Below are 88388 nucleotides of genomic sequence, written 5' to 3'. Positions count from 1 at the left end.
CCAGAATCCCTCCTTTTGGGCAATCCGAATAATAAAATACGATTCTAGGAAATGAACATGAAAAATTGCAATTATCCGCGTATGTTTGACTCGGTTGTCAACACGGTCATAGGTAGTCGACTGTGGATAAAAAAAGTCGAAAAAAAGGGATTCCACTCGGAGAAGAGAAAAAAAGCAGACGCTTATCCGCACTCTTGTGGGTAACAACATACACACAGGGGGGAATCTGTCCACAAATTTATCCACATGCTGTGGAAAAGCCGATTGACCTATCGGAGTTATTCACGCTTCAAAACAAAAATATGATAACAGATATAAGGCTTGGCATCAATGGTTTTTTCATACTTATCCACAAACACAACCACTGGTGCTAATCACATATTCACATCTCAATATTTTGTGTACAAGCTGTAGATATTCTTGTCGAATTTTGTTTTTGTGGATAAAATGATATCCACAGGTAGAAAGTATGTTGGGAAATAGTCTTGTGGGGATATTTAACTTGGTAAGGAAATTCCACTGTCACTTGACTTTTTAGGCATATCTTTTTATAATGCGAAGGAATGTCTGTAAAGGCGGAGGTGTATACGCAATGAAACCATCTTTCAATCCTAACAACCGTAAGCGCAAAAAGGATCACGGATTCCGTAAGCGCATGAGCACGAAGAATGGCCGTAAAGTTTTGGCTGCTCGTCGTCAAAGAGGAAGAAAAGTTCTTTCCGCATAGGCCACACTTTCCGTGGCCTTTTTTGCTTTCTTAGGTGCCATAGAGGAAAATGCTCTAGGGAACCTTAATTCACTTGCTAAAGTCGGAAAATTCTTTGTTTCGATGAAAGAGGAAGTCCTGCTATTATGTTGAACCTTTTGGAAGGAAAATGATTACCTAGCTACCGAAAGGGTGAAACATTCAAGAGGGCAGGAAGGCCTTTTTGCGAAGAGGACAAAGAGTTTACTGGCTTTTTTTCATGTAGGGGACGGAACGTGTTTCTCTCTTTTTAGAAATTTCTTGTATTCGATCTGTAGAATCGGGAAAAAAGTGAACGAAACAAGGATATACTGGTAGATGCTGTTTGCGTTTTCTACTATAATTATGATGTTAGGGGTTGTTTACCTTGCATCGTTCACACCGGCTCAAAAAAAATGAGCAGTTTCAAGAAGTGTTTCAAAGAGGAAGTTCTGCTGCCAATAAGCAATTTGTCCTGTACACAGCCAAGCAGGAGGGACCAGCTGCTTTTCGTGCCGGAATTTCCGTCAGTAAAAAGATTGGCAACGCCGTTATTCGTAACAGGGTCAAGCGCCTTATTCGCGAAGCAGTCGCGCGTTTGGAAAATAGGATTCCACAAGGACTGGATCTCGTTATCATTGCGCGTCCAGGTGTGGAGGCCATGTCGCTTGAAGCTATTGAACAGTCGCTCCTGCACGTGATGAAGAGAGCGAAGGTGATCAAGCAGGCACCCGTACATAATGGAAGAAAAGGGTGATTCGATGATTGCGAAGGTCATGGTTTGGTTGATTCGTGGGTACCAGCTGTTCATATCCCCGCTGAAGCCTCCTACATGCAGATTCGCGCCTACATGCTCTCACTACGCGATCGAATCGATTCGGAGATTTGGACCGTGGAGGGGAGGATGGCTGGCTCTTCGTCGCATCCTGAAATGCCATCCGTTTCACCCGGGCGGGTTTGATCCAGTCCCGGAAAACCACAAATAATCCATAACCTCATTCGAAGCGGGGAAAAGGAGGATCTTTCCTTGAGTAGACGTACCCTCAGCATCGTTATGCTGACCTTGCTGGTTCTCGTTTTGTCGGGCTGTAACCCTCAGACAGCTGCACCAATCGGCCCTGACGCAACCGGCATCTGGGACAAGTATTTGGTTTACCCCTTGTCCTGGTTGATTAAAGAAAGTGCTTTGATACTTGGCAACAACTACGGTCTGGGTATTCTGGTAGCGACGATCATTATCCGCCTGATTGTTCTTCCTTTGATGGTCAAGCAGATCAAGAGCTCCAAGAAAATGCAGGAGCTTCAACCGGAAATGCAAAAAATCCGTGAGAAGCACAAAAATGATCCGCAAAAGGCACAGCAAGAAACGATGGCGATCTTCCAGAAGAACGGTGTCAATCCTCTTGCAGGATGCTTGCCGATGCTGGTTCAGATGCCAATCCTGATCGCGTTCTACCACGCTATCATCCGGACGTCGGAAATCAAGTCTCAAACCTTCCTGTGGCTGACTCTGGGCGCAAAAGACCCGTACTACATTTTGCCGATCGTGGCAGCTATTACGACGTATTTGCAGTCCAAAATGATGGGACAGGCGAATCAAGGAAATCCACAGATGCAAATGATGCTAGTAATGATGCCGCTGATGATCCTGGCGATCGCGGTCACATTGCCATCCGCACTGTCTCTGTACTGGGTATACGGTAACGTGTTTACCATTGTGCAAACCTATTTCCTGTACCGTGATAAAGGTAGTAAGCTTACTCCTAAGGAGGGAGCCTCCAAGTGAAAAAGGTGGTAGCTACGGCAAAAACGATAGACGATGCTGTGCAGAAAGCTTTACTGGAGTTGGGTGTACCTCGTGAAAAAGCGAGTGTCCGTGTATTGGAAGAACCGAGTCGCGGCCTTTTTGGACTGATCGGAACCAAGGACGCCAAAGTGGAAGTTGAATTTCATTTTGACCCCGTTGCCCAGGGACGTGAATTTCTTCAGGATGTGTTGTCCAACATGAAGGTGGATGCCAAAGTGGAACAACAATCGAATGAAGAAGGCGTACTGTTTGACATCCAGGGATCCAATCTAGGAATCATTATTGGCCGTAGGGGACAAACTCTTGATTCACTGCAGTATCTCGTAAACGTCGTAGCAAACCGTCATGCGGACAAGCACGTTCGCATCACGTTGGATGCAGAAAACTACCGGCTGCGCCGCAGGGAAACCCTGGAGCAGCTCGCGGATCGAGTAGCCAAAAAAGCCCTTTCTACCAGAAGAGATGTCCGTCTGGAGCCGATGTCAGCGGCAGAGCGCAAAGTCATACACGCCTTTTTGCAAAAACGCTCCGATGTCGTGACGTTCAGTGAAGGGGACGAACCCAATCGATATATTGTCATCGCACCGAAGGAAGCCTCTAAGTAGGCTTCCTTTTTTTGTCACGTTTCGAGGCTTTTAGGTCAACTGGTGCTTTTCTCTGTCGTTTTTTGCGGACGTGTAGTAAACTTGTCCACAGTGGATAACCCCAAAAGCTGCGAGATGGTTGGAGTTCACGGAAAAAGACCATACTGTGGATAAGAACTTCGGCAAGCAACCTGGATGGCAGGGTTGCTTTTTCCTGTTGGAGGAGAGGCTACGCGTTCGGATGCACTTTCTTTTGGTATTTTTCGAGGCGATCTGGTAAGCTAGTAAGTTAGTGGCTGACTTGTTTTGATTGGAAAGCTTGAGGTGAACAGCATGAAATTCGATACAATAGCGGCGGTCGCGACACCGATGGGTGAGGGCGGAATTGCCGTGATCCGGGTAAGTGGACCGGAAGCGATCGAAGTTGTGGATAAGATATACAAAGGAAAAAACGAGTTGTCCACTGTGGACACACATACGATTCACTATGGACATTTGCATGATCCACAGACGGGGGGACTCGTAGAGGAAGTGCTCGTTTCCGTAATGAAGGCACCGCGCACGTTTACGCGAGAGGATGTCGTGGAAGTCAATTGCCACGGAGGAATCGTTTCTGTTGAGCGTGTGTTGGATTTGATATTGGAGAACGGCGCCAGATTGGCGGAGCCTGGAGAGTTTACGAAGCGGGCGTTTCTCAACGGACGGGTGGACTTATCCCAGGCGGAAGCCGTGATCGACTTGATTCGAGCAAAGACTGACCGCGCGATGAAGGTTGCATTAAATCAGGTAGAGGGGAAGCTCTCGCGTCTGATTCGCCAGCTGCGTCAAAATCTGATCGAAGCTATGGCGCATATCGAGGTGACTTTGGACTATCCGGAGCACGATGTTGAGGAATTTACGCAAAATTTCTTGCGTGGCAAGTGCGAAGAGGTCAAAGCAGAGATCAAACGGCTTTTGCAGACGGCGAAACAAGGGAAAATCTTGCGTGAGGGACTCTCTACGGCTATTATCGGGCGTCCGAATGTAGGGAAATCCTCGCTTTTGAATAGTCTGGTGCAAGAGGAAAAAGCGATTGTAACGGATGTCGCTGGAACGACGCGTGATGTGATTGAAGAGTATGTCAATGTACGCGGCGTGCCTTTGCGTTTGATCGATACAGCCGGGATTCGTGATACCGAGGATATTGTAGAAAAAATTGGTGTGGAGAAATCCAGACAGTTATTGCAAAAAGCAGACCTCGTGCTGCTTGTTCTCAATTATAATGAACCATTGAGTGCAGATGATTACGCCATCTTTGAGGCGGCGAAAGGCTTTTCTGTCATCGTAATCGTCAACAAGTTTGACTTGCCGCAAAAGATTGATTTAGAAGAAATTAAACGTCATTTCCCGCAGCAGCCGTTGATTATGACATCGGCAAGGCAGGAGACGGGAATCGAGCTTTTGGAGCAGGCGATCAGCGATATCTTCTTCAGTGGCCGCGTCCAGCAGGATGATTTGACGTACGTGAGCAATGCGCGCCATATCCATCTTCTAAGACAGGCAGAACAGGCGATGGACGATGCATTGAGTGGCATAGATGGGCTGATGCCTGTTGATATGATTCAAATCGATATCAAAAAAGCGTGGGAGCTGCTGGGAGAGGTCATCGGGGAGAGTGTCGGTGAAGACTTGATCGACCAGATCTTCTCACAGTTTTGTCTCGGCAAATAGGAAATCCGAGGAGGAGGAAAATAAAGTGAACGCTGTACCTATGTATGAAGCTGACTCGTTTGACGTCATCGTGATTGGGGCTGGTCATGCGGGGTGTGAAGCGGCATTGGCAGCGGCCCGAATGGGTTGTAGTACTTTGCTGTTAACCATCAATTTGGATGCTGTCGCTTTTATGCCATGTAACCCATCCGTTGGCGGTCCTGCGAAAGGGCATGTCGTGCGTGAAATCGATGCGCTGGGCGGAGAAATGGGGCGCAATACGGATAAAACGTACATTCAAATGCGGATGCTGAACACGGGGAAAGGACCTGCTGTACACGCATTGCGCGCGCAAGCAGATAAATTTGCCTACCAGCACGAAATGAAGCATACGATCGAAAATACACCGAATCTGTTGCTGCGTCAGGCCATGGTTGAAGAGCTGATTGTCAACGATGGAGTCTGCGAAGGGGTCGTGACCCAAACAGGTGCGCGTTATAAAGCCAAGTCAGTCGTTTTGACGACGGGTACGTATCTGCGCGGAAAAATCATTCTGGGTGACCTCCAGTATGAGAGCGGTCCGAACAACATGCGTCCTTCCATCCGTTTGGCGCATCATTTAAAAGAGCTCGGCTTTGAGATGACACGTTTCAAAACTGGGACACCACCACGTGTGCATAAAAACAGCATCGATTTTACGAAAATGGAAATCCAGCCTGGCGACGAGATTCCGCGTGCGTTTTCCTATGAAACGACGGAGTTTATCACGGATCAATTGCCTTGCTGGCTGACTTATACTAACGAGCAAACGCATGAGCTGATCAATGGCAACCTGCATCGTGCCCCTATGTACTCGGGGATGATCGAAGGAACAGGACCGCGTTATTGCCCGTCTATCGAGGATAAGGTCGTTCGTTTCAACGACAAGCCGCGCCACCAGATCTTCCTGGAGCCAGAAGGGCGCAATACAGAGGAAATGTACGTGCAAGGCTTGTCTACCAGCTTGCCGGAAGACGTGCAGCTCTCGATGCTTCGCTCGATGACGGGGATGGAAGAAGTTAAAATGATGCGGCCAGGCTATGCGATTGAGTACGATTCGGTGGTGCCTACACAGCTGTGGCCATCTTTAGAAACGAAAGTTTTGCCGGGCCTTTTTACCGCAGGACAAATCAACGGGACATCCGGCTATGAGGAAGCGGCTGGTCAAGGCTTGATGGCGGGAATCAACGCAGCTCGCCGTGTGCAGGACAAACCACCTGTCGTTTTGGGACGTGAAGAAGCTTACATCGGGGTACTGATCGATGATTTGGTCACAAAAGGAACCCACGAGCCATATCGTTTGCTCACATCCCGTGCCGAATATCGGTTGCTTTTGCGCCACGACAATGCGGATCTGCGCTTGACAGACATTGGGTACGAGATCGGTCTGATCAACGAAGATCGCTATAACCGTTTCAATGCGAAGCGGCAGCTGATTGAACAGGAAAAAGAGCGCGTGAACAATACGCGTGTTCGTCCGGATATGGAGCATATTCAAGAAATACTGCGTGTAGCTGGTTCACCTGAACTGACCGAGGTAATCGAGCTCGCACAGCTGCTGCGCCGTCCAGAATTGACCTACAGCCACATCGCTCAAATGATGCCTCCTGCTGAGCCGTTGCCAGAGGACGTAGCCGAGCAGGTAGAAATTCAGATCAAATACGATGGCTACATCAAAAAGTCGCTCCAGCAAGTAGAGCGGATGAAAAAGTTGGAGGAGCGCCGGATTCCGGAAAATCTGGACTACCATCAAATTTCAGGTATGTCAAAAGAAGCGCGTGAAAACATGTCGCGAATCCGTCCATTAAATATCGGTCAAGGTGCGCGGATCGCGGGAGTAACGCCTGCAGATATTTCTGTACTGATGGTATATTTGGAGCAGTACAATCGCGTAGGCGCGGCGGAGTAAGGAGAAAAAGCAAATGACGAATGAGCAGTTCGCTGAGGCGCTGGCCGCTAAAGGCATTGTATTGACGGAGCGTCAAATGACCCAGTTTGATCAGTTTTTCCACCTGCTGGTCGAATGGAATGAAAAAATGAACCTGACAGGTATTACGGAAGAGGGACAGGTATATAACAAGCATTTCTATGATTCCATTACACCGGCGTTCTATTTCCCTTTTGATAAGGCAGTGACTGTAGTGGATATCGGAGGGGGAGCGGGCTTTCCTAGCATCCCTCTCAAGATTTGCTTCCCGCATCTGAAAATGACGATCATCGACTCCTTGAACAAGCGAATGAACTTTTTGCAGCATGTGGCGAGCGAGCTGGGGCTGGAGAATGTGAATCCTGTCCATGGTCGGGCAGAAGAGCGCGGACAGGAGCCAGCACATCGGGAAAAATACGATCTCGTCGTCGCGCGAGCAGTAGCGCGAATGAATTTGTTGTCTGAGTTTTGTTTGCCATTTGCAAAGGTTGGAGGGCATTTTGTCGCTCTCAAAGGCGCTGAGATGACGCTCGAGCTAAATGAAGCGAAGAAGGCGATCAAAACTCTTGGTGGCAAGACGCGTAAGGTAGAAACCTTCCAACTGATGGAGGAAGCTGGCGAGCGGAACATCGTCGTTGTGGAAAAGGTGGAGGCTACGCCAAAGTCTTACCCACGCAAAGCAGGAATCCCTGCGAAGAAACCAATCGTGTAACAAAATTAGGTCGTAGCCTAGGTGCTGCGGCCTTTTTTTATTCGGATTTTTCCATTCAGGTCGAAGCAGAGGAAGTGGTGAGCTACTCCCTCCACAAGGGCATGTCTTTTGCTCTCATCGCATATACATACAAGTAACTTTTTCACTGAGCGATGCCTTTTGAGAGGGTGAACATATATGGAAAATGTCCAAGCTCTCCTTTTTCCACCGGAGCTGCCGACGATCCTGTTGCGATTATTCTTGGCGTTTTTGGCCGGAGCAATCATGGGATGGGAGAGAGAACGGTTTATTAAAGACGTGAGCCGGACAAGAGGAGCTGGATTTCGTACCTATAGCCTAGTTTGCTTTGGCTCCTGTCTGTTTGGGCTTGCTTCGATCTATGGGTTTTCGTCAAGTGGGGTTAATCAGGATCCGGGGAGGGTGGCCGCACAGGTTGTCACGGGAATGGGCTTTTTAGGAGCGGGTGCGATCATCAAATACAATGGGTCTGTCAAAGGGCTTACTACAGCTGCAGGAATGTGGGTAGCGTCGGCCATTGGTCTGATGTTCAGTGCGGGGATGTATATTACAGCCATCGTGGCTGCGTTTTTTGCTTACTTAACACTAGATTTCCACAGATTATTTCCAAAGCTTTTTCACGCCACTAAAGTTTCACATTTTACCGAAGACCATTTAGAGGAGGAAGAAGTGCAGAGCAGGCGCGGAAAGCGTGTTTGCTATGACGATGACCACGACTGATGTTTCACGTGAAACGTTTTTCATTAGCAGGAATTGGGCGAAACTTGCAGAATTACAATTAGAAAAGAAACGTATGTAGGAATGGTCGCAGAACGTATGTAGGACAATAGTTTTTTTGCCATTGCAGAAAAGAGCTTTAAGCGTCTTTTCGTCTAGTGCCGAGGAACCTTTTCATATGGAAAAGGAAGGGCAGGCAGCATTCACCAAGTTACAAGGTCACAGTTATCCCATTACCAGCCTTGGAAAAGGCAGGGAGGTCTATGATCGCATTATTTTTTTATGCAAGCACGAATCTGTCTACCCGATGTATCGAAGCAAGGATCGTTATTCGAGAAAGGGAGAGTAAAGATATCGTGCCTTTTGGATGGAATGTGATTGCTGGAAAGGGAGTTGTCTTTCATGAGCTGGACAAGCAGTCGGTACAAAGGCTACCCAGCTTTGTGTTCCCATCGGACAGGGTGATACCGAAAAGAGGTTAAAGCTCGCTGAAATGGATTTGGTTTCTTTGTTTCAAACAAACAAGAATACACCCAAGGTTTCCGGCAAAAACCAATGATTGGAATGCAATAGCAAGGATGGAACGGGTAGAAGTGGGGGATTTTCTATGGCAGTGAAGGATTCATTTTCTCGAATTTTCGGGTTGACCGACAAAACAGACAACGAGGAAATCAGACAAATACCGGTTGAGGAGATCGTGCCGAATCCTTATCAGCCTCGCACGGTTTTTGATGATGAGAGAATTGATGAGTTGTGTCAAACCATTCGAACTCATGGATTGATTCAGCCGATCGTTGTGCGGGTAAGAGACGGTCAATATGAATTGATTGCGGGAGAACGTCGTTTGCGTGCAACGAAAAAGTTGGGCATGGAACGAATTCCAGCGATCGTAAAAGAGTTCAATGACGCGCAAACTGCATCGATTGCTTTAATTGAAAACTTGCAGCGAGAAGGATTGACTGCTATTGAAGAAGCGGTTGCCTATCAAAAGCTGATCGATCTGCACAGTCTGACGCAGGAGAGTCTGGCGCAGCGGTTGGGAAAAGGACAGTCTACGATTGCCAATAAGCTCCGTTTGCTTCATTTGCCACAAGAAATCCAGGACGCATTGTTGGCCAGGCAGGTAACAGAGCGTCACGCACGTGCGTTGATTCCATTAAAACAAACAGAACTGCAAGTGAAGGTTCTACAGGAAATTCTTGAGCGGGAATGGAACGTGAAGCAAACAGAAGTGAGGGTCAAACAGCTTCTGGAGGCAGAGGAAAATCCGAAAAAGGAAAAAGAAGCGAAGCCAAAATGGAAGGCGTTCTCCAGAGATGCGCGAATTGCGATCAATACTGTTCGCCAATCCATTGATATGGTTTTGCAAACAGGACTTTCCCTTGAGACAGACGAGGAAGATCACGACGAGTTTTATCAGTTTACGATTCGGATTCCTAAAAATAAAGATACAAACAAGTAAATCGAACCCGAATAGAACGGTTTTTACCCCGAGCAAAGAGGGGAGTGAACGGTGGCAAACAAGCCGCCGTTCTTTTTGAACGTGTAGGAATTCATAATCGTAAACGCTTATGAATTCCGGTGCGCATGGCGAAGTGCCTCAGCGTCCGCTTCTGGCATTCCTTCGGTAAAACTTCCCGCTAAAACGCGGTCGCTCCTCCATAAGAAGGCCTCGATAGAGGTTTTCTTATCGTATAAGAACTCATCAGAGGGCGGCACGAGGCATTGACTCGGCATCGGCTTTTGCAACTCGTTCGTTAACACTATTGATAGTGCGCAGTAAAATTCTCCTGGATCAGGCTTCGCTAGGGGTCCTTTTGCCCTGAAACGTTAACGATGTACAGCGTGCAAGGACGGGAATTTACTGCTTTCTCTTTTACAATGTTTCTTGAGTTGAGGTAGGTTCACTACTTTGGCTGAGAAAGGAGTTTGACTATCGTTATATTCGCGAAAGCAGGAAGCCTTTAGCCGAAACGTAGGAGTGGAAAAGCGTTCGCCATTTTTTCGATTATCTGTGTATCACAATGCCACTCTAGACACTGATTTTAAAAGCGAATTGAATGGCGGTAAAATTACCCAAAGGAACGTCTTGAAAACCATTATGCCAGTGTAAAATTAACGGCTGAAGACAGCGCCATTATCATTTGTCGCGGTTGAAAAAAAGAGTGGAAAATCTTTGGTAGAGCAAGGATTTCTAAGGTTTTCATCAACAATGAGTCATGCGTCATCGAATCCCTTAGAAAAACAGGAACATCCGCCTTTGTTTGGATAAAAATAAGGGCAAAATGCCTCAATATGAAAAAAACAGCGTACGGTGACGGGCCAAATCTGGTAACATGGTATGTACTACACAAATCAGGTTTTCTCGAATAAAATTAGCATTTTCTCTTGGAAATAATCTGCTCGGGTGACGGCGATTGGAATGCGCGTACACTCGTTTAAGCGTCCCGGAAAGTTGAGATAGGCAGCTAAGAACCTGTGAGTAACAGGAGACTTTCCTACACGAAAAGAATGAGGTGGAGAAGTTGGGTAAAATCATTGCGGTTGCGAACCAGAAAGGCGGCGTCGGGAAAACGACTACGTCCGTCAATCTAAGCGCTTGTCTGGCCGCATTGGGGAAAAAGGTGCTACTGGTGGACATTGACCCACAGGGGAACGCGACCAGCGGGATCGGAGTCAACAAGGCCGATGTGCGATACTGTATCTATGATGTATTGATCAACGACATTAGCCCGGTAGATGCCACTTTGCCAACGGACATTGAAGGTTTGATGATTATTCCGGCCACCATTCAGCTGGCGGGAGCAGAAATTGAGCTAGTCCCAACGATCTCACGTGAAGTTCGTTTGAAAAAGGCTCTGGAAGTAGTAAAAGACAAATACGATTTTGTGATCATTGATTGTCCGCCTTCCTTGGGGATTTTGACTGTGAATTCCTTGACTGCAGCTGATTCTGTGCTCATTCCGATCCAATGTGAATACTATGCGCTAGAGGGTTTGAGCCAACTGTTAAATACGATTCGCCTGGTTCAAAAGCATCTTAATTCCCAGCTTGCTATCGAAGGTGTCGTTTTGACGATGCTGGATGCGCGTACGAACCTGGGAATTCAAGTGATTGAAGAAGTGAAAAAGTACTTTCAAGAAAAAGTGTACAAAACGATTATTCCCCGTAATGTGCGCTTGAGTGAAGCTCCATCGCACGGACAAGCCATCATTACGTATGATCCACGCTCCAGGGGTGCGGAAGTTTATACTGATCTGGCGAAGGAAGTGGTTGGGGTATGAGTAGAGGTTTGGGAAAAGGGCTGAATGCACTTATTACGTCCAATCTCATCGAGGAAGGGGAACAGGTGAAAGAGGTTTCCGTCAGTGAGATTCGTCCCAATCCATATCAGCCCCGTAAAGAGTTTGAACCGGCCGCTATCGAGGAACTGGCTCAGTCTATTAAAGAACACGGGATCATTCAGCCATTGATCGTACGGAAAAGCATCAAAGGCTTTGAGCTGGTAGCGGGAGAGCGAAGACTGCGCGCTGCCAAGCTCTGTGGTCTGAAGCAAGTGCCTGTTGTAGTGAAAGCTTATACCGATCAACAGCTAATGGAAATTGCTTTGATTGAAAATCTGCAACGGGAGAACCTAAATCCGTTGGAAGAAGCAGAAGCTTACGAAAAGCTGATTGCCCATCATGACTATACACAGGATCAATTGGCGCAGAGGATCGGAAAGAGCAGACCGCATGTGGCAAACATGCTGCGATTGCTGCAGCTGCCTGAGACGATCCGCAAGATGGTATCGACGGCAGAGCTTTCTATGGGACATGCACGTGCGTTGCTGGCAGTAACGAAAGAGCAAGCACAGCAGCAACTGGCCAAGGATGTTGTTGAAAAAGGATTAAGCGTACGGCAGCTGGAAGAGCTGGTGAAACAACTGAATGTTTCACGTGAAACAAAGAAGAAAAAAACCGCGAAGAACGAGCCTGTGTTGGTGGAGATCGAGCAGCGTCTAAGAAGCCTCTTTGGGACCTCGGTTAAGATCAAGAAGGGGACGAAGCGCGGCAAAATTGAAATCGATTTTTACTCGCAGGAAGATTTGCAACGAATCATCGATCTATTGCAATCGGAAAAATAAGTGCAGGAGGTAGTCATGGCGATCATCTATTTGGATAACGCAGCTTCTACCTGGCCGAAACCGCCGGCTGTAAAGGAAATGATGGCTGAAGTCATCGACGATTTTGCTGCAAACCCAGGCAGAGGCGGACATACTTTAGGGATGAAAGCTAGCAAATCCGTGTTTCGCACACGCGTGCAATTATCGCGGTTGTTTGGGATCCAAAACCCAAATAACCTCTTTTTTTATCTGAACGCGACGCAAGCGCTCAATCAGGCTATAAAGGGGTTTCTAAAGCCGGGAGATCATGTGGTGTCTTCGTCTGTGGAGCATAATTCTGTACGACGACCTCTGGAATACATGCGTAAAACAATCGGAGTTGAGATTACGTATGTGGAACCAAGAGATGACCATCAGTTTTACCCGGAGGACTTTGAAAAAGCACTCCAACAGAATACCCGTCTTTTGGCTGTCAGTCACGCTTCCAATTTGACTGGTGTTATCCTGCCGATCGCAGAGCTAGGTGCACTGTCAAAACAGCATGGTGTGGCGTTTTTAGTTGATGCATCGCAGTCAGCTGGTGTACTGCCCATACATGTAGAAGAGATGAACATCGATATGCTTGCATTCCCGGGCCATAAAGGATTGTATGGTCCGCAGGGGACGGGAGCTTTGTACGTTCATAATGACATTGATCTTGAACCGTTGATTCACGGTGGAACAGGAAGCCAATCGGAAGCGATCGATCAGCCTACAACCAGACCGGATCGCTATGAGAGCGGAACGGTTAATACCGTTGGATTAGCTGGATTGCTGGCTGGGGTATCCTACGTCATGGAAAAAGGCGTGGAAAACATACGCGAGCAAGAGTGGGAGCTGACGAAGCAGACGCTTGTGGGCCTGACGCAAATTCAGGGCGTTGAAGTATATGGACCCGGCGTGGAAGTCGAGCGTGTCGGTGTTGTATCCTTTAATATTGATGGAGTAGATGCCTCTGAAGTTTCTTTTATTCTCGATCAACAGTACGGGATTGCGACGAGGTCAGGGTATCATTGCACTCCGCTGGGCCATCAGACAGCGGGAACAGAGCAAAAGGGCGCTGTTCGGGCCAGCTATGGCATTTTCAACACGCAGAAAGACGTAGAAGCGCTTATTCAAGCTGTCAGGGAAATCGCGGCTGCCTTTGTGTAATGCCTTCCGTTGGAGGAGAAAAACGTGATTTTATTAGGGACCCTGGTAAATGCCCTGGCGATCGTGGTTGGGGCATTGTTGGGAAGGCTTTTGACACGAATTCCGGATTCGATTCGAAAAACGGTCATGCAAGGGATTGGATTGGCAGTAGTCCTGCTTGGGATTCAGATGAGTCTTGGGACCGACAACTTTTTGCTCATGATTGTGAGCATTGTAGTAGGATCGATTTTTGGTGAACTGATCGGTATTGAAAAAGCGTTGAATCGGCTGGGCCAATGGTTGGAGAAGAAGGTCGGCGGTGGCAAAGAAGGCGGCATAGCAACAGGGTTTGTTACCGCAACACTTGTCTATTGCATCGGAGCTATGGCTGTTTTGGGAGCAATGGACAGCGGTCTGCGCAATAACCACGATATTTTGTACACAAAGGCGTTATTGGACGGATTCTCAGCTATTATTTTTACATCTACATTAGGAATTGGCGTCCTTTTTTCAGCGGTGCCGGTGTTTATTTATCAAGGTTTGATCGCGCTTTTATCGACCCAAATCTATAATGTGGTAAGTCAGACCATGCTTGATGCCATGCTGGCAGAAATCACGGCTGTCGGAGGGCTGATGATTATCGCCATCGGTATCAATATTTTAGAGATAAAAAAGATCAACGTGGCAAACATGCTTCCCGCATTGGTAATTGCGGCTTTGGGTGTTCCGATTGTAGAATGGCTGTCGAAGTTTTTTTAACGAATAGGAATTTATAAGCGTTTACGTTTATGGATTCCGGAGCGCATGACGAAGTGCCTCAGCGTCCGCTTCTGGCATTACTTCGGTAAAACTTTCCGCTAAAACGCGGTCGCTCCTCCTCGAACAGGCCTCGATAGAGGTTTTCTGAACAGGTGAGAAATGAGACTCTTCCAAATCATGGTTGAGTCTTTTTTGTTGAGTGAAAAAGGGTTGGTATGTGTGAAGGAGCGGAGATTTGGCTGACGAATGAGTGCAGCATTATCAGGGGGGTTCCTAACCCAATCGCACAAAAGGAATGGTAGAATAGCACAAAGAAACTTGGAAACGAAAAAATGTGAGATAGAGTACGAACAGGAAGCAAAGTCAAGAAAGACTGGCTGCGTAGAAAACAGACGCAGAGGGAGAGAATCAGGATGATTGGGTTTGTGGTAAATCCAGTAGCGGGCAATGGCAAAGGGGAAAAAGTATGGAACAGCATAGAACCAATTCTAAGACAGCAGGGAGTCGTCTATCGGGTAAGGAAGACATCCAATGAGGGGGAGGGAAAAACTTTAGTTATCGAGCTGATTGAAAAAGAGGAAGTAAAAATGATAGTTGCTGTTGGCGGCGATGGAACGGTCAGCGAAGTGGTTAACGGAATCTATGAAACGGGAAAAGAGTGTACATTCGGGCATGTGCCAGCGGGATCAGGTAACGATTTTGCACGAGGTCATGGGTTGCCCAAAGATCCCGCACAGGCGATTGAACGAATCCTGTCGAAAACGCGGGAGAAATGCATCGATTTGCTGAAAATCAATGGGCGAGTGGCGGTCAATTCAGTTGGAGCAGGGTTTGACGGGCAGGTGGCAAAAACTACGAACGAGGCAGGATACAAGAAGTGGCTAAACCGGTTACGACTTGGCAAGCTGGCGTATATATGGTCGGTCATCCGCGTATTATGTACCTATTGTCCATGCGATGTTACCTTGCATATAGACGGACAGGTTCATCAAATGAAGAGAATTTGGCTCATAGCGATTGCCAATATTCCCAACTATGGCGGGGGCATGCTGATCTGCCCACAGGCGTTGCCCGATGACGGGGTTGCCGAAATCTGTGTCGTCCAGAACGTCACTCGACTGGGGCTTTTGTTTGCATTTCCTAGGATTTTTACAGGAGCCCATGTGGATCATCCAAACGTTGTTTTTTTGCGTGGCCGGCAGATTACAATAGAGTCTGAGCAGCCTTTGCTGGTGCATGCAGATGGTGAGATGGCAGCGCTGACGCCAATATATGTAGAAATCGAAGCAGGTAGACTACGCATTTGCGGGTAAGAAGCCTATATCAAGGCTTTAAGAATGGAGGAAGTGTTTCATAGGGAGCTTATCGAGGAAGTTCCAGAATGGGGCACTCAGGCACTTCTCCAAATGCAGCAGAAGTGGTCATTTTTTTACACAAAAAAAGAGACTTGTTTCCCAGAGGGGGGAGGAGAACAAGTCTTTCACCTATAGAAATGAGTCAAACGCGGATGGGCAAATCAATCAATGACTTTCAATGCTGCCCAATCGGCTTTCCTCAGAGGCTAACACAACAGCTTTGGACAATCCGGAAGCAATAATTTCTGCCATGCTCATTACAACTGCCAGACGAGTGTTTTGGAGGACAAAATATTCCATGAAGCCTCCTACATTCACAATCCCAGTGATATGAAAGGTTCCTACTGTCGGAAGCTCTTTTTTGACACCGGCACCAGGCTTGAGCGGCCCGTTAATCACGTTGATATTGCCGACATGGCTAAATTGACCGAGACAGGCGTCGACTGCAATGACTGTCGATTTGGGATGCTTGGATTGGATGAGTTCGAGCTTTTCCTTCAGGTTCATCGCGTGGACAGGATCGTCCAAGGTACCGTAGACCCGAAGATGGCGGTGGGCGAGCGGTTCCAGCTTGCTGCCTACCAGCGGCCCCAGCGCATCGCCTGTAGAACGGTCTGTCCCAATACAAACCAGAACAATTTCTTCTTCAAAGGGCTTCAAGCGAATGCGTTGAGCAAGGTGTAGAGCCAGATGTTCATCGGCATTTTCACTTCGATATTCCACTTTAAAAGGTGGTAAGAGATTATCCTTGCGATTATCAAAAGTATTCATGGCTACCCCCACTCTTGCGTTCGTCAATGAAAAGATTTGAAGAGTATTCACAGTATAGTACCGAAGTGGATTTTTTATACCAGCTAATGAGAAGGTTACGTAGGTTTTGAAAAATCAGGGAAAGTGGAAAGAGATTGGTCGAACAGGTACAATAGGAGATGCTTGCCTGATGCCAGCAGGAAAACAAGGTTGGCTGTCAGGACGTAGGGAGGGAGAAAAGTGGGAGGAGAGACAGTACTCATCGCATTTGACTCAACGCAGCAGGCTTTGCGTGCAGAGATGCTGCTGGAGTATGCGGATATCGAGATAGACACAAGACCGACCCCAAAAGAGATAACGGCCGGCTGTGCCCTCTCCATAGAGTTTCCACTGCCAGATTACTCACAGGCTAAAACCATCATGGAGGAACAACAAGTGATCATTCGCGGCTATTTTCGTCAGTTTGCCAATCGCTATCAAGAAATTGACGAGAAAGGGAACAGAAGGGAGCAGGAATAATGGGTGACGGAAAATTTTTTCAGACCCTGTACAATCAAATGTATGAATCGGTAACGAATGCCGACATGTGGATGAGTGTTGGCATGGTTGCTTTAAAAATTGTAGCGATTATCGTGATTTCACGGATTGTTGTGTCCGTTGTGCAGGCAGCGGTCAACAAGGTATTCCAGCATCGAGCCGGCAGCAAGATTCAAATGGATCAACGCCGTGTAGATACGATGCGGGTCTTGGTTAACAATGTTGTGAGATACACGTTGTATTTTTTAGCGATTCTCATGGTCTTGCAGCTGCTGGGAATCGATTTGAAGCCGGTTTTGGTGAGCGCGGGGGTATTGGGGCTCGCAGTCGGCTTTGGGGCACAGAGTCTGGTGCGTGATATCATTACTGGATTCTTTATTATTTTTGAGGATCAGTTTGCGGTAGGAGACGTCGTCACGATCAACAATTTGACGGGAACGGTGCAGGAAATTGGGCTGCGCATCACGCGTGTCCGCAGCTGGACCGGGGAAGTGCATATTTTCCCCAACGGGACGATCACACAGGTGACCAATTTTTCTTTGCAAAATACATTGGCAGTCGTAGATGTCTCGGTGGCGTATGAGGAAGATCTGAAACAGGTGGAGGAAGTGCTGAAGGAAGTTCTGCAGATTGCTAAAACCGAGCTGACGGATATCGTCGCAGAGCCTCAGATACTTGGAGTGCATGCACTTGGCCCTTCGGAAGTAACGATGCGGGTAACGGCCGAGTGTAAGCCAAACACCCATCACGGAGTAAACCGCAATCTGCGTGCGATGATCCGGACAGAATTTACGAAGCGGGGCATTCAGATTCCTTATCCGAAGATTGTAGCGATGCAAGGAAAAGGACAGAGTCAGGGGCAAGCGTAGATAGAAAGGAGACAGAGAAAAAAGATGGAAAGGAAGCAATTTGAACTGGGGGATGTCGTTCAAATGAAAAAGCCGCACCCGTGCGGTACAAACGCCTGGAAGGTGATCCGTATGGGCATGGATATCCGCATCAAGTGCACGGGATGTGACCATAGTGTGATGATTCCTCGCTTGGAGTTTGAACGGAAGCTGAAAAAGATTTTGAGTCGCGCGGGGGAGGATCCGCAGTCCTAGACGCGAAATATGTTTGAACCACGCTGTTGTCTTTTTCTACAATGCCCGTAAACGGTGAGAGGGGAGTCCGGATAGCGAAGTCCAGGAAAGGGCTCTCTGCCGTTATAAACGGGGGGATATGATGAAAAAGGGGACGAGCAGATGGTTGTATGTAGTGGGCATGCTGGTGCTGATGATGTTGGTGGCACAGCCAGCTTTGGGAGCAGAGCGGAACGCTTGGGGGATCAAGGTTACTCCAGCTGATCAATCGGTGGATCTTTCGCCGAATATACGAGTGGAGCTGACGTTTCCCGAAAGAGTTCGCTTGCTGAACAATAAAGAGCTGACCAACCAATCGTGGATGTCGATCATTCAGCTGACGGACAGCAAAAAAAGGAAAGTACCCTATACCGTAAGCTGGAACAAAAATTTGCGTACGGTCACGATCGACCCTGTGGGTAACTTGGAAGCAGGACAGACGTTTAAAGTGACTTTGCCAGTGAAGAAGCTAAAAAATGATCAAGGACAAAGTAATCCAGAGGTCAGCAGCACGTTTTCCATCAAAAAGCCTGTGGATACAATCGCTCCGCGGGCGACCATTTTGCCAGGTCATGGTGCCAAGCAGGTGAAGCTGCAGGAAAAGGTGACGCTGCAATTTGCGGAAGAAGTGACGCTGGTAAGCGGAGAAATTCTCGCGAGCAAAACGGCTGGACCACTGGTGAGAGTAACGGATGAGATGGGAACGAGCGTCGCCCATACGATTACCTGGAATAAAAGCAAGCGAATGCTCACAGTGAAGCCAAAAGGAAAATGGCAGCCGCATCAGACCTATCTGATCGAGCTGGTACCCGGATTGCTGCGGGATACAGCGGGGAATAACAATCCACTGCAACGGTCGATTTTTACGACAGGGGCTAAATAGCAAAAAAGCAAAAAGGGGTGTGCCGAGTGAGGCAGCATCCCTTTTTGCATGTGTACTATCGTGATTTTGACTCCCAGGAAGGATAGTACATCCACTATGACAGTTCATGGCGTATCGATGGTGCGATCGCCTAATATGACAGACTATAGTGTAGAAGACAAGGCTGCCGCCAGCGACAGCTTTTCTTCAGATAGGTCGGATCGCAGCGGGAGTATTAGTTGCAGTCGCAACCAATGATCACGAGAAGGATGAAGAGCACCAAGATCAGCGCGAAGTCGTCGAAACCATTAAAGATACCCACTTGCTAACACCTCCTACCCTAGTTTCAATACACATGCTATGACAAAAGCGGAGGAGAGGTATGGGCGAATGTCACGGGTTCACAGAAAATAAGTTATGCACATTCTATCCACAGAAAATGTGGGCAACTTTGCAGCTTGGACGAGGTAAGAATTACAATTTCGGGGACAAGTAGGTGTGGACAAGTGGTTATCCACAGAACTATCCACAATATCGTCATTTCTCTGGATAAATTGACTGTTGTTAATAAATATTTAAAATATTTTTTATTCAAAAGAAGGGATAAGAGGGAAAAAAAGATAATTACAGTAACTAGTGTTTGGCAATAATAGAAAGACGTAGAAAAGGGGCGATTGAGATTTGAAGAAGCGTACGCTTGCATCAGTCACGGCTCTGGCCATTGCTTTGACCACCGTAGCAGTGCCTTTTATTCCGTACAGCACACCAGCTGTTGCGTTTGCTGCGGAAAAAGCACCTGTCTATCAAACACGCGCGGAAATTCCTGACCAGTACAAATGGAAGCTGGATCATATTTATCCGTCTGTGCAGGATTGGGAAAAGGATGTAGCTAAAGTTGAGGAGTTGGCGAAGGCCTTCACCAAATATCAAGGGAAGCTTAGCACCTCTTCTGCTACCATGCTGAAGGCGTTTGACGACTATATGAGTATGATGCGTCTAAACGACAAAGCTTACGTGTACGCCAATATGTCACTGGATGTAAACTCCGCCAATTCCGAGCTGCAAGTCTTGGCAGACCGAGCTGAAAAGATGTACACACTGGTTTCTGAAAAAACAGCGTGGGTGCAGCCGGAAATCGTGGCGATTCCTGATAATAAAATGAAGCAGCTGCTGGCAGATCCAGCGCTGGCTCCATACAAGCTGTTCCTGGAGGACATGCTCCGCAACAAAGCACATTCGCTCTCCAAAGAAATGGAGGAGCTATTGGCAAAATCATCGCCGCTCAGCAGCTCGCCGACGAATATTTACAGCATGTTGTCCAAAGATGTGAAATTCCCGAAAATCAAAGACGAAAGCGGAAAAGAGGTACAGCTGAACCGTTCCAATTTCGTTTCCTATTTGGAAAGCAAAGATCAACGGGTGCGCAAGGATGCATTCAAAGCGTATTACAGCTCGCTGATTGACTTTCAGGATACATTTGCATCGACTTTGGCGGCGAAGGTAAAAGGGGACAACTTTTACGCAAGCGCACGCAATTACAAGTCTGCTCTGGAAGCAAGTCTGACACCAAACAACATCCCAACCAAGGTGTACGACGAGCTGATTGACACCGTAAATGAAAACCTACCATTGCTGCATCGCTACATCGCTTTGAAAAAGAAAATGCTCGGTGTAAATGAGCTGCACATGTACGATATTTACGTACCGATCGTGCCATCTGAAGATAAGTACATCCCCATCGAAGAAGGGAAAAAGATGGTGCTAAATGGTCTGCAAGCCATGGGAGACGACTATGTGAAGGTACTCTCCGAAGGGCTTGAGGGCGGTTGGGTAGATGTTTACTCGACGGATGACAAACGTACGGGCGCGTATCAATGGGGCGCATACGACACGCATCCGTATGTATTGCTGAACCATCAGGGGACGCTGGACGATGTGTTTACCATTGCTCATGAGATGGGTCATGCTATGCAGTCGTACTACACGAATAAAACGCAGCCGTACGTCTCGTCCAATTACCCTACCTTTACAGCGGAAGTAGCGTCTACGATGAACGAGACCCTGCTGTTCAAGAGCATGTACGCCCAGGCGAAGACCAAGGCAGAGAAAATGTATCTGCTCAATCACTACCTGGAAAACTTCCGTTCGACGCTGTTCCGCCAGACTCAGTTTGCCGAGTTTGAAAAGGCGATCCACGACAAGGAGCAGGCAGGCGAGTCTTTGAACGCGGAGGCAGTGAAAAAGATCTACCTCGATCTCAACAAGAAATACTACGGCAAAGACATGGTATCCGACGATGAAATCGCGATGGAGTGGGCGCGCGTTTCCCACTTCTTCAACTACAACTACTACGTGTACCAATACTCGACCAGCTTTGCAGCATCTCAGGCTCTGGCTAAACAAATCCTGGATGAAGGCAAACCGGCTGTAGACCGGATCAAAAAGAACTTCCTCGAAGCGGGCAGCTCTGCGCCGCCAATCGAAGTGCTGAAGGCGGCAGGTGTCGATATGTCTACATCCAAGCCAATCGAGCAGTCGATGGAGATTTTCGAAGAGACGCTGAACGAATTGGAAAAGCTGGTAAACGAGAAATAAGCTAAGCAAAAGAAAGAGGCTCCCTTTCACCAGAGAGGGAGCCTCTGCCGTGCATATGAATCGAACGGTCAATAAGCGATGCCGACCCGCGAGCGGATGTATTCACCTGAAGAGAGCAAGCTGTACGTAAACGCAGCAGTGTCCGGAACGGAAATCTCGGCTCCATCCACTGGCAAAAAGTCGCGTTCTACTCGGTAGGAGCCAAGCAGCGTACCATCAGGCAAATAGGTAGGACATACGATGGTCCAGTCGAGCTCGGTCTGCGCGAGTAGCGTATAGGCTTTGTGATGCTCCTCGGCAGCGCGAGTCAGCTTGCGTTTGGACTCACTGGACTGGTAGCGCAGCAGTTCCGGGGATGTTCGGCTTTGCAAAATACCGGCTGTTCCGACTGTGATGATTCGTTTCACGCCTTCCTGCTCCATAGCACGAACCAGGTGAGGAATTCCATCGGACAAGGTAGTGCCTCCATCCGTACCAAGCGTGCTGATGACAGCATCTGCGCCTTTGACCGCGCGCTGCACATCCGCAAAGTCCAGGACATTGCCGGGAAGAACCCGCAGATTGTCCCATTGATTTTGATGGTGAACAAGCTTTTCCAAAGTGCGTACCAAAGCCGTGACATGATGACCGTCCTGCAACGCATTGGCGAGAATGTGACCTCCCACGCGGCCAGTAGCACCGAATAGCACTAGATTCAAAACTACACACCTCTTTTCTGGCGAACACAGTACATTCGTTTCTGCCTTCCAGTCTAGCATTTCTTTTTTTGTCCCACCAGTTTGCAGTAGGATAGGGGCAGGAAGTTCCACAAGGATGCAATTGTATTCTCATAGGCAAATCTATATACTTAAAAGGATGTCAGGATGATGATAAGGAGTGTATATAGATGGGTGCATCTTGCGGGATTGTAGGTCTTCCTAACGTAGGGAAGTCCACCCTGTTCAACGCCATTACCCAAGCAGGTGCAGAATCGGCTAACTACCCGTTCTGTACGATTGATCCCAATGTGGGAATTGTGGAGGTTCCAGATCCACGCTTGGCTAAATTGACAGAGATCGTTGTTCCAAACAAAGTGGTTCCAACTGCTTTTGAATTCGTTGACATTGCTGGTCTGGTAAAAGGGGCGAGCAAAGGCGAGGGCTTGGGGAACCAATTCCTGGGGCACATTCGTGAAGTGGACGCAATCGCACATGTGGTTCGCTGCTTCGAGGATGAAAACATTACGCACGTATCTGGCCGTGTAGATCCACTCTCCGATATTGAGACAATCAATCTGGAGCTGATCTTTGCGGACCTCGACTCCGTAGAGCGACGCATTGACCGCATCGGCCGCAAGGTAAAAGCGGGCGATAAGGAAGCGAAGCAAGAGCTGGATGTACTGGAAAAACTGAAGGCTGCTTTTGAAGAAGGCAACTCTGCACGCAGCGTAGAGCTGGATGACGAGGAGCGCAAATGGATTCGTGACCTGCATTTGCTCACCATCAAACCGATGCTGTACGTGTGCAACGTGGCTGAGGATGGCATTCTGGATGCAGACAACAACCCGCACGTTCAAACGGTGCGTAAGCATGCTGCCGACGAGGGTGCGCAGGTGGTAGTCATCAGCGCAAAAGTGGAAGCGGAAATCGCGGAGCTAGAAGGCGAAGATAAAGACATGTTCCTCGAGGAGCTGGGTCTGTCCGAGTCTGGTCTGGACCGTCTGATTCGCGCTGCCTATGAACTGCTGGGTCTGGTGACTTACTTTACTGCGGGTGTGCAGGAAGTTCGTGCATGGACCATTCGCCGCGGCACGAAAGCGCCAGGAGCAGCGGGTGTGATTCATACGGACTTCGAGCGCGGCTTTATCCGCGCAGAGGTAATCGCGTACAACGATCTGGTAGATGCTGGTTCTGTGGCTGCTGCCAGAGAGCGCGGGAAGTACCGTCTTGAAGGGAAAGAGTACGTGGTTGCAGATGGAGATGTTATGCATTTCCGTTTCAACGTTTAGAACTGAATCTTGCTTCGAGAGATTTGCTTTGCTATAATACCATAATGCGAGTATTTATGGAGTGCATGTCTTATGCGTTTCGTTTCAGCACTCGCTCCTTGCCCGATCAGGGCCGCTAAAGTCCATAAGGAGGTGAAAAGGTATGCGTCAATACGAAGTTATGTATGTATTGCGTCCAGACCTTGAAGAAGAGAAAGTGAAATCCAATGTAGCTCGTTACAGCGAGATCGTAACCAACTACGGCGGTGAAATTTCCAAACTTCAAGAAATGGGCAAGCGTCGTCTTGCTTATGAAATCAATAAGTTCCGTGAAGGTTACTACGTTTTGATGAACTTCAAATCGAATGCTGATGCGGTTGCGGAAGCAGAGCGTCTGATGAAAATCAACGACGACGTAATTCGCTTCATGTTCGTTCGTGATGAGAAGTAATCACTGTCGCGGTCAGAGGGGGAACCAAGATGAATAAAGTCATTCTCATCGGCAACCTGACAAAAGATCCTGAACTTCGCTACACGCGTGCGCCACGTTTCGCCTAACCTACAACTGTAGGGAAAAGCGACGGACTTTGACGGTATCTAGGTGCACCCTAATACTCGCACGTCAAAGTCAAGAACTCTGTTTCTGAAATCTTCCGTGAAACGCGGAAGCCATGCCGAATCCACAAGTTACGCTTGGCATGAGGGCTAAGACTCCTACAGGCGGACATTGGCTGACACCAATAGCTGTCTGAGAGCTAGGTAAAGTCGTAATCCAAGTAACCTAAGTCCGAAAGGATATGGCGAAAGTGATGCGGGCCTCCTTAAAAGCCGACTCATGGTGAGGAAGTTAATCCGAACGTATGCAGCCTCGTAACGCAAGTTCACCCGAAAGGGGCAATGGGATACGTTGTAATATCTTGTGTGTTGGTATTACAACTGCGGATTTGAAATAATCCGTAAAGACGTGGAACAACTGGGATTCAAAACACGTCTAGGTTCCCCGGGGTAGGGTACGCACCTAAAAGTCAGTAAACATAGGGATAGGAAGCAGGGAACGTGGGAGATCCCACTTAACGGAGGATGTCAGTCCGTTGAGGTTTTGTGGGAAGTCAGAGCCCCCGTAGTAGTCCGAGAACGGGAAAGCCGTTTACATGGCGAAGGGGGGCAGTCGGATTGATAACTGCCACTAAAAGAACCTTGACTTGAGTTAACGCTGGAGGATTGTACAGTCCGAAAGTCTATCGCTAACTCATCTCTGCTTGGATAGTTTCTTCCTATTACATATAGGAAGGACTGAGAAGATGAGGGTTAATGCTCAAGTCGAGTCGGAGACTGAACTAAAATCAGTACTCGACACCCTATACAGGCAGTCTCAAGACGGAAAGTCCTTCACTGGATTATATGAGTTAATTACTAACGAACAAACCATCATAACTGCTATACACAACATTAAGTCCAACAAGGGCAGTATGACGGCAGGTATCGACAAGAAAGTCATTAGAGACTATCTTCAGATGCCGAGGGAAAAGTTGCTTCGAACCATTAAAACATGCTTCGAAAGCTACAACCCCCAACCAGTTAGGAGAAAACTCATTCCTAAAGGGAACTCCGACAAAATGAGACCGTTGGGAATACCGACGATGCAGGACAGAATCATTCAGGAATGCGCCAGGATAGTCCTAGAACCCATCCTCGAAGCGAAATTCTATCCACACAGCTACGGCTTTAGACCATATCGGTCAACTCATCACGCCATAGCAAGGATAGCAAGTCTCATCAATATTGGTGAGTTTAGATTCGCAATCGAAGGAGACATTAAAGGCTACTTCGACAACATCGACCACTCACTCCTCATCAACAAACTCAGTAAAATGGGTGTAATTGATAAGAGGGTGCTGGCACTCGTCATGAAAATGCTTAAAGCAGGAATAATGAACGAAGGCGTGTTTGAAGAATCCACTCTAGGATCACCGCAAGGTGGGATTATCAGCCCCCTGCTTGCAAACGTATATCTGAACGACTTTGACTGGATTGTATCAAGCTGGTACGAAAATCCTTACCAACTAGAACAGTATTCCAACGAAAAGAACGCCAGACGTGCAATGAGGCAAAAGGGAATCGAACCTGTATTTCTCGTGAGATACGCTGACGACTGGGTTATCTTGACCAAATCCAGAGAAGAAGCTGAAAGACGGTTAAAAGCACTCAATAAATACTTTGAGGCTAAGCTGAAACTGCAACTTTCTCCTGATAAAACAGTCATTACTGACCTTACTGAGAAAGCAATGTCATTCCTAGGGTTTTGGCTGAAAGTCGAAAAGCCAAGAACCTTTACAGGTAGAACGGGTAAAGTAAGAAAACGCCCACTAACCTGCAAGGTTTACCCGAATACCAAGAAGCTGAACGAAAAGTTCAGGGAAGTCCTCGACAAAATCAAGAGCCTGAAAACTACCGTCTGCGAATATCAAAAGGCTGTCGTAATCGAAGAGGTAAACTCGATGATAGTCGGTTTATCGCTCTACTACAACAAGTCGATTTGCAGTAAGGTTTTCTCAAGCCTTGACAACAAAGTATTCAAAGCCTGTCACTACACATGGAAGTCGATGTATTACAACCAGAACGGCGGTAAGAACCTCGACCATGTGAAAACGGCAAAGGAACTTTCTAACAGACCAGCTAGACACGCCGGTTACACAACCAAATGTCACGCTGTCGAAGTTGAAGGGAAATGGGTGGGAATCACCAAGTTCTTCATGACTGGCTCAGATCGTGCAGTAAACTTCAACCAAGCCATGACTCCGTATACAGAGGAAGGCAGGAGTTTATACGCTCAGTTGTCCAAGAAGAAGAACCCATTGGATAGACCTCCGCTCTACAATCCTAACAGCTTTAGGTTAGCTAAGAAGAACTCACGTTCTTCAAATCATAACCTCAGAAAGTACAACTTTGAATACTACATGAATCGAGAGTACGCTTGGAATCGGGATAAAGGGAAATGTAAAATATGTGAGCTCGATATTTTACCGAACGACTATCACTGCCATCACATTGACCCAACATTACCATTGCACGAAATTAATAAAGTAGCCAATCTCGCTAGCGTCCATGACGGATGCCATGAATTGATTCATGGAACCTCGGAAGTTGATAATCCGAAAATGGCGAAGAAGCTATCTAAGTATAGGGAGAAACTAAAAGGTAAAGCTAAAGTGGTTAGTTGAGGGTTGATTGCCATGTTAATCCTTCTCGACCTTAAATAAGTCGGGGTCAGTTCGATGGAAAGCCGTATGCAGGGAAACTTGCACGTACGGTTTGGGACAGGGGAAAAGACGGAGGCGCACATGCCAAAGTTTTACCTATTGTCATCAAATGGCGTTGCCGTTGCTACGTTTACAGTGGCGATCAATCGTCCCCGCACCAACCAAGCGGGCGAGAGAGAAGCCGATTTCATTAATATTGTTGCTTGGCAGAAGCTGGCTGACCTGTGTGCAAGCTATTTGCGCAAGGGCAGACAAGCCGCCATCGAAGGACGCCTTCAAACGCGCTCCTACGACAATAAAGAAGGAAAACGCGTATACGTAACAGAGGTAGTTGCAGAGAACGTTCAATTTTTGGGCGGTCGAGGCAACGAAAACGGAGATAATTCAGGCTACGATCCGGGTCCAGGCTTCGGCGGTGGCAACAAACCATCCGGCGGAGGCCAGAGAAACGACTTTGATCCGTTTGGTGATCCCTTCGCGAGTGCTGGCAAGCCTATCAACATTTCGGATGATGACTTGCCGTTCTAAAGAATCGTATAACTTTCACATTTCCTTAAAAAGGAGGAACTCACATGGCACGCAAAGGACGTCCTAATAAGCGTCGTAAAGTTTGCTTCTTCAAAGTGAACAAAATCAAGCACATCGACTATAAAGATGTTGATCTGCTCAAAAAGTTCATCAGCGAGCGCGGTAAAATCCTGCCTCGTCGTGTAACTGGTACTTCCGCTAAGTACCAACGTGCACTGACGATCGCAATCAAACGCGCACGTCAAGTAGCACTTCTGCCTTACACGGCTGAATAATTTTCACAAGCTATAAAAAGGGGGACACAATTGCGTGGCCCTCTTTTTTCCATATCTTCTTGTACTCCCAAATGAGGTGCTGACATGCCTTCAAAAACCAAGCAATTGGCCGAAAATGCCCTGATGCTGGGTATCGCACTGGTGCAGTTATTCCTCAGTACATACACAGTGCTAGGTGCATTAGTCGGTATTTTGATCCCACTGCCTTTTCTACTCCTAGGTATGAGCAGAACCGTGCCGAACATGGTATGGATTTCCCTCGCGTTTACCTTTCTAGGGTGGATCATGACGGGACCAATCACTGCCTTTGCGGCTCTTGAGTTTGCAGCTTGGGGAGCGGTGATGGGGATTTTTTACAAGAGAAGAGGGACGGCACTCTCCGGAATTACAGCGGGAGCAGTCGCAGTTTTCTTCGGTTTTGTGTTCATGCTGGCCTTCATGGTGTTTGGCATGAATACGAGCTTTGATTCGATGATGCAGCAGGCTGCACTCCTTCGACCGGCATTCGTACCAAAGGAGCAGTACGATCAGTACATGGAGCTGGCGAAGATGCTTCTTCCTGTGAGTCTGGTCATGTTCAGCTTTGGTTCCAGCGCGATTGTGCACTGGCTGGCTCGTTTGGTTGGGAAACGTCTGCGCAGACCGGTACCGGCCCTAAAGCCTATCCGGGAATGGACCTTTCCGAGGTCGTTGCTTTACTACTACTTCATCGCTATGATTGCCATGCTGGTGTTTGGGTCAAGCATTCAGGGGACGTTCTGGGAAAGTGCGATCCTGAACGTAAAAGTCATGCTCGACACCATTTTCACTTTGCAGGGGCTAAGCTTTTGTGTATTCGCAGCCTATTTGTATGGCTGGAAGCGTTTGACTCCAGTGCTTATTGTCTGTCTATTTATTTTTCCCTTTCTAACCACTATACTGAGTCTAGTAGGGATCTTTGATTTGGGAATTCGGTTGCGTGAAAAACTGGAAACAAGAGTGAAGAGGGGCTGAGGAAATGCCCAAGTTCCTGTTAAAGCGTTGGTACGGGATGCATATGGTCCTGGCACTCAGCTTTAGCTTGTTGTTGTTGGGAATTTTGACCCTGCACCATTGGATGTACGGGGCGATCGGCATGGTCTGCTTGATTGGCCTGGTTCTTTATGCCCTCCAGGCTGAGAAAGGGTTCCAGCGCGATTTGCGCCTTTATCTGGCTACGGTCACACATCGTGTGAAGAAGGCAGGAGAAGGTGTCATCCAAGAGATGCCGATCGGGATCCTTTTATACAACGAGGAAAAGGCAATTGAGTGGGTAAACCCGTTCATGACACATATGTCCGGGGATGAGCTTCTGATTGGCAAAAACCTGCAGGAGGTTTTTCCTGGTCTGAATGGAAAGCTGGAGCAAAAGCGGCTGGAATTTACCTACAACGAACGGGTCTACGAGGTGCTGGTCCGATCCGAAGAACGTCTGCTGTATTTTACAGACATTACGGATTTCAAGGAACTGACAGCTCGCTATCACCGTGAAAAGGCTGCACTCGCGATTATCCATCTCGACAATTTGGATGAGATTGGACAAGTGATGGATGACCAGAGCCGGACGCTGCTTTCGACCAGTGTCGCTGGTGTCATCACGGAGTGGGCTACCAAACATGGCATATATCTTCGCCGAATCACGGCTGACAAATTTTTGGCGCTGATGGAACGGGAAGCACTTGATAAATTAGAAGAAACGCGTTTTGACATTTTGGATGTCGTACGGGAAATGACGGCTGACAACAAAATTCCGATCACACTGAGTATCGGGGTTGGGGCAGCTGCGAGTACGTACATCGAATTAGGGCAAATGGCGCAGTCCAGCCTGGATATCGCTTTGGGCCGTGGTGGTGACCAGAGTGCCGTCAAGGTCGGGAACAAGCTTACTTTCTACGGCGGGAAATCCAATGCCGTTGAGAAGCGGACACGCGTACGGGCACGTGTCATCGCCCATGCTTTGCGCGACCTGATCCATGAGGCAGAGCACGTCATCGTCATGGGACACAAGCAGCCGGACATGGACTCCATCGGCGCATCGCTCGGTGTTTTAAAAGCTGTACAGGTGCACAAAAAGGCTGCTTACATCGTCATGGACGAAGGAAACAATTCCGTCGAGCGCCTGATGCGGGAGATCTACGCAAACGAAGAGCTGGCTGAGACGTTCGTAACACCGGAACAAGCCATTCGACTGGTGACTGGTCGGACGCTGCTCGTGGTTGTCGATACGCACCGTCCTTCGCTGGTTATTGAGCCTAAGCTGTTGGGTGAAACCAGCCGGGTTGTCGTGATCGACCATCATCGCCGCTCAGAGGAATTTATTGAGCCCGTTCTGTTGTACTTGGAGCCGTATGCTTCCTCTACATCAGAGCTGGTCACAGAGCTTTTGCAGTACCAAAGCGAGCGCTTGAACATCGACAGTCTGATTGCAACTGCATTGCTTGCGGGAATCGTCGTCGACACCAAGAGCTTTGCCTTCCGTACAGGCTCGCGTACCTTCGAGGCTGCGTCGTTCCTGCGACGTAACGGTGCAGATACAGCAGCTGTCCAGCGTTTGCTGAAGGAAGATGTCAATCAGTACGTCAAGCGTGCTCGAATCATCATGAACACTGAAACATACCGTGACAATATGGCGATCGCTACAGGTGATCCTGCAGAAGAATATACGCAAGTCCAGGTGGCTCAGGCGGCGGAACAGCTGCTGACCTTATCTGGCATTCAGGCATCGTTTGTCGTGGCACAGCGTGCTGACGGTGTGATTCTGATCAGTGGGCGCTCTCTCGGTGACATCAATGTACAGTCCGTCATGGAGCTTTTGGGCGGCGGCGGTCACTTGACAGGAGCAGCGACCCAAATCGAAGGCATTACCATAAAAGAAGCAGTGAAACGCTTGAAAGAAGCGATCGATTCGGTCATGTAGGCCAATATGAGAAGGGGGAAACGATGATGAGAGTCATTTTTCTTCAAGATGTTAAAGGCCAAGGCAAAAAAGGCGAAGTAAAAGATCTCTCCGAAGGTTATGTACGCAACTTCCTGCTGCCGCGCGGGCTGGCTAAGGAAGCGACAGATAGCAACGTGAAAACGCTCGACGCTCAAAAGCGCAGCGAAGAGAAGCGCAAAGAGCAAGAGAAACAGGAAGCCATCGAATTGGGTGAAAAACTCAGCGAGCTGACTGTAAAGGTAAAAGGAAAAGCAGGCGAAGGTGGTCGTCTGTTTGGAGCGATTTCCAGCAAGCAGGTAGCACAAGCGCTGGAAGAACAGTTCAAGATCAAAGTGGACAAGCGCAAACTCGAAATGGATGCGATCCGCGCACTGGGTGTAACGCAAATTAAAGTAAAACTGCACAACGAAGTGACCACATCTCTCAAAGTACACGTGGTCGAAGAATAATGACAGACATGTGGAGGGTGTGACGTGAGCGACCTGTTTTTGGATCGTGTGCCGCCGCAGAACAAGGAAGCAGAACAGTCGGTACTAGGTGCCGTGTTCTTGTCCAAGGAAGCTCTTATCACGGCCATTGAAATTCTCCGCCCGGAGGATTTCTACAAGACAGCGCATCAGCGCATCTTTCAAACGATGGTGGACCTGTACGAAAAAGGCGAACCTGTCGATCTGGTCACAGTGACAGCAGACCTGCAGGACCATAAGCTGCTGGATGAGATAGGTGGCGTTACCTATCTGACGGAAATCGCAAGCTCGGTTCCGACAGCAGCAAACATCGAGTACTACGCAAAGATTGTGGAAGAAAAGTCGCTTCTACGGCGATTGATTCATACAGCAACAAAGATCGCCAATGATGGATACTCACGCGAGGATGAGGTCACGGCAATCATTGCCGACGCGGAGAAGTACATCATGGAGATCGGGCAGAATCGCAATAGCGGTGGTTTTACACCGATCCGTGATGCCTTGATGGAGACGTACGAGCGCATCGAGTTCTTGAGCCAGCGCAAGGGAGATATCACCGGGATATCGACGGGATACACCGACCTGGACAAGATGACAGCTGGCTTGCAGCGAAGCGACTTGATCATCCTCGCTGCCCGTCCTTCCGTAGGGAAAACGGCGTTTGCGTTGAATTTGGCACAGAATGTAGCCGCACGAGCTGGTGAGACCGTCGCCATTTTTTCTCTGGAGATGGGTGCGACCCAGCTCGTTCAACGTATGATCTGTGCCGAGGGGAATCTGGATGCTTCCCGGATGCGTTCGGGGGCATTGGAGGAAGACGATTGGCAGAAGCTGACGATGGCGATCGGGACTCTGGCGAAGGCGCCCATTTACATTGACGATAGTCCTGGGGTGACCGTCATGGATATCCGTGCCAAATGTCGTAGGCTGCAGGCGGAGAAAGGTCTCGGATTGATTCTGATCGACTATTTGCAATTGATTCATGGACGTGGAAAAGGAGATAACCGTCAGCAGGAAGTATCCGAAATTTCCCGTACCTTAAAAGGGATTGCCCGTGAGTTGAACGTTCCTGTAATCGCCCTGTCGCAGCTGAGCCGTGGTGTAGAGCAGCGTCAGGACAAGCGTCCGATGATGTCGGATATTCGTGAGTCCGGTTCGATCGAGCAGGACGCCGATATCGTTGCGTTCCTGTACCGCGACGACTACTACGACAAAGAGACCGAGAATAAGAACGTGATCGAGGTCATCATCGCAAAGCAACGTAACGGCCCTACCGGAACAGTGGAGCTGGCGTTTTTAAAGGAATACAACAAATTCGTCAGTCTGGATAATCGGTTCCGAAATCAGGCAGGATAAAATAGAAACAGAAAAGCCGGAGGGAATTCCGGCTTTTTTCTTTGGGTATTCCGTACTGCCCGATTTCAAAAAAGAGAAGGACAACAAGGGTTTGCATAGCGTATCATAATTACCGAACGTATAATGTTCTTACTATTCAAATGTTCGTATTTTCGTTGACATGCGGGAAATGGTTTAGTACACTTAGATTGTTTCAGGCCCAAAAGGACATGATTATATCAGGAGGTGTTTTTCGATGTCAACTGTCGTTGTCGTCGGAACCCAGTGGGGCGATGAAGGTAAAGGTAAAATTACTGACTATTTGGCTGAAAGCGCAGAAGTAGTGGCTCGTTACCAAGGCGGTAACAATGCAGGCCATACCATTATTTTTGATGGCAACAAATACAAACTGCACTTGATTCCATCTGGAATTTTTTATACAGATAAGACCTGCGTGATCGGTAATGGTATGGTAGTAGACCCAAGAGCGCTGATTAAAGAGCTGGAGTACATCCACAGCTTTGGTTTTACTACAAACAATTTGAAAATCAGTGATCGCGCCCACGTAATCTTGCCTTACCACATCAAACTGGATGGGGTAGAAGAAGATAGCCGTGGTGCAAACAAAATTGGTACGACTCGTAAAGGGATCGGTCCTGCCTATATGGATAAAGCTGCTCGTATCGGTATCCGTATCGCAGACCTGCTAGATCCAGAAGAGTTCAAACGCAAGCTGGAGCGCAACCTGGCTGAAAAGAACAACCTGTTGGAGAAAGTTTACAACACCACAGGGTTTGAATTGAATGAAATTCTGGACGAATACCTGGCTGTAGCTGAGGTTATCCGTCCTTATGTAACCGATACATCTGTAGTTTTGAACGATGCAATCGACCGCGGCAACCGCGTGCTGTTTGAAGGTGCCCAAGGCGTGCTGCTCGATATTGACCAAGGTACTTATCCGTACGTAACGTCTTCCAATCCAATCGCGGGTGGAGTGACGATCGGTTCCGGTGTGGGACCAACCAAAATCAATCAAGTCATCGGGGTAGCGAAAGCGTACACGACTCGTGTAGGGGACGGTCCGTTCCTGACTGAGCTGACTGATGCGATTGGTGATCAAATCCGTGAAGTGGGTGCCGAGTACGGTACGACAACTGGCCGCGCACGCCGTGTAGGCTGGTTTGACAGTGTAGTTGTTCGTCACGCTCGTCGTGTCAGCGGCATCACTGGTCTGGCTATCACGAAGCTGGATACTTTGACTGGCATCGAAACCCTGCGTATTTGCACCGCGTACAAATACAACGGAGAAATTATCGAATCGTTCCCAGCGAACCTGAACCTGCTCGCAAAATGCGAACCAGTATACGAGGAGCTGCCAGGCTGGACAGAAGACATCACAGGTGTTCGCAACCTCAACGATTTGCCAGAAAACGCACGTCACTACATTGAGCGTATCACGCAGCTTACTGGCATTCCGATGTCGATCTTCTCTGTAGGACCAGACCGTGAGCAAACCGTAGTCGTTCGCGGCATTTACGGATAAGCCTTAGTCCCATAGACATAGCGAAAGCTGTCGATTATTCGACAGCTTTTTTTTGTACAAACAAGAATGGATCCCGTATGCGGGCAGCAGAGGAGAGACCTGTGCCCTCTTGCCGGGGGCAGTTTTCGAGTTGGACAAAAGTCCCGATACGAGTTTTTATGTTACGAGAAAATTTATTTCGAGAGGACAGACACGAAACGACACCATCTGGGCATAAAGTAGAGCATAGCAAGGAAATGGAGAGGTGATCGTGATGATGGGTTTTGATCAAAAAGCCATGAAGCTGCTGGGGAAGAACGTACAGGTGAAGATGTTCAATGGCGTCGTCATCAAGGGAACCATGACTCATTTCGATAACGGATACCTGTGCTTCATCACCACATACAAGCAGCAGGATACCGAAAAAACGACGATTCGCAGGCTGGCAATCAAAGAAGTAACTTCCATGCTCGAGGTGTGATAATCGAATGAGCAAAAAGCACTGAGCCACCTACCCTAAGCGGAGCAGGTGGCTTTCTATTGACCTAGGCTGGTTACAAAGTCATATCATGCCGCCGCAGGAAGTAATGATTTGGGTAGCTTCGTCGCCTCTTTCTTCTGGAACGACTGCGGTCAGGAGGACACTTCGATTTAGATCGTCATCTCCCCGGTCAGCCATCCCGCTAGCATCTGGATCTACTGCGGCAAGTACGCTGGCATCCCGGCCGCTGGGAAAATCACCAGCCAGTGTCATGTTGCCCAGGCTCGGTATTTCGCCAGAGATCGGATTCATGATCGATTCGTTCCCATCGCCTGGAAATTGTCCGACTCTGTCGATTTGTATGGTGGAAAAACCAGCTTGTCGAAGAGCATCGGCCGCTTTTCCTGCATCCTCCTCCGTATGAAAACCTGCCAGAATGTTTCTTTCTTTCACGTAAATCACTCTCCTGACTGTCTAAAATATTCCAGTTTCATGTACATATCATGACTCTTGGTCAAGTTTTTTATTCGACAGCAATTTACACTTGATGTTGTCGTTAAATATGTGGTAAAGTCGACATAGTTGGTTTCTTTAGGCAATTTGGCAGATTACTGGAAACAAAATTTTGGGCTATATGTCCTAGTCGGTATATTTAAACAATTCAGGGAATACCGAAAGCAAGGCGAGCTGCTAATGTTTTCAGGAGGGACAAGTTATGCAATGGTCGGAATGGAAGGCCAAGCTGCAGGAACGGTCAGAGCAAATCGTTCAGAATTGCAGACAATTGGCGAAGCGCACGATAGATCAAACAAGCTCATACATTCAAACACATAAGAAACAAACCATTTCTGTCGCGGCAGGGCTGGTACTGACCGTGGCAGCGGGAGCTTCCGCACAGTACTACTATACCAGCAACATCATTTCGGTGTATCACGTTCTGGTAAATGGTCAAGAGATTGGCGTGGTGGACAACCCCGCAGTGGTAAAGAACTGGACGGCAGCCAAGCTGGAGGAAGAGCAGGCAAAGAACGGCCTCTCTATGACGCTTGCTGATTACATCACGTTCCAGGAAGAGCGTAAGTACAAGGCGCCGTTTGATAACGAGTCGACTGTACGCGCACTATCCGACATCGCCGACATCAAGGTTGAGGCGGTTAAGCTGATTGTAGACGGGAAAGTTGTCGGTTATGCGGCGGATCAGAATACAGCTGATCAAGTGCTTGCTCATGTGAAAGAGAAGTTTTCGGGCATCCCAGCACAGGCAGACAAGAAAGTGGCCGTAGCGGCTGCATCGTTAAGCGCACCTGCAAAGAGCAGTCCCATCAAGGAAGTTACGTTTAAGGAGCAGGTAGAGACAGAGAGCGACTCAGTCACGGCCGCGCAGGTTTTGCCGGCGGACAAGCTGGAGGAGCTGCTCGTTAAAGGTACCTTCAAGCAGATGACGCATACAGTCGTTGAAGGAGATTGCATCGGTTGTATCGCTAAAAAGTACGGCATTACGTCAAATGATATCTATGCAAACAACCCTGGCATCACGGAAAATACGTTGCTCCAGCTGGGGCAGCAAATCAACGTGACCGCTATTCGTCCGTTTGTGACGGTACAGGTGAAAGAGGATCTCTCCCAAAAAGAAACGATTGCGTTCTCCACGCAAATCAACAACAACGATAAGCTGCCAAAGGGAGAAACAAAAGTCGTCCAGGAAGGTCGGGACGGCAGCAAGATGGTTCAGTATGAGATCGTGAAAGAAAATGGGCAAGTAGTTGCGAAAAATATCGTCAAGCAGGACGTGATCGCACAGCCTGTTGCGAAAATCGTGGAGCGGGGAACAAAGGTGATTCCATCTCGTGGGACAGGCCGTCTGAGCTGGCCAGCGAGCGGTTATATCAGCAGCGGATTTGGTACGCGCTGGGGCCGTATGCATAAAGGGATCGACATCGCTGGATCTGGTTCTGTTTTGGCTGCCGATAATGGTCGTGTCAAATTTGCTGGATGGGATGGCGACTACGGAAAAGCAGTCATCATCGATCACGGCAATGGCATGGAAACTCTTTATGGCCACATGAGCACAATCAGCGTCAAGGTAGGCGACGTGGTTGCGCAAGGCAAAAAAATCGGAGTAAAAGGATCGACTGGGGATTCTACGGGTGTTCACTTGCATTTTGAGGTTCATCAGAATGGACGAATCCAGAACCCTATGCGTTACTTGAAATAGACAAGCAATATATGGAAATAGAGAAAAGGGGGTCTCCACGCGAGATTACCCTTTTTTTGTGCACGTGAAACAGCTATAGGCAGGGAGTGCTTTCCAGAGGACTTCTTTACGCGCGGGACATGGTGTATTGTAGAGGAATAGATGCTCCTCGAGTGGAATCTTTTTATGAAGAAAAGGAGGGAGCAAGATGGCAAAACTCCTGGTTGTAGACGATGAAAAACCGATTGCAGATATTTTGAAGTTTACGTTTGAAAAGGAAGGCTATCAAGTGGTTTGCGCCTATGATGGTGATGAAGCACTGGTTGTCGTTCAAAATGAAAGGCCCGATCTGATTTTGCTGGATGTGATGCTGCCAGGCAGGGATGGTATGGACGTCTGCCGAGCTGTTCGTCAGTCTCATGATGTACCGATCATCATGCTGACAGCAAAGGACTCGGAGCTGGATAAAGTACTAGGCCTGGAATTGGGTGCGGACGATTACGTCACGAAGCCATTTAGCACGCGCGAGCTGGTGGCACGGGTCAAAGCTCATTTGCGCAGACATCAGCCCAAGAATGAGGAAAAGGACCAGCAGCACCTACTACGTGTGCACGAGCTGGAGATCGACCTGCATTCATACACCGTTGATAAAACGGGTGAGCAGTTGGATTTGACCCATCGGGAGTTCGAGCTTCTGGTCTATTTGGCAAAGCATCAGGGGCAGGTACTGACACGAGAGCATTTGCTTCAGTCTGTATGGGGATTTGATTATTTTGGCGATGTGCGGACTGTCGATGTGACCATTCGTCGTTTACGGGAAAAAATCGAGGATGATCCGAGTCAGCCGAAATACATCATCACCCGTCGGGGCTTGGGCTATACACTGCGTAACCCTGGCATGGGAGGAACGCCTGGATGAGGCGGCTGTTTAAAACGGTTCAATGGAAAATGGTCGTCATTTACATGCTGCTCATTTTGTTGGCGATGCAATTCATTGGAGCTTACTTTGCCAGGGAAGTCGAGAGCTACTACATCAACACGTTTTCCGAGTCGCTAAACGGCCAGGCAAGTCTGCTGGCGAGCCTGTTGGAAGCGGATCTGCGGCCGACAGAAGGAAAGGAACAGAATCCGGAGCAATATCGACAGGATATCGACAACCTGATTAACAACCTGGTAAAGATCAACGGTGCCAACGTACAGGTAATCGACCAAACGGGTACCGTCGTCAGTACGACAGAGGACAAGAGCACGATTGGCCAACGGACGTCACAGCCGGAAGTCACCGTCGCACTGCTGGGGACTCGCAGTGAGTCTATGCGGATCGATCCGCGTACAGGTGCGCGCGTAAAAGTGCTGGTTCTCCCTGTCAAAGGCGATCAGATTGTGTACGGGGCGGTTTATATGGTCGCTTCGATGGAAGGCACGTATACCACGATTCGTAAAATGAACGGGATTTTGGCGACAGGCACGATGTTTGCCCTGATCATCACGGCTGGTCTGGGAGTCGTGCTGGCACGGACCATTACCAAACCGGTGAAGGAAATGACTCGCCAGGCGCGAGCTGTCGCGGACGGAGACTTCAACCGCAATGTGAGGGTATATAGTGGAGATGAGATCGGTCAGCTAGGTATGGCCTTTAACCATATGACCATACGTCTTCAGGAGGCGATCCTGCAGCAGGAGGAAGAGCGGGAAAAGCTCGCCGGTATTTTGAGCAACATGACAGACGGAGTGATCGCTGCCGATCGGAAGGGCAGAATCATTTTGTTCAACCGTGCTGCCGAAGAGATGCTGCAGGTGACCATGACTGAGGTGTTGATCAAAGGAAGGACCCTGTACGACTTGTTAGGGCTGCCTCCTGAGGACGAAATGCCGCTGCATGAGCAGGAAGAGCCTTTGTTTATCGAAATGATGCTGCCCAATCGGGATGAGGTCATCTTGCGTGTGACGTTTACACCGCTGCAGCATGACAGTGGGAAAAAGGGCGGCATCATTGCCGTGGTCGCTGACGTGACGGAGCAGCAACGCTTGGAGCATCAGCGCAGGGAATTCGTTGCGAATGTATCCCATGAGCTGCGAACGCCGCTAACGACGATCAAAAGCTATGTAGAGGCCTTGCTGGATGGCGCGATGGACGAGCCTGATTTGTCCAATCGCTTTTTACGAGTGACCATGTCGGAAACGGAGCGAATGATCCGTCTGGTCAACGATTTGCTGCAGCTGTCCCGTTTTGACTCCCAAGGGGTGCGTTTGCATTGCAAGGAAGCCGATCTCAACCGGTTGCTTCACTATGCAGCGGATCGCTTTTCCATGTTTGGCGAGCAGCAGGAGGTAGAGCTTCATCTGGACGTGCCAGACAAGCTGCCTGCGGTATACATTGATACAGATGCGATCAACCAGGTACTGGACAATTTGCTATCCAATGCGATCAAGTACACTCCCCAAGGGGGCAAAGTGGTCTTGCATGCAAAAGTAAACAATCATCAGAAGCGGGTGCTCATCTCCATTGAAGATACGGGGATCGGGATCCCGAGCCGCGATTTGAAACGCATTTTCGAAAGGTTTTACCGGGTTGATAAAGCGCGCTCACGCGGACAGGGCGGCACGGGTCTGGGACTGGCGATTGCGCGTGAATTGGTGCAAGCGCATGGAGCGGACATCGAGATCACCAGTGAATGGAATGTGGGGACGACGGTAACGTTCTGGGTTCCATTTGCCCAAGGGGGTAAGGCGGTATGAAAAGGTGGCTGAGACGGTGGCTGGAGCCTACCAAGACCGTATTGCTCAATGTGCTGGTGCTGTTGAGCTTTTGCCTGACCGGGTTGTTGTGGAGCAACCAGCCAAAATTTCAGTTTATCGAGCCTGCCCAATACACGGAATCCAAGCCAGTACAGGAAAAGCAGCTGATGCAGCTCGTGACACCGGAGTCCGTCGTATTTCACTATGGGGAAGACAGACATACCAAAGCGGTCGCCACGGATGGGCCGTACAGCATGATCGTAAGGGAAATGTCCAAGTGGATATTCCTCGATTTCACGCCGTATATGTTCTCCAATGACAAATGGGGGGAAATTGCCCGGGAAAAGATTGGGATTGAGGTACGGTTTAGAAGTACGATCCCTTTATCGATAGTCGGTCGCCTGGTTACTTTCCGGGACGAGTACGATAGCCAGATTAAAGGCGTCGATCGTTTGTGGCTGTACTATGAGAAGGATGAGGATCTCGTCTACGCTTTGTTCCTGTCTTCTGAAGAGGGAAAAATGATGCGTGCGCGGACTTCGATCAGCCCGAAGGATTTGCGTGATTCTTATTTGGCGACAGGCAATCAGATGCCCGAGCAGATCATGAAGATTGTAAAGCCGGAGAGAACCTATTCTTCACTGGAAGGGGCGCTTCCGGTATGGAACATGTACTATCTCCCGAAAAATCAGGTGCGCATGCAGCAATTCCGCTACAGCTATGAGACGATCAGCGACGAAAGATTGATCGAAGCGTATTTCCTCGATCCTTCGCTGGTAAGACAGATCATGGAGCGGGACAAGACCGTCATTTTTACGGACGGGAGCCGATCGGTACAGCTGCGTTCCGAGCAGCAGGCGTTTACCTTTACCGACCCTGCCTATCAGCAGAGAGCCCAAGAGCTGTCTGACGAAGAGAAGGTACAGGGTGCCGTGACCTTCATCAACAAGCATCTTGGATGGCTGGATGAGTACCATTTTGAACGTATGAAAAAGAGCTACAACGAGAAGGATCTGATCACGTTCCGCCAATACGTAGGATCCTATCCGCTGATTAGCAACAATGAAAAACCGATTGATACGATCCAGATTACCTCAGAGGCGGGGCAAGTGGTGACACTCAGTCGTTCTCTAATCAACCTGGATAAGTACATTTCCAACAAAGAGTGGAAAGTGATGTCGGGTCCAGAGCTTTACCAAATGATTCGTGACAGGAAGCTCGCGGATACCGACCAGATTTCGAATGCGTATCTGGCCTACCAGACCATATTTGGAGAAGGGTATGTAGACCTGATGCCGGTTTGGGTCGTGGAGATGGCGAATCAGGCAAACCTGTACATTTCCGCAGAAGCCAATCAGGGAGGAGGAAAGGTGCATGGATTGGAGTAGAACCAAGACCATTCTGATCTGGGCCTTTCTTCTCCTCGATTTGTTTCTTGGCTATCAGGTGTATGTGACGAGAATCAGTTTTTGGAATAACCAGGATGTAGCGCAAGGGGACAAATGGGATATGGAGCTGTACCTGAAGCAGCAGAACATCGCTCTCATGACAGAAGTGCCTCAGGATACGCCGGAGATGTCCTATTTGAATGCGGAGTACATCGGGATCAATCCGCTGTCCCTGCAAGACATGCCTGGTCTGACAGCGACGATGGAGAAAATGTCGCTCGCTGCCAAGCTGAACCCACCGCTGCAAATACGCGGACAAATCACGCCAACCGAGCTGCTGCGGCAAATTGGTCCTCGCTTGATGTACAGCGAGCAATATACGGCTGATATGTATCAGTCCAATCAGGGACGACTGCTTTACTGGCAGGTCTATCAGAAGATGCCGGTTTTCGTTGCGCCTCTGGAGGTGTATTTGGAGAACGGCTCGATCCTGGGCTATAGACAGACGTTTTTCCACATACGAAAACAGGAAGGTGGCGGCCGGCAAGTCATCTCAGGCTACACGGCATTGCGTTCGCTGGTGGATAAGCAGATCATTTTGCCAGGAGAACGGATCGAGAGCGTGAGTTTGGGCTATTACGGATCCTATGACGCGGATATTCAGGCCTTGGCACCTGTTTGGCGGGTCATTCACGATGGCAAGCAGCATTTCGTCAATGCGTTTACAGGAGCTTTGGAAAGACCGATGGTGACACAACGGTAGAATGAACGGAATGGAAAGCGAGAGACAGACAGCGAGGGAAGCTACGGGAAGAGGGATGTTGGGTGAGATTCAGTGTACTGGCAAGCGGAAGCACGGGCAACGCCATCTATGTGGCGACTGACCGTGTCTCCGTGCTAATCGATGTAGGGATTACAGGCAAACAAGCCGAAGCGGCGCTGCAGACCATCGGGGTCAATCCGGCTGATCTCAGTGCGATACTCGTGACTCATGAGCACGTCGACCATATTAAAGGGGTCGGTGTCATGGCACGTCGCTATGGCCTGCCGATCTACGCCAACGCCAAGACTTGGGGCGAGCTGGACGGACAGATCGGAACTATCAAGGAAGAGCAGCGTCGCTTGTTTTCTGTTGGGGAAAAGCAAGAATTGGAAGATTTAGGGATTGAATCCTTTGGCATTTCGCATGACGCAGCAGAGCCGATGGGCTTTTGCTTTTACCACGGGGCGAAAAAGCTCAGTGTCGTTACCGATTTGGGCTATGTCAGCGACAAGATCAAGGAGACGATTCGTGGGGCAGACGCGTATGTGTTTGAATCGAATCACGACGTGGAGCTGCTGCGGATGTCGCAGTACCCGTGGAGCATCAAGCGGCGTATTTTGAGCGACGTGGGACACTTGTCCAACGAGTCTGCTGGAGATGCTCTGCTTGACTGTCTGGGCGGGAATGCAGAACGCGTGTACCTGGCGCATTTGAGCAAAGAGAACAACATGATCGATCTGGCGAGACTGACTGTGAAGAACATATTAGAAGAAAAGGGCTTGGTGGTAGGAGACGATGTCCAGCTGCGCGACACCTATCCGGATCGCCCGACGAAGCTCGAGGTCCTATAGGAGCGGTTTGATTTGCATTTGTCGACTATTTACCGCATCTGTCAGCTTGGCGTACGTATCGACGTGAAAGGTGAGCTGCGTGTCCAGCTCGCTCATTTTGTGGGCGATTTCGTCTTTGGTCAGCAGACCCTTGGCGACTAATACCTCGATGACGGCGTGCAGGACAAGCGTGTTGTGGTAGTCTACTTCTTGCAAATCAGCCAGTTTCGCGATGAGATTCACTTCTTTCACGTTCTATCAACCCTTTCAAAAGCTTTTAATCTATCATATCCGGGCCTTCGGTGAAATATTCCGAAGGCCTTTGCAGTTTCCACAACCTTTCCTTATTTCTCACGCGATTTTGCCGAAAACGAAACGTATACTGAGGATGTCAAAAGGAAACCAAGCAAGAATGAGTGACAGTAAACATTCCAAATTGTCCAACCAAGTATAGGAGTGCAAAAAATCTGCCACCCTAGTAACAATAGAGTGAAGGAGAGTGTGAATCATGGGATTTTATGATGATTTGACTCACGTGGAGCGGAAAAATCGACGTGGGCCGGGTGTGGGACGTCTGATCATGACGTCGGTAACCTCTGCGGTGATTGGGGGAATGGTCGTTCTGCTCGCGTTGCCGACTCTCTCCAATGCAGGTTACATCAACATGGTAAAGCCAGGTGCATCGAATGTAATGAGCAACCCGACAGCCAATCTGTTTGCGACCCCTGTTTCTGTAAAGGTAGAAACCGGAACCGTAGACGCCGTGAAGAAAGTGGAAAACGCAGTCGTCGGTGTCATCAACATCGGTCGCACCAGAACAAACTGGATGAATAGCAGCACGCAGGATGTCGAACAGGGCGAAGGTTCCGGCGTCATCTTTGAGAAAAAGGGTGGAAAAGCCCATATCATCACCAACTACCACGTAATCGACCAGGCGCAGAAGTTGGAAATCGCGCTGCCAACTGGAGAAAAAGTAGAAGCGAAGATTCTAGGTGCCGATATGTATGCGGACCTGGCAGTACTGGAGATCGATGGATCAAAAGTGAGCGCCGTAGCAGAGCTGGGCGATTCCTCGACCCTGCAAGTAGGTGAGCCTGCGATCGCGATCGGGAACCCACTGGGTATGAAATTCTCCCGTACCGTAACACAAGGGATTATCAGTTCGTTGGAACGCTCGATGCCAATGGACTTTAACGAAGACGGTCAAGATGATTGGGAATTGGATGTTCTGCAGACAGACGCAGCCATCAACCCTGGTAACAGCGGTGGCGCACTGGTCAATATCCAAGGTCAGGTCATCGGGATCAATACGCTCAAAATCTCTAAAGAAGGTGTCGAAGGACTGGGCTTTGCCCTCCCCATTAACGATGTCAAAGCCATCGTCAGCGAGTTGATGGAAAAAGGTAATTTGGAGCGAGCCTATCTAGGTGTTCAACCGTTCGACTTGACGAATGTGCCTCGTTACAACTGGAAAGAAACGCTGAATCTGCCGAATGAAGTCCAGGCGGGTGTTGTGATCCAGAACGAGGTGGGCAAATTCTCGCCAGCCGGTGAGGCAGGTTTGAAGCAATACGACGTCATCGTCAAACTGGACGATAAGGACATCAATACGGGTGCCCAGCTGCGCAAATTCCTGACGCTGAACAAAAAGCCAGGCGATTCGGTACAAGTGACGTACTACCGTGATGGCTTCAAGAAAACAGCGACTGTGAAACTGACGAAAACGCCTGAGTAAACATGCACTCCGGCAACCTTTGAAAAGCAACACTTGAACGTTCTTACAGGCAATTCCGGGATGCAGTTTGTCCCGTTTGCATATAGGTAGTTCCTAGTTCCCCTCTATCTATTTTTACAATAGATCCCTTCATTGAAAGCGCCGATGAGAGTCGGCGCTCTTTTTTTGCGTTTGCCGACCGCGTTTGTACCGGTGGCTCGTGTCGACTCGCTTGATCGATGGGAGAGTGGCAATTTGTTTTCTCCCCGAACTGGGGTAGAATATAGGACGATAGCATTTACTGGACGGAAAAGGGGAAAGAAGATGGAGAGAAAGCTGGAAAGCATAAAGATAGAGGGAAAAGAGGTCGCGCTACTTGCTGATTTCCCTGTGCGGTTTGCCTGCATGGAGCATTTTGACGAGGAGCTGGATGATTACGTCAACGATTTCGAGGCCGCGCCAGATACACATCGGGCAGAGCTGATCGAGGACGAAACGATGGACAAGCGCTGCCGGGTATGCGGAGCACCCGCGCAGATCGTGCTTTTGAAAGAGAAAGGATTGTAGACACGTGCAGATTTCGATCATTACCGTAGGGAAGCTGAAGGAAAAATATTTGCGAGAGGGCATCGACGAGTATAGCAAACGCCTCTCCGCTTACTGCAAGCTGCAGGTCGTCGAGGTCAGCGACGAAAAGGCACCGGAAGAAATGAGCGCAGCGGAGATGGAGCAGGTCAAACGCAAGGAAGGCGAGCGCATCCTCGCGCAAATCAAACAGGACCAGTATGTCATCGCGCTGGCGATCGAAGGCCAAATGTGGTCGTCCGAAAAGCTGTCGGCCGAGCTGGACAAGCTGGCGCTGCACGGGCGCAGTCAGGTGGCGTTTGTGATTGGCGGATCTTTGGGTCTGGCGGATGCGGTGCTGAAGCGGGCCGATGCGCATCTGTCGTTTTCCAAGATGACGTTTCCGCATCAGCTGGTGCGGTTGGTGCTGCTGGAGCAGGTTTATCGGGCGTTTCGGATTAGTCGGGGGGAACCGTATCATAAGTGACGGATAATTAGTTGAAATTGCTGATGGGATAGTAGGAGTTATAGTGTTTTGATAAAATAGATTCTACGCGATTGTGATGAAAGTTTTAGACATCACAATTCTAGAATTGAGGCAACCATAAAAGTGATAAGTGGTTAGATAACTAGATTGAAGGGAAGGGGAACCGATGAAAACAGAAGTAGAAACACGAAAAGAACTTATAGATGAACAGCTCTTTGTAGAGGGCTGGGACATCAACAATCTTAACCATGATTTAAAAAAGTTTGATATTGTTTTCCCCCGCCGAATGGAGTGACAGAGGCGAACGCTATAAGAAGGTCATAAGTTTAGTGGCTTGTTCTGCTTGGCAGAGACGGGAAACCACTTGCTGTTGTTGAGGCTAAAAAGAAAAGGTATGTGCATCCACACATTATTGAAGATTAATAGAAGAATCTGCATCGTAATCAAAAGCCAAGTTCATTAGTTCATCAGGACGTCCTGGGACTTGAAGTATTAGAGAGTTTTCCGGATACGGTCTCCAAGGTACTCGAAGAGTTTATTCCGAGTCACACAATCCTTAGCTATAGACATTGAATTTCTTAAATCTATTTAATGAGTATATTAGACAAAGAGACCGTAAACAAGCAGAATTTGATTGAACCGCCTTTCACCATATTGCACCCGAGGGGCATTCGCGGATTATTCACCCCTGGCGAGATCAACGAGATATTAGAAATAATAACGAAGGTGGCGTATTAACTTGTTACAAAATAATAAAGAACTTAAGAGTAAAATTGATCAACTATGGATTAAGTTTTGGAGCGGAGGAATATCTAATCCTCTTACAGCCATTGAACAGATAACCTACTTACTCTTCATGAAGCGTCTGGATGATCTTGACATTAAAAGAAAGGCAGAAGCTGATCTCACTGGTGAAGCTTACACCTCAAAATTCGAGGGCAAATGGTTACCGATAGGAATGCATGAGAATGAAGGGAATTATGTTGAAAAGGAGATTCTTCGTTGGAGTCATTTTAGACATCTCCCAGCAGAAGAACGGTTACAACATATTCAATTAAATGTGTTCCCTTTCTTAAAAGCACTGAACGGGGAGGAATCGCCCTTCACTTACCACATGAAGAATGCGGTCTTTATAATCCCGAAGCCAGCTCTCCTAGTAGAAGCAATGTCTATTATTGAGGAAATATTTGAGTTGATTGAGAAGGATGCTATTGAGGGGGGGCAGGCATTTCAGGACATTCAGGGAGATGTCTACGAAATGCTCCTTTCTGAGATTTCCACAGCTGGTAAGAATGGTCAGTTTAGAACCCCGAGGCATATTATTAAGCTAATTGTTGAATTGGTTGGACCGCAATTCGGCGATCGTGTTGCTGATCCTGCCTGTGGTTCAGGGGGGTTCCTTCTAGGTGCTTATCAGTATTTGGTCACCCAGCTTGTGAAAGATTCAAAGGATCTTAAGCTCGATGAAGATGGTTTTCTACGCGGATCAGTAAGTAGTCAACTGACAAAAGAAGAGAGTGATATCCTGAACAACAGCCTGTATGGTTTTGATATTGATGTGACCATGGTACGTTTAGGACTCATGAACCTAATGATGCATGGTGTAGATAATCCAAATATTGATTATAAAGATACCTTAAGTAAAGGATTTACTGAGAGTGACAGCTACCATATTATTATGGCGAATCCCCCATTCACCGGGAGTATTGATAAGGGCGATATTAATGAATCACTACAGTTAAGTACAACAAAAACCGAATTGCTGTTTATAGAGAATATATATAATCTGCTTAAGATGGGTGGAACTGCTGGCGTAATTGTGCCTCAGGGTGTCCTGTTTAGTAGCGGTAAGGCATTCATAGATGCACGTAAAATACTTGTTGAGAAATGCGAGCTTAAAGCAGTTATTACTATGCCGAGCGGTGTATTTAAACCCTATGCTGGGGTAAGTACAGCCATATTGATCTTCACCAAGGGTGGTAATACCAAGAATATCTGGTTCTATAATATGCAGAATGACGGCTACAGTCTTGACGACAAAAGGACAAAACTTGAAGGAAATGGCGATCTACAGGATATTATAAAGCAATTTAAGAAGCGGGATCCGTATAAGGATAAAGATCGCAAAGCAAAGTGCTTCTTTGTACCTAAGCAGGAGATTATCGAAGGGAAATATGATCTTTCTATAAGTAGATATAAGGAAGAGGAGTTTGAAGAGATTGTGTATGAGAAGCCAGAAGCGATCCTTGCTAATCTCAAGGATATGGAGAGAGTGATCAACAAAGAGTTGGCTGAGCTTGAGGGGTTGTTAGGATGAATTATGTTCCTATTAATAATGTCTTAATCGATAAAATTGCTGGCGAATGGGGTTTAAAGCCAAAAGATAACTCCGGTGTAAAAGTTATTCGAACTGCTAATTTCACAAATTTGGGTGTTATCGATTTCTCGAATGTTGTTTTAAGACAGGTTGAGCCTAAGAAGATTAAACGTAAAAAGCTTGTTTCAGGTGATGTAATTATTGAAAAATCAGGAGGTAGTCCAACACAGCCGGTGGGTAGAGTAGTCTATTTTGAGAATCCAGGGGATTCAACCTATTTATGTAATAACTTTGCCACTGTTTTAAGACCAGATAAGTCAATTATTTATCCTAAGTATCTATTCTATGTACTTTTTTATAATCATTTAACAAGGAAAACAATCCCATTCCAAAACAAGACTACTGGAATTATTAACTTAAAATTAGATGACTATCTAAATAGTGTAATCCCACTCCCCTCAATAAATGATCAGATACGCATCGCTACCATTCTTACCCGAGTGGAAGCTCTGATTGCCAAGCGAAAAGAGAGCATTGAAGCATTAGAGGGGCTCTTGAAGAGCACTTTCATGGAGATGTTTGGTGATCCACTAAGAAATGAGAGGGGATGGGAAACTGTTTATATCAAGGATTTATGTAATAAGGTTATAGACTGTCCTCACAACACGCCTAAATACTCAAATATATTTACAGGCTTCTACTGTATTCGATCTTCGGACATTCAAAAAGGATACTTAGAATTTAATTCAACTTTACAGGTTGATGTTGCTACCTTCAAACAACGTAATGTACGACATATTCCGTCCTATAATGATATTGTATTTACAAGAGAAGGGGGTAGATTGGGGAATTCAGCCAGAGTACCACAGAACGTGAATATTTGTCTTGGTCAAAGAATTATGCTATTTAATGTTGACAATAACATTGCAACAAGTGAATTTTTCTGGGCGATGTTAAATTCAAATTCGCTCCAACGTTGTATTAATAATTTAGCAAGCGGGGGAGCAGCACCACGAGTAAATATAAAAGATGTCATAAATATTAAATGTTGTCTCCCTCCTCTCCCACTACAAGAACACTTCGCTAAAATAGTAAAAAAAATAGACTCTCTCAAAGAGAGATTCTCCCAAAGCCTTGCTGAACTTGAAAATTTATACGGTTCACTTAGTCAACGGGCATTTAAGGGAGAAATAGATTTGAGTAAGGTTCCGGTGATCTACGAATGGGAAGTAGAAGAGATTGGAATGACAGGGGTGGATGATATGGGCTTGGAAACTAGAGTAGAGTTTACCGAACAAGATTTAATAGAGTTAGTGAAGAAATATTCCGGACGCATCTTTAGCTTTGAAGAACTTTGGAAAGAAATAGGGACTTTACCTAATAAAAAAATCCCTATGAGAAAAGAAGTCCAAGATCAACTCATAGATTTGCTAGAATCAAGTAATGGAGATTTTGAACAGGTATTTGAAATTCTTTCATCTCAGGTTAGCAGGAGTGACAGTGAAAAACAGATAGCATTCAGAGGTAAATATGAAAATTAAACGAATGAAAATATTAACTCCATTCAGAGGGTTACCTGCAGGCTATGAGGTATTATTTAATACTGAGAAATCGAGAAATTCAACAGGTTTTACACCGATTTGTTTTGTTGGATTAAATGGATCGGGTAAATCTAATGTACTTGAAGTGATGGCCGAAATTTTCTATTACTTAGAGAGTTTTCAAAAGATCTCAAAAAATAAAATGAAGACGTTTAAAAATGATTTTGGGTTTGAAATCGAATACGAATTGCCGAACATATATGTTATGTCCTCTCGGAGTCCATGGGATGAGCTTAACTCGTATTTAAGTGAAACTAAGAGTAATCCTATTATCAAAATTACAAAACAAGCAAATGAATATTCTAAAGTAGCAGTTATTGTCGGTGAAAAGAAATTTACTTTAAAAAATTCTAAAGATGACCGTATTCAGGGACTTTTACCTGCGCGTATTGTTGCATATTCATCAGGGATGAATGAGTTGTTGAGTAATCCATTTATTAAAATAGACTTTAACTACTTCGAAGATTTACAAGATAAAACAATAGTCGATTCTCTAGTCATGAATCGGATGTTCTTCTTAAACTACGATTCTAACAAGTTTATATCTATTTGCAATTTTTTGTTTGATGCAGATGATTATGACATGTCATCCTTTACAGAAGGTAGTAAGGCTACTGACTTTGGTGGTATAGATTTAAGCATGATAAAAAAAGAATTGCAAATTAAAGAACTGCAATATTTTGTGATAACTCTTAAGCTGAGGAAAAGATTGCAGGAAGATGACTTTTTACACTCAGAGTTAAATATCGCACTAGACAATCTAAAAAATTGCGCTACATTTGTAAATGAGTTTAGAAAAGAAACAAAAAGTGATGAGTTATTGGAAATTGAGCTTGTTTATTGGGTTAATAAATCTACAAAGGAAGCTTTTCGTTATTACTTTAAGACAGCCTATGATTTATTTAGAGTATTTTATTTTTTTCAGTTACTTAATACTGAACTAATTAGTCAAGACACTAGAAAAGCTGTAGCATCTGCCAAAGCAGGGACATACGAAAATCTTTCCGATGAATTACCGAAAAATGAAGCAAGCAATCTTGTATTTCGAATTTCAGGTATTACTTTTATAAAACAGAATAATTCACGTTTGCATTATCGAAAGTTATCTGATGGTGAACATCAACTAATGCAGGTTTTTGGTAGTCTTTTACTTATGGACACAAAAGGTTCATTGTTTCTCTTCGATGAACCTGATACCCATTTTAACCCAGATTGGCGTTCGAAATTTGTAAGTATTGCCAATGAATCTATAGATAAAGAACGAGATCAAGAGATAATACTTACAACACATTCTCCCTATATCGTTTCAGATTGTAAAAAAGAGAATGTTTACATTTTCCAGAGGAACTCTGATGGAACGGTGAGCCAACCAAAATCACCGGAAATTAATACTTTTGGTACATCCATAAATATTATTTCTGATATCGTATTTGGTAAAGAAGATACTATATCTGAGCTTTCAAAGAAAAAGATCAATGAAATACGTGAATTGCCTTTAGAAACTTTAGATAATATTCAAGCAGCTAAAGAAGCATCTAGAGTACTTGGAGATTCTGTTGAAAAAGTCTTATTGTTTAAAGATCTCATATCAAAAGAAAGCGAGCTTAAGAAAAATGATTAGGGCATATAAGTATATTGATACTGTACATTCTAAGCTTCATGAATATGTTATTGCCTTTTTTCGAAAAATTGAAATAGATTCAAATGGGTTTAGAGACGAATTATTCGAACCTGATTTTCTCCCAATTGTGAATCGTCATCGGAAAATACTTAAAACAAGATTTAAGATAATATACGAATATGTTGTCAAATTGTCAATCATTGATCGTGAAACGTTCTGTCAAAGAGTCATCGAAAGCAATCAAATTGAAGAAATTTGCCGTGGTGAATACAAACCAACATCCTTTATTGGAACATCATCAGGAATTAATCAGACTCTTAAGGGATTATTCCTGGATCTATACAATCAAGTTCTTGATGGCGATCCTTTTCGGGATAATATAAAATCTACATTAAGAAATCATTTTGATCAGTTTTGTAATGCCAATGTAGACATTACTCGTTGTCCGATTTGCGGAATCGGGGAACTGAAAAATGCCCATGATATAACACGAGATCAGTATGATCATTATCTACCGAAATCAATATACCCCTTTTCTTCTATAAATTTTTATAATTTAGTTCCTTGTTGTAAGGATTGCAACTCTTTCGAGACAAAAGGTGACAAGGATGTTATTGCTCTGTCAAATGGAAGGCTTTTTTTCCCATATGACACTAACCATAAAGGAATTTCGTTAGTTGTAAATGTTAAGCATGATAATCCTGAGATTGAAAATATAATATGGGAACTGATTTTCAGTACTCCTGATAATAAGAATAAAGAAATTGAATCGTGGAAAGAAATTTATTCAATCGAAGGTCGATACCAAGGATTTATTAAAGGACGAATTAAGAAACTATATAATTATTACTTTGGTTTTATTAGGAGTCCGCAAGCGGCTCATCTCGATATTTCTGACAGGAAAAAATTATGTATGTTATCTTTTGAGTTAAATGAGAATCTTGGTCTCGATTTTATTTTTAGACCTACACTAGATGGTTTGCTAGCGGGTTCAAATATTGTACAAGCTGAGGTTGAGGCATTGGAATATGTATAAGAGAAACGGGTATCCAAATGGGGGTTCTTAGATTTCACCTTAGGTGTGATGCGTGAAAGCAAATAAGAGATGAGGCAAAATAGTATGCGCTGCGGCTACTAAAGTTTAGTATTTAGAGTGATACGGTGAGCCTTATCATAAGTGAGTAAATTCTATTCTCCCCAAAGCGTCAAGTCTGTAATGGAGAGTAATGAAATGGGCTGAGTTTGGAATTTTACTAGATGCTCAAAAGTTTTATGGAACCCACTGGGACAAGGCTGAACCCGATGATGGAGGGATGAAAGAATTGATGCAATGGCAATTGGAGGTCGCTACTGGTAATAATGATGATACAGAGTAGCGTTTACGAAACAAAACAGGTAATGCTCATTATAATTTAACCATCCAGAGGATATTGGGAGTAGTGAGACCTCAGAGATCGCTCGTGATCTATCCGTTTTTCCAACCGTAAACGAAATCAAAGACCATGGATGGTACAAATACATCACCCATACCTAAATACAAAACCACTCTACGCACAGAGTGGTTTTTTCTTAGGCCACATTGTTCCCTCTTAGAATCGAACCAGATTTGTAACTGAAGAGATTTACAATGAAGGCGAGTGGTTACGCGCAAGCACACTTTATTTAAGTAAAGAAAATATGCCATTTTCCCTGCTTTGAATGATAAACTCAAAGAATAAGTGTTTTTGGCAAGTAAGAAATGTAGCAAATGGCAATTAAAAATGCACCACTTGCCAACCCCTAAATTATTTGCCGTGTAGTAGCGATTCTTTATACCGATGGCTTTCTCCATTAAAGACGATCAAATGAGAGTGATGAATCAAGCGATCGATTACTGCCTCTGTCAAAATAGGATCTCCAAATATATGATTCCATTGGCCAAACTGTAGATTGGTCGTGATAATAATGCTCTTTCTTTCGTAGCACATGGAGATAATCTGGAAAAGCAATTCTGCTCCCTGTTTGTGTAAGGGAATATACCCCAGCTCGTCGAGTATTAACAGATCTAACTTCTCAATCTGGTTGAAGAATCGGCTCAACGAGCCGGTCTCGTGAGCGTCTAACAGCCGATTGACTAATCCAGCGACAGTGAAGAACTTAATCTTTTTTCCCTGCTTCTGAATGGCATGTAAGCCAATGAGAGTTGATAAGTACGTTTTTCCCGTTCCCACACCGCCATAAAAGATCAAATTTTCTTTCTCCTCTATGAATCCACCATGAAGAATATGGTCCTGCGTGAGACCTTGTCCCATCTGAATATGGCCCCATTCAAATGGCTTTCCTGTTATTCTTGGCAGGGAAGACTGCTTGAAAAGCAGATTGATTTTTCGTTCTTCTCGTTGTTGTAGCTCTCTTTCTAAGATTCTGAGTAAGTACTCTTCATTTGTTTTCGCTTCTATCTCCAGGTAATGTTGCCGAACCCAACTCAACTTGAGACGCTTTGCATATTCCTTTATCAATGCTTCCACTAGTGATGACCTCCCGTTCCTTTAAAAAATTCATTATAATGGGCTAATCCTCTAGTGGCAGTTGGAACGGCAGGAACAAAACCTTTCGGTTGAATGGTATCCCTTTGTCCACGACCATTGATGAGTTGATAATAGATCTGCTTAATAGAATCAACGGATGGGTGGCCATTCTCGGAGGCAAGCTGCAAAGCTTGCGTAGGTATTTTCATATCATCGTCCTTTAGAATGACGGATAGCAGCTGGAGAGCTTCTTGCTTCTCTGGGACTGTACAATTCGAGAGATAGGTTTGCCATTCGATGGGCAATTGTTCATAAAAACTTGTGTATTTAATGGCAGTTGGCCGTTTTGCCATCAATGTCAAATATGGCTGCCAAATCACTGATTTTGGCTCTTTGCCATACAGCCTAGCATGCTGCACAATCAGCTCATATTCTTCCGTTAAAATATCCACTCGATCAAATAAGATCTTTGCCAAAACCGTACATTTGGCAAAACGAGGAGACGTTGAGTAGAGTTTATTTTCGACTCGGATATATCCGTATTTATCAGCTTTTACTCGTTCATATCGGATACAATCAAATTCTTTGGCAGGTAATTGAAGAAGGTGTTCCTTGTCTGCCAAATATAATTCGGAAAGCATCGTTTCTTTTACATAATGAGGTCGCTCCCGATCTTTCTCGGCTTTTTTCCACAGGGTTTCGTTTAGCTGATCAAGACTGTGTATCTGTAGCTCTGGCAGAAGAAAGTTGTTGCGAATGTACTTTACCATCGCCTCCACATGACCTTTTTCATTACCACTACCGGGATTACAAAACTCGTATTCAAAATCATAGTGAAAAACGAAGTTTTGGAATTCCTCTGTCAACTCCCGCTGACCGTTCGGCATGATTCTTTTCACCGCTGGTGATAAGTTATCAAAACGAATCACCTTAGGTACGCCACCTATGTAGTGAAAGATACGTTTTAGCCCCTCCAGAAAACATTCTCGGTTCTGAGACTGAAAAACTTGGAAGTAAAACGTATTGCTATGAGGAAATGAGAGAACGAGAAATGGCAAGGTAACACTTTCCCCCAGATATTTAAATGGTGCTTCTCCGAAATCAACCTGTGCTGATCCAGGTTTCGTCTCCAATGGCAATGCCGCAGCATCACTTGTCTCTACTAACTGGTGTTTTCGTTGAGAAACATATTGTCTGACAGAGCGAGATGATCCTGTAAATTGGTGTTCTTCCACTAATTGTGTATACAAGCGTTGTGCTGTTCTTCGGAACTTCTTTTTCTTTTTCAAGTCCTCTTTGATCCACTGATCAAGAATCGGTTTTACTGGTTCCATGACCCTTGCTTTTCGAATTTGCTTGGGCTTTTCTTGAAGATTGAAATCATCCATTTCTGCATACTTCTGAACCGTCCTCGAATCCCGATTCATTTGTTTTGCAATCTTGCTATAAGCTCGTCCTTTTTTGTTTGCCTCATGCCTGATATAATTAATTTCTGCCACTGCTAACATCTCCTAACTTTATACCTCCCGTCGTCAGTTTGCCCAACTGGGAGTGTATTTTGAGAAGGGGACGTTGGCAAGTGGTTTTTTTAATTTATGCAGCCCCTACGGGTCTGCATAAATTAACTGCCATAACCTACATTTTTAGTCTGCCATAAACATACTTCGTATGTTAACATCTGTGATGTTAGCTCGCTGCAACTCGCTGTACATCTTTTCAATATCCTCTGATGAAAAGCGTATCTGATTGGTAGTCAGCTTGATATAATTGATTTTCCGGTTGATAAACTCTGTAAGTTCAATATCGTACACAATCAGATCATGAGACGCAATTTTTCTTAACTCTGGATCTACACTGAACGTACAACGTCTGGTAAAAGAAATAAGGGAAACGATGTCGTCTTTGTTTGTACCGATCACATTATGTAATGACTCAATGTGACCATAATTTTGGTGAAAAGGATTCAACATTTGGAATTTGTTGTTTACACTCCACTGTTTGTCGTCCCTTCCCCCCTTAATCTCCCCAGCATAGTTTTTCGTCTCAATCACAAAAATCGCATAGGGTGTTAGAAGGACATGATCAATTTGCGAGTACCCTGATTTCCCCCTTGCGTTATGAATGAGTAGATCATGAAGGTGTTTGTACTCTTTCGACATCTGATCTAACTGTATATTGATCTTGTATTCTCCTAGTTCACCCTTTCGGACGGCCTTTCTACTCTGTTCCTTTGCGGGAGATTTCGAACTTTCTGTGGGCGTGTCTCCCTTTTTTCTTTGAAACAGTTTCACGAATGCAGAAAACATTTGTTTACGTCTCCTTTGGAATATGCTTCCTTAATTTTATAATTTTCCAACGAAATGCTGAACCTTTTTAGATACCAGTATAATAACATTTTTACGCTAAAGCCTCTCGAATAACATTGAACGGATAACTCCTTTACCCTTATATCTTTTTTTCAAAATGCGCCCGCTCGTTCCATCCCTAATTCAAATTTGAGCAGTGGCGAGTGGGGCAACAGGGGCGAAACCAGCAAGATGTGTTCTTACTGTATTCTTTATATTCTTTAGTGAGTATTATGAGTGAACCAGAGCAGACTCTTCTTGAACAGCATGTAAATTTAACTATCAATCATGGGTCTTTAGCTTTTTGAAGTGAGAACGAGTAGGGTTTTGCAGTGACTAGACAAACTAGAGTTTACGGTGACAGATCAGTCGAAAGAACTGTATATGGTATAGAGGACCTGTGGCGACAAAAACGGTACAGATTCAAGCACAGCTCTAGGAAAGACTGACCGGATTCGTGAACAATACGGGTTACATAGTGATGGATGTCATGAATAAGGCTGTGGCGGAGTTCTTGCAGAAGTATGGAGGAAAGGAGCCCAAACAGGGCTCTTTTTTTCTGTGTAAGAAAGGGGAACTTTATTGCAGGATGATCAGACAAAAGGAAAAGTCCCACCTCTTTCGAGGTAGGACCTTTCTCTACTTCTTTTGCTCGATTGAGCTTATGAAGTAAGGTTTTTATTACTTGTTAACAACAACAGAGTGCGATACTACTTTGTTTCCATTAGCATCAACGATTTCGTTACCAGCATCTACAACAGCTTTTACTTTAATTTCTTTAGCCAATTCTGCTGTAGAAAGGTCATCTGCCAATGTAATTGTAAATTCTTTATCATTTGCACCTACGCCTACTTGAGCAACAGCAAATGCACCAGTCTCATCCTCTTTAACAGATCCAACCAATACGTCGAGGTCAGCAGCAGTCACATTTGCAGCAACTACAGCTTCACTAAATGTGATTTTGATTGTATTTTTACCAACCAAATCAGCGCTAGCAATAACAGGTTTTACGTTTTCAGTTGCATTTACTGTGGAGTTAGCAGTTTTAATAACGTTTCCTGCCAAGTCTTTTACGTTTTGGATGGTGAAGAGTTGATCTCCGGATGTTTTAACCGCACCATCCTTGAGTGTCAACTTAACAGTTGTGTTATCAGGGCTGAATACTGCTTTTTCGAAAGCAGCTACGCCACCAACAGTGTAATTGTTTACATCGAGGGCTGTAGCTTTGTCAACAGCCTCGCTGTAAATAACTTCAACAGTGTTATTATCAGCGGTTTGGAAGTTCACTGTGTTAACAGTTGGCTTTGTTCCATCCCCAGTAGTAGAGCCTACGGTAAAGGAAATTTCTTTTGCAAGGTTACCGTTACCCAAGCTGTCTTGAACAAGATCAGCTGGAATGTCTACTGTGTAAGTTCCATTTGCTACACCAGTCAGATCAATCTTCACAGCACTTACTGTGGATTTTCCTTCTGGATTGTAAACAGTGAGTTTACCCGCAGTTGACGCGTCAATAGTAGCTGCCGCTTCTACTCCATCTCCATCAACAACAGTACCTACAAGGTCAGCAGCGGTATCGATGAAGCTAGCTACTGCAGCAGATTCATTGAACGAAAGCACCAGATATTTAGTACCCGCAATGTCAACTACTTTGCTTTCAGTAAAAGCAGGTCCAGTGATATCAGCTGTAAATGCAACAGCTTTGGACTGAGTAGCTTGAACATTACCGTTCGTATCAATGATATTTGTTACAGTTACTGTATACACTCCATCGGCAGCAACTGCAGCCGCATTTGCAGCATCCAGATCTACTGTATACACCAAACCAGAAGCGTCAACAGTAGCGTTTCCTGTTTTAGCGTCAGTATCAATAGCGAAAGCTGCTGTTGCGTTGATTGCAAGGCTTCCTGGATTGGATACTTTCTCAGAGTAAGTTACCTTAACTGTGTCGCTATCTACTGCTTGAATAGCTGTTACAGTTGGAGGTACTGTCTCTACAATAGACTTTTTAATTGTTGTTGTGTATGGGTTAGGGCTCAACAGGTTACCAGCCAGATCACTTGCACCGATAACTTCTACTTTGTAGTTAACACCATTCAACACAGCTGGGTTTGTCATTCCAATAGTAAAGCTCTTACCATCAGCAGACAGATTACCGACACTAAAGTTTGCTGTTACATCTTCATTTTTATCATCATAGATGGTTACAGTTCCTTTAGAAGCCAATGTCTCACTAAAAGCAACTTTAGCTGTTACATTGTCAACATAGGATACTTCAGTAACTGTTGGTCTGTCAGAGTCAACAAAGTTCAGTACTTGAGTATATTTAGGTACGTCAGTTACCAAATCTTGTCCTTTGAGTCCACTTACTACCAATGCGTAGGAAGTATCATTTGTCAAAGAGAAGTTAGCTCCGAAGTTAACTGTTACTGTTTTGTTATCAGCAGACTTTTTCAAAGTAACTGTAGAGAAGTCATAACCTGCTCCACCGTTAGCTCCAAGTGGTTTTCCATCAATTGTGTAGTTAGCAGGATTCAAAGCGCCGGTACCAGTATTACCTGGGTTAAATGGAGCTCCGAATTTGATCTCCATAGTCTTAGCGTTAATAGCACTTATCGAGACACTCTAAGAAATGCTATATTATACGGCAGAAAACTCGTAGTTTTTATTTTATTTTGCAAGCAATAAGCTCGATAATTGCAGTAACTATTTAAAAGTAATCCCTATAATCATTCCATATTATCAGCAATTTATTCCTAAACTTACTAGGCTTTTAATCTTATTTATTAAGTTAACAATTGAAGTAAATGCATTCTTTGCTTTTTCCTCACTTACATCCATCCTGCCTTTATGAATTATTTCATTACGTAATTCATAGGCGTCACTGTACCAGGAATTATACTCTTTTCCACCAGCAATATTCTTACCTACAACATCTGTTAAATGTCTCTTAATTAGTTCACTAATTGATGCTTCATTTATCGCATCTAAATAAGGTTTTTTAACTAAATTACTTTTCCCTTTTCCAACATTCAATTCAGTAATATTAAGGCGTTCACAATTCTCTATCAGAAACTCTTTCATAAATACTTCAAAAGCTGTTTCACCCAAAATCACAGAAATATCATAGTTATTCTTAATCATACCTTGATCGAGTGCTTGCATTAATAAATTCTCATAAAGAGCAATGGGTTTACCATTTATTAAAGACTCCATTAGCTGATTCTTTTTTTCAGTTGAAAGCTGTTCCTTTGCATATCCCTTCTTGAAAGGATCATCCCATATTACCGTCTGTTGAAAAGGCGTAAAAGTTGTCATAACATTTTCTATATTAGGATCAATATTACCATCTTCTGAAACCCATATTTCGATTATTTGAGGCTGTCTAATGTCTAGCAATTGTACATCAATCTCATTTGAAACTAATCGATACATATTTAGAAAATAATTTAATACATCATTACTTCGTTCTTTAATCTTTTCTAAATAATCCGCATTTTTCAAAGACGTTCCTGAAGTAATGCTTAGGGCCACTTCAACTAAAGTATACCGACAAGGTTCAATTGTGCCTCCGGAAAAATAATCTTCATCCTCCTTGTACTTCACTTTTAAAGAAATCCATTCATGACCTTGTTTATTCATAGCATTAGCTGTTAGTTCTGTAAATTTACTATTCGTTAACCAGTCGTACTGATTGTCTCGATAAGAAAACAACTTTTCTCCTATTCGACTTTCACATCTAACTAAAGCTATATGTCCATCAAAATTTACATAAAAACCTTCACCACTGTCCAATGGAAGATTATTATGAGTTACATACTTAAATAAACATATTGCCATGCTTTTTCCTCCTAGGTATTTAGACATCCATTTCTCAGGGAAAATTTTACCACAAAATAAAAAAGAATAATCTAAGAGGATTATCAGCATTTTCAAAGACTTAACATAATGCATGTTCTCGGACTCAAAACTATGAAAGCCACCCTTAAGTGGGTGGCAAATTTATTCGCAGCTCACCTTCATGATATCTAGGAAAGGAATTTTCCTTGTTACTCCTTCTTTTTCAACGTGAACGAGTCTCGTACGCGAGTCTAGAACTGTTATCCGTCCACGGACCTTCTCAGCTTCTCCCCAGACCGATAGAGTCCTTTCGTCTCCATCTTCCTTTGCTTCGACCAGCTGATTGCCTAATTCCTCAAGTTCAAACTCATCACGTGTTGGTCGTTTGGGTGTTGTCTTTGCCACGTCATTTTCCCCCTTTGCAGTTTAACCTTTTACAGCTGTGATCTTATCCAAGGAGATCCAATGGCTTTCCTCATCGTTTACCAGCTTGAGCCGTCGCCCGTTTTGGTCTAGCCACTTTACGATACCCCACATGTTGCTGGTAGTACCGAGATCGCCTTTGACCGACTGCCACCAGGTTAGCGTAATAGCATAATCCTCTCGTGCCGAATCTCGGATCAAGTATTGGAACGCCTCCAACTCGTCTTGCTCAATCACAGGCATTGGGACTAGCTTCTCGTCTTCTTTTATCTGCAGATACAGTTCTCTTTGTTCCGGCAATACCCATCGACTTGCAGCAAATACGTTCTCTACTTTGCTCCCCATCTGTCAGGTCCCTTCCTCTCCCATGCTTCCAAGACTACCACTTGATCCGGATTAGAGCGTTGCCACTCGATGTACTCCTCTTTTGCAAGTACCTCTAACACAGTCATGATGCCGCCTCTGCTGCGCCCAGTCTTGATGCACAATTCGTCTACTGTTGGGGTTCTACGTCGACCAGCTGAGTAATTGGCAATGACTCGGAGCACCTTGCGCTCGATGTCAGACAGCACTCCGGATCACCACCGGCTGGATTGCAAGGATGTTTTCGATGTTAAAGACACGTGGAGCTCGCCGGGTAAGACAGTACGCTTTTAATCGGTCACCAGCGATCTCCACCGGTCGCAGGATACGCTGTGATGTATTGCCGTCGCCACCGAGATAGATAATCTGAATATGTTGGTGCTGGGAAATAGCTCGCTGTAGTTCCTTTATCATGTTTTTCGCCTCCGAACAGAACTTATGTTCGTATTATATGCGAACAACTAGCGAACATGCAAATAAAAAAGCCCCACTTTTAGGTGGAGCCCTGATTATTACTCTTGCGATAAGAAGTTAAATTTGTCATTCGAAATGTCAGTTAAATGATAAGGGAAATTGTGCTTTTTCATTATTGGGAGAATTGCTGGGAGGATATTCTGCCCCAAACCAACATCTCTTGGGTCGATATTCGCAATTTCATACTCTATTATCCAGTGACAATCCATTTTGTTTTCCAGGAAACCCGAAGCGATGATATGAAGTTCCTCTTTTACTTCTGTATCAAGCTCTGCCTCAGAAATAATTATTACTTTGATAAAGTTAGATCTCCCGAACTCTTCTTCATCCTCATCAATCCCGATCAAAAACGGAAAATCTTGCAAAACACTTGGACGCTTAAAATCTAAAAAAAGCATGTGGCATACCTTCTCGCCGTTGTAACCCTTTCTAATTAGAAAAAATTCTACATCTCTTAATTTTAGCTCTCGGGTAAGCCTAAGAGTATCCTTCATATATCCTCCTTATTTTTCTGGAACAGTTATAGTTCCTTTATATGGCCAAAATAAAGTCTAGCCACTTTCCACTTCGCAAAGACCAGATTTCATATCCTAATGCTCCTGCAACGATTCCTGCAGCAATATAAAGATCACTTGAATTATAAAGGTTTAGTTTTTTCTTAACAATTTGTTGTTTAGCTTCTTCAAGTTTTTTCTGTTTTTTTGCTCCTTCTTTGTACAGTTTTCCTTCCCGTACTTGCTTAGCTAATTTTTTTGATAGGCAATCATCCAATTTTTGTCCATGGCTCTTAGTTCCATCGCATGACTCTGCAGCTATCTCTTTATTGCCATCGTAAACATGAACATGCCATTTTGCTTCCCCATGAGACGTAGGTGCATCCAATCGAACCCTAATACCTTTTCCTAGGTCCTCCCATTCTCCTGCGCCCATTTTTTGCATTACAGGGTTCTGTACTTCCTTTGCGAACCCAACAGCAGAAAACATACTAAGCAAAACACTCAAAGCTAAGAACAAAGCAAGACTCTTCTTAAACATTAGTTACCTCCTATTTTTTTGCTAATAAATTAAATTAAATTCCATTAATTCAATTTATTAGGAATATGGAGGTATTTTACATGTAAAATTTGGTATTTGTAAACTCTATTATTTTATATGCAACTTATGATAGAATGGTAAATTTAGTAATTTGATGGTATTTTGTGGTAAACGGAAGTGAACGCTTTCTAAATTCATTTGTCCTCCAAACTGAAAGACCCCATCCAGAGTACTCCTCCAGACAGGGCGAGGGATATCACACTTGCTTATTTTCGTCTCCGAGTGTTCGTATAGTCCTCTCACGCATAAACCGATACATTCTTGTAACCAACCAAGCCCATGTTGCCTTCCCACCAATGAGGTGAAATCCATTGCGTATCCTTGCTGGAAGGAATTCAAATCGGTCAATTAGTTCCTGTTCTTTCGTGAACAGATAGGTTTCAATATGCGGATACTTACTCTCTATGTGGGCCATGAATTCGTACACGCGAGGGAAGAAGTCGGCCGCCATGATCATACCAACAAAAAGGAGCAGAGCGAAAAACGCGCCCCACTCCTGAACAAACCATATCATTTGCTCCAGTATCATCTGCAGAAACATCCTTTCGATAGCTTCACTGTTTTATTTTCCTGGTCCCATTCCACCTGCAAGTCGAGTGCTGCAGCCACCTCTCGGGCAGGAGCATACGACACACCGTCCTTGATGGTTTCCGTCAAGTCATGTCCATTGACTGTCACTTGCTTGGTAGCAATATGATAAACAGGTGCTACTCCAAGCGCTTCTGATATGGACCGAACAGGCAAATGGGATACCTTGTCCTGGAGATAGCCTTGCGCTGGCAGACGCACGCCATTGATCACGATAGAGACCTTCTCCACAGGTTTATTCTCAGGTTGTGGATTAACCTTGAGCAGACACTGTACATCTTCTTTGAACTTTTCCCATGCTTGAGTAGCTGTCAGGCCGGTGTATTTACGTGCAAAATCGTCAGCGACAAAGTAGGCCGGGCAGTTCTTTCCGGTAATATCAAAGTGCCTCCACAGGCGATCCACGCCCCATTCGTACCGCTTCAAGATGTCAGTCGCAAGCTCGAGCGTATTCTGGTACATCTTCTTGAAGTCGCCATCTGAGTTGACGCACATCTCGATGCCGATCGTGCAGTTATTCGGGTAAGTGCTCAGTCTATTTAGCGCGTCAGGCTTGTACGATTTCGCGCCGACATGATAGCCCATTTCGTTTTCTGGAAGGCATCGCACGATCTGTTTATTATCAACACAGTAATGAGCGCTTGCTTCCGTTGTCGGGTTGTTGAAGTAATTCCGGTTGGCTGCGGCATTAGCACCCTTGTTCTCGTTGGCAGTCCAATGAATCACAAGCCCTTTGGGGGTGATCCTCGTACCAGGACGAGCTGTTTTGTTGGATATGAGCATATCGATGATCTGCACGTTACTCCTCCCCTTTCTGTTTCATAGATCGATCAGCCTTTGCTTTGATCTCTGAGCTGACAAAATCGATCACTGACTTCGGGACGTACCAGCCAGCTCGATGAGCATTTGCCGTCATACTGTTCCAGGTGTGATAGATTAAACCGAAGGTTACGCCATAGAACAGGAAGCCAGGCGTGCCCATTACCCGATCCAACAGATTAGCGAACGCAGGGAAAGCGATAATGAAAAGTGTCCGTGGGATCCGCCTTAGCCCGTAATCGGATGAGTAGGTTTCGTCTTTCTTTGATGCTGCAATCCCTGTTCCCCAGTCTGCAGCGATAAACAGAAGCATTACAGTCAAGATATCAACACGGTCGGGTCCATATAAATATCGGAACAGCGGAGTTAGTGCCAGCCCAATAGAGGCAGCGATAGCATTTGCTGGTGTCCAGAGATTTTCTAGGCTTTGTAGGAATTTCATCTCCCCTGTTTCCTCCTTTGAAAAATAAAAGAGATCTCGCAGTAATTTGAGGTCATTGTCATCTGCGGATCTCCGCGCTGATCTGGCTTAGTTCCTGCTTTACACGCGAGATCAGTGTAGGGAAGGAGCTGCCGAATGTGGCTTCCAGCGTAAAGCCGCTAGGCTCATATACTTCTTTGACCTCTGTTATCCGGGCATCCAAGGTGACGCCCCAGTCCTTATTGCGGATTGTCACGATGTCGCCCAAGTCGTAGTCCTCGCCATATCTGAACGGCCCTGTCGTCATGATCTGACCTTCTAGGAGCAAATCAGCTTGCATTTCATAAAGCTTCTGCTGTCCGCGATCGTAGAGAGAAGCTGTTTCCGGTAAATCCCTAGCGTCGATGAATACCTCTTTTCGATCCAGCCCGGAGGCTTCCCCCACCTCCACAATATCGCGCAGCTCACCCTCCCCCTGACCGGCCACAATAGCTACATTCCGATAATTGACCTCACTGTCTACAAAATGCTGCGTTTTAATCGATTCAAATTCTGGGCTGAAAATCACAGGAGGGTTAGCCGATTGACCAACCGTTAGGTCTCTGCCATCGTATACTTCAAAAACGTAGTTCCGCAGGGATAAGTCCAGGGCGACACCCCATCCAAGGCCGCTGGCGAGTGACAGCTTCTCAAGCTCGTCAGCGAGAGGTGCGTACCGGGTTTGCCAAGTGATCACGCTGCCCCTGCCCTGTTCTGCCTCGTTTACCATCTGCTCAATTGCCCGTTTAGGATCTTCGGGAGCGATCGCGTTCTCAAGCACATAATGCTTCATGACTGTCTCAGCTGGCGCTCGGATTGAGTCGTAAGCCTGTCCAACCGGAGGAAAAGTGATTCTGCGTGCCAAGACCTCTCCCAATGACTGCCCGACGATCTTCCAGACCTCCCCTTGCTTTCCGCTTTCATCGAGCGTGATTTCTCGATGCTTGATCACGCCAATGTTTTGTGCTCCGCGCCCGAGGATTACCAGGTTATCTTTTTGGAGAGAATCTACATTCCGTTTATGCCGGTTGATGTGGATCTCAAACTCTCCTGGTCGGTGCCACCGGCGAATAAACATCAAAGATTCGTAGTCATCTATTTCCCCCAAGATGGTAAGGTCAGGCGACAGAATTCGGATCGGATTCAAGGCTGCTCACTCCTTTCTAGGAGGGCCACCGCCCTCCCGAGGCATAAAAAAATAACGCTACCTTGCTGCGTTATACGTTCGTGCGCTTTTCCATTGTGGCGTTGTACTCTTCCTGTGTGATCCAGCCCTGCATGAGCGAGTTATCGATCAAGCTTTCCGTGTAATTGTCTGCGGCAAACTGCATAACGGGTTGCTGGTAGACCGGATCCAGTTCCGGCAGCTGCCGGGAGCCGTTGAGATAAACTGCGTTGGAATAGAAGCTGACCATATACGGTTTGAATGTTTGTGCCATCGTGGAACACTCCTTTGATTTTGAATTGTTTATTGCAACATGGAGAGTATGTCCTCCATGAAAGCAAGCTGATCATCGTTCATCCGTTTCACAATGCGTTGAAGATTCGCTATTTCTTCCCGCACACTTTTCATCTGTTCTTCTACGGTAGTAGGCGGGACGTAGTCAGGGTTTAAAATAAACCCTTCCTCATCGCTGTACAGATACTCCATCGGTTTTACTTGTGGAGGGATGTCAGCTATCTCATAGATCTTCGCGTTGGGATCTCCGAAAATCGTGTTATTCCCAATGTAGATACCGCCGGACACGATCTCTGCGATTTCTGTGATCGCCACCACCACGCCGTTTTGAACAACTACTTTCATTCTCTCACCCCCTAGAACAAAGTCTTTTCCATGAAGATTGTTGTCGGCGTGATCGCCGTCCCTACCAGCGTCCCTTGTACATCTATACTGATGTCGCCGTTCTCGTCGTAATAATACCGCCTTCCTACTTCCAATCCAGAAAAGCCGCCGCAAGCCCCGTCTAACGTGACCAGACTCTGTGATCTAGCCACGCCAATCGGCATATTCTTGAAAGCGTCGACGTCCAGCTGCTTCAAATAGGACGTGTATGGCGATCCACTAGAATACGCCAGAAATATTTCGTTCTCTTCCGTCTGGATCAAAGATACGTAAGATAACTGTTGCCCCAAACCAATCTTGAGTGTCCGTTGGAATTTGTAAGGCGAAGGAATGATGTTTGTTGAATCTGGATAGACATTTTTCACAGATATGTCAATCCTGCATTCATTCGGACTTGATTCGTTCGACAGCATGTACGCCCATTTTTCATGACGGTCCTTGAAGTAAAGAACCGCTTTCCGTCCAGCTGGTGCTGGCTGCGTGAACCTGCCCAAATAGTCGATTTTGTTTGTGGCTGGATCAGTTAGTTTGTACACATCGAAATAATATTTATGTGTACCGCTGTTGTTCTCCCATACATCGACGTGAAGGTAATCGTCCCAGAATACAGCTGAATCCCATTGATAGTTATAGTTCACGTTGTAAATTGATCCAGCGCTGTTCAGTGGAGTCATGAATGCAATTGTGACGGCGCCACTCTCGTCGTATGTGATGTTTGCGTATCCAACCACTGGATAGTTATGGGTGCTAGTCGGCTGGTATATTCCCCAGACGGCAACTTTCCCTTCATCGATCACCCGAATAGCACCAGCCCGTCCAGGGCTTCCGGCGATATTGGATGCGACCGCAGAATCTAAAACGTCGGAGTTCTTGTCGTAAGTCACCGTGAACAGGCGAAGTGTCGTGCCGCCCCTGCACACTCCAGCGAAGTAAATTTTGTCTTCCGTTTCCTTCAACTTCGCCATTTTTTCGAACACAGTGATCAGCGATGCGTTCTGTTTGGCACTGCAAGTCACTGCATACCCATTGATCGTGACGACACCCATCAACAGGGCACTTGTGCTTTTTTCATTCAGGAAGACCAAAACTTTCGAAGCAGAAATCTTATGGAAAGTGATGTTCCAATTATAGTACCAAGTCGAAGCTACATCTGTTTTCTTCAAATAAGTTCCGTCCGGCTGCTTCTCCCACAGAATGAATCGTACTGGCGTATTGGCTTCGTCGTAGTTGACATAGCTTTGCAGATACAGCGTATCTGTCAGTTTCAATACCTTCGTCGCTTCAATATTCACCATCCTGACAGACGCGATGACTCCTACGTCCTTCGGATTGTTCAAATTGCTATCAAACGGAAGGTTTGCGATCTTTCCGTTCGGCTTCAGCTGCACGACCTTCTGTGTCTGGATCGCGCTGTCTGCCTGGTACGACATATCCATGACTGCTCCCCCTCCCTAGTAATCTTGCGGAATTACCTCGTTGTTGATGATCCCTGGAATCAGGAGTGTATCAGCTGATATAGACGTTCCGACAAGAACCGCCCCGTCCGTATAGGACAAGTCGCCGAACTCATTACAGTAGTATGTCTGTCCACATGCCAGGTTCAGCCCCTTCAGAACGCCTTTCAACTGGATCGTGACACTTCCAGAAGAAGCATCATGTGTTGCCAACCCGACAGGCATCGACCCCCTTGCTGATATATCGACCATCTTGATATTTTCGCCACCGGTGATGTTATGACAGAAGAACAGATGGAATTTATCTATCCCAAAAGGAACGATGTCAGGTCTGACTTCTGTCGCGTTGTTGATCGTGTAGTCGAACTGTTTGATCAGCTTCACTTCTGGCGTACCGTCAGAACGTCTGTTCAGCTGGAAGAATGCCGCCCTCGTCCCTCTTATAGATCCAGTCGTCGGTACTTCTGCACCCACAAGCAAAAACGTGTTATAGCTGATTTTGGCTAACCTGTGAACTGACATAAAATTGCTATCGCCGTCGTTTACTCCGTAAGGAAGGGGATAGGTAGCGCGACTACCTGCGTCCAACGTCAGCGTCCCTGTTATTTCGTCGTAAGTGACGTACATATAGTAGGCGTAATAGTTTCCGTACGCTTGATGGTAGATACTCTTTAGGATCAGGAATTTATTCTTTGCATAAGGCAAAAGCAAAACTTCTCTTTGTGTGTACCCTGAACTGTTGGATGAACCTAGTTGCTGTCTGCTCTTGACCACCGTTATTTTGTCGGTCGCTGGGTTGTAGTCAAAAACATTCCAGGTCGTGATCAGCGATTCGTTCGTCACAAGCAAGTATCTGTTTTTGGATAGCCTTATGCCTGCTACCCCAGTCTTGACGTTTGCGTCAATTCCAGCTATCGGCGTCGTTGGTACGTCGATAGCGTTGGTAGTTAAATTGAACGAAACGACCGTGTACAAGACTCCTGCATTCCCAGCACCGCGATTGTAAAAAATCATGTACTTGACGATATCGGGAGAAACGGAGACTTTTTCTACCCAGAAGTTATCCTTCCCATAGTTCGTACCCGTTTCAATCGCACGACTAGCAACCAGGCTGATCACTTTCGTCGCCATGTCTACATTGACAACGTAGGCTGACAAAAGTCCATTCGTGAATATCACAAACTTTCCGTTTGGCAGCTTGTCGATAAATAAGTCGTGTGTGTAGCCGTAAGCAGATACGAACGACAGCGCTGTGTTCGTTGGTGTTTTGATCGACCCATCTGCGTTATGTTCAACCAGCAAGACTTCTATTGAAGAGGGCGGCATAACATACGCCAAAAGCGTGAAGGTCTCGTCGATCTTGTACGCTTTAATGGCGTAACTAGGCTCTTTCGTGATAACATCTGAAATTGCTCCTTGTAAAATCGCTTCTCTCTTCGTCTTTCTGACGTACCCCTTCGTCACTTCGCAAACATCGCCCAACTTGACCGCTTCCCCCGGCAACAAGGGAAGTGTCTGCTTGAGGTTTTCGATGTTCATGCTGCTGGCGAACGACGAAAAACCGCTGAATCTATTGAATCCCATTTATTCCATCTCCATTCCTGAAATATAGCAGTTCAGGACGCTTGCGGTATTACACCAAAGATGGACTGTGTCGCCAGCTTCCAGATTTAATACATCGCCATCGATCGCAGGAATCTTCCCGACCACTTCCATGCCGCTTAGAAGTTCGTGTTCAACACCTTTTGCCGTGTTCTTTGGCACAACTGCAAAACTAAATTCAACACTGGCAGCTGATCTGTTGTTTAGCCAGATTCCTCGTATTGTTGTAGCCACTGATACGGTAAAGGTATTCGTTGCAGCTGGATTGCCTGATACGATTCCTTGAAATAATCGTCTTGTTCTCCCTACCATTCCAATCAACTCTCCTTTCCTTTAGCCCCCGAAGTAGAAAGCGATTTTCTTGCTATCTTGATAGGCAACCTCGCTGTATTTTGCTTTTGCCTGACTGTACCATGAGAGCCAATCTGCATTTATTAGGTCTTTCATTGCTACCCAATCCTGCCACATGTCATCGGTCGGAATCGTGATTAGCGAGGATACCAACCCGCACACACTCTGATTTAACCGTTCGTCAGTCACTTGCGACTGTTCGATGAAAGACTTCCCGGCAATCACCCGCACTTGTGCCAGCGATATTTCGTGTACGGTTTGCGTGCGAGTTAAGCCAGGCGGAACTGGTACCGCAGCCGGTACCCCTTGCTTCACCTCTGCTGTGATCACTCTCTCGTTAAAGTCCAAGCGAACAACCACCCGGTCTATGCGGTCGTTTGTTGGATCGGCATTTGCGATCGTCAGGTACTTGGCTCCATTCGCAATTTTGTACATATAGCCCAAGAGAAAAGCGTACCCCTCTTCAACCAAAACCTGCATGTTTGTACCGGTACCAAAGACGCGCAGCCGGTCATCCGTGTGGAATACACCGCTGGTCAAAAACAGATTGAAGTATTCGGCAAACTCAGAGGCGCGGTACTCGCGCTGATCCTCGTCTGTCGAATCGAAAAAACGATAATACTCAGCCATGCCTACACCCCCAAGTAGCGTTGCTTCCAGATGATCTTGACCTTTACGTTCGTGGCCCCATCATCCGTGCTGTACTGAATTTTGTTGTCACCCTTCTTCATTTGCCAGAAGGTAGAGTCCAGATCGATGTAGTGGAAAGCGTTTTGTACGTTCCCGTCCCCATCGTCAATCTCCACACGCTTGTTACCGAAAGCAGTCGTGATGATTAACGTCTCGTTTGCCTTGATCTCCCGATTAACGCGAATGAATTCGCCAGTTGTCAGGTTAGTCACTTTCGGATTCTGGCAAGCTCCGCTGAACTGAATCTCAATCGGTGATTCGACGTCTCCAGCATTCTTGAACACGAGCTTGCTTCCCCGCATGGAGAACATGGTGCCCAGTCGTAAAGGAAACTGCATGCCACCCACAAAGTCGGACATTTCATACTCTCTTGCCTTCTCGTCCAACCAGAACGGTTCTGGACAGATGAGTGTCAGCAGGAACTTTTGAAACGGGCTGTTCTGTCGGTCCGGTAGAGTCGGTGACATATCCGGGATCGCTTGGATCACTTTCACACCACCGTCATACTCATATCGCAACGTGCCAGGACCAAGCTTGGGATTGAGCACCGAAATGAGCTTCTTACGGCGACTTGTTCGCTCTAACAGATCTGTGGCGACGATTGCCCCTTCGATGCTTACAGTTCTAACGTCCAGCAGACTATCAATGAAAGTACGGCCATCTTGAAAGGGTGACTTTTGCATCTGAATGTCTGCGTCAACGGCCCCGGTGCCTTCAAGTTTTGTAACCAGAAAAGGGCGAGTGTTGCCTAAAATGACACTCTCGCCTCTTGTATTTGTAAACGTCAATTTCCGCATTTACATCCCCCATTCCAGTGCCAGTTGGCGAGACACCTGCAAGTTCTTTCTCGCTGTTTCGGCAGGTGTCAAAGGCGTAGGACTATTGAATGTGTTGGTTTGGTTAATGGTTGGTTTCATAAACGTTGCCATTGCCTTGGCAAGAGCATTGTAATCGATCGCCTGGGCACCAACTTTTGGGATATCGTAGTTCGGAATAACCTGGGAACCTCTCGGTAAATGAAGCAATTCCGGACCGTTTTCCCCAACCCATGTAAGCCCGGATTTTGTCACCGTACCGCCAGTTGCTAGCCCAGGTGCTGATCCACCGCCACCCGCACCACTCATACTGGAATCGCCAGTGTTGTTGCCCCCACTTCCAGATGAACCCCCTCCAGAAAGCGCGCCTCTAATCTGGCTGACGAGACCATCGATCCAGCCCTTTAACTGTTTCCACAGCCATGACGTTTTGCTTTTGATTCCGTCCCAGAGGCTAATGACAAAATCCTCACCGGCTTCAATGAAGTCATCTGTAAACTCCTTGATCTCAGTGATCGTATCGTTCATGTAGGTAATGAAGTCGCTTTTGATCTGCTTCATGCCATTAACAACTGCTTCTTTGGCGGCACTAAGACCTTCCGTAAAAAACCATTTGATTTTATCCCACGCTTCAGAAAGAAAGGTCTTGATCGCATTCCAGACAGTAACCGTTGTTGTTTTGATTGCATTCCAAGTCGTTGTCACAAGTGTTTGTATGCCTGCCCAAACCGTGGAGAGGAACGTCCTGATCCCGTTCCATACCGTTTCTGTCAGAGACTTAATTGTCGTCCAAGCCAACGTTACATAGCCTTTGATCGCTTCCAATGCCCCGGAGAAGATGAGCTTGATTCCTTCCCATATTTGAGCAAAAGCTGCCTGCAGGTTTGTCCAAATTAGCTGTGCATCCACGACCAGTTGCGTAAAATTACCCGTGACCAAATCGTAGATCAGTAGGACAGCACCTAAGAATACATTCTTGATAGCTTCCCAAACGCCACTGAAATACAGTTTGACCCCTTCCCAAATCAACATCAGACCATCCTTCATGCTATTGAAAATGGTCATGGCTGCCGTTACAAAAGGAGTAACGATCGCCATGATGGTGGAAACAATCAAGTCCCATCCAGTGTTTGCAGCCTGCTTTACACTATCCCAAAGGGATGACAGGTACGTTTTAATTTCATCCCAATGCTGCTGGATCAATAACGGAATTCCTATAAAAGGTGCGATGACAGCGAGGATTACGACTCCCCATTCCGCAAAAAAGGATTGGAGCCATCCCCAGAATGAGGTAAAAAACTCCTTGATTCCGTCCCAAGCAGAAACCAGCGAAGTGACAATGCCATTCCAGAGATCGATGAAAAATTGGCTGATCGGTTCCCAATTGTCGTATATGAGGTAAACAGCTGCTCCTAATGCTGCAATCGCACCAATGGCTATACCTACTGGACCCGTTAGGATTGCCATTACACCACCTGCGGCTGCAATTGCCCCTGAAACTGCTGAGAAGGCAGTAATGATGGATCCAATGGATGTGACAAGGGATCCAAGCAGCATGAGGACGGGTCCAATAGCTGCCACAATTCCTCCGAAAACGACAATTGCTGTTTGCATTCCGGGGCTTAAATTAGAAAACCATTTTGAAACACTAGCTAGAGCCGCTGATAATTTAGGCATCCATTGTTCCGCCATGTTGAGCAAGACTTTTCCCAAAGGCTCCATGGATTGCTGAATCTCACGGAAGAACTTCGTCATTTTGGTTCCAAAATTATCTTGAATGGCGTTCCCGGCCTTCTTCGTTGCTCCTTCGATTTCCCCTAATTGATCCACTGACGTGTTCATGGCTAGGATTACTTTGCTTCGTACATCCTCCCACTGCGTACCAAAGAGGGCCACACCAGCCTGATTCTGCTTGAGTGGATCCTCCATAGATGCGAGTGCTGCGATGGTTGCCTGGAAGGCTGCATTTGCTTCCGATCCGCCCGATGCGATGGCTTTGCCCATTTGGTCGGCATTCAAACCAATGGCAGCAAACCCTTCAGCTGTGGTTTTGCTGCCATCTTGTGCGCGAATATTGAACTCTTTGACACTGTCCCCGATTTTATCAAGGTTCCAGGCCCCACTCTCAGCTCCTGCGATGAGGATCGCGAGCATTTCGTCTGCGCTTTTTCCCATCGAGGCGAATTGCGGACCGTACTCGCGAAGAGTATCTAGCAGTTCGCCTGAATAGTCGCCGCCCTTTTGGAATCCTACGGTGATCAGATCCATTGCCTTTGATCCATCAATGTTGAAGTTCTTCATCAGCACGCTGGCGGTACGAACAGACTCATTTACATCTGCATCAAATGTCTTTTGAAGGATTATCGCATCTTCTGCAAGGCTTTTGACCTCACCCTCATTTAGACCTTTGATCTGTTGCTTCACTTTGATAATCGCATTGTTTACTTCTTCCAAGCTGTCACCAAAACCAGCGGACCAAACTTCTTTCGCCAATCCCCCTAGTGCTTCTGCCTCTTCTGCAGTGGCTCCTAGGGCAGCCTTTATCTTACTAGCCGATCCCTCCATGTCTGACGCTACCTTACCAGCCATCAGCGAAAGTGATGTAAGTGGCACTGTCAAACCAGTAGACATGGAATCTCCCGCTGATTTCATGCTCTCCCCGGCTGTCTTTAGCTTTTCTCCTGCTTGGCTCAAGGACTGACTCAGTCGTCCCCATATCATAGATTGCTGCTGCAGTTCGCCGTTCACTTGGTTTAGATTCTGCTGCAAGAGTTGATAATCGCGGATCATGTTATTGAGGCGGACTTCCATCTGCTGAGCTTCGCGTGAGTCAGCTCCTCTGGTACGAACCAATTCTTGATACTGGCTGTTGAGTAGTCCGATTTTTTGCCCTTGAAGAGTAAGTTGATTGTTCAACGCATCGGATTCCATTTGTAGACGTGTACCTGCATCTGCAACTTCATCTAATCCTGCTGCAGAACGCTCGAATTGGCTCTGTGCTACTTTCATCTGTCGATCCAGTGCGGCCATGCTACTGTTTAAACCAGCGTCTTCTAGGCCCAACCTGACAACCAGTTCACCGACTTCATTACTTTCTGCCATCTACTCACCTCCTACAGAAAGCCGACTTCATCGATCGCTACCGATTTCTGGGCCTTCTCTTTATTCGCAAAACGAACAATCTCCAAATAAAAAAGGATGTCCATGCCGTCAATCTCTGGCAGTGACCATCCCTTGTTTATTAGGTCCAAATAAATTTCTTTGACAAAATCGAGAGGGTCAAAGTCCTCGTCTACACGTTTGGGGAGGCTGGATCCGTTCCCATCGCATTGGAAGTCTGACCGATTACGCTATTGATGCATCCAACAATGGTTTCAATAATCTTATTTGCAGCGATGCCATCATAAAATTCATCTCGCGTAAATTGGTTTTGGAACAAGTCGACAACGTAATCGACCATCGTATCTAGGGCTGTCTCATCCAACGAGTTCGCATTGAATTTCTTCTGCATTTCAATGGTTTTGCGAAGCGCTCGACCTGAGATGAAATTCAATGAGTATGTCTTATCCTGATTTTCAGCCTTGAGTGTAATTTCCACGTCTATCCCTCCAAATAGAAAAGGCGGCACTTGCTGCCGCCTCTCTGTTATTAAACAATGGCTACGCCGTCATAGACTTTCGTGAACCAGCTTGTGATCACTGCCGGCTTAATCCCCTCATCATCACTATCTACCCGAGCTCGCCATTGGCCATCACTTTCTCGCGGCAAAAATGTTCCGGTGATCGTTGGTGTTTGGAAGGATGGGGAGTCTTCCTTGGTGTTGAATTCCTCTTCCGCCGGTGTGAATTTCCCTTTGAAAAGCCAGTAATATCTGTACTCACCGTTTGATTTTCTGCTCCGAAAGCCAAGAGCTAAGTAAGGTGGGTTGTCATTCTTGCTGTCGATCACGACACCATTTTCATCAATCGTAGATCCAAGAATCACTGATTGAATATCAGAAGGCAGGTCCTTAACGTTGATTTCTACCTCAACACCCCCTAGCGATGTGGCGATTTCAGCTGCTTGGTCATCTGCATACAGCGTTTCGCTGTTCACCTCGGGTGAGATCGTCGCAGTAATAGCTCCTGGAATAGGAACCGGTGTTGCGTACGTTTCTGTTGCTTCGTCGGTCATGAGAGCATAATGGAGCTTGTCCAAACCTACTCGGACACCTTTGCCTTTGCCCATGCTTACTCCTCCTTGTGCGTGCGATACCGCAGCGCTTTATGGTAAATTGCATTCTCTTGCTCGTACAGATCAATGGCGCTTGTTCGGGCAAATCCCAATTCAGTCATGGTGACATTTACTTGTTCCGTTATTGCCGAGGTACTGTCTTTACTCCAGACATCTATTTGAACAGAAATGCCAGCTGCAAATGCTTTGTCATCAGCAAAGTGTGTACTGGCATTATCTAGTTCAAAGAAAGTAATTCGCGGAAACTCCTCTGCTTTGGGCGCTGCGAGTTGATAGATTCGCTCGCCACCCAATAGGGAAATAAGCGCTGCATTCTCCAGCAGCGACATACGCACAGTTGCTTTGATATCCGTATTCATCTGTTTCTCAACCCCTTCCTAAGCTCTTCTGCAAGGATCTGCAGGGCTTCATCCTTCTTTTCTCGGAAGGCTGGCTCGATGAACGGTTGGGCAGATTGATTGGATGTTCCGAATTCGATAAAGTGAGCGCGCCAAGAGACTTTCTTGTTCGGACCGATTAGGACATATTTGAGACCATCCTTTCTTCGAATACCGCTAACAGTTATGTTGTCACGAGTATGGCGATCATAGCTCAAGTTTGAAACGGCTACCTTCTGCCGCATGCTTCCAGCGACTGCTTCGCCGGCCGCCTTCAATGCATTTCTTTCAACCCGTGCAGATCCAGCCTCCAACCTCTGGCGTACAGCTCTCAGGATTTCATCAATACCCGTAAGCTCATGTTCACTATGCATTCAGTGGACCTTCTTTCGCCATGATGTGCGTCCTGGTTCGATTTTCGTAAGGGTCTTCCTGCACGCTCGTAATGTCTAGAACACGCCCTTGGTCAATGATTCGCATATCCGTCCGAATGTCCGTGCGGTAGCGCACCTCATATCTAACAACATTTTCTGCATTTTCAGCACCAGCAGCGAAGAATTCCCGACCATTGAGAGGCTTTTTCCCAGCCCATATGGTTATGAAATCACCCCAGACAACTTTTGCGATTCCCTCGCCATCGGTTTGACTGGTTTTCTGTTGAATGATTATTCGACTATTAAGCTTCGCCGGGTTCATTAGCCGCACCATCGCCAGTAGATTTTACTTCTGTTCCTTTGCCGCGACTCTTCTCAGCTTCACCAATGTAGCCGCGCTCCTGCAGGTATTTTGCTCGATCCGCATCGGCGGTTTCATAGACTGACTCCGCTGCATAGTAGACACTGGTGTTTTTATCGATGAATTCTTGTTTTACCGGGTATTTTTTCATGCGTGCTTCCTCCGTTTCTTAGCTTTTCAGCTGTAATATGAGGCTTTCAAAAGCAAAATTCAGCTTTCCAATCGATACGCCTGGATCACGATTCTCGTAATGAAGTGCCACATACAACATGAGTGCGAGTGTATATCTCTTAGTTGTTTTCGCCGTATCTGGTACACCCGCGTCAGCCAAGTATTCTTCGCCTGCCCCCATAAGAAGAGCGAGGATCCCATCATCCTCACTCCCATCAATACGCAGGTACATTTTCAACTCGGTAACCGTTGGCATGCGTCATGCCCCCGTTCTTGGATTAAACTTCAGGTACCACTTTGGTGACACGGAATGCGGATTTCAGTTTGATTTTATGATCAAACCAGGCAGTCAAAACGAACAGTTCCACGCCTGTTTTGACGTCTTTGTCGCGATCATAGATCATCTGTGGATCGTAGTTGAAATGAGAAAAACGGAAGTCACCTACGACTGGATCAACAGCAGAGTCGCAGAACACAACTGGTTTACCTAAAACCTGCTCCGGCTGCGCGTTGTAAAGAGTGGCATTTCCGTTTGCCAACGTCTCGATGATCTCGGAGTAATCTGCATAGCGCATGATGATCTTTGCGTTTTCGCGGTAGTCCTCGTGCAGATCAGCTATGGCGTTCTTAATTGCCTTGTATTTATCGGTTCCCGTGACTTCTTTGATGCCAGCACCGTAGAAAGACATGCTTTCTTCGCCCGCTTTTGGTGTCTTCGCGAAGGCAACTTTCTTCTCTTTTGCCGCCAAACCACTTTCCAATCCCTGATCTACTGTCTGGACCAGGTTGGTATCTGTGGCTGCAAGGATCGTTTCGGAAAGTGGTACGAACACCTTGAATTTATTGCGACCGAAGGATACGACGTCACCCTCAGCCTTGATTTCTTTCGCTGTTTCCGTGTCTGCAATAAAATCATCGTCATCCAAGGTGAAGGTAATCTTCGGAATCTCTAGGTTGGTGACATTGGTGTATGTCGAAGTATTCCGCAGTGGGTTTTTGACAAATGGCTCATGCAGCAATTCTTTTGTCATGGTCGAAGGGAGAATCTTTTCGCCACCTGTTGAATTGCGATCACCAAGTGCTGCTTTCACGTCAGGAGATACATCGCGGCTACGAATGGTGGCGCGGATCAGCTCGGCCTTTGCTGCTGTAACCTTGGCTTTCGGATCTTCAACGCCATCCAAGTGAGTCCGACTTCGTTCCAGAGAAGCACGGACTTGCTCTTCTTCCTGGTCGTGTTGATCTTTCAAGACATTAAAACGTTCTTGCAGCTCAATCTTCTTCGCCTTGAGAGCTTGGACATCTTCAATCGGGGTGAATGGATCGCCAGCTTTGACGACAATTTGATTTTCCGTGTCTTTCAGTTGATCACCTACAGTTTTCAATGCCATTTTCAATTCGTACAGGTTCATAGTCGTATTCCTCCTAGGTATGTGGTTAGATTTTCTACGTTTTCACGTGATTCTTGGATGAGTTTATGGCGTATTTCTTGCTCGTTTTGGCTATTTTCCGGTTGTTTTTGAGCAATTTTTGCGATGTTTTCAGGTACATTTTGATACCTGGCAAACAATTCAGCGTTCACACTTGCCGCAATTTGTTTGGCTTCGCCTACGACATCACAAAGTCCGTAGTCATAGGCTTCTTGGGCTGTCAGCCATGTTGTCTGATCCATCAGAGTGATCAGATCCTCTTCGCTGATTGCATCGCCTGCTTTATCTAAATAAGACTGCCTGATCGAGACGTTTACTTTATCCAGCATGTCAGCTGCTGCTCTAAGCTCATTGGAATCTCCAGAGGTGTACATCCATGCGTTGTGAATCATGATCATGGCGTTGGAAGGCATGTAAATGGTATCGCCAGCCATCGCAATCACAGAAGAAATAGAGGCCGCCAGCCCATCCACATGCACATTCACTTGTGCTTTGTGTCGCTTCAGCATGTTGTAGATCGCCACACCCTCGAATACATCCCCTCCTGGGGAGTTGATGTACACATTAAGCGTTTTGATTTCGCCCAGCAGATCCAGTTCTTGCTTAAAGCTTTTAGCAGAGTGTGCATAGCCACCACCACCCCAAGAGGCAATCTCAATGTATAGATATAAATCCGCCTCATCTGTCGTTTTGTTCTTGAATTCCCAGTACTTTTTCATGTTCCGTTCACCCCCTTTCTCTGCTTCATGGCTTGCTCGTGGATCGGATAGAGGTCCCCACTCATCCAGAGTGTGTCGCCTCCTGGTTCCGGTGGCATTTCCTCCAAAGCCCTCATCTCGTTTGGCTTCATACCACCAGAGCGAATCATCTTGAAATAGAACTCGCCTCGTGTTTGCATATCTCCACGCAAAAGAGCGTTTAGATTGAACTTGAAATACAGTCCAGCCAAACGCTCTCCATTGGTAAGCAGTTTTCGGTTGAATTCTTGCTCGTACTGACGAACGATGGGTGTCATCGTGTTCGTCAGGTAGTCAATTGACAGCTGCTCCATCGAGTTGTAGCTTACTCCCTCGAAGCTTCCAAGAAAGATTAAAGGCATGTTGTACACCATAGCCACCCGTGACTTGGTGATTTTCTCTACCTCAAACACTTTCGTATCAATGATGCTCCGGGAGATCGACTCGATTTCTACACCACTTTCCTGAATCAGTACACCACCATTGTCCTTGTAGAATTGCTGGAAGTTGTTCAGGATCTCTTCTTTCTTCTCTTTCCCCAGGTGCGTAGCCATTTTCAAAATAAACGATGCCTTAATGGCTGTATCCATTTGCTCCAGGCTGAATTTCCTTATCTCTTGGTCGTAGGCAATCGTATTTGCAAGCACTTTCACTGGTGAAATCCCCTTAAAACCTGCTGTATGAACATGTTTGACGTGGATGATCTCCATGTTGTGGACGTAATACCTGCCGTTATCTCCATTGATCTCATACCATAGCTCCCCTGTACTTTCTTCCAATACAGGCTCTACCCGCGAAGGATCCAAGATATTCAGGGATTCAACCTGGTAGCGACTGTTGTACTTCTTAAGAGCATAGGCATTTCCTTCTGTGTTACGGTAAGCTTCCATGGTTCGAATGAAATCAAAGGAAGTCATGTTTTTGTTGGGAGCATTGGAGATCATGTCCGCGATACGGTTGTTTATGACTCCATATTCCTTGTACATCTTGAGAGGTAAGCTGGCCATCGTGTTGGATAAACGGGTAACGGCCGAGAAAATCGTCTCATTCGTCGCCAAGGTGCCTCCCGTCTGGCCCCAGAAGATTGATCGACCATTCCGAAACCATTTCTCGAAATTGAGGATGCTGTCCTTTCCTCGTAAGACATTCCAGGCGGTAATAATCCTTTGTCCAAGTTTCAATTTGTTTCTCACCTCCTTAGCAGTTCATTGATGGATACGAATTGAATATCACCAGTCGGTTTTGCTGACTCCAGGACCTTCAAAACCTCTGTATGTGCATTCAAAAAGGCCGCGAACCCGTCAATTTTACGGTAGCGACCTTGTTTCGTAGGCATTTTGTTCCGATTTCTATCATCAACCAGCTTCACGTTGTTTAAATACCAACGGAAGAGCCGGTTATTATTAAAGATCACTTTGCCATCCAAGAATCGCTCCTTGGCATCATCCATTGCCGGCCCAAGCGTGAGGTGTCCCTGCCTCACCAACTCTGTTGCGAAGCCATATGCAGTCAGAGATTCTACTAAGCCGAATGCTTTCGCTGGGTCATAGGTGATCAATTCAATGTTGAATCGTTTAGACTGCTCCACAAACCAGTCATAGATGTACTCTTTTTTGACGTAGTCACCCTTTATGATTGTGAGCAGCCCCATCTCTTCATATTCCCGATAGGGGATTTTCTCGTTGTCCATGAACACCTTGGCTTCCGGGATCCAGGAGTGAGAAAGGACAAAAACCTCGCCAGTCTCCGTAATCGGAAATTCCAAGCAGGCGCTGGTGAAATCTTCTGAATCCGACAAGTCGAATCCACCAATACAGGCTTTTCCCTCCAATTGCGCGATGTCGATTTCTTTGTCATTTCGTTTGATCACTTCATAACTTAGAAACGATTCTTCGCCAGATTTGACGAAAATATTGAACCGTTTGGTGATGAAATCGCTCCGTTCTTTGGGAATCTGCTTGGCTGTTTGCCAGTCCCCAATCATTTCCTCCAAATCAATGGAGACACCAAGATTGGGATTCGCCTTTATCCAGTTGCGAGGATCATCCAGATCGTCCTCTTCATCCAACTCTGCGATGTAATAGAAAGAACGCTCATCCTGGTTCGATCCCTCCAGAACATTGGCTGCCTTCTCATAGTATTCAACAAGTGGCCCGTCCAACTGATATCCGGCAGTGGTGATATAGATGAGCAAAGGCTGCTTGCGGGCAGACCTGCTGTTTTTGATGACGTTGATCAGCTTGTAATCCTTGTATTCATGGATTTCATCGAAGATCCCCAAGTGACAATTCAATCCGTCCAACCTTTCGCTGTCGGACGCTTGGGGCTCAATCTTAGAAAGCGTCTTATCGAAATGAATCGCATGGAGCAAAGGTCGGAAGTGCTTATTCAGCAGCTTCGATTTATTCACCATGCTCTTGCACTCATCAAAGATCAGCCTTGCCTGCTTCATAGAGTTCGCCAGCTGGTAAACTCGCGCCCCATTTTCTCCGTCTTTTGATGCTCCATAGAGGGATAACCCGGATACCAATGTGGTCTTTCCGTTCTTTCTGCCGACAAAAATCAGGCATTCACGGAACCGACGTTGACCAGTATCCTTGTGAATCCAGCCATATAGCGATCCCACAATGAAGTGCTGCCAAGGCTGGAGAATCAACAGCCTGAAATCCCCTTGTGAAGGTCGACAGAATTTCTCTATGAACTGAACAGGACGAAATCCCTTTTCTTCATCGAAAATATAAGGAAAATCCTTTGCTCCTTGTCTCTTCAGGTCATTCAAGTGCCGCTGGCAGGCTTGGAAAACCTTTTTGGAGGTAACAATCAGGTGAGATGTAACCCCAATGGCGTACTGAGTGGTTAGGAGATTAGAACTCCTCGAAGTCGTCACCATTGTCGTTCACCGTCCCGGATACCTTCTTGTCAGAGGCTGGCGTCAATTTTAATTCCGCCTGCAGCTTTCTTTGCTGCTCCACGATTTTCAGGATTTTGTCTACTGACTTATTTTCTCGGAACATTTCTTGAGAGCCATTGATAAAAAGCTCAACTACACCGCGCTCTTTTATGTCAGCAAAATGCTGTTGCTTCAACTGTTCGAGCAGCACCATGTTATCCACGATCATAATCGTGTTGTCGTTGAGCTTGCCCTCTTTCTCCAGTTCACCTGAAACGACCTTGAACATTTTCTTTGCTTCGGGATCCTTGATGATCTTTTTCGGCTTATACATGATACCCCCCCTCACATGGAAAATTTGTTTTTGGTGTAAACGAAGGTCCCCCGCCGGTCCCCTTAGATCCTCCTTCTAACTTTGAGGGTAGGGGGGCTATCTGCTGGAACGCTGGACTCAGGACAAACGACTTCAATCACTGCGTCGCACTTACCACAGTAGCCATGAAGCTTAATATGATCATGTGCTGTTCCTTTTGCTAGGACTTCAATGTCAAACAAGCATAGTGGACATTTCAAAATCACCAGACCTCCTCGTTTGCTGTTGCTCTGATCACCCGCAAACCAGACCTCGTTGCTTCTTCCTTCTTGCCACTCCCCTTCTCAGGGTGAAGCTTATTGTGGCAGGAATTGCACACACTCTCCAGATTGTTAGGATCCAAAGCAAGATCAGGTTCATCCTCGAGGTGTTTGATGTGATGCACCAAGTCTGCAGGAACAATGCGATCTCGCTTCAAACATGGCTGACATAAGTAGTGATCTCTTAACAGAACAACAGCCCGACATTTCTGCCAGGCTGCACTCTTATAGAATGGTTTGGTCTGCTTCATCCTTACTTCCTCTTTCGGTTACTCTTCATCTTGTTACTGGTAAGAATACCACGCTGCAGCTCTGCATCCATATTGATTAAGATGCGCAGGTCATTGACAGTGTTTACCTGTATCGTACCACTCTGGTAATCCTTGACCCATTGAGCGATAGCTGCCTGTACAATCTTTCGATACTTTGTTTTCGAATCAATGTGGCTATCTATTAACTCTAACTCGTCCAAATCAGAACATTTGTTTGCTTTTCTCATTGAGACACCCTCGGCTTTCCTGTAAAATGGAAAACGAGATAGCGAGTGTTGACTATGACTGCGGCCGCAGGTATCGCTATCTCAGCCGGGGTTACCCGGGTGCTTAGGAGGACGTTCGCGCGTCCTCCTTTTGCGTTTATATGGGCAGCTTTGCAAACCACTGCTGGTATATCTGCATCGCTATTCTCTTCATCATCATAGGTGGCACTGACATCCCACAAACGTATTGTACGTCAGCTCCCATGAAGTCGTAATCACGAGGGAAGGTCTGTATTCGAATAATATCGGTAGCACTGATGAAATACGGCTCATCATACCGGAAGAACCATGAATTGCTTGCGATAGTATTTGGTACACGTTCGTCGTGAATGATGATCGTATTAAAATTGCTTTCCTTGCCTTCCACACGCTCTGTGATATCACCGAAGCTACAATCAGATGGACGTCTTTGGAGCCACCGTTTAAAAGTTGTTCCATTCTTATCAAGAGGCTTTCCCCTATCCGATCGTATTTCCTTGTAAAGCACAGGCTGTTCCTGAAATTGCAGGGCAAGCTTCGGAAGCTTCAGATCCCACCGATGAGCAATAAAAAAGATGCGCTCCCTCTTTTGGGGCACACCCATCGTCGCGGAGTTGAGAAGAAACAACTGAGCTTTATACCCCAACTCCTCGAATTTTTTCTTAACTAAAGCCACATAGCCTTTTGCCAGGCCAATGACCATTCCCCTTACATTCTCTGCCACGACTACCCGTGGACGAAGCTTCTCCACGACATCCAGAAAGTCGAAAAACAGATCATCAAGCTTTTGCTTGGCCTGCCCTTCCCTAAAGTGATGCTCCTTCCCCCATTTCTTCTCACGCTTGCCTGCTGTTGAGAAAACGCTGCATGGAGGTGAGCCATCCAGGATATCAAGGTCGAACAGTTCTGCTGGAAGTTGATCATCTGGGATTTCCTTAAAGTCCTGTATCGGTATCTCGAATGGGAAACGAGGCTTATGATTCCGCTTGTAGAGAGCCATCATTTGCGGGTCGATTTCAACATTTCCCACCATTTCATATCCTGCCAACTTGTACCCCATGGTCGATCCTCCTCCGCAGGAGAAACATGAGAAAACCTTTCGTCCATTCTTAGGAATACTGGATAGATCAGCCAAGCACCAATCCCATTCACGCTTCATCTTCGTCATGCCTTTCTTCAACAGGGATAGGGTCTTTGGGATTAAATACGAAGCCGCAGCGCGGGCACTGACAATCAAATTTGTCCTCAGCGAAATCATCCAGGTCGAGCTCTTTGTTGGTGAATTCCGTGTCAGCATCGCTCTTGAACGTAAACTGTTCAATCAATTTGTCGGCTTCGTCCGTATCGAATCCAGTTAGCTCGACATCCAGTTCATCCCTCAGTTCTGCAAGTAGTTGGGCAAGCATCTCTTCGTCCCAATCACCGCTGATTTTGTTCAATGCCAGATTGAGCGCTTTTTCTCGGGTGCCATCCAGATTAACGACTGAGACCTCTACCTCTGCAGCATACTGTTCGTTGGAGAGGATTTTGAACCGCTGATGTCCACCAACGAGGTTTCCGGTACGCTCATTCCAGACAAGAGGTTCAACGTAACCAAACTCCTCGAGGGAACGCTTTAGCTTTTCATATTCGGGATCACCAGGTTGCAGATCGACCCTTGGATTATACTCAGCAGCCTTGATCATTGAGACGGGTATTTTCCGTATGTCCATGCTGTTCAGCTCCTTCGTGGCAATAAAGTAAGAATAAAGAATATCGCCAGCCCCAAGTTCGCTGTATCCCTTGAGACAGTTGGGCTGGTGGTAACATTTCCGGTTATATAAAACGACTACTATTCGGGTGAAAATGTATACGTTTTGTAGCACCGCGACAAATCAGGATGACACTTAGAGCGGCAAGGCTTTGGAGCCTGTTGGCTTCTGGCGACCCCCTAATCAGAATTGGGGTCATCGCCTGCCTCCGATATCTCCTGTCTGAAAAGCTGCAGGAGTGCGGTTTCTGCTGATTTGCCGTTGAGCGAGTACAAGGGGTTGATAGCAAGAGCCGTCCTGCCCTCCATCTTGGTACGCCGAAGCACCCGTTGCTCAATGAACACCTTCACGATCTTCCTTGCCTGCTGATACGAGCAATCGGCGATCCGGGCCAGGTCCTTCACTGTAAGAGGAGTGCCCTTCTTGCCACGCTCATTATCGCCTACCAGGAGGTTGGTACCCTCGCCGGCATAAGGTGCGATTTTCAACAAAAAACCAGCCTCAGCGAGTGACAGCTTCCTGAGCCGTCGCTTTGCCTTTTGGCTGGCTTTGATTTTCACAAATTTGACACTACGGCCAACTGGCCGAAATACCTTGACGATCTCGTCTGGACGACGCAGAATCTGTTCTTCATAGAACACTTCACCCGTCCCCGTGTTAACTAACTGCCTCACTACATCTCACCCACCTCCATGAAAAAAAGCACCCTATGGGTGCTTAGTCCCTTATTCTTAATGCGCTTCCTAAATTGAATGCTTCCTTAAAAATACTATCAATCGTGTCTTTGCTAATGTAGTCACCATTCTGTCCATACCTTTCATCCTTCTTAAGGAACATTACTCCGTTGTGAAAAAATTCAGCAATTGATGTCTCCTTCGCCCCCTCATTACCATTTAAGGTTAAACTGATTTGTGAAAAGTAAACTTTCTCTTCCTTATATTCAACCTTTAAAATTTTGTCATAGACACGATATTTGTGCGTTTCCCCATCCATTGAGATTTCAGCTAAATCCTGAATCGGTTCCATAAAATTGGTGAATTCTGAATATACCAGATCGTTAATTGCTTCTTTTGTTCTAAGGCTGTCTTCAAGCGCTTTTTTTCGAACACTGTTGTAGAATTGCTCTCTCCAACTCATAGTATCCCTCCTCTATTCTTGTATTTTTCGACATTAGGAGGTATTTTCCTGTTACTTTTTTCCTAATCCCCCCACTTCTTTCGACAGGGGCCTCCGCTGCGAGCCATCCTTATGCCTGCTGCGGTCACAGGCCATAGGAGGTAGTGCAGCTGGTCTTGTAGGGCCAACAACAAGCATTTTTCCCTGCTTGCCGCTAATGGTCCGTCTGCACACTTTAAGCAGGATTGGCGAAATAGAAAAACCACTCGAATGTTCAAGTGGCTCGTACACATTTTTTCATGATCTCATCATAACAGGATGAACACCCAATTTAGGTACTGGGAAAGACTAGATTCAGTATTATTATCGCCCAATAAATTTTTGATATTTATTTATCTTTCTCTATCTCATTTATTAGAAGATTGACTTCCCTCAAACCATTTTCAATTATTTGTTTTAATGTTCCATCAGTTAATTCATTCCAATAACTAGCTTTCATCTGTTTAGCTTGGATATTTTCCCAGTAATTACGATAGAATATTCCGTTATATCTACTTATATCTAACTCTTCTAAGTCAGTTAACCTTTGTCCGAGTTTTTTCTTTTCTAACATTAGTTTTTGAATTTTTGCTTCCTCAATAAGTACGTAGGATTTGTTTAAATCGTATGATATCGCATCTACAAAAAGTGCATATTTATTTCTAATTCTAACTAAATTAGAGAGTAGCTTAGGATCTACTATTAATTCGAGTCCACTCCAATTAGCATCATCCATTTTTAGATACGGAGCAAGATAGTGTGTATTAGTTTCGAATTTTTCTTTTGGATACTTTTTCATATTTACATCTTCAATTGCGTTAATAAATTTATCTAGTTCTATCTGTACTTTCACTAATGTTGGTAATTGCCCTAAATACTCTTTCTTTTTATCAGCAATTTTTTGAGCATCAATCTGTATTTTTGCAACAATATACGCAACAATTCCGCCTAAGATGCCGCCCGAATAATTTGCTAAAAAACCCAGCCATGAATTTGAATCCCCTACTACACCTGGAGCACTCCACGAAAATAATAAATAATTCAATGCTATTGGCACTGATATCGCCCCAATTACCAATAACACATAATTCCTTCTAATACCTAATTTTATTGATGCAAAACCCAATATCGCTATCCCAAATATAAGATTGAATATTAGTTGAGCTGTGCTTCCCACACGCAATCCTCCCAAATTTTACTATCCAATATTATATCAAATTAATGCTTTATTCCTATGAAATTGATTAATAATCTAGTAGAAAAATAAAAGACGGCTCAAATAACTAGGGCCGCCTTCAGAACAAATGCAATGGTATCAATTGCTCGGTTTTTATGAAAATCGTAGGTGCTTTTCGGTAATCTCAGTTCAAACTCATAAATATGCTTGTCACGCTTTTGTTCAAAGTAGCACTTCTGAACGATCTCTCTTCCCTCTACCTGTAGTGCTCCTACCGCTCTCTCTATTGCCCTACATTTCAGTTCATAATCGCGGATCATACGCGGTCGCTCCTCGCGCAAGATGATTGTATTGCCGACCACGTCCCTTCGGGTTCCACGTCCATCGATGTCCCCACGTGTGCCATTCCCCTCAATGTTGGCCATATCTATTTCAGTGAAGTCATATTGCTCTGGGAAGTATTTTTCAATCGTAAAGATCTCCACTGCAGCTTTCATTGACGGGTAGGCTTTCAATAATTGTCTTGCTTTCTCTTTGTCTTCAGCGGTAACGAACAAATCTAATTGTGCGCTCATCTTCCGTTCCCCCTCGTGGAATGCCCGTGGTATAATTTTCTTGGCGAAAGAAAATGTATGTTTGGGCTCCCGGCTGGGGGTCTTATTTTTATACGGAGGTAAACATGTACACTATCACTTTATTAGATGCGGAACAAAAAGCTAGATTCATGCTTTGGTTTGCAATCGCGTTTGCTGTAATTTTTATTACCATTCATCTCATTAGTAGATATAAGCGATAGTGATAGTCACCATTCGTTTACTCCAGAAATAATAAGTTAATTATTATCTACTAATTACTTGATTAGTCGAAAGTGCTCCACAACAATGATTGTGTGGTCATTTAGTTCTTCTCCGTCCCGTTTCAGATCATCTTCCCATGCAAATATATGATGCTTGCGAAAATCTTCATAGGATGTACAGTATTCTCCCCTTACTGTTTCATCATCAACTTGACCAAATGGAACTTCATATTTTTTTGTTATTTCAATTGTACACATGTACTCGCCCTTTTTACTAAATACCTCTAGTATTTCTCCTACCTCTGTCGCTTCCTCTGGAAGGGCGTCATACCAACGTTTAGGTGTGCAGGTAGCAGTTTTCTTTCCCTCAATAATTTGTTCAACCAAACGTTCATCGTTCTCATCTCGTCCCCAAAATGTCGTTCGTTTCATTCTTTATGCCTCCCAATGTGTTTCGTAGTTTCTTAGATTTCTATAGCCTTACTTTACAATACCTAGTTTCTCTTTTGTTAAGTAGCCAGCAGCGACTCTGGCTTTTCATAAATGTTGCCGATGACTTCACACCTCTTGAAATCCATATCTCCTGGTCCATACCAATCTCCAGCATCAAATACGAAGCACGCCTCTTCTTCTATCCATCTCACAACGTGGTCAAAGATATCTCCGCAGTCGTTAAGTCGAACAATATCCCCCTCATAAATCTCCTTGCCGTTCTTGTCGCGGAGACCCGTGAATTGCATGAGCTCCACTTCGTAAAGGTATTTGGAGGTGCATTCATGCGGTTCATCACAATCAACAAACTCGCTCATAAAGGCTGGTGTCCCTTCGTCTTGCCACCAATTTAGAACCATCGGAAACATCATTTTGCTTCGATCTGGGTCCCATGCCCTAAATCCGATTACTCGACCCGCTTTCATCTCGTTCCCTCCCATAGGCACCGATCCGATCCGTGCCGATCTAATCTGCGATTACTCTCTATCCCAGTCATAGAGTACATTGCTGCACTCAGCGCTAAGCGTTTTGCTCAGCTTCATCAACTCTGATACCTCTTCTTTGGTGAGATCCGGGTATTTAATGGTTAACCCGGTCGAACAGCTCTTTCAGATCCATCCCATCTCACTCCTTATCAAAAGTAATGTTTTGTCAAACTATCTAATTCCCACTCGAATAAGAATATGGTTGGATGTTTCTCCATGTTGTCACTCATAACTGAGTAATTACATGAAGTTTCTTGATTTTGGATAATTAAAGGGCATATAATAAAATCGTGAGGCCATTCCACATAGTCAAGGGGGTGCTTTTATATGGAAAAAACGTTAAATGTTGAAAGATTTTTGATCACTTTCACCGATTTTTATATCAAATGAAACCGGACCGTTAACGAAAAGGGTTTACTTTTGGTAGGGTAAACCGCCAGTTTTCCATTGAAACTTCCTTGATGGTTGACCTCACAAGTCACAAATTATCCACTGGGCGAATCTAGTAGTACCAATTTCTCTTCACTTCCTCTAATGCTGGGGAGTGGCTGACAGCCTTCTCCCCGCCTGAGCTAAGCGAATGCTTACTCTTGTATATTAACTATTGGAGGAAGTTGAAAATGGGAAACTGGAGAAATACTACCAAGATTTACCTTGAGTATCT

At 46.0% G+C, this 88388-nt stretch carries 96 protein-coding genes (1 of these 96 cut by a window edge); 47 read left to right on the top strand and 49 right to left on the bottom strand.

The window, feature by feature from the left end:
* Positions 1-592: 592 nt before the first annotated feature.
* The 15 genes from rpmH (at position 593) to ACLIN2_RS30115 (ending at position 15564) form a co-directional block, all read left to right on the top strand.
* Entirely contained in the window at positions 593-727 is a 135-nt protein-coding gene (rpmH, locus tag ACLIN2_RS30185; protein ID WP_092271100.1) for a 50S ribosomal protein L34, read from the top strand.
* A gap of 385 nt (positions 728-1112) precedes the next feature.
* Positions 1113-1481 (top strand): ribonuclease P protein component, encoded by a 369-nt coding sequence (rnpA, locus tag ACLIN2_RS30180; protein WP_301170090.1) that lies wholly within the window; start codon positions 1113-1115, stop codon positions 1479-1481.
* 4 nt (positions 1482-1485) lie between these two features.
* Positions 1486-1710, top strand: coding sequence for a membrane protein insertion efficiency factor YidD (gene yidD / locus ACLIN2_RS30175; RefSeq protein ID WP_092271940.1), 225 nt, complete (start codon positions 1486-1488; stop codon positions 1708-1710).
* A 41-nt stretch (positions 1711-1751) separates the two neighbouring features.
* The gene (gene yidC, locus ACLIN2_RS30170) at positions 1752-2510 is read left to right on the top strand and encodes a membrane protein insertase YidC (protein WP_327931053.1); all 759 of its coding nucleotides are present in this window, start codon (positions 1752-1754) and stop codon (positions 2508-2510) included.
* Complete coding sequence (gene jag / locus ACLIN2_RS30165) at positions 2507-3136, top strand: RNA-binding cell elongation regulator Jag/EloR (protein ID WP_092271109.1); 630 nt, start codon at positions 2507-2509, stop codon at positions 3134-3136. The genes yidC and jag overlap by 4 nt, the downstream gene beginning before the upstream one ends.
* Positions 3137-3448: 312 nt before the next feature.
* Positions 3449-4825 (top strand): tRNA uridine-5-carboxymethylaminomethyl(34) synthesis GTPase MnmE, encoded by a 1377-nt coding sequence (gene mnmE / locus ACLIN2_RS30160; protein ID WP_301170091.1) that lies wholly within the window; start codon positions 3449-3451, stop codon positions 4823-4825.
* Between the two features lie 25 nt (positions 4826-4850).
* Positions 4851-6752, top strand: coding sequence for a tRNA uridine-5-carboxymethylaminomethyl(34) synthesis enzyme MnmG (gene mnmG, locus ACLIN2_RS30155; protein WP_411502982.1), 1902 nt, complete (start codon positions 4851-4853; stop codon positions 6750-6752).
* A gap of 13 nt (positions 6753-6765) precedes the next feature.
* Positions 6766-7482, top strand: coding sequence for a 16S rRNA (guanine(527)-N(7))-methyltransferase RsmG (rsmG, locus tag ACLIN2_RS30150; protein WP_411502981.1), 717 nt, complete (start codon positions 6766-6768; stop codon positions 7480-7482).
* A gap of 177 nt (positions 7483-7659) precedes the next feature.
* Complete coding sequence (locus ACLIN2_RS30145; protein ID WP_400588498.1) at positions 7660-8220, top strand: MgtC/SapB family protein; 561 nt, start codon at positions 7660-7662, stop codon at positions 8218-8220.
* Positions 8221-8824: 604 nt separating this feature from the next.
* Positions 8825-9679 (top strand): nucleoid occlusion protein, encoded by an 855-nt coding sequence (noc, locus tag ACLIN2_RS30140; RefSeq protein ID WP_092271124.1) that lies wholly within the window; start codon positions 8825-8827, stop codon positions 9677-9679.
* Between the two features lie 1063 nt (positions 9680-10742).
* Positions 10743-11501, top strand: a complete 759-nt coding sequence (locus ACLIN2_RS30135) for a ParA family protein (RefSeq protein WP_092271130.1) — start codon at positions 10743-10745, stop codon at positions 11499-11501.
* Positions 11498-12343, top strand: coding sequence for a ParB/RepB/Spo0J family partition protein (locus ACLIN2_RS30130; protein WP_092271133.1), 846 nt, complete (start codon positions 11498-11500; stop codon positions 12341-12343). Before ACLIN2_RS30135 ends, ACLIN2_RS30130 begins: the two co-directional genes overlap by 4 nt.
* Positions 12344-12358: 15 nt before the next feature.
* Positions 12359-13513 (top strand): aminotransferase class V-fold PLP-dependent enzyme, encoded by a 1155-nt coding sequence (locus ACLIN2_RS30125; RefSeq protein WP_411502980.1) that lies wholly within the window; start codon positions 12359-12361, stop codon positions 13511-13513.
* Between the two features lie 24 nt (positions 13514-13537).
* A complete protein-coding gene (locus ACLIN2_RS30120; protein WP_400588500.1) occupies positions 13538-14251 on the top strand; it encodes a DUF554 domain-containing protein in 714 nt (237 codons plus the stop codon).
* A 413-nt stretch (positions 14252-14664) separates the two neighbouring features.
* Entirely contained in the window at positions 14665-15564 is a 900-nt protein-coding gene (locus tag ACLIN2_RS30115) for a diacylglycerol/lipid kinase family protein (protein WP_411502979.1), read from the top strand.
* A gap of 207 nt (positions 15565-15771) precedes the next feature.
* Here ACLIN2_RS30115 and yyaC read toward each other — a convergent pair whose 3' ends face one another.
* The gene (gene yyaC / locus ACLIN2_RS30110) at positions 15772-16377 is read right to left on the bottom strand and encodes a spore protease YyaC (protein ID WP_411502978.1); all 606 of its coding nucleotides are present in this window, start codon (positions 16375-16377) and stop codon (positions 15772-15774) included.
* A gap of 219 nt (positions 16378-16596) precedes the next feature.
* Between yyaC and ACLIN2_RS30105 the strand changes: the two genes are divergently transcribed.
* From ACLIN2_RS30105 to ACLIN2_RS30090, 4 genes are all read left to right on the top strand, one after another.
* The gene (locus ACLIN2_RS30105) at positions 16597-16875 is read left to right on the top strand and encodes a DUF3343 domain-containing protein (RefSeq protein WP_092271148.1); all 279 of its coding nucleotides are present in this window, start codon (positions 16597-16599) and stop codon (positions 16873-16875) included.
* The gene (locus ACLIN2_RS30100) at positions 16875-17762 is read left to right on the top strand and encodes a mechanosensitive ion channel family protein (protein ID WP_411502977.1); all 888 of its coding nucleotides are present in this window, start codon (positions 16875-16877) and stop codon (positions 17760-17762) included. Before ACLIN2_RS30105 ends, ACLIN2_RS30100 begins: the two co-directional genes overlap by 1 nt.
* Positions 17763-17786: 24 nt before the next feature.
* The gene (locus ACLIN2_RS30095) at positions 17787-17996 is read left to right on the top strand and encodes a DUF951 domain-containing protein (RefSeq protein WP_092271153.1); all 210 of its coding nucleotides are present in this window, start codon (positions 17787-17789) and stop codon (positions 17994-17996) included.
* A gap of 121 nt (positions 17997-18117) precedes the next feature.
* Positions 18118-18897: an Ig-like domain-containing protein gene (locus ACLIN2_RS30090; RefSeq protein ID WP_411502976.1), complete on the top strand. Its 780-nt coding sequence runs from the start codon at positions 18118-18120 to the stop codon at positions 18895-18897.
* A gap of 214 nt (positions 18898-19111) precedes the next feature.
* Here the strand turns inward: ACLIN2_RS30090 and yjcZ are convergent, their stop codons facing one another.
* A complete protein-coding gene (gene yjcZ / locus ACLIN2_RS30085) occupies positions 19112-19156 on the bottom strand; it encodes a sporulation protein YjcZ (protein WP_246011265.1) in 45 nt (14 codons plus the stop codon).
* Positions 19157-19557: 401 nt separating this feature from the next.
* On the opposite strand from yjcZ, the gene pepF reads away from it, so the two are divergent.
* Complete coding sequence (gene pepF / locus ACLIN2_RS30080) at positions 19558-21471, top strand: oligoendopeptidase F (RefSeq protein ID WP_411502975.1); 1914 nt, start codon at positions 19558-19560, stop codon at positions 21469-21471.
* Between the two features lie 68 nt (positions 21472-21539).
* On the opposite strand, the gene ACLIN2_RS30075 is transcribed toward pepF, so the two are convergent.
* Complete coding sequence (locus tag ACLIN2_RS30075) at positions 21540-22169, bottom strand: NAD(P)-dependent oxidoreductase (RefSeq protein ID WP_411502974.1); 630 nt, start codon at positions 22167-22169, stop codon at positions 21540-21542.
* 188 nt (positions 22170-22357) lie between these two features.
* Between ACLIN2_RS30075 and ychF the strand changes: the two genes are divergently transcribed.
* The 12 genes from ychF to ACLIN2_RS30015 all read left to right on the top strand — a co-directional run bounded on the left by ychF (position 22358) and on the right by ACLIN2_RS30015 (position 34261).
* Positions 22358-23458: a redox-regulated ATPase YchF gene (gene ychF, locus ACLIN2_RS30070; protein WP_092271168.1), complete on the top strand. Its 1101-nt coding sequence runs from the start codon at positions 22358-22360 to the stop codon at positions 23456-23458.
* Positions 23459-23600: 142 nt separating this feature from the next.
* Complete coding sequence (rpsF, locus tag ACLIN2_RS30065) at positions 23601-23888, top strand: 30S ribosomal protein S6 (protein WP_092271171.1); 288 nt, start codon at positions 23601-23603, stop codon at positions 23886-23888.
* 29 nt (positions 23889-23917) lie between these two features.
* Positions 23918-23995: a single-stranded DNA-binding protein gene (locus ACLIN2_RS30060; RefSeq protein WP_411504621.1), complete on the top strand. Its 78-nt coding sequence runs from the start codon at positions 23918-23920 to the stop codon at positions 23993-23995.
* Positions 23996-24738: 743 nt separating this feature from the next.
* The gene (gene ltrA / locus ACLIN2_RS30055; RefSeq protein WP_310767566.1) at positions 24739-26658 is read left to right on the top strand and encodes a group II intron reverse transcriptase/maturase; all 1920 of its coding nucleotides are present in this window, start codon (positions 24739-24741) and stop codon (positions 26656-26658) included.
* Between the two features lie 120 nt (positions 26659-26778).
* Positions 26779-27225: a single-stranded DNA-binding protein gene (gene ssb, locus ACLIN2_RS30050; protein WP_411504620.1), complete on the top strand. Its 447-nt coding sequence runs from the start codon at positions 26779-26781 to the stop codon at positions 27223-27225.
* Positions 27226-27269: 44 nt separating this feature from the next.
* The gene (gene rpsR / locus ACLIN2_RS30045; protein WP_005831740.1) at positions 27270-27500 is read left to right on the top strand and encodes a 30S ribosomal protein S18; all 231 of its coding nucleotides are present in this window, start codon (positions 27270-27272) and stop codon (positions 27498-27500) included.
* An 84-nt stretch (positions 27501-27584) separates the two neighbouring features.
* On the top strand, positions 27585-28493 hold the full coding sequence (locus tag ACLIN2_RS30040; protein ID WP_411502973.1) for a DUF2232 domain-containing protein: 909 nt from the start codon (positions 27585-27587) through the stop codon (positions 28491-28493).
* A gap of 4 nt (positions 28494-28497) precedes the next feature.
* Positions 28498-30435 carry a DHH family phosphoesterase gene (locus tag ACLIN2_RS30035; protein WP_092271180.1) on the top strand — a complete coding sequence of 646 codons (1938 nt, stop codon included), beginning with the start codon at positions 28498-28500 and terminating at the stop codon, positions 30433-30435.
* Positions 30436-30461: 26 nt separating this feature from the next.
* Complete coding sequence (gene rplI / locus ACLIN2_RS30030; protein ID WP_411502972.1) at positions 30462-30905, top strand: 50S ribosomal protein L9; 444 nt, start codon at positions 30462-30464, stop codon at positions 30903-30905.
* 24 nt (positions 30906-30929) lie between these two features.
* Complete coding sequence (dnaB, locus tag ACLIN2_RS30025; RefSeq protein WP_092271186.1) at positions 30930-32279, top strand: replicative DNA helicase; 1350 nt, start codon at positions 30930-30932, stop codon at positions 32277-32279.
* 235 nt (positions 32280-32514) lie between these two features.
* The gene (locus tag ACLIN2_RS30020; protein ID WP_122960441.1) at positions 32515-33801 is read left to right on the top strand and encodes an adenylosuccinate synthase; all 1287 of its coding nucleotides are present in this window, start codon (positions 32515-32517) and stop codon (positions 33799-33801) included.
* Between the two features lie 256 nt (positions 33802-34057).
* Positions 34058-34261, top strand: a complete 204-nt coding sequence (locus ACLIN2_RS30015; RefSeq protein WP_174769322.1) for a hypothetical protein — start codon at positions 34058-34060, stop codon at positions 34259-34261.
* A gap of 81 nt (positions 34262-34342) precedes the next feature.
* On the opposite strand, the gene ACLIN2_RS30010 is transcribed toward ACLIN2_RS30015, so the two are convergent.
* Positions 34343-34714: a hypothetical protein gene (locus ACLIN2_RS30010; protein WP_301170106.1), complete on the bottom strand. Its 372-nt coding sequence runs from the start codon at positions 34712-34714 to the stop codon at positions 34343-34345.
* A 262-nt stretch (positions 34715-34976) separates the two neighbouring features.
* Between ACLIN2_RS30010 and ACLIN2_RS30005 the strand changes: the two genes are divergently transcribed.
* The 6 genes from ACLIN2_RS30005 (at position 34977) to ACLIN2_RS29980 (ending at position 42196) form a co-directional block, all read left to right on the top strand.
* Positions 34977-36476, top strand: a complete 1500-nt coding sequence (locus tag ACLIN2_RS30005; protein WP_122960443.1) for a LysM peptidoglycan-binding domain-containing M23 family metallopeptidase — start codon at positions 34977-34979, stop codon at positions 36474-36476.
* Positions 36477-36663: 187 nt separating this feature from the next.
* Positions 36664-37374 carry a response regulator YycF gene (yycF, locus tag ACLIN2_RS30000; RefSeq protein ID WP_092271198.1) on the top strand — a complete coding sequence of 237 codons (711 nt, stop codon included), beginning with the start codon at positions 36664-36666 and terminating at the stop codon, positions 37372-37374.
* Positions 37371-39194 carry a cell wall metabolism sensor histidine kinase WalK gene (gene walK, locus ACLIN2_RS29995; RefSeq protein ID WP_092271201.1) on the top strand — a complete coding sequence of 608 codons (1824 nt, stop codon included), beginning with the start codon at positions 37371-37373 and terminating at the stop codon, positions 39192-39194. Before yycF ends, walK begins: the two co-directional genes overlap by 4 nt.
* Positions 39191-40582, top strand: coding sequence for a YycH family regulatory protein (locus tag ACLIN2_RS29990; protein ID WP_246071108.1), 1392 nt, complete (start codon positions 39191-39193; stop codon positions 40580-40582). The genes walK and ACLIN2_RS29990 overlap by 4 nt, the downstream gene beginning before the upstream one ends.
* Positions 40569-41345: a two-component system regulatory protein YycI gene (locus ACLIN2_RS29985; RefSeq protein WP_092271204.1), complete on the top strand. Its 777-nt coding sequence runs from the start codon at positions 40569-40571 to the stop codon at positions 41343-41345. Before ACLIN2_RS29990 ends, ACLIN2_RS29985 begins: the two co-directional genes overlap by 14 nt.
* A gap of 62 nt (positions 41346-41407) precedes the next feature.
* Positions 41408-42196, top strand: coding sequence for an MBL fold metallo-hydrolase (locus tag ACLIN2_RS29980; protein ID WP_411502971.1), 789 nt, complete (start codon positions 41408-41410; stop codon positions 42194-42196).
* Here ACLIN2_RS29980 and ACLIN2_RS29975 read toward each other — a convergent pair.
* Positions 42191-42427, bottom strand: coding sequence for a hypothetical protein (locus tag ACLIN2_RS29975; RefSeq protein ID WP_092271210.1), 237 nt, complete (start codon positions 42425-42427; stop codon positions 42191-42193). The genes ACLIN2_RS29980 and ACLIN2_RS29975 overlap by 6 nt on opposite strands.
* 256 nt (positions 42428-42683) lie before the next feature.
* On the opposite strand from ACLIN2_RS29975, the gene ACLIN2_RS29970 reads away from it, so the two are divergent.
* From ACLIN2_RS29970 to ACLIN2_RS29935, 8 genes are all read left to right on the top strand, one after another.
* Positions 42684-43910, top strand: a complete 1227-nt coding sequence (locus ACLIN2_RS29970) for a S1C family serine protease (protein ID WP_411502970.1) — start codon at positions 42684-42686, stop codon at positions 43908-43910.
* Positions 43911-44213: 303 nt separating this feature from the next.
* On the top strand, positions 44214-44456 hold the full coding sequence (locus tag ACLIN2_RS29965) for a CxxH/CxxC protein (protein ID WP_411502969.1): 243 nt from the start codon (positions 44214-44216) through the stop codon (positions 44454-44456).
* 4 nt (positions 44457-44460) lie between these two features.
* Positions 44461-44940, top strand: coding sequence for a 23S rRNA (pseudouridine(1915)-N(3))-methyltransferase RlmH (gene rlmH / locus ACLIN2_RS29960; RefSeq protein WP_122926407.1), 480 nt, complete (start codon positions 44461-44463; stop codon positions 44938-44940).
* Positions 44941-45106: 166 nt separating this feature from the next.
* A complete protein-coding gene (locus ACLIN2_RS29955; RefSeq protein WP_411502968.1) occupies positions 45107-45235 on the top strand; it encodes a hypothetical protein in 129 nt (42 codons plus the stop codon).
* A gap of 444 nt (positions 45236-45679) precedes the next feature.
* Entirely contained in the window at positions 45680-47257 is a 1578-nt protein-coding gene (locus tag ACLIN2_RS29950; RefSeq protein WP_411502967.1) for a type I restriction-modification system subunit M, read from the top strand.
* Positions 47254-48798 carry a restriction endonuclease subunit S gene (locus ACLIN2_RS29945; RefSeq protein ID WP_411502966.1) on the top strand — a complete coding sequence of 515 codons (1545 nt, stop codon included), beginning with the start codon at positions 47254-47256 and terminating at the stop codon, positions 48796-48798. The genes ACLIN2_RS29950 and ACLIN2_RS29945 overlap by 4 nt, the downstream gene beginning before the upstream one ends.
* Positions 48788-50479: a restriction system-associated AAA family ATPase gene (locus ACLIN2_RS29940; protein WP_411502965.1), complete on the top strand. Its 1692-nt coding sequence runs from the start codon at positions 48788-48790 to the stop codon at positions 50477-50479. The genes ACLIN2_RS29945 and ACLIN2_RS29940 overlap by 11 nt, the downstream gene beginning before the upstream one ends.
* Positions 50415-51515: an HNH endonuclease gene (locus ACLIN2_RS29935; RefSeq protein ID WP_411502964.1), complete on the top strand. Its 1101-nt coding sequence runs from the start codon at positions 50415-50417 to the stop codon at positions 51513-51515. Before ACLIN2_RS29940 ends, ACLIN2_RS29935 begins: the two co-directional genes overlap by 65 nt.
* Before the next feature lie 748 nt (positions 51516-52263).
* Here the strand turns inward: ACLIN2_RS29935 and istB are convergent.
* The 44 genes from istB to ACLIN2_RS29715 all read right to left on the bottom strand — a co-directional run bounded on the left by istB (position 52264) and on the right by ACLIN2_RS29715 (position 87664).
* Positions 52264-52986 carry an IS21-like element helper ATPase IstB gene (gene istB, locus ACLIN2_RS29930; protein ID WP_411502515.1) on the bottom strand — a complete coding sequence of 241 codons (723 nt, stop codon included), beginning with the start codon at positions 52984-52986 and terminating at the stop codon, positions 52264-52266.
* Positions 52986-54494, bottom strand: a complete 1509-nt coding sequence (gene istA, locus ACLIN2_RS29925) for an IS21 family transposase (protein WP_411502516.1) — start codon at positions 54492-54494, stop codon at positions 52986-52988. Before istA ends, istB begins: the two co-directional genes overlap by 1 nt.
* Positions 54495-54629: 135 nt before the next feature.
* Positions 54630-55292, bottom strand: a complete 663-nt coding sequence (locus ACLIN2_RS29920; RefSeq protein WP_411502963.1) for a nuclease-related domain-containing protein — start codon at positions 55290-55292, stop codon at positions 54630-54632.
* A 720-nt stretch (positions 55293-56012) separates the two neighbouring features.
* The gene (locus ACLIN2_RS29915) at positions 56013-57920 is read right to left on the bottom strand and encodes a hypothetical protein (RefSeq protein ID WP_122922001.1); all 1908 of its coding nucleotides are present in this window, start codon (positions 57918-57920) and stop codon (positions 56013-56015) included.
* A gap of 150 nt (positions 57921-58070) precedes the next feature.
* Positions 58071-59168, bottom strand: a complete 1098-nt coding sequence (locus ACLIN2_RS29910; RefSeq protein ID WP_411502962.1) for a hypothetical protein — start codon at positions 59166-59168, stop codon at positions 58071-58073.
* Between the two features lie 162 nt (positions 59169-59330).
* Positions 59331-59573, bottom strand: coding sequence for a YolD-like family protein (locus tag ACLIN2_RS29905; protein ID WP_411502961.1), 243 nt, complete (start codon positions 59571-59573; stop codon positions 59331-59333).
* Positions 59574-59594: 21 nt separating this feature from the next.
* Entirely contained in the window at positions 59595-59936 is a 342-nt protein-coding gene (locus tag ACLIN2_RS29900) for a YolD-like family protein (protein ID WP_411502960.1), read from the bottom strand.
* Positions 59921-60163, bottom strand: coding sequence for a hypothetical protein (locus tag ACLIN2_RS29895; RefSeq protein WP_411502959.1), 243 nt, complete (start codon positions 60161-60163; stop codon positions 59921-59923). Before ACLIN2_RS29895 ends, ACLIN2_RS29900 begins: the two co-directional genes overlap by 16 nt.
* Entirely contained in the window at positions 60153-60368 is a 216-nt protein-coding gene (locus tag ACLIN2_RS29890) for a WYL domain-containing protein (protein ID WP_411502958.1), read from the bottom strand. Before ACLIN2_RS29890 ends, ACLIN2_RS29895 begins: the two co-directional genes overlap by 11 nt.
* Before the next feature lie 98 nt (positions 60369-60466).
* Positions 60467-60922 carry a hypothetical protein gene (locus tag ACLIN2_RS29885; RefSeq protein WP_411502957.1) on the bottom strand — a complete coding sequence of 152 codons (456 nt, stop codon included), beginning with the start codon at positions 60920-60922 and terminating at the stop codon, positions 60467-60469.
* Positions 60923-60959: 37 nt separating this feature from the next.
* Positions 60960-61463, bottom strand: a complete 504-nt coding sequence (locus ACLIN2_RS29880; RefSeq protein ID WP_301170443.1) for a hypothetical protein — start codon at positions 61461-61463, stop codon at positions 60960-60962.
* A 256-nt stretch (positions 61464-61719) separates the two neighbouring features.
* A complete protein-coding gene (locus ACLIN2_RS29875; RefSeq protein WP_301170442.1) occupies positions 61720-62052 on the bottom strand; it encodes a hypothetical protein in 333 nt (110 codons plus the stop codon).
* A complete protein-coding gene (locus ACLIN2_RS29870; RefSeq protein WP_301170441.1) occupies positions 62049-62909 on the bottom strand; it encodes an N-acetylmuramoyl-L-alanine amidase in 861 nt (286 codons plus the stop codon). The genes ACLIN2_RS29875 and ACLIN2_RS29870 overlap by 4 nt, the downstream gene beginning before the upstream one ends.
* Before the next feature lies 1 nt (position 62910).
* Positions 62911-63372: a phage holin family protein gene (locus tag ACLIN2_RS29865; protein WP_301170440.1), complete on the bottom strand. Its 462-nt coding sequence runs from the start codon at positions 63370-63372 to the stop codon at positions 62911-62913.
* A gap of 58 nt (positions 63373-63430) precedes the next feature.
* Positions 63431-64537 (bottom strand): siphovirus ReqiPepy6 Gp37-like family protein, encoded by a 1107-nt coding sequence (locus ACLIN2_RS29860; protein ID WP_301170439.1) that lies wholly within the window; start codon positions 64535-64537, stop codon positions 63431-63433.
* A 70-nt stretch (positions 64538-64607) separates the two neighbouring features.
* Positions 64608-64829 carry a hypothetical protein gene (locus tag ACLIN2_RS29855; protein WP_122922014.1) on the bottom strand — a complete coding sequence of 74 codons (222 nt, stop codon included), beginning with the start codon at positions 64827-64829 and terminating at the stop codon, positions 64608-64610.
* 29 nt (positions 64830-64858) lie between these two features.
* Entirely contained in the window at positions 64859-65194 is a 336-nt protein-coding gene (locus tag ACLIN2_RS29850; RefSeq protein ID WP_122922015.1) for a hypothetical protein, read from the bottom strand.
* 11 nt (positions 65195-65205) lie between these two features.
* Complete coding sequence (locus tag ACLIN2_RS29845; RefSeq protein ID WP_122922016.1) at positions 65206-66669, bottom strand: hypothetical protein; 1464 nt, start codon at positions 66667-66669, stop codon at positions 65206-65208.
* 15 nt (positions 66670-66684) lie between these two features.
* Positions 66685-68271, bottom strand: coding sequence for a hypothetical protein (locus ACLIN2_RS29840; protein WP_122922017.1), 1587 nt, complete (start codon positions 68269-68271; stop codon positions 66685-66687).
* Positions 68272-68601 carry a hypothetical protein gene (locus ACLIN2_RS29835; protein WP_122922018.1) on the bottom strand — a complete coding sequence of 110 codons (330 nt, stop codon included), beginning with the start codon at positions 68599-68601 and terminating at the stop codon, positions 68272-68274.
* 21 nt (positions 68602-68622) lie between these two features.
* Entirely contained in the window at positions 68623-69270 is a 648-nt protein-coding gene (locus tag ACLIN2_RS29830; RefSeq protein WP_301170438.1) for a hypothetical protein, read from the bottom strand.
* Positions 69271-69272: 2 nt separating this feature from the next.
* Positions 69273-70127: a phage tail family protein gene (locus tag ACLIN2_RS29825; RefSeq protein WP_122922020.1), complete on the bottom strand. Its 855-nt coding sequence runs from the start codon at positions 70125-70127 to the stop codon at positions 69273-69275.
* A complete protein-coding gene (locus tag ACLIN2_RS29820; protein ID WP_301170437.1) occupies positions 70128-73247 on the bottom strand; it encodes a phage tail tape measure protein in 3120 nt (1039 codons plus the stop codon).
* 190 nt (positions 73248-73437) lie between these two features.
* The gene (gene gpG / locus ACLIN2_RS29815; protein WP_122922022.1) at positions 73438-73743 is read right to left on the bottom strand and encodes a phage tail assembly chaperone G; all 306 of its coding nucleotides are present in this window, start codon (positions 73741-73743) and stop codon (positions 73438-73440) included.
* Between the two features lie 50 nt (positions 73744-73793).
* Positions 73794-74372 carry a major tail protein gene (locus ACLIN2_RS29810; RefSeq protein WP_301170436.1) on the bottom strand — a complete coding sequence of 193 codons (579 nt, stop codon included), beginning with the start codon at positions 74370-74372 and terminating at the stop codon, positions 73794-73796.
* A gap of 2 nt (positions 74373-74374) precedes the next feature.
* The gene (locus ACLIN2_RS29805) at positions 74375-74737 is read right to left on the bottom strand and encodes a tail completion protein gp17 (RefSeq protein ID WP_301170435.1); all 363 of its coding nucleotides are present in this window, start codon (positions 74735-74737) and stop codon (positions 74375-74377) included.
* Entirely contained in the window at positions 74734-75129 is a 396-nt protein-coding gene (locus tag ACLIN2_RS29800) for an HK97-gp10 family putative phage morphogenesis protein (protein WP_301170434.1), read from the bottom strand. The genes ACLIN2_RS29805 and ACLIN2_RS29800 overlap by 4 nt, the downstream gene beginning before the upstream one ends.
* Entirely contained in the window at positions 75122-75451 is a 330-nt protein-coding gene (locus tag ACLIN2_RS29795; protein ID WP_301170433.1) for a phage head closure protein, read from the bottom strand. The genes ACLIN2_RS29800 and ACLIN2_RS29795 overlap by 8 nt, the downstream gene beginning before the upstream one ends.
* Positions 75432-75641 (bottom strand): hypothetical protein, encoded by a 210-nt coding sequence (locus tag ACLIN2_RS29790; protein ID WP_301170432.1) that lies wholly within the window; start codon positions 75639-75641, stop codon positions 75432-75434. The genes ACLIN2_RS29795 and ACLIN2_RS29790 overlap by 20 nt, the downstream gene beginning before the upstream one ends.
* An 18-nt stretch (positions 75642-75659) precedes the next feature.
* Complete coding sequence (locus ACLIN2_RS29785; protein WP_301170431.1) at positions 75660-75917, bottom strand: head-tail connector protein; 258 nt, start codon at positions 75915-75917, stop codon at positions 75660-75662.
* 22 nt (positions 75918-75939) lie between these two features.
* Positions 75940-77073 (bottom strand): phage major capsid protein, encoded by a 1134-nt coding sequence (locus tag ACLIN2_RS29780; protein ID WP_122922029.1) that lies wholly within the window; start codon positions 77071-77073, stop codon positions 75940-75942.
* Positions 77070-77810: a head maturation protease, ClpP-related gene (locus ACLIN2_RS29775; protein WP_411502956.1), complete on the bottom strand. Its 741-nt coding sequence runs from the start codon at positions 77808-77810 to the stop codon at positions 77070-77072. Before ACLIN2_RS29775 ends, ACLIN2_RS29780 begins: the two co-directional genes overlap by 4 nt.
* Positions 77807-79009 carry a phage portal protein gene (locus ACLIN2_RS29770; protein WP_411502955.1) on the bottom strand — a complete coding sequence of 401 codons (1203 nt, stop codon included), beginning with the start codon at positions 79007-79009 and terminating at the stop codon, positions 77807-77809. Before ACLIN2_RS29770 ends, ACLIN2_RS29775 begins: the two co-directional genes overlap by 4 nt.
* An 8-nt stretch (positions 79010-79017) precedes the next feature.
* Positions 79018-80718 (bottom strand): terminase large subunit, encoded by a 1701-nt coding sequence (locus ACLIN2_RS29765; protein ID WP_411502954.1) that lies wholly within the window; start codon positions 80716-80718, stop codon positions 79018-79020.
* Positions 80693-81052 (bottom strand): P27 family phage terminase small subunit, encoded by a 360-nt coding sequence (locus tag ACLIN2_RS29760; protein WP_411502953.1) that lies wholly within the window; start codon positions 81050-81052, stop codon positions 80693-80695. Before ACLIN2_RS29760 ends, ACLIN2_RS29765 begins: the two co-directional genes overlap by 26 nt.
* 241 nt (positions 81053-81293) lie before the next feature.
* A complete protein-coding gene (locus tag ACLIN2_RS29755) occupies positions 81294-81602 on the bottom strand; it encodes an HNH endonuclease (RefSeq protein ID WP_411502952.1) in 309 nt (102 codons plus the stop codon).
* Between the two features lie 384 nt (positions 81603-81986).
* Positions 81987-83027 (bottom strand): DNA cytosine methyltransferase, encoded by a 1041-nt coding sequence (locus ACLIN2_RS29750; RefSeq protein WP_411504619.1) that lies wholly within the window; start codon positions 83025-83027, stop codon positions 81987-81989.
* On the bottom strand, positions 83017-83580 hold the full coding sequence (locus ACLIN2_RS29745; RefSeq protein WP_411502951.1) for a ParB N-terminal domain-containing protein: 564 nt from the start codon (positions 83578-83580) through the stop codon (positions 83017-83019). The genes ACLIN2_RS29750 and ACLIN2_RS29745 overlap by 11 nt, the downstream gene beginning before the upstream one ends.
* A gap of 218 nt (positions 83581-83798) precedes the next feature.
* Positions 83799-84293 carry a hypothetical protein gene (locus tag ACLIN2_RS29740; RefSeq protein ID WP_411502950.1) on the bottom strand — a complete coding sequence of 165 codons (495 nt, stop codon included), beginning with the start codon at positions 84291-84293 and terminating at the stop codon, positions 83799-83801.
* 43 nt (positions 84294-84336) lie between these two features.
* Entirely contained in the window at positions 84337-84756 is a 420-nt protein-coding gene (locus ACLIN2_RS29735; RefSeq protein WP_411502949.1) for a hypothetical protein, read from the bottom strand.
* A gap of 367 nt (positions 84757-85123) precedes the next feature.
* Positions 85124-85951 (bottom strand): hypothetical protein, encoded by an 828-nt coding sequence (locus ACLIN2_RS29730; protein ID WP_411502948.1) that lies wholly within the window; start codon positions 85949-85951, stop codon positions 85124-85126.
* A gap of 98 nt (positions 85952-86049) precedes the next feature.
* Complete coding sequence (locus ACLIN2_RS29725; RefSeq protein ID WP_411502947.1) at positions 86050-86526, bottom strand: hypothetical protein; 477 nt, start codon at positions 86524-86526, stop codon at positions 86050-86052.
* Between the two features lie 275 nt (positions 86527-86801).
* Complete coding sequence (locus ACLIN2_RS29720) at positions 86802-87179, bottom strand: ASCH domain-containing protein (RefSeq protein WP_411502946.1); 378 nt, start codon at positions 87177-87179, stop codon at positions 86802-86804.
* Positions 87180-87256: 77 nt separating this feature from the next.
* Positions 87257-87664: a YopX family protein gene (locus ACLIN2_RS29715; RefSeq protein WP_411502945.1), complete on the bottom strand. Its 408-nt coding sequence runs from the start codon at positions 87662-87664 to the stop codon at positions 87257-87259.
* Positions 87665-88344: 680 nt separating this feature from the next.
* Between ACLIN2_RS29715 and ACLIN2_RS29710 the strand changes: the two genes are divergently transcribed.
* A protein-coding gene (locus tag ACLIN2_RS29710) for a hypothetical protein (protein WP_411502944.1) crosses the window boundary here: on the top strand, positions 88345-88388 show its beginning. Its footprint extends 142 nt past the window's final position; only the first 44 of its 186 coding nucleotides appear in the window; its start codon is at positions 88345-88347; its stop codon lies beyond the right edge, outside the window.

The organism is Brevibacillus centrosporus (assembly GCF_046622605.1).
Classification (GTDB): domain Bacteria; phylum Bacillota; class Bacilli; order Brevibacillales; family Brevibacillaceae; genus Brevibacillus; species Brevibacillus centrosporus.
Note: the sequence above shows the minus strand (reverse complement) of the source record. Positions and strands in the feature narration are given on the sequence as shown.

Coding starts and splice junctions, on each gene's coding strand:
- rsmG (WP_411502981.1), top strand. CDS start 6,766: ATGACGAATGAGCAGTTCGCTGAGGCGCTGGCCGCTAAAGGCATTGTA.
- ACLIN2_RS29955 (WP_411502968.1), top strand. CDS start 45,107: ATGAAAACAGAAGTAGAAACACGAAAAGAACTTATAGATGAACAGCTC.
- ACLIN2_RS29785 (WP_301170431.1), bottom strand. CDS start 75,917: ATGCCAACGGTTACCGAGTTGAAAATGTACCTGCGTATTGATGGGAGT.
- ACLIN2_RS29840 (WP_122922017.1), bottom strand. CDS start 68,271: ATGGGATTCAATAGATTCAGCGGTTTTTCGTCGTTCGCCAGCAGCATG.
- ACLIN2_RS29800 (WP_301170434.1), bottom strand. CDS start 75,129: ATGCATAGTGAACATGAGCTTACGGGTATTGATGAAATCCTGAGAGCT.
- ACLIN2_RS30090 (WP_411502976.1), top strand. CDS start 18,118: ATGAAAAAGGGGACGAGCAGATGGTTGTATGTAGTGGGCATGCTGGTG.
- ACLIN2_RS29875 (WP_301170442.1), bottom strand. CDS start 62,052: ATGATACTGGAGCAAATGATATGGTTTGTTCAGGAGTGGGGCGCGTTT.
- ACLIN2_RS29965 (WP_411502969.1), top strand. CDS start 44,214: ATGGAGAGAAAGCTGGAAAGCATAAAGATAGAGGGAAAAGAGGTCGCG.
- ACLIN2_RS29820 (WP_301170437.1), bottom strand. CDS start 73,247: ATGGCAGAAAGTAATGAAGTCGGTGAACTGGTTGTCAGGTTGGGCCTA.
- ACLIN2_RS29720 (WP_411502946.1), bottom strand. CDS start 87,179: ATGAAACGAACGACATTTTGGGGACGAGATGAGAACGATGAACGTTTG.
- ACLIN2_RS30005 (WP_122960443.1), top strand. CDS start 34,977: ATGCAATGGTCGGAATGGAAGGCCAAGCTGCAGGAACGGTCAGAGCAA.
- mnmE (WP_301170091.1), top strand. CDS start 3,449: ATGAAATTCGATACAATAGCGGCGGTCGCGACACCGATGGGTGAGGGC.
- ACLIN2_RS29915 (WP_122922001.1), bottom strand. CDS start 57,920: ATGGAGATCAAATTCGGAGCTCCATTTAACCCAGGTAATACTGGTACC.
- yyaC (WP_411502978.1), bottom strand. CDS start 16,377: ATGAATACTTTTGATAATCGCAAGGATAATCTCTTACCACCTTTTAAA.
- ACLIN2_RS30125 (WP_411502980.1), top strand. CDS start 12,359: ATGGCGATCATCTATTTGGATAACGCAGCTTCTACCTGGCCGAAACCG.
- ACLIN2_RS29795 (WP_301170433.1), bottom strand. CDS start 75,451: ATGAACCCGGCGAAGCTTAATAGTCGAATAATCATTCAACAGAAAACC.
- ACLIN2_RS29725 (WP_411502947.1), bottom strand. CDS start 86,526: ATGAGCGCACAATTAGATTTGTTCGTTACCGCTGAAGACAAAGAGAAA.
- ACLIN2_RS29805 (WP_301170435.1), bottom strand. CDS start 74,737: ATGAATACGGATATCAAAGCAACTGTGCGTATGTCGCTGCTGGAGAAT.
- ACLIN2_RS29760 (WP_411502953.1), bottom strand. CDS start 81,052: ATGTATAAGCCGAAAAAGATCATCAAGGATCCCGAAGCAAAGAAAATG.
- walK (WP_092271201.1), top strand. CDS start 37,371: ATGAGGCGGCTGTTTAAAACGGTTCAATGGAAAATGGTCGTCATTTAC.
- ACLIN2_RS30020 (WP_122960441.1), top strand. CDS start 32,515: ATGTCAACTGTCGTTGTCGTCGGAACCCAGTGGGGCGATGAAGGTAAA.
- ACLIN2_RS29765 (WP_411502954.1), bottom strand. CDS start 80,718: ATGGTGACGACTTCGAGGAGTTCTAATCTCCTAACCACTCAGTACGCC.
- istA (WP_411502516.1), bottom strand. CDS start 54,494: ATGTTAGCAGTGGCAGAAATTAATTATATCAGGCATGAGGCAAACAAA.
- ACLIN2_RS30095 (WP_092271153.1), top strand. CDS start 17,787: ATGGAAAGGAAGCAATTTGAACTGGGGGATGTCGTTCAAATGAAAAAG.
- ACLIN2_RS30130 (WP_092271133.1), top strand. CDS start 11,498: ATGAGTAGAGGTTTGGGAAAAGGGCTGAATGCACTTATTACGTCCAAT.
- ACLIN2_RS30145 (WP_400588498.1), top strand. CDS start 7,660: ATGGAAAATGTCCAAGCTCTCCTTTTTCCACCGGAGCTGCCGACGATC.
- ACLIN2_RS29780 (WP_122922029.1), bottom strand. CDS start 77,073: ATGAACCTGTACGAATTGAAAATGGCATTGAAAACTGTAGGTGATCAA.
- ACLIN2_RS29830 (WP_301170438.1), bottom strand. CDS start 69,270: ATGGCTGAGTATTATCGTTTTTTCGATTCGACAGACGAGGATCAGCGC.
- ACLIN2_RS30100 (WP_411502977.1), top strand. CDS start 16,875: ATGGGTGACGGAAAATTTTTTCAGACCCTGTACAATCAAATGTATGAA.
- ACLIN2_RS29855 (WP_122922014.1), bottom strand. CDS start 64,829: ATGGCACAAACATTCAAACCGTATATGGTCAGCTTCTATTCCAACGCA.
- ACLIN2_RS30035 (WP_092271180.1), top strand. CDS start 28,498: ATGCCCAAGTTCCTGTTAAAGCGTTGGTACGGGATGCATATGGTCCTG.
- ACLIN2_RS29900 (WP_411502960.1), bottom strand. CDS start 59,936: ATGGGGAGCAAAGTAGAGAACGTATTTGCTGCAAGTCGATGGGTATTG.
- noc (WP_092271124.1), top strand. CDS start 8,825: ATGGCAGTGAAGGATTCATTTTCTCGAATTTTCGGGTTGACCGACAAA.
- ACLIN2_RS29745 (WP_411502951.1), bottom strand. CDS start 83,580: ATGGACATACGGAAAATACCCGTCTCAATGATCAAGGCTGCTGAGTAT.
- ACLIN2_RS29735 (WP_411502949.1), bottom strand. CDS start 84,756: ATGAGTTGGAGAGAGCAATTCTACAACAGTGTTCGAAAAAAAGCGCTT.
- yycF (WP_092271198.1), top strand. CDS start 36,664: ATGGCAAAACTCCTGGTTGTAGACGATGAAAAACCGATTGCAGATATT.
- ACLIN2_RS29825 (WP_122922020.1), bottom strand. CDS start 70,127: ATGCGGAAATTGACGTTTACAAATACAAGAGGCGAGAGTGTCATTTTA.
- ACLIN2_RS29835 (WP_122922018.1), bottom strand. CDS start 68,601: ATGGTAGGGAGAACAAGACGATTATTTCAAGGAATCGTATCAGGCAAT.
- ychF (WP_092271168.1), top strand. CDS start 22,358: ATGGGTGCATCTTGCGGGATTGTAGGTCTTCCTAACGTAGGGAAGTCC.
- ACLIN2_RS30115 (WP_411502979.1), top strand. CDS start 14,665: ATGATTGGGTTTGTGGTAAATCCAGTAGCGGGCAATGGCAAAGGGGAA.
- ACLIN2_RS29945 (WP_411502966.1), top strand. CDS start 47,254: ATGAATTATGTTCCTATTAATAATGTCTTAATCGATAAAATTGCTGGC.
- ssb (WP_411504620.1), top strand. CDS start 26,779: ATGCCAAAGTTTTACCTATTGTCATCAAATGGCGTTGCCGTTGCTACG.
- ACLIN2_RS29850 (WP_122922015.1), bottom strand. CDS start 65,194: ATGAAAGTAGTTGTTCAAAACGGCGTGGTGGTGGCGATCACAGAAATC.
- ACLIN2_RS29880 (WP_301170443.1), bottom strand. CDS start 61,463: ATGTTTAAGAAGAGTCTTGCTTTGTTCTTAGCTTTGAGTGTTTTGCTT.
- ACLIN2_RS29810 (WP_301170436.1), bottom strand. CDS start 74,372: ATGGGCAAAGGCAAAGGTGTCCGAGTAGGTTTGGACAAGCTCCATTAT.
- ACLIN2_RS29990 (WP_246071108.1), top strand. CDS start 39,191: ATGAAAAGGTGGCTGAGACGGTGGCTGGAGCCTACCAAGACCGTATTG.
- ACLIN2_RS30015 (WP_174769322.1), top strand. CDS start 34,058: ATGGGTTTTGATCAAAAAGCCATGAAGCTGCTGGGGAAGAACGTACAG.
- ACLIN2_RS29775 (WP_411502956.1), bottom strand. CDS start 77,810: ATGAAAAAGTACTGGGAATTCAAGAACAAAACGACAGATGAGGCGGAT.
- ACLIN2_RS29970 (WP_411502970.1), top strand. CDS start 42,684: ATGGGATTTTATGATGATTTGACTCACGTGGAGCGGAAAAATCGACGT.
- ACLIN2_RS29715 (WP_411502945.1), bottom strand. CDS start 87,664: ATGAAAGCGGGTCGAGTAATCGGATTTAGGGCATGGGACCCAGATCGA.
- ACLIN2_RS29755 (WP_411502952.1), bottom strand. CDS start 81,602: ATGAAGCAGACCAAACCATTCTATAAGAGTGCAGCCTGGCAGAAATGT.
- ACLIN2_RS30040 (WP_411502973.1), top strand. CDS start 27,585: ATGCCTTCAAAAACCAAGCAATTGGCCGAAAATGCCCTGATGCTGGGT.
- rpmH (WP_092271100.1), top strand. CDS start 593: ATGAAACCATCTTTCAATCCTAACAACCGTAAGCGCAAAAAGGATCAC.
- ACLIN2_RS29890 (WP_411502958.1), bottom strand. CDS start 60,368: ATGATAAAGGAACTACAGCGAGCTATTTCCCAGCACCAACATATTCAG.
- rpsR (WP_005831740.1), top strand. CDS start 27,270: ATGGCACGCAAAGGACGTCCTAATAAGCGTCGTAAAGTTTGCTTCTTC.
- yidD (WP_092271940.1), top strand. CDS start 1,486: ATGATTGCGAAGGTCATGGTTTGGTTGATTCGTGGGTACCAGCTGTTC.
- ACLIN2_RS30060 (WP_411504621.1), top strand. CDS start 23,918: ATGAATAAAGTCATTCTCATCGGCAACCTGACAAAAGATCCTGAACTT.
- ltrA (WP_310767566.1), top strand. CDS start 24,739: ATGAGGGTTAATGCTCAAGTCGAGTCGGAGACTGAACTAAAATCAGTA.
- rplI (WP_411502972.1), top strand. CDS start 30,462: ATGAGAGTCATTTTTCTTCAAGATGTTAAAGGCCAAGGCAAAAAAGGC.
- ACLIN2_RS29940 (WP_411502965.1), top strand. CDS start 48,788: ATGAAAATTAAACGAATGAAAATATTAACTCCATTCAGAGGGTTACCT.
- ACLIN2_RS29985 (WP_092271204.1), top strand. CDS start 40,569: ATGGATTGGAGTAGAACCAAGACCATTCTGATCTGGGCCTTTCTTCTC.
- ACLIN2_RS29750 (WP_411504619.1), bottom strand. CDS start 83,027: ATGAAGCGTGAATGGGATTGGTGCTTGGCTGATCTATCCAGTATTCCT.
- ACLIN2_RS29865 (WP_301170440.1), bottom strand. CDS start 63,372: ATGAAATTCCTACAAAGCCTAGAAAATCTCTGGACACCAGCAAATGCT.
- ACLIN2_RS29790 (WP_301170432.1), bottom strand. CDS start 75,641: ATGAAAAAATACCCGGTAAAACAAGAATTCATCGATAAAAACACCAGT.
- ACLIN2_RS29920 (WP_411502963.1), bottom strand. CDS start 55,292: ATGTTTTCTGCATTCGTGAAACTGTTTCAAAGAAAAAAGGGAGACACG.
- ACLIN2_RS29845 (WP_122922016.1), bottom strand. CDS start 66,669: ATGGATATGTCGTACCAGGCAGACAGCGCGATCCAGACACAGAAGGTC.
- ACLIN2_RS29885 (WP_411502957.1), bottom strand. CDS start 60,922: ATGAAGGATACTCTTAGGCTTACCCGAGAGCTAAAATTAAGAGATGTA.
- rpsF (WP_092271171.1), top strand. CDS start 23,601: ATGCGTCAATACGAAGTTATGTATGTATTGCGTCCAGACCTTGAAGAA.
- ACLIN2_RS29910 (WP_411502962.1), bottom strand. CDS start 59,168: ATGGCAATATGTTTATTTAAGTATGTAACTCATAATAATCTTCCATTG.